Origin of the sequence: Bradyrhizobium sp. USDA 336, assembly GCF_044908355.1 — a bacterium.
Lineage (GTDB): Bacteria > Pseudomonadota > Alphaproteobacteria > Rhizobiales > Xanthobacteraceae > Bradyrhizobium > Bradyrhizobium yuanmingense.
Genome location: NZ_JBIYDC010000002.1, coordinates 3,720,065 through 3,833,110, shown reverse-complemented (window position 1 = coordinate 3,833,110; position 113,046 = coordinate 3,720,065). Strand labels below are relative to the sequence as shown.

Here is a 113,046-nt window from a genome sequence, read left to right as displayed (position 1 = left end):
TCGTCGGCATGGAGAAGGTCGATCCGACCGAAGCCTCGGTCCGGGTCAATACGCTGCAGACACAGATCCAGACCGCGCTGGCGCTCACCTCGCAGCTCCAGAAGATCAGCCTCATCAATTATCTCTGAGCCAAGGCTGCGCTGTCAGGCTCGTAACCTTTGTCCAGTTGTTCGGTTTTCTGCGAAGAGTGGTCCTGATGACGTTTGAAGCCTATGAAGCGGTCGTTGACGAAAGTGGCTATGAGGCGCGCAGCCGCGAGCGGCAGGCGCTCAGCCTCGGCATCGACCGGCTCGAGCGGATCCAGAAGGGGCGTTTCAGCCTCGAGGATCAGGTCGAGAGCCTGCTCTATGTGCGGCGGCTGTGGACGATCTTCATCGAGGATCTCGCGCACCCGGACAACGGCCTGCCGGACAAGCTGCGCGCCGACATCATCTCGATCGGCCTGTGGGTGGTCAAGGAGGCCGACCGTCTCCGCGAGCAGCGGTCCAGCGACGTGGTGCAGCTCATCGAAATCAACCGCCTGATCCGAGACGCGCTTTAATGAAGATCTCCTTGCGCGCGGGCGAACGGATCTACATCAACGGCGCGGTGCTCCGCGTCGACCGCAAGGTCTCCGTCGAGCTCGTCAACGACGTGATGTTCCTGCTCGAAGGGCAGGTCATGCAGGCGTCCGACGCCACCACGGCGCTGCGGCAGCTCTATTTCATCGTCCAGCTCATGCTGATGAACCCGACCGACGTTCGCGACGCTGCGACGCTCTACGCCCAGCATCACGCCGCCCTGTGTGCCGTTTGCGAGAACCGCGAGATGCTCGATGGGCTCGGCGCGATCGACGAACTGGTCGGGGCGACCCGCTATTTCGAGGCGCTCAAGCGGATTCGCGCGTTGTTTCCGGTGGAGCAGGCCATCCTGGCCGGCGCCGCCGCCGTTTCCCCAGTCGAAGCTGCCTGACAGCGGAGGGACAAGATGAACGTCACCAGCGCGACCGACAGCACCAGCAGATCCAGCTCGACCGACACCAACTCGACGACGTCGAGCAACAGCGTAGACTACAACACGTTTCTCCAGCTCCTCATCGCCCAGATGAAGAACCAGGATCCGACCAATCCCATGGACACCGCGCAGTATATGAGCCAGTTCGCCCAGCTCTCGACGGTCGAGCAGGCGATGCAGACGAATGCGAAGCTAGACGCGCTGTTGTCCTCGCAGTCCTTGTCGCAGGCCAACGGGCTGATCGGGAAGACGGTCAGCTTCACCGACTCGACCGGCGCGACCTTCAGCGGCAAGGTCGTCTCGGTCTCCATCAACAGCGACGGCTCCATCGCGACGCTTCAGGATGGCACCAAGGTCGCGGTCGGACCGGGCCTCACGATCAGCCAGTCATGAACGAGCGGGACGCCCTCGATATCGTCCAGGCGGCGATCTGGACCATCATCGTCGCCTCCGGGCCTGCGGTCGGCGCAGCCATGCTGGTCGGCACCGTCATCGCGCTGATCCAGGCCCTGACCCAGATCCAGGAGGTGACGCTGACCTTCGTGCCGAAGATCATCGTCATTCTCCTGGTCGTTGCCGTCTCCGGCTCCTTCATCGGCGCGCATCTGTCGACCTTCACCGAGATGGTCTATTCCAGGATCGAGCGCGGCTTCTGATCCGGCGGCCCCGGCACCATCCCCGCGTAAGCTTTGCGCGGCAGATTACGGGCGGACCCCCTGCCGGTGACCCATGGCCGATACGTTAGCTGCTAGCCCGCCCAATCCGCGCCGTCTCGGAACGGATGCCTTTTTCGCCGCCGGCATCGTGACCATGCTCACGATTCTGTTCCTGCCGATTCCTCCGATCCTGATCGACCTCGGCCTCGCGTTCTCGATCGCGCTGTCGGCCCTGATCCTGATGGTGGCGCTGTGGATTCAGCGTCCGCTCGACTTCTCGGCTTTCCCGACCGTGCTGCTGATCGCGACGATCCTGCGCCTCGCGCTGAACATCGCGACGACGCGCCTGATCCTGTCGCGCGGCGGGGAGGGTGAACATGCGGCAGGCCATGTCGTTGCCGGCTTCTCGCAGTTCGTCATGGGCGGCGACTTCGTCATCGGCCTCATCATCTTCGCGATCCTGGTAACGGTGAATTTCGTCGTGATCACCAAGGGCGCGACGCGTATCGCCGAAGTCGGCGCCCGTTTCACCCTGGACGCCATCCCGGGCAAGCAGATGGCGATCGACGCCGACCTGTCCGCCGGCTTGATCGACGACAAGGAAGCGCAGCGCCGGCGCCGCGAGCTCGAAGAGGAGAGCGCGTTCTTCGGCGCCATGGACGGCGCCTCGAAATTCGTCCGTGGCGACGCCATTGCCGGTCTCATCATCACCGCGATCAACATCTTCGGCGGCATCGTCATCGGCGTCACCCATCACGGATTGACTCTGTCCCGCGCGGCCGACGTCTACACCAAGCTCTCCGTCGGCGATGGTCTGGTGTCGCAGATGCCGGCTTTGATCGTGTCGCTGTCGGCGGGCCTCCTGGTCTCCAAGGGCGGCACCACGGGCTCGGCGGAGCAGGCGGTGCTGCGGCAGCTCGGCGGCTATCCGCGCGCGGTGTCGGCCGCCGCGCTGATGATGTTCGTGCTCGCTTTGATGCCGGGACTGCCGATGGCGCCGTTCGTGCTGCTTGGGGGTGTCATGGCCTTCGTCGGCTATTCGTTGCCGAAGCGGCAGGCCGCGCTGAAGCAGAAGGAGGAGGCCCGCAAGGCCGACGAGCGCGCCCAGGCTGAGGCCAAGGAGTCCGTCAAGGAGCAGCTCAAGACCGCCGAGATCGAGCTGGCGCTCGGCGGCCACCTTTCGGTCCATCTGTTGGGCTCGCGCACCGAGCTTGCCCACCGCGTGGCCAAGATCCGCAAGAAATTCGCCAAGCAGTACGGCTTCGTCATTCCCGAGATCAAGCTCACGGACAATCTGTCGATCGATCCCAAGAGCTACCAGATCCGGATTCACGACACGCGCGTTGCCCATGGCGAGCTCAGGCTCGGCGAGGTGCTGGTGCTGGTCGACAAGGACGGCAAGCCCGACGTGCCGGGCGACGAGGTGATCGAGCCCGCGTTCGGCATGAAGGCGCTGTGGGTGACGGAAGCCTTCACCGACGAAGTCAAGCGGCAGGGCTGCAAGCCGGTCGACAATTTGTCGGTGCTGCTCACGCATTTGAGCGAAGTGATCAGGGCGAACCTTGCCCAGCTGCTGTCCTACAAGGACATGCGCGCCCTGCTCGACCGGCTCGATCCCGAATACAAGCGCCTGGTCGAGGATCTCTGCCCGTCGCAGATCTCCTATTCGGGCCTGCTGGCGATCCTGAAGATCCTGCTTGCCGAGCGCGTCTCCATTCGCAATCTTCACCTGATCCTCGAGGCGATCGCCGAGATCGCGCCCCATGTGCGGCGCTCCGAGCAGGTGGCGGAGCACGTTCGGACCCGACTCGCCCAGCAGATTTGCGGTGATCTCTCCGACAATGGCGTGCTCAACGTGGTCCGTCTCGGCAACCGCTGGGATCTCGCTTTCCACCAGAGCCTGAAGCGCGATGCCAAGGGGGACGTCGTCGAGTTCGACGCAGACCCGCGCCTGATCGAGCAGTTCGCGACCGAAGCCAGCGCCGCGATCCGGAAATTCACCGAGAGCGGCACCAGCGCGGTGCTGGCAGTGACGCCGGAAGCGCGCCCCTATGTCCGGATGATCCTGGAGCGGGTGTTCCCGACTTTGCCGATCCTGTCGCATGTCGAAGTCGCGCGCAGCGCCGAGATCAGGGCGCTGGGAGCCATATCGTGATCTCAGGGCTCGCCGACAGCGTGCTGGTGACGTTCATCGTGTTTTGCCGCATCGGCGCCTGCCTGATGCTGGTGCCCGGCTATTCCAGCGTCAACGTTCCGCCCCAGGTGCGCCTGTTCGTCGCGCTGGTCACGACGTTTGCACTGACGCCGATCCTGATTGCCGTCCTGAAGCCGCTCACGGACAACGCGGCTCCCCTGACGCTCGCGCTCCTGATCTGTTCCGAGCTCGTGGTCGGCAGCGTCATCGGGCTCGGCGGGCGCGTGTTCTTCCTCGCCCTCCAGACTATGGCGACCATGATGGCGAGCGCGATCGGGCTGAGCAACATCCCGGGCACACCGATCGCCGACACCGATCCGGCGCCGGCCCTGGTGCCGCTGATCATGGCGGCGGTCACCACGCTGTTCTTCATGACCGACCAGCACTGGCAGGTGCTGCGGGGGCTGATGAACTCCTACGACGTCTGGAAGCCCGGCAGCAGGCTGGGCGGCAGCGTCGCGCTCGAGCTGCTCGTCGGCCGCCTTTCGGAAGCGTTCGTGCTGACGCTGCGGATCTCGAGCCCTTTCATCGTCTATTCGGTCATCGTCAACCTGGCGGTCGGCCTGATCAACAAGCTGACGCCGGCCATTCCGGTCTATTTCATCTCGGTGCCCTTCGTGCTGTTCGGCGGCTTCCTGCTGCTCTACCTCACCAGCGACGAGCTGCTGACGCAGTTCATGCTGGGCGCGTCGTCGTGGCTGGCGGAGTGACCGGGTCATGACATCGCGCGCGGACAAGCTCGGCCGGATGGTCTCGCTGGTGAAGCTGCAGCTCCGGCTCTCCGAATGGCAGCTCGCTCAATTGCGGCAGCAGGAGCGCAGCCTGCAGGACGAGCAAGAATGGCTGGTCGGAGCCTTGAACGATGGAAAGCCGCCGGCGGGATCGTCGAACGAATCGATCGCGCGGCGTCTCAACAGGGCGAGCGTCGGCGCCCGTGCGGTGCAGGCGCAGGCCGTGCAGCAGCTCGACCAGGTTCGCCGGGAGACCCGCCGCGTGAAACAGATCGAGGAGGTCGCCAAGGCCGCACTCGCAGACAAGCTCCGCGATGCCGAGAAGCGCTCGCTCGAGGACATGACGGGAACGAGCCTTACCGTGCACGCCTGGACGCCACAGCCAGCCAACCGGAACAAGACATGATCGTGACAGCGACGCCCGACCTCGTCCTCGACGTCCTCGAAGCCGCGGACCCCGCGACGCAGCGCGCCGCGACCGCGAAGCTCGACGCGCTGAAATCGTCGGACGCCGATTTCGCCGCCACGATGGAGGCGGAAGTCGGCAAGGCCAAAGCGGCGACCGCCGATCAATCCGCGGCGAAAGTCGCGGAAGCGCAGTCGGGTGCCGTGAACGGGGCGCCGGTGCAGGTGATCAAGGCGCCGGCATCCGGTGAGGTTTACCGCAAGTTCGAAGCCTTCATCCTCCAGACCTTCGTCGAGACGATGTTGCCGAAGGAGTCGGAGGAGGTCTTCGGCAAGGGCACGGCTGGCGGCGTCTGGAAGTCGATGCTTGCAGAGCAGCTCGGCAGCCAGCTGGCAAAGGGCAACGGTGTCGGCATCGCCCGGCAGCTCGCCGCCGCGCATCCGGCTGGACCGGACGCTGCGAAGGCCAAATCATGATCCGCGAACGGGTGACAGAAGTTGAGAGGTGAATTTCCAATGCAGGCACAAGAAGGCGCGGTGGCCGTGGCGATGGACCAGGCGGTCGCGGACACCGAGATGGTGACGACGGAAGCCGCAGCGAGCGATGCGCTGCTGCCCGTGCTGCTGCCGATCGGGGGTCGCGAGGCAAGGGTCGACGCCGCGGACACGGTGAGATCGGACGAAATGCGTGGCCTGCTGGCCGCAATCCGCCGGCTCGCGAGTATCGTCGAGGAGGAGACGACCGCGCTCGCGACCGGCCAGAAGATCGATTTCGACGACTTCAGCGCGCGGAAGAGCCGGAGCATGCTCGAGTTCGTCCGCCTGATGCGGGCGCGGATGCACCTTGGCGGCGAGGTCGAGATCACCGAGGAGATTCAGCGGCTGCGCGAGAAGCTCGAGCGGAATCGCTCCATTCTGGAAATGCACTACGACGCGGTCCGCGAAGTCGCGAGCATCATCGTCAAGGCGGTCAAGGACGCCGAGTCCGACGGCACCTATACCGGTCGCACAGCGCAGGACGGAAAATGATCAGGCTGGTGCTGGCCGGGCTCTGGGTATGCATCCTCACGGCGGGCACGAGCTATGCCGTCGCCTATTGGAAGGAGAAGGGCAGCCTGCTGCCGGCGAAGGACGAGTATCTCGAAGGGCTGCAATATCACAAGACGCGGGCGCTGAGCGTGCCGATGGTCGAAAACGGCAATGTCCAGGGCTACATCGTCGCGCGCTTCGTCTACACCATGGAGGCGCGGACCATGCACCAGCTGAACGTCCCGCCGGAGCCGTTCGTCGTCGACGAGGCCTTCCGCAGGATCTATGCCGACGATCGTCTCGACTTCAGGAAGCTCGCCCGTTACGACCTCGCCATCCTGACGACGGCCATCAAGCAGCGCGTCAACGAACGGATGCAGGGTGACATCGTCCAGGACGTCCTGGTCGAGGACTTCAATTACGTGTCCAAGGAAGAATTCCAGCAGAAGCCGTAGCGCGGGATGGCTGTATAAGCGCTGCTCATCCGATCGTCTCCGCCGCTGAACGTGCAACGGCCTCCGCGAAGTGCGGAGGCCGTTGTCGGTTCGTGCCAGGCTTGCGCCCTTGTCAGTTTCCGGCCGGGTATGCCGCGGGGGCGGCCTGCGCCCGCTTCAAGAGGATGCCGACGTCCTCGAGCTCCTGCACCGGCTCGTCGAGAGTTTCGCCCGCCGGGATGTTGAGGCGGTAGCCGACGTAACGCCTTGCCACGATCGCGTCGAAGCCGAGGCGGTCGCGGAGCTTCTTGCGCAGCTTGCTGACGTGGCTCTCGATCACGCTCTCGTCGAAGGTGGACTCGAAGATGCCGTAGACCGCGTTGAAGATCTGCGTCTTGGTGATCCACTTGCCGTGGTTGGCCACCATATATTCGAGAATGCGCAGTTCGCGGCGGGGCAGGGTGAGGGCGTGGCCCGCGATTTCGGGATCACGGCCGTTGAAGAAGACCTGGATCCTGCTCTCGCAGGGCCTCGGCAGCTCGCCCACCCGGCGGCGCGCGATCGCGGCCGTTCGTGCGAGGATCTCGCGCAGATGGATCGGCACGTGCACGACGTCGTCCACGCCCGATTCGAACAGCTCCAGCGTGTTCTTGAGCATCTTCTGGCCGCTCATGGCGATGATAGGAGCCGATGAGCGCTTGCGCATCGCCCGCGGCAGGCTTCCGCGGGCATCGCAATCCCCGAGGAGAAAAGCGTCCACCGCCGCCAGATCGGATTCGCTCGCAGATTGCAGCCAGTCCCAGAATTCTCCGGAGGAGAAGCCGATCGACGATACGCCTTCGCGAACGAGCCCTCCGACATAGCTGTTCGCGACGCTCTCACGATCATCAACGATAATATACATCAGTCTTTCGCCCCTGTTTCGCACTTGTTGCGGCCGGTTGGTTGTTGTGATGCCCCGGCTCGGCAACGATGCTGTTTGACGACATTCCATCCCGCGAACCGTTGTTGTGGTTTCGATATTCGCGGGCAGCCCTACGCGTTCAGCGCCTGCGTCTCGCAGGCCTGTTACTTCAACTCGATACTGAAACGCTTACTGCGTGAGGCTCGGCGGGTGTCTTACTGATCACCTCGCGGAGCAGATTGAGAAACGACCTAGAACAGTTGCGCCAAGTTGCTCATCGCGTCCGAACACTGCTGAACCGTGTCGATCTCCTCGCCAACTGGCGAGAATCACTTGAGTAGAACCGTAGCGATTGCCGATTCCCGATCAAGCGTGCGTAAGAAAGCGATTGCTACACGCGCTTGATGCTGTTGATTTGTTTCAGGCTGTTTCTTGATGTATCAGATCGCATCAGTTGATTTTGATGCCAAACTAGTTTTGCATCGTGATGGTTGTATAGTTCCGCATCCCCGTACAATTACAGCTATTTCGGGTGGTGCTCCGGGCACGCACATTGATGGGTTTTCAACCCCGGATTGACTCTGGAACTCGCTTTTCCGCATGCGGCAGTTCGACTCACGTTGCGCCAAGACTCCAACTTGGTGAAATCTTGGCGTGTGTGTGTCTTTCGAGTCGCACTATCGCCACGTGTATGACGCGATCGACTCATGCGATGTCGCATCGCGCGCGATGAACGGCTTTCGACCCGCACGTTTCAGGCAAGCTTCGGCAAATATCGTCGTTCGACAGACCGAAACCGAACGGAGCATTTTCATATGTTGTCCGATGGACAAGCTCGTCCCAACGCGACCGCGGATGCTTCCGCGGCGGCGAAGCCGGCGCCGGACGCGAGCGATGCAATGGACAACGCGGCGCGAACGACCAAGCCTGCCGCGAGCGAAAAGCGCGTATCGGCCGCGGCCAGCGACGAGGCTCTCGCAAAGGAGGCACTCGATGGCTTGAAGCGCATCCGTGCCAAGGCCCGCCTCGACAAGATGGCGATCCCGAAGCCCGCGCCGGCCGTGATCAAGCCGGCCGTGATCGTGGCGAAGCCGCCGCCACCCCGTCCGACATGGGTCGCGCCGCTCGCAACTCTGGCGGTCGCCGCCATGCTCGTGGTCTGCGCCTGCACCGGCGTGATCGCCTATCTCACCACGCAACCCGCGCCGAACAACGCTGCGGCCAATGCGGAAATCAGGATTCTGCGCGAGACCGTCGCGCAACTGCGCAAGCAGGTGTCGGGCGTGTCTGAAAACCTCGACGGCTTGCGGACCGCGGTCGATCAATCCAGCAAGGTCACGAACGATCGCTTCGGCAGGTTTGCCGAGAATCTCGACCGGATCGAGCGGGTGAGCTCGTCCTCCACGGTGAAGCTCGACAAGCTCGCTCAGGTGCAGGCCCAAGCCCAAGCCCAAGCTCCCGCGCCGGCGACGGTGCAGACGCAGCCGGTGTCAGCGCAAGGGCCGATGATGGCCGCGGTCGCCGCGCCCGAGTTCACGGGATCGGTGCCCGCGCCCGAGCGTGCGTCGGCGCCGCGCAAGGCGATCAAGGGCTGGGCGGTCCGCCAGGCCTATGAGGGGATCACGATCCTGCAAGGGCCGAACGGCGTCATCGAAGCCGTGCTGGGGCAACAGGTGCCCGGTCTTGGCCGCATCGAAGAGATCAGGAACGAGAACGGGCGACTGGTGGTGGAAGCCAGCGGCGGCGTCATCTATTCGTCGCGCAAGGCGACGCCCTGATCGAGCCGCCTTCTACTGGCGGTGATGCTCGAAGCTGGTGCACAGCAGATCGACCTCCGCCTCGGCGATCGGCGCGCGAAACAGGCGGCAGCTGAACTCGGCCGTCGTCTTGCTGTCGGTATTGGCGCGATCCTCCCGCAGGAAGATGCACCGCTTGCAGACGTCGGTGTGGTGCCGCTGCTCGGCGGCATCGGAGTGGTCCAGCACGTGCCGGAACGTGTCGCGGAAGCGGATCTTGACCTCGTCGTCCAGAACGGCAATCGCCTCGACGAGGACGCTGACGGGATCGCGCATCAGGAACTTCTTGCCCTGCTGCGTCACGCTCAACGTCACTGACCGCTTGTCCGTGGCCGAGCGCTTCCGCTCGAGATAACCGAGCCGCTCGAGCTCGCCGATGATGAACGAGGCGGTGCCGCGCGTGGTGCCGACGTAGCTCGCCAGCGCCGAGGGGGTTCGGGAAAATCGGTTGGCGCGGGAGAGAAAGCGCAGCGCCATCCATTCGCGGTCGCGCAAACCGTGCTTGGTGCCTTCGAACCAAAGGATGCGTGCGGCCTGCTCCAACAGTTCAATCGATTCACGAGCCAAATTCATTTCAGTTCCAGGTCGGATAACGTTTATTCAATTGGGCCTCAGGTAGCGCAATCGGGGGCGGACGAGAATGAGACCCGCTCGCGCTCCGTCGTCCGTTGCGGGCGAGCATCGCGCGTCGCGGGAAGAAGCCTCTGCGTTTCCGAAGATGGAACTTCCGGCCGTGGAACTAGGGTGTCACAAAGAAAGACCGGGTAAATCGCGCGGCCAAGATCCTCTGAAAATTTCAATCAAATGACCGCGGTTCGCACGTGATTTGGTGATGATGAGCGATGCGCAAGCAACATGATGTGTCACTGTCGTCACCCCGGCTGCCATTTGTTGCGGCAGGGCACGTCGGGTGCGCGCACAGGTGCATTCTCTGCAGCGCCAAGAGGCTTGGCGGGCAGGGAAAGAACCATTCGTTTCGGTTAATGGATGTTGCGATGCAGTGCAGCCAGACGGTTAAGTCCGGCACACGGCCCCACGCTCCGGCGGGCGGCGGACACCGGCGCTCGCTAAACGAAGGGATGAAGCGGTGAACCGCGTGCTCGCAGCCTGGTGACTTGCGTTTATCCGGCAATTACTGGCGAATGCGGCGCCCGAGAGGCATCAGCATGGGAATCAGGAATGGGAAGATCGATGAGCTTTGAAACTACCATGACATCCGACGTCGTTGGACTGACGAAAGTCGCCCCGCTCTCGCGCCGCGGATTCATGAGCGCGACCGCGGCCGTCGCCGCCGGCTACACGCTCGCGGCCGGTCCGGTCCGGGCCGACATCATCACGACGGATACCAGCGGCCTCCAGGCCGGCGATGCCAGGATCAAGGTCGGCTCCGAGGAAATGCCCGCCTATTTCGCCCGCCCGGCCGGCAACGCCAAGGCGCCGGTGATCATCGTGGCGATGGAGATCTTCGGACTGCACGAATACATCCGGGACGTGACGCGCCGCCTCGCCAAGCTCGGCGCGTTCGCAGTGGCGCCCGACTATTATTTCCGCAAGGGCATCGACCTGACCAAGGTCACGGATATCAAGGAGCTGCTGCCGGTGGTGAATGCGAAGCCGGACGCGGAGCTGTTGTCGGATCTGGACGCGACGGTCGCCTGGGCAGGATCGCAAGGCGGCGACACGACGAAGCTCGGCATCATCGGCTTCTGCCGGGGTGGCCGCACGGTCTGGGAATATGCCGCTCACAGCGGTGCGCTCAAGGCGGGCGTTGCCTTCTACGGGACCTTGGTCGATCCCGCCAACCCGCTGTGGCCGAAGAGCCCGCTGCAGCTCGCGCCCGAGATGAAGGCGCCGGTGCTCGGCCTCTATGGTGGCGCCGATACCGGCATTCCCGTCGCCCAGGTCGAGCAGATGAAGGCCACGCTCGAGCAGAGCAAGAAGACGGCCGACTTCAAGATCTACCCCGAAGCGCCGCACGGCTTCCATGCCGACTATCGCGGCAGCTACCGCAAGGACGCCGCGGAAGATGCCTGGAAGCAGGCAGAGGCCTGGTTCAAGAAATACGGCGTGTTGAGCTGACGCTGATTAATAAGGGCGGCCGGAGCGGCCGCCCTTTCTCTTTCAGGGCATGACGATCTCACTTCGTCATCGCGCCGTAGACGATGTCCTGGACCTGCTCGCGATAATACTTCCTGAGCTCACCCGGTGCCGCCGTCCCCACCACGACGACGAGACGCTCCTTGGGATCGCAGAAGAACTGCGTCCCGTAGGCTCCGTTCCAGGTGAACTCGCCCGGATTGCCGGGGACCGACGACAATCCTTCGGCCGTCCGGACCGCCACCGAAAGGCCGAAGCCGAAGCCGCCGCGATGCGGCTCGACATTGGCGACGTTATTCTTGATCTCGGGGCCGAGATGGTTCGCCGTCATGTGACGGACGGTCTTCGGACCGAGGATGCGCTGGCCGTCGAGCTCGCCGCCATTGAGCAGCATCTGTCCGAAGCGGAGGTAGTCGCCGACCGTCGCGAACGAGCAGGCGCCGCCGCAATCGAACTTGGTTGGGGTGTCCAGGAGCTTGATGGCCTGCGGCTTGCCCGCCAGCGGATCGTTCGGGAAGGGGCGGGCGAGGCGCGGGCGCTGCGCCTCGGTCGGATGGAAGGTCGCATCCTTCATGCCGAGCGGCTGCCAGACATTGGCAGCGAGATAGTCGCCAAGCTTCTGCTCGCTCACCTTCTCGACGACAGCGCCGAGCACATCGATCGAAAAGCCGTATTCGAACGCGGTCGAGGGCTGCTGCGCCAGCGGCAGCTTGGTGATGCGATCGATGAAAGCCTGGGTGTCGCCTTCGATCGCCGGCGCAATGCCATCGGGATATTGCCGCGCCACCGGGCTCGATGAGTCGGGGCGGCCGCCATACATCAACCCCGACGTATGCCGGTAGAGATCGTGGATGAAGATCGGCGAGGTCTGCGGTTCGAGCTTGAGTGATCCGTCCGCCTGAGGCACGCCGACCTTCATGTCGGCGAAGCCCGGGTAGTATTCGGACAGCTTGGCCTGGAGCGGCAGCCGTCCCTGCTCCATCAGCGTCAGGCCGGCGACCGCTGCCATCGGCTTGGTCATCGAGGCCAGCGCGAAGATCGCATCGAGCGGCATCGGCGTGCCCTTGGCCGGATCGAGCAGGCCATAGGCCTTGTAGTGGACGAGCTTGCCGTCGCGCGCGATGGCGACCACTGCGCCGGGAACGCGCTTGGCCGCGATCTCGCGCGCGAAGAAATTATCGAGGCGTGCAAGGCCTTGCTTCGAAAATCCGACATCGTCGGGACTGGCTTCGGGCAGCGGCGCAGCGCGCGCGGCGCCGAGCGTGACGACAGCAATCGTTGCCGCGATCATGGCGATCGTCTTATTCATTGCATTCTCCCAAGAGGCGAGCTCGTTGTGCAGTGGCTCGCTCGATGCCTAGATCATGACCGCACAGGGACGAAGTCAAGCGCGGGGGCGGCATGTCTGGGACGCATCGGAGCGCAGGAACCCTAACGTCCTTCGCCTGCGCGCCAGAGAGCGTCGAGGCCGTGCCGATAGGTGGGGCAGGCCAGCGTGACGCCGAGCTCGCGCTTCAGTTTCTCGTTGGAGACGCGGGCGCTGCTGGCATAGAAGCTGCGCGCCATCGCCGACATCTCGGCGGTGGCGAACGCTTCTTCCGGCGGCGGCGCCACGCCCATCAGCTGCGCGGCATAGCCGATCACGTCCTGCGGCGGCGCTGGCTCGTCGTCGCAGACGTTCCAAACGCCGCCGCCCTGGTGATGAACAGCGGCCATGATCGCGCTCGCGATGTCATTGACGTGGATGCGGTTGAACACCTGTCCCGGCTTGATGATGCGCCTCGCCGTTCCCGCGCGCAGCGTCGCCAGCGCGTTGCGGCCGGGACCGTAAATGCCGGCAAGCCGCAGGATCGCGGCATCGCCGCCCGTCGCATCCGTCCAGGCCTGCTCCGCCGCGATCCGCATCCGCGTGCGGTCGAGGATGGCCTGCGGCGGCGTGCTCTCGTCGACCCACGCTCCACCGTGATCACCGTACACCCCGATGGTGGAGAGATAGATGGCCTTGCGTTGCCGCCCTGTCAGCACGTCCGCGAAGGCTGCGAGCGCGGGATCGCCGCCGCTGCCGGGCGGGATCGACACCAGGAGGACGTCGGCGTCGCGAACCCGTTCAACCGTCTCGGGCGACGGAAGGCTGCCGGAAAACGGATGCACCTCGATCCCGGCAAGGTCGTCCCGCTGCGCGGGATTGCGCACGGTGCCGGCGACATGCGAGAAGCTGTCGCCGTGCTTGCGGACGAAATGCCGCGCGCTGTAGCCGAGGCCGAGGATGAAGAGCCGCATGCGTCTCCCGTGCAGGTCGAAAGTTCCCGTTCGCGCGTCGCGCCCCGTTCGCTCATAAGAGATTTTTGGGTCCGGCAAAAGATATTGCGATTTGTCTCGCCCTCCGGCTCGGCCGATGCTCGCTTTACGCAGCGTCGGAAGGGAGGCATCGATCATGCAGGCCGAAGCGTTGGTTCAGCCGCCAGCGGACGCCGCCGATCTGATCCGGCGCGCGGCCGCGCTGATCTTCGACGTTGACGGCACCCTGGCCGAAACCGAGGAGCTGCATCGGCAGGCCTTCAACCTTGCCTTCGCCCGCCACGGGCTCGACTGGCAGTGGGACCGCGCCGTCTACAAGGACCTGCTGCGGGTGACGGGCGGCAAGGAACGCATGCGCGCCTACCACAACGGGCTACTGACCGCTCCGCCCTTGTCGGACGGGGACATCGCAGAGCTCCACCGCATCAAGACCGCGCATTATGCCGAATTGGTCGAGACCGGCCGCTGTCCCTTGCGGCCGGGCGTGACGGATTTGCTCAGGGCCGCGAAGGCGAGGGGCCAGCGGCTTGCGATTGCGACCACCACATCGCACGGCAATATCGATGCGCTGCTGTCGCAGGCGCTGGGCAAACGCTGGGCCGCGGATTTCGATGCGATCGTCGCCGGCGACGACGTCAGGCACAAGAAGCCGGCACCGGACGTCTATCTCGAGATCCTGGCGCGGCTGAAGCTCGAGGCACCCGATTGCGTTGCGATTGAGGATTCCGCCAACGGTCTGATCGCGGCCTCGCGCGCGGGCATCCCGGTTCTGATCACCCGCAGCACGTTCTTCGGAGGCGACGACTTCACCGGCGCGCATATCGTGCTCGACGATCTGTCGGAACTTTCGACCGCCAAACAAAAGCTGAAAAACAACCCCATGCACAGTAGATCACGGCGCCGTGATCGCCGTGCTCAGTGGACGCGGTGACTTGTTCTATCGTCCTCAGCCTGCTCGACAATCTGCGCGATCGGGCTGGACTGATGGTGCACCAGGCGCCAGTCGTCGCCGACGCGGCGAAAATGGTTCGCCGCAGCCAACGCGGTGCCGTCGACGATCTCGATGCAGAGCACGCGGGCGCTGTCGCCGTCGACGATGGCCTGCGGCTCGGCGCAGACGATCTGCGGCCGCTGCGGGTTTTGCAGGATGTCGCGCCAGCTTCCGATCACTGTGGCGCGGCCGATGATGGCCGGCCAGCCGGGATGGATGCAGGAGATGCCGTCGTCGTCCGCCCACATCCGTTCCATGCCGGCGAAGTCGCCGGTCGAGAACGCCGCGTAAAAGGCCGCGTTGGCGGCGATGACCTTGGTGTCGTTTCCCATCGCTCTCGGGTGGGGCAAGGACAGGCAAAAATCAAGCGCGACTTTCCGTCGACTTTGGCCGCAGTGCAGCATTCAGGATGCTGCCCGCGTCGTGGTCACGCTGAAACGTGCGTTGCCACGGCCCGCCGCGCGCCGTCGGCATAGAGGCGGCCGAGCGCCGCGGTAACAGCCTCGCGCAGGCGCGGCTCGGCGCCGAGCGGCCCGAACACCTTCGCCACCCCTAGCAGTGCCGGCGCGAGGCGCTCGGCAACGGGTCCTGCCTCGCGCGCCAGCGCGGCGAACTCGGCGGCGAATGGATCGCGCACGTCGATCGGCCGTCCCTGCTCGTCGACGCCGCTGACGTAGCGCATCCAGGCGGCGACCGCGAGCGCATGCGTTGCGATCGGCAGGCCTCTCGCAAGGCGATCCTGCATCGCGCCGAGCAGCCGCTGCGGCAGCTTTTGCGAGCCGTCCATGGCGATCTGCCAGGTGCGGTGGTGCAGCGCCGGATTGGCGAAGCGTTTGAGCAGCGAGGCGCGATAGGCGGCGAGATCCGTGCCTGATGGCATGGTCAGCGTCACCGCGGCCTCTTCCATCACCTGCGCGGCAAGGCGCGCAAAATGCGGATCCTGCATCGTGTCGGCGATGGTCTCGTAGCCGGAGAGATAGCCGAGATAGGCCAGCGCGGAATGGCTGGCGTTGAGGAGCCGCAGCTTCATCAGCTCGAACGGCTTGACGTTGCCGACGAGTTCGACGCCCGCTGCGGCAAGGTCCGGCCGGCCCGCGGTGAAGCGGTCCTCGACCACCCATTGCGTGAACGGCTCGGTCATGACAGGCCAGGCGTCGCGCATGCCGAGCGCAGATGCGACCGCATCGCGGTCGGCATCCGTCGTCTCCGGCACGATGCGGTCGACCATGGTCGAGGGGAAAGCAACCGTGTCGGCGATCCACTTGCCGAGTTCCCTAGAACGCAGCGCGGCGAACTGCGTGACGATCCGCTGCACGGTGTGGCCGTTGGCGGCGAGGTTGTCGCAGCACAGCACGGTGAAGGGCGAAAGACCCTGCGCCCGCCGCCGTGCCAGCGCGGCGACGATGAAGCCCGGCGCCGAGCGCGGCGCGTCGAAATTATTGAGGTCGTGCACGACATCAGGATGCCGCTCGTCGAGATCGCCGGTCTGCGGCGTGTGGCAATAGCCCTTCTCGGTCACCGTGAGCGAGACGATGCGGATGGCGGGACCGGCCATCCGCTCGATCAGGGCTGCCGGCTTCTCGCGCGCGACGACGCTGTCGAGCAGGGCGCCGATCACGCGGTGCTCGGTACCTTCGGCGGAACGCACGGCGACGGTGTAGAGATGGTCCTGCGGGGCGAGGGCGTCGCGCGTCTCCGGGCTGCGCAGGCTCGCGCCGATGATGCCCCAGGACATGCTGCCACTAGCAAGGCAATCGTCGATGACGACGGCCTGATGGGCACGATGAAACGCCCCGAGGCCGAGATGCACGATGCCGGGCGTGACGCGCGAACAGTCATAGGCCGGACGGCGGATGGCAGGTGCCAGCCGGTCGAGATTGGCGCGACCAAGGCAAGTGGAATCAAGGCGCATCGAGCTCTGGCGCATGGACGTCTTCCCTTTGCTTTGCCGCTGCTTGACATGGCGTCCGTATCAGGTCAATGCTCCGGTCAATTGGTAAGACCAATTTTCCAAAATTGGCGGGCCGCGGGCGCCGAAGGCGCCGCGCGAGACCTTTTCGGGAGGACCAGCGTGCCGCTGGAAGCTGTGGAGGCGAGACGGCTCTATCGCCAGGTCGCCGATCAATTGCGAAGCCTGATCGACAGCGGCGAGTACGCGGTCGGCAGCCGCTTGCCGACCGAACGCGAGCTCGCCGAGCAGCTCAAGGTGTCGAGGCCCACCGTGCGCGAAGCCTTGATTGCGCTCGAGGTCGAGGGCCGCCTGCGCATCCGCGTCGGATCCGGCATCTATGTGATCGAGCCCGCCGCAATCGCCGCGCCGGCGCCATCAGCGGTCATAGAAGGCCCGTTCGAGCTGCTGCGTGCCCGCGAATTCCTCGAAAGCGCCATCGCAGAGCAAGCCGCGCGCGTGGCGACCAAAGATGACATCGACCGAATCGACGCCGCGCTCGTCGCGATGGAGAATGTCGACCATCCTGGCGAAGCCTCGATGGTTCATGACCGCGCCTTCCATATCGCCGTGGCAGGATGTCTCGGCAATGCCGTGCTGGTGCGGGTGGTCGGCGAGTTGTTCGACCAGCGCCTCAATCCCTATTTCGCGCAGCTAGCGCATTATTTCGAGAACCCCACCACGTGGCGAACCGCGCTCGACGAGCACCGGGCCGTGCGTGACGCCATCGCTGCGCGCCGGCCGCTGACGGCCCATGACGCCATGCGCGATCACCTCGCGCATTCGCAGGAGCGCTTTGCACAGAATTTTGGTGCCGAGACATCAGCAGGGGCGCCGGCTGCACAGAAGCGGGCGGCGCCGTCCGGGGTTCAGCCGGCGAAATCAAAACGACCATCGAAGAAACAGGCCAAGAGCGGTGGCGCGCGGAGGCCATGAAATGGGCGGTCCGTTCCGGTTCGGGGCGGGCAAACAAGAAGCAGACTTGAACGATGGAGGAAAAGTCGATGTTGAAGAAGATGACGATTGCAGCAGTGATGTCCGCCGCCACGCTGTTGGCAGCGACCAGCGCCAGCATGGCGCAGACCAAGCTCAAATGGGCCCATGTCTACGAGCCCTCGGAGCCGTTCCACACCGCCTCGGTCTGGGCCGCGCAGGAGATCGGCAAGCGCACCAACGGCCGCTATGCGATTGAGGTCTATCCGGCCTCTCAGCTCGGCAAGGAGACCGACATCAACCAGGGCCTCTCGCTCGGCTCGGTCGACATCATCATCTCCGGATCGAGCTTCGCGGCCAAGAGCTTCGCGCCGATCGGCGTGACCTATTATCCCTACACCTTCCGCGATGCCGATCATCTGCTCGCCTACACCAAGAGCGACATCTTCAAGGAGCTCGCCAAGGGCTATGAGGACAAGAGCGGCCACCACATCGTCGCGGTGACCTATTACGGCGTGCGCCAGACCTCGTCCAACAAGCCGATCAAGACCTGCGCGGACATGAAGGGCCTGAAGATCCGCGTGCCCGACGTTCCGGCCTATCTCGCAATGCCGCGCGCCTGCGGCGCCAACACCGCGCCGATCGCCTTCGCCGAGGTCTATCTCGCGCTCCAGAACGGCACCGTCGAGGCGCAGGAAAATCCGCTGACGACGATCGAGGCTAAGAAGTTCTACGAGGTGCAGAAGCACATCGTGCTGACCGGCCACATCGTCGACCATCTCAACACGGTGATCGCCGGCGCGCTGTGGAAGAAGCTCAGCGACGAGGACAAGAAGATCTTCACCGATGTGGCGCAGGAGGCGGCTGCCAAGGCCACCGGAGAGATCAAGCAGAACGAGGCCAAGCTGGTCGCCTTCTTCAAGGACAAGGGGCTGACCGTGACCGAGGTCGACAAGAACGAGTTCCGCGACACCGTGCTGAAGAACGTCGCGTTCGAGACGTTCGGATACCGCAAGGCCGACTGGGAGAAGATCCAGGCGGTGAAGTGACCGCCGCTTGCCCCGCCATAAGACCCTCATGGTGAGGAGCGCGAAGCGCGTCTCGAACCATGAAAGCCCAGGCGTCGCCCGGGGGCATCCTTCGAGACGCTTGCTTCGCAAGCTCCTCAGGATGAGGAGCGGAGCAAGCGTGAGACAGTAGAACAAAGACGTCATTCCGGGTTCGACGCTGACGCGTCGCCCCGGAACGACGATTTGGAGAGAGGTAACATGTCCACCGCCGAAATCCACCGGCAGATCACCGCGGACGAGATCGCGCACACCTTCGAGGAGGAGGCGACGCCGAAGGTCGATCTCGGCGTCTACGCCTTCGAGGACTGGGTGGCGCTCGCGATCTTCTGGGTGATGGCGCTCGCCGTCTTCCTGCAGTTCTTCACCCGTTACGTGCTCAACGACAGCTACGCCTGGACCGAGGAGATCGCGACCTATTGCCTGATCGGCGTGGTCTTCATCGGCTCGTCGATGTGCGTACGGCTGTCGCGGCATATCCAGGTCGACCTCGTCTATCGCTACCTGCCGCATGCCGTAGGGCGCGTGCTGTCGACCGCGATCGACCTGATCCGGATCGCCTTCTTTGGCTACGCCATCAAGCTGGTCTGGGTCTACATCAGGATCATCGGCGACGAGCAGATGACCACCATCAATCTTCCCAAGGACTATGTCTATTACGCCGTGTTGCTCGGGTTCGTGCTGATGCTCGCACGCTCCGTGCAGGTGGCAATCCAGAACTGGCGGCAGGGTTACTCGGTCCTCGAACGTCCCGGTGCCTACGACGGATCGGAAGGATAAAACCATGCTGCTGTTGCTCGGAGGCTTTCTCGTTCTCATGCTGCTCGGCGTTCCCGTGGCGATCGCCATGGCGGTGTCGTCGCTGCTCTACATCCTGGTCAGCGGCGTGACGCCAGATGTCACGCTGGCGCAGCGCATGATCGCCGGCGTCGAGAGCTTCCCGCTGCTCGCCGTGCCGTTCTTCATCCTGGCCGGCAATCTCATGAACATCGCCGGCGTTACCGGCCGCATCTACAAATTCGCGGTTGCGCTGGTGGGGTGGATGCGCGGCGGCCTCGGCCACGTCAACATCATCGGCTCGGTGATCTTCTCCGGCATGTCCGGCACCGCGATTGCGGATGCCGCCGGTCTCGGCACCATCGAGATCAAGGCGATGAAGGACCACGGCTACTCCACCGAGTTCTCGGTCGGCGTCACCGCGGCTTCGGCAACGCTCGGGCCGATCATCCCGCCGTCGCTGCCCTTCGTGATCTACGGCATGATGGCGAACGTCTCGATCGGCGCGCTGTTCCTGGGCGGCGTCATTCCCGGCGTCGTGCTGACGCTGTTCATGATGGTGACCGTCACCTATTTCGCGCACAAGAACAAATGGGGCAGCGACACCCCGTTCTCCTGGCCGCAGCTCGGCTCGGCCGGCCTCGAGATCCTGATCGTGCTGTCATTCCCGATGGCGATCTGGCTGATGGTCCTCGCCGGTCTCTCGGTCAACACCGCCGTCGTCATCGGCCTCGGCACGCTGCTCCTGATCGACTGGTATTTCGATTTCTCGGCGGTGATGGCGCTGATGGCGCCGGTGATCCTGATCGGCGGCATGACGCTCGGCTGGTTCACGCCGACGGAAGCTGCGGTTGCCGCGGTGATCTGGTCGCTGTTCCTCGGCCTCGTGCGCTACCGCACCATGACGTTCCAGACCGTCGCCAAGGCGACTTTCGACACCATCGAGACCACGGCCTCAGTGCTGTTCATCGTCACGGCGGCCTCGATCTTCGCCTGGCTGCTCACGGTGTCGCAGGCGGCGCAGATGCTGTCGGACTGGATGCTCAGCATCACCCAGAACAAATGGGTGTTCCTGGCGCTCGCCAACGTGCTGATCCTGTTCGTGGGATGCTTCATCGACACCACGGCGGCGATCACCATTCTGGTGCCGATCCTGCTGCCGATCGTGCTCAAGCTCGGCATCGACCCCATTCATTTCGGCCTGATCATGACGCTGAACCTGATGATCGGCCTGTTGCATCCGCCGCTCGGCATGGTGCTGTTCGTGCTCGCCCGCGTGGCGAAGCTCTCTGTCGAGCGAACGACGGTGGCGATCCTGCCCTGGCTGGTTCCGCTGATGCTGGCGCTGATCGCGATCACCTTCATTCCCGAACTGACCCTCTGGCTGCCAAAATACATGGGACTCTCCAAATGACCTCGACCGCTCTCGCCGCGACCCTGTTCGGCCCCGAAGACCTGCGGATGATCGAGCATCCGCTCGACAAGCTCGCTGACGGCATGGTGCGCATCCGCTTCGGCGCCGGCGGCATCTGCGGCTCGGACATGCACTATTTCCGTCATGCCCGCACCGGCGACTTCGTGGTGAAGTCGTCGCTGGTGCTGGGACATGAGATCTCGGGCGAGGTCGTGGAGATCTCCGGTGCCGCTGCGAACCTGAAGGTCGGCGACCGCGTCGCCGTCAACCCGTCGCGCTGGTGCGGCCATTGCGTCGCCTGCCGCGAAGGCCGGCCGAACTTGTGCGAGAACATCTATTTCATGGGATCGGCCTCGAAGACGCCGCACATGCAAGGCGGCTTCGCCAACTACTTCGATGCGATCCCTGCGCAGTGCGTGAAGATTCCCGATCACGTCTCGTACCAGGCCGCGGCGCTGGCCGAGCCCCTCGCGGTCTGCCTGCACGCGGTGGCGCGCGCCGGCAAGATCGAGGGCAAGCGCGGCATCATCTTCGGCGCCGGCCCGATCGGGCTTCTGACCATGCTCGCGGCGCACCGCGCCGGCATGGCCGACGTCACCGTGGCCGACATCGCGCCGGCGCCGCTGGCTTTTGCGACCAAGCTCGGCGCCTCCCATGTCGAGAATGTCTCGGCCGGCGAGGAAGGGCTGAAGGCGCAGGCCGCGTTGCGCCCCTATGACGTCGCCTTCGAGGTCTCGGGCACGGCTGCGGGCCTTGCGAGCGCGATTCAGATCGTCAGGCGCGGCGGCGTCGTGGTGCAGATCGGCAATCTGCCGGGCGGCCAGATCCCGACGCCGTCGAATGCGGTGATGGCCAAGGAAATCGACCTGCGCGGCTCGTTCCGCTTCGGCTTCGAGTTCATGAATGCGGTGGAACTGATCGGCAACGGCAGCGTCGACGTGTTGTCGCTGGTCACCGCCGAGCGGCCGCTCTCGACCGCGCCTGATGCGCTGCGGCTGGCGCTGGACCGCTCGCAGAGCGTCAAGGTCGTGCTGACCGCGAACTGACTTTTGTTTTGACGCGTTTTCTTCACGCGAACCGGTACCCGCTTCGCTCGAAAACGTTTTGGGAGGCAGCACATGATGCTGGAGGGATGGCGCTGGTACGGGCCGGATGATCCGGTCTCGCTCGATGACGTCAGGCAGGCCGGGGCGAGCCAGATCGTCTCGGCGCTGCATCAGGTGCCGATCGGGGAGGCCTGGACGCGCAAGGCGGTCGAGGAGCGCAAGAATTTTATCGAGAATGGCCAGCCCGGCCGCTCGCAGCTGACCTGGTCGGTGGTGGAATCGATTCCGATCCCCGACGACGTCAAGCGCCTCGGCGGAAAAGCGACCAAGTCGATCGAGGCGTGGATTGCGAGCCTGGAGGCGGTGGCGGCCAGCGGCATCAAGATCATCTGCTACAACTTCATGCCCGTGGTGGACTGGTGCCGCACCGATCTGGAATGGGAGCTGCCGAACGGTGCCCGTGCCATGCGCTTCGACCAGGACCGCTTTGCGGCATTTGAACTGCACATCCTGAAGCGCCCGGCGGCCGCGCAGGAGTATAGCCCCGAGCAGCAGGCGCGCGCGAAAAAGCTGTTCGAGCAGATGAGCCAGGCGGATATCGACTATCTCGTCATGGTGATCGCCAGCGCGCTGCCGGGTTCGACCACCGAGCCGATGACCATCCCGCAATTCCGCGACCGGCTGGAGACCTATCGCGACATCACGCCTGAGATCCTGAGGCGGCATCTCGCGGAATTCCTCGCGCGCGTGACGCCGGTGGCCGAGCAGCTCGGTGTCTCCTTGACGCTGCACCCGGACGATCCGCCGCGGCCGCTGTTCGGCCTGCCGCGCATCGCCTCGTCGGCCGACGATTATCAGGCGCTGTTCGATGCCGTGCCGTCCAAGGCCAACGGCATCTGCTTCTGCACCGGCTCGCTCGGCGTGCGCGCGGAGAACAATCTGCCTGATATGGCCGAGCGTTTCGGCCCGCGCATCGCGTTCGCCCATCTGCGCGCGACCAAGCGCGAGGCGGACGGCCTGTCGTTCTACGAGTCCGACCATCTCGACGGTGACGTCGACATGATCGCGGTGCTCAAGGCGCTGCTAAAGGAGAACGCACGGCGCGCACCGGACAAGCGAATCGTGTTCCGTCCCGACCACGGCCACCGCATGCTCGACGATCTCGCCGCCACCAAGCGCACCAATCCCGGCTACACCGCGATCGGCCGCCTGCGCGGCCTCGCAGAGTTGCGCGGTGCCATCAGGGCGATCGAGCATCGGTAGAGCCACAACTCTATCCACGTCGTCATTGCGAGCGCAGCGAAGCAACCCAGAATCCCTCCGCGGAAAGACTCTGGATTGCTTCGCTACGCTCGCAATGACGTGGAGGGAGGGGGGCGACGCCTCCACAGCGTCATGGCCGGGCTTGTCCCGGCCATCCACGCCTTACCACGTGGCACGGCGAACGTGGATGCCCGGGACAAGCCCGGGCATGGCGGCTTCTTGTGAAGCTCGCTCCAGGCTCAATAGCACGCCGCCATGGCGCCGAGCTTCGGATAGAGCCGGTCGATCGCGGCGATCTCGCTTTTCATCTGCGCGATGATCCAGTCGCGGATCTCGGCGGCGATCGGGCGCATCGGGCGGTTGCGCGGCGGCAGGAATTCGCAGATGCGGCGCGTGGTGGTGAGCCGGTCGGAGGCCGGCACCAGCGCGCCGGTGAGCAGCCAGTGCGAGGCGACCGTCAGCCAGCCGAGCGCGATGCCCTGGCCGAGCAGCGCGGCCTGCACCACGACGGCATAGTCGGTAAAGCTCAGCGCCTTGGCCGCGCCGCGGCGGCCGGTGAGGAGGGAAGCGTAATCCGCAGCCCAGTCGCCCGGTGTCTCGGCGAGGCGGATGATGGTGTTGCCCTCGGCGGGATCGGTCTCGCCGAGATAGCCGGGGCTGCACATCGGCAGCATCACTTCCTTCATCACCAGCGTGCCGCCGGAGGGCGGCTCGTCGCGGTCACGGAAGCGCATGCCGAGATCGACATTCTCCACCGGTCCGCGCAGCGCGCCGGAAATCAACTGGAAACGCAGATCGACTTGCGGAAACTGCTTCTGCAGCTTGTCGATGCGCGGCATTAGCCAGTGCGTGGTGAAGGCGGAGGAGACCGACAGCGTCACCGTCTCGGTGCCCTTGCGGCGCCGCTCGATCTCGACGAGCCCGCTCTCGATGCTGCGGAAGCCTTCGAGCACGCGGCGATAGAGCAGCTCGCCTTCCTCGGTGAGCACCGCGCGGCCCGCCTTGCGATCGAACAGGCGGACGCCGAGATGCTCCTCGAACTGGCCAAGCATGCGGCTCACCGCCGGCTGCGTGACGTTCAGCTCGGCGGCCGCAGCCGTGAAGCTGCCATTGCGCGCCGCCGCGTCGAAGACGAACAGGGCGTTGCCGGACGGCAGCATGCGACGGAGCTCTGGCATAACGTCATGTTATGGGCGCGGTGAGAATTTGGCAATTGCCGGATTTTGCCAAGTCTGGTGTCATGAGCATGACAGCCTAACGACAGGCCCTTAGAGCGAGGATTTGGTGCAGCGCACGCTTCGGCCGTGAGTGCTCCAAATCCCTGTCTATAAAGCAGGCTTATGGCGCGCAGTGAGGCGCGCCGGCTGAGGGACATCGCGAGGTCGATCGTTGGACAAGCGAGCGGAAAGCGTCGAGATCAGGTCCGCCAGCAAGGCCTATGGCGCCGTTCGCGCCCTCGATGACGTTTCGCTCAATGTCAGCGCCGGTGAATTCGTCTCACTGCTTGGCCCGTCCGGCTCCGGCAAGACCACGCTGCTCGGCATTTTGGGCGGCTTCATCCTGCCGACCTCAGGCACGATTCTATTCGGAGGCCGTGACGTCACCTACATGCCGCCGCACAAGCGCGACATCGGCGTGGTGTTCCAGAACTACGCGCTGTTTCCGCACATGAGCGTCGGCGAGAACGTCGCCTTTCCCTTGCGCGCGCGACGCCTGCCGAAATCCATCTGGCCGGACAAGGTACGCGCAGCGCTCAGCATGGTCGGGCTTGCCGGCTATGAAGAGCGCGGCATCGCGCAGCTCTCCGGCGGTCAGCGCCAGCGCGTGGCGTTGGCGCGCGCCATGATCTTCGAGCCGCGCCTGATCCTGATGGACGAGCCGCTCTCGGCGCTCGACAAGCAGCTCCGCGAATCCATGCAGATCGAGCTGCGCGCGTTGCACAAGCGCATCGGCGCGACCATCATCTATGTCACCCATGACCAGCGCGAGGCGCTGACCATGAGCGACCGCGTCGCCGTCATGAAGGACGGTCGGTTGGTCCAGATCGACGAGCCGGCGCGGCTGCATGACCATCCCGTCGATTCCTTCGTCGCCAGCTTCATTGGCGAAGCCACGATGCTGCCGGTCCGCCGCGTCGATGGCTCCAGCGTTGCGCTCGGCAATGCCTTGCTGCGCAGCGCACGCGCCATTCCCGATGGCGATGCCCTGATGCTGGCCGTGCACAGCGAGAAGCTGCTGATCGATGATGGCGCGCAGGATGCCGCCTGTAACCGGCTGACCGGGACCGTCACCGACATCGTCTATCAGGGCGAGAGTCTGCGCATTTTCCTCGCGCTCGCCGATGGCATCGCACTCAGCCTGCGCCAGCCGAGCTATCACCAGGCCTATCACCGCATCCCGCCGCTCGGCGGCAGCCTTACCGTCACGCTCCACCCCGAGGACACCATTGTCGTGCCCAGGGTGCGGGACTGAAACTGAAGCCTCATCCAACCCGAGAGAAGAAACTGATATGTCGACACAAGCCGCGTTCAGCAATTTCAAGGTGCTCACCTTCGACGTCGTCGGCACCCTGATCGATTTCGAGACCGGCGTGCTTGAAGCGGTCCGCAAGATCGGAGGCAAGAAGGCGGCCGAGCTCAGTGATGACCAGATCTTCGAATCCTACAAGCGCGGGCGCGATAAGCATTACGAGCGTTCGAGCGAGGTGATGTTCTACGTCTACCGCTATCTCGCCAACGAGCTCGGGCTGCCGGCGGACGATGCCTCCTGTGACGTCTTCCAGCTTGCCGTGCTGCGCTGGGGGCCGTTCTCGGACTCGGTCGAGGCGCTGAAGCGCCTGCGCACGAAGTTCCGCCTGGTGGCGATGACCAATGCCGACCGCGTGGCGCTGTCGTGCTACGCGCATGCGCTCGGTAATCCCTTCGATGACACCGTCTGCGCCGACGACACCGGCGTTGCAAAACCGAACCCGGAATTCTTCGCCTACAACAAGGGCCGCCAGTCGGCCTTCGGCTACAAGCAGTCCGACATCCTGCACGTCGCGCAGAGCCAGTATCATGACATCGGGATCGCGCGGAAGCTCGGCTACAAGGTGTGCTGGATCGAGCGTCGCCAGGGCATCGCCGGCTTCGGCGGCACGCCGGCGGTGGAGACGCTGACCAAGCCGGACTTCCATTATCCGACGTTGAAGGCGCTTGCCGACGCGGCCATCGGGCCGGCGGCGTAACGGAGAGCTGTGGCATGACACGGGACTGGCGCGCGCTGCCATCGGTCAATTCACTGTGGGAAGCCACGGCGGAGCCGGCGCGCGCGTTTCCCGTGCTGTCGGGCGAGCAAAAGGCGGATGTGGTGATCATCGGCGCCGGCTACACCGGCCTCTCCGCCGCGCACCACATCGCCAAGAGCGGGCTCAGCCCCGTCGTGCTCGAAGCGAACCGCCCCGGCTGGGGCGCGAGTGGGCGCAATGGCGGGGTGATCACGGCAAAGTTCCGCCTGTCGTTTCGCGAGATCGATGCCGCGCACGGGCGCGCCATGGCACGGCGCATGTACGAGATCGCGCATGAATCGACCGACATGGTCGAGGAACTGGTGTCCGAATTCGGCATCACCAGTGCGAATTTGACGCGCACCGGCCAGGTCAAGGCCGCGCATAACGAGACGACGCTGAAGGCTGCGATCGACGAAGCCAACTGGATGACGCGCGAAATGGGCTCCGGCGCGGTCCGCATCCTCGACAGGAACGGCGTGCGCGAGGAGACCGGCTCCGACATCTTTGTCGGCGGCGTGCTCAATCCCGGTTCGGGCGGGATACATCCGTTGAACTATCTGCGCGGCCTCGCAAACGGCGTTGCAAGCCGCGGCGTTCCGATTTTTGCGCAGTCGCCGGTCGTCAAGCTCCGGCACGAGAACGGCGGCATCGTCGCCGAGACGCCGCAAGGCGCGGTGCGTGCAAAACAGGCGATCATCGCCACCAACAGCTATTCGGATCTGACCGGCGCCACAGTGCATCTGCAGCGCACGCTGATTCCGTTCCGCAGCGCCATGGTCGCAACCGAGCGGCTCCCCGGCAATCTCGCGGGTAAACTGATGCCGACCGGGCGCACCTACACCGAGACCAAGCGCATGATGCGCTGGTTCCGCATGGTCGACAACCGCGTCATCTTCGGCGGCCGCGGCGCCTTCGGCAAGCAGGATTCGCAAGCCGCGTTCGACGCCTTGCGCAAGGCGATGGTCGGCATCTTCCCCGATCTCGCCGATGTCCCGCTCGCATACAAATGGTCAGGGCTGGTTGCGATGACGCTGGACTCGGTCCCGCATATCGGACGGCTCGACGACCGCACGCTCTTCTCGGTCGGCTACAACGGCGCCGGAGTTGCGATGTCGAGCCTGATGGGCCGCTATCTCGCCGCCTTCGCGCGCGGCGAGACGCCCGACGTCGGCCTGCTCGACGCACGACGCATGAAGGCGATTCCATTCTATCCGCTGCGGGAGCCCGCCGTGCGCATGGTCGCCGGATGGTACCAGTTTCTCGATGCGATCGGTCGGTGAGATCTATTTGGAGGAGGCGAGGATGACGATGAAGCAGAAGTTTGGACTGGGCTGCGCGCTGCTGGGCGCAATCGGATTGACCAGCGCGGCTGATGCCGCCGAGCAGATCACCTTCGTCTCGCAGGGCGGCGCCTATCAGCAGGCGCAGACGGTGGCGATCCTCGATCCCTCCGCCAAGAAGCTCGGCATCACCATCAACCAGGACTCCATTCCGGACGCCTGGCCCGCGATCAAGACGCAGGTCGGCAGCGGCAAGCCGATCTGGGACGTCGTCGACACCCCGACCGGCAACTGCCTGCGCGGCGGCGAGCAGGGGCTGATGGAGAAGCTCGACTTCTCGAAGATTCCAAACGGCGCGGCGATGCCGGAGGCCTATCGCAGCCCCTATTCAGTGTCCTACGAGTTCTATTCGAGCGTACTTGCCTACAGCCAGAAGAAATTCCCGAAGGACGCGCCGAACAGCTGGGCCGATTTCTGGGACGTGAAGAAATTCCCCGGCCGCCGCGCGCTGCGCAACCATCCGTTTGCAACGTTAGAGGCGGCGCTGATGGCCGATGGCGTCGCGCCCGACAAGCTCTATCCGCTCGACGTCGACCGCGCCTTCAAGAAGCTGGAAGAGATCAAGCCGCACATCACGGTGTGGTGGACCTCGGGCGCGCAGTCGGCGCAGTTGCTCAATGACGGCGAGGTCGACATGGAGATGGCCTGGAACGGTCGCGTCAGCGCGGTCGCCAAGGAAGGCGCGAAGGTCACCTTCACTTACAACCAGGGCATCCTGCAGAGTACCTCGCTCTGCATCCTCAAGGGCGCGCCGAATCTCGCCACCGCGGTGAAATTCCTCAACGAGGCCGTTGATCCCGTGCACCAGGCCAATCTGCCGCTGCACATCGACTATGGCCCGGGTAACCCCAAGGCCTTCGAGACGGGCGTGATCAAACCCGAGCGCGCCGCGCAATTGCCGAGCGAGCCGGCCAACGCCGCCAAGCAGGCGCTGATGTCCTACGCCTGGTGGTCCTCGCCGGCCGGCGAAGCCGCCGAGAAGCGCTGGGCGTCCTTCATGCAGAAGTGAGCGAGGCAGCGTTGACGACTTCAGTGCCAGATCCCTCCCAAAAACATCAGCGCCGTGAGCATGGCCTGATGCTGGCACTGGTGTCGCCGGCGCTGCTGGTGATCCTGGCTCTGATCGTGCTGCCGGTCGGCTGGCTGGCTTGGCAGTCGATCTACCATGACGGCTTCACACTGGAGAATTATCGCCGCGTCTTCACCGAAGACGTCTACTGGCGCAGCTTTGCGCTGACCTTCGAGATCAGCCTCGCGGTCACGGTGATCGCGCTGCTGCTCGGCTATCCCGTGGCCTACCTCGCCAATTCGGTGCCGAAAGGGTGGAGCATCCTCATCCTGTCGCTGGTCGTGCTGCCGTTCTGGACCAGCGTGCTGGTCCGCGCCTATGCCTGGCTGGCGCTGCTGCAGCGCACCGGCGTGATCAACCAGTTCCTGCGCTATCTCGATGTGATCTCCGAGCCGCTCGCGCTGGTCCACAACACCTTCGGCACAGTGGTTGCGACCGTGCACATCCTGCTGCCCTTCATGGTGCTGCCGCTCTACGCCACCATGCAAAAAATTCCGAACGATCTCATGCAGGCCGGCGCCAGCCTGGGTGCGAGTCCCTCGCTGACCTTCTTCCGCGTGTTCCTGCCGTTGTCGCTGCCGGGTGTGCTCGCCGGCTGCACCATGGTGTTCGTGCTCTGCCTCGGCTTCTACATCACGCCGGAGCTGCTCGGCGGCGGCCGCACCGTGATGGTGTCGATGCTGGTGAGCCGCAATGTCGAGCTCTACAACCAGTTCGGCGCGGCTAGCGCGGTCGCCGTCGTGCTGCTCATCAGTGTGCTCGTGATCTTCTTCATTGTAAGCCGCTTCATCTCGCTCGACCGCGTGTTGGGGCAGAAATGATGCGCGCTTCGCCTGCACGGATTGCCCTCTACGTGATCAGCGCGCTGGTGCTGATCTATCTGATCCTCCCCGTTCTGATCATCGCGCCGATCTCGTTCTCCAGCGCGCGCTTTCTGACCTTTCCGCCGCCGTCCTTTTCGCTGCGCTGGTACCAGCAATATTTCTCAAATCCCGCCTGGATGCAGGCGACGCAGGTGACGTTGACGGTCGCCCTCCTCACCGTCGTGATCGCGACCCCGTTCGGGGTGGCCGCCGCCTATGCCATCAGCCAGTCGAAGCTACGCATCATGAGGCTGATCCACTTGGCGCTGCTGTTGCCGCTGGTGGTGCCTATCATCATCACCGCCGTCGGCATCTTCTTCGTCTATGCCAAGGTCGGTCTGGTCGCGACCATGCCCGGCCTCGTGCTGGCCAACGTGATGCTGGGCCTGCCCTATGTCGTCATCTCGGTGCTCGCGGGCCTGCAGAGTTTCGATCCCGCGCAGGAGATGGTGGCGCGCAGCCTCGGCATGAACCGCCTGCGCAGCTTCTTCGCGGTGACGCTGCCGCAGATCAAGTCCAGCGTGGTTGCGGGCGGAATCTTCGCCTTCATCTCGGCGATGGACGAGACCATCGTCGCGCTGTTCATTTCCGGTGGCCAGTATCAGCCGTTGACCAAGCGCATGTTCACCGCGCTGCGCGACGAGATCGATCCGACCATCGCCGCGATCTCGACCTTGATGACGGCGGCCTCATTCATGCTGGTGCTGCTGGCGAGCGCGCGGCAGAAGCGAAGCGGGTGAGGATAGCGGGGCTGAAATTGACGAGATCGATTCACCCGATGGCGAAATCGGCGGCCGTTTCCGCGTGAATGGCGGTGGTGTCGAACGTCTCGACCGAGGTGTCGTCCGGGCCGACCAGCATGGTGATCTCGGTGCAGCCGAGGATGATGCACTCGGCGCCGCCGGCGACGAGCGCCGCCATCACCTCCTGGTAGCGCTGGCGCGAGGGCGCGGCGACGTGCCCAAGGCACAGCTCGTCGTAGATGATGCGGTTCACCTCGGCGCGCTCGTCCGCGGGAGGAACCAAGACGTCGAGACCGTGCGCGCGCAACCGGTCGATGTAGAAGTCTTCCTCCATCGTGAACTTGGTGCCGAGCAACCCGACCCGCCGATATCCCTTAGCCCGGATCCGCTCGGCCGTCGCATCGCCGATGTGGATGAACGGAACGCTCACGCTGGATATGATCTCGGGCGCCAGTTTGTGCATTGTGTTCGTGCACAACACGATCGCCCGCGCGCCGGCACTTTCGAGCAGCCGCGCGACCTCCGCCAGGCTCGCCGCCGCCTCCTGCCAGCGGCCGGCATATTGCATCTGCTTGATCTCCTCGAAATCGTAGGAATACATCAGAAGCGGGGCCGAATGCAGCTTGCCGATGCGCTCGCGGACCCGCTCGTTGATGAGCTTGTAGTAAAGCGCGGTGCTCTCCCAGCTCATGCCGCCGATCAGGCCGATGGTTTGCATTCCGGTGCTCCCGAACAGTGATTCAGAGGGATCGTAGACGAAGATGCCGAACCTCGCCATCATGGCCGCGGCAGGGCCTGTAGTGCAAACGGCAGGGACGGGCATGACGCCTGCGCAGGCTGCGAGAAGCCTTTCGACCTTGCGCACGCTCTCGGCCTGTCTTAGGCCAGTTCCCGAACAATTGCGTATCGCCGAAGTCTTGAGGGAGCCGACATGACCATTCGCAACACCCGCACCGGGGGCCAGATCCTGATCGATCAGCTCGTCGCCCAAGGCGTCGAGCGCGTCACCTGCGTGCCGGGCGAGAGCTATCTGGCGGCGCTCGATGCGCTGCATGACAGCCCGATCGACGTCGTGATCTGCCGCGCCGAAGGCGGTGCGGCGATGATGGCGGAGGCCTATGGCAAGCTCACGGGGCGGCCGGGCGTCTGCTTCGTCACCCGCGGCCCCGGTGCCACCAATGCCAGCCACGGCGTTCACATCGCGATGCAGGATTCGACGCCGATGATCCTGTTCGTCGGCCAGGTCGACACCGGCATGCGCGAGCGCGAGGCGTTCCAGGAGCTCGACTACAAGGCGGTGTTCGGCTCGATGGCGAAATGGGCGGTCGAGATCGATCGCCCCGACCGCATTCCGGAGCTGGTCGCGCGCGCCTTCCGCGTCGCCATGCAGGGCCGCCCCGGTCCCGTGGTGATCGCGCTGCCGGAGAACATGCTGACCGAGACCGCGGCCGTTGCCGATGCCATGCGCATCGAGCCCGCCGTGAGCTGGCCGGCGCCTGCCGATATCGAAAAGCTCGGCGCCATGCTGGCCGGCGCCAGGGCGCCACTCGTCATTCTCGGCGGCTCGCGCTGGACCGATGAGGCGGCCAAGAGCATCGCGCGGTTCGCCGAACGGTTCGACCTGCCGGTCGCGACCTCGTTCCGACGGGCCTCGCTGATCGACGCCGACCATTCGCACTATGCCGGCGACCTCGGCATCGGACCGAGCCCCGGCCTGAAGGCGCGCATCGACAATGCCGACGTCGTCCTGCTGATCGGCGGCCGCATGTCGGAGATGCCATCGTCGTCCTATACGCTGCTCGACATTCCGAATCCGAAGCAGAAGCTGATCCATGTGCATCCGGGCTCCGAAGAGCTCGGCCGCATCTATCAGCCTGAACTGGCGATCCAGGCGACGCCGGCCGCCTTCGCCGCCGCCGTCGAGACGCTAAAACCTTCAGGCGCGGTGGCCTGGAAGGGCGAGGCCGCGAAGGCGCATGCCGATTATCTGGCCTGGACCGGGAAGGCGCGCGAGCTGCCGGGCAGGTTCCAGTACGGCGAGGTGATGACTTGGCTGCGCGACCGCCTGCCAAAGGACGCGATCGTCTGCAACGGCGCCGGCAATTACGCCGGCTGGATCCATCGCCATCACCGCTTCCACAGCTTCGCCGCGCAGCTCGCGCCGACCTCGGGCTCGATGGGCTATGGCGTGCCGGCGGGCGTGCTCGCCAAGCGGCAATATCCGGATCGGGTCGTCGTCGCGTTTGCGGGCGACGGCTGCTTCCTGATGAACGGCCAGGAATTCGCCACTGCCGTGCAGTACGACGCGCCGCTGATCGTCATCATCATCGACAATGCGCAATACGGCACCATCCGCATGCACCAGGAGCGCGATTATCCCGGCCGCGTCGTCGGCACCCAGCTCAAGAACCCGGACTTTGCGATGTATGCCAAGGCGTTCGGCGGCCATGGCGAGCGCGTCGAGCGGACCGAGGAGTTCGCACCCGCCTTCGAGCGCGCGCTCGCTTCGGGCAAGCCGTCGATTCTTCATTGCATCATCGATCCCAGGGCGATCTCGGTCGGCAAGGATTTTGTCCCGGCGGTGAAAGCTTAGGGCAATGCCGGACGGCCGCCACGTCGCCATCATCGGAGCCGGCGCGGTCGGCGTGATCAGCGCCATCGAGGCGCTGCGCGAGGGCCATCGCGTGACGCTGATCGATCCCGGCGAGCCCGGCGGCGAACAGGCGGCGAGCTACGGCAATGCCGGCTGGCTGTCGTCGCATTCGGTGATCCCGCCGGCGGAGCCGGGCGTCTGGAAGAAGGTGCCGGGCTATCTCCTGGACCCGCTCGGCCCGCTCGCGATCCGCTGGTCTTACTTGCCGAAGGCGTTGCCCTGGTTGATCAAGTATCTGCTGTCGGGCTGGACCGCGGCGCGGGTCGAGACCACGGCGTTCGCGCTGCGCGATCTCCTGAAGGACGCGCCGCTGCTGCACAGGAAGCTCGCGGAAGAAGCCGGCGTCCCCGAACTGATCGAGCGCAACGGCGTGATGCACGTGTTCACCTCGCGCGGCAATTTCGACAATGATCTCGGCTGGCGCCTGCGCAGGAAGGTCGGCGTCGAATGGCTGGAGCTCAATGCCGACGAGATGCGCCAGCGCGAGCCGGATCTGCATCCGCGCTACACCTTTGGCGTCGTGGTGGAGGAGGCCGGGCGCTGCCGCGATCCCGGCGCTTACGTTGCAGCCCTCGCCAATCATGCGATTGCGAGCGGCGCGAAGCACGTGCGCGCCAAGGCGACCGGGCTGAAGCTCAGCGGCGGCAGGCTCGTCGCTGTCGTTACCGAGACCGGCGAGATTGCTTGTGATGCCGCGGTGGTCGCGGCCGGCGCCCGCTCGAAGCAGCTCACCGCATCGGTCGGCGATCCCCTCCCGCTCGAGACCGAGCGCGGCTATCATGTCATGATCGAGAATCCGGAAGCAGGTCCGCGCAGCTCGATGATGGCCTCCGACGCCAAGCTGGTGGTGAACTGGACCAACAAGGGCCTGCGTGCAGCGGGGACGGTCGAGATCGCCGGCCTCGAGGCCGCGCCGAACTGGAAGCGCGCCGAGATTCTGCGCAACCACCTCGTCAGCATGTTCCCGAAACTGCCGAAGGACATTCCGGCCTCGCGCGTCAAGACCTGGTTCGGCCATCGGCCGAGCATGCCGGACGGACGTCCCTGTATCGGCTATGCGCGCGCCTCTCGCGACATCGTCTATGCTTTCGGCCACGGCCATGTCGGCCTGGTCGGCTCGGCCCGCACCGGCCGTCTGGTCGCCCAGCTCGTGAGCGGCAAGGCGCCGGAGATTCCACTCGCGCCGTTCGCGCCCGATCGTTTCCTCTGAGAGCGCACCATGACCACCTCAGCCAGCTCGTCCTCCCGCATCGCCCGTGGCGGCAAGGCCATCTACGGCGCGCCGCTCGGCATCCTGATGCTGGAGGCGCGCTTTCCCCGCATTCCCGGCGACATGGGCAACGGCACGACCTGGCCATTCCCGGTGCTCTATCGCGTGGTGAGCGGCGCCTCGCCGGAAAAGGTGGTGCTGAAGGGCGCGGCCGGCCTCTTGCCCGACTTCATCGATGCTGCCAAGGATCTGGTGCGGCTCGGGGCGGAGGCCATCACCACCAATTGCGGCTTCCTCTCGCTGTTCCAGAAGGAGATCGCGGCTTCCGTCGGCGTTCCCGTCGCGACCTCCTCGCTGATGCAGGTGCCGTGGGTGCAGGCGACCCTACCACCGGGCAAGCGTGTCGGCCTCGTCACGGTGTCGGGCTCGACCCTGACGCCGGCCCATCTCGAAGGTGCCGGCGTGCCGCTCGACACGCCGCTGGTCGGCACCGAGAACGGCAAGGAGTTCTTCCGTGTCCTGATCAAGGCCGAGAAGGACGACATGGACATCGCACAAGCCGAGCGCGACGTGGTCGAGGCCGGCAAGGAGCTCGTCGCCAAGCATCCGGATGTCGGCGCCATCGTGCTCGAATGCACCAACATGCCGCCTTATGCCGCCGCGCTTCAGGCTGAGGTCGGATTGCCCGTCTACGACATCTATTCCATGATCACCTGGTTTCATGCCGGGCTGCGCCCGCGCGTCTTTGCGTGAATGCGTCCGTGAGATCGTCACTAAGCATGATCCGGAAAAGTGCGCAGCGGTTTTCGGATAAGATCATGCTCAAACAATAACCCAAAGCGCGATGACGATTCGTCCTCATCTCATCGCGCTTTAGTCCAGGAGTGAACCCATGAAACTATCCGGCAAAGTCGCGGCCATCACCGGCGCGGCGCGCGGCATCGGCAAGGCCTGCGCGAAGAGGTTTTTGGACGACGGCGTCAAGGTCGTGATCTCCGACGTCGATGCCGAGGGCTTGGCTGCGACGGCCGCGGAGCTCGCCCGGCCGGATGCATTGCGCACTGTCGTCGGCAATGTCGCCAAGCGCGCGGACGTGGATCAGCTGGTCGCGACCGCGGTGAAGGAGTTCGGCCGGCTCGACATCATGGTCAACAATGCCGGCGTCGCCCGCAACCGCGACATCCTCGACATCACCGAAGAGGAATTCGACGAGATCATCGGCATCAATCTGAAAGGCGCGTTCTTCGGCGTGCAGGCGGCGGCGAAGCAGATGATCGCGCAAGGCGGCGGCGGGGTCGTCATCAACATGTCCTCGGTGAACGCGCTGCTGGCGATCCCTTCGCTTGCGACCTACGCGATGTCGAAGGGCGGCATGAAGCAGCTGACCTCGGTTGCCGCCGTCGCGCTCGCTCCGCACAACATCCGCGTCGTCGCGGTCGGGCCGGGCACGATCCTGACCGACATGGTGGCCTCCGCGATCTACACGTCCGAGGACGCGCGCAAGACCGTGCTGTCGCGCACGCCGGCGGGCCGCGGCGGCGAGCCGAGCGAAGTGGCCGCCGTAGTGGCGTTCCTTGCCAGCGACGATGCGTCCTACATCACCGGGCAAACGATCTATCCGGATGGCGGAAGGCTCGTCCTGAACTACACGGTGCCGGTGAAGGAGAAGTAGGGCTGGGAAAGTCGCCCCACACTGGCTGTCATCGCCCGCGAAGGCGGGCGATCCAGTATTCCAGAGGCCGGCGTTGAAGATCTCGCTCCCGCCGCATCCGCCGCGGCGTACTGGATTCCCCGCTTTCGCGGGGAATGACAGTCGTCGTGAGGCGAGGAGTATTCCTTATCACTCCGCCGCGACCGTCAACCCGTAACCCAGCCGCTTCGAAATGCCCCCCGCGCAGTCGCGCAGCGCGTGCGCGATGGGGCTGTCCCAGCGGGCATCAAAAGTGCCTTCTGGGCCCATCGCGGTGACGACCAGCGCGACGTGGCCGGAATGATCGAACACCGGCGCGGAGAACGCGTTGACGCCAGGCAGGGGATCGCCGAGCGCACGGGCGAGGCCGTGTTTGCGCACCTCGGTCAGCATCTCGGCGAGCTTCGCCCCCTTCACGGCGCGCTTCGGGTTGTAGCCGACGCCATGGCGGTCGAGGCCGCTGTCGAGCGCGGCGCTGATCGTCTTCTCCGGCAGGAACGCCGCAAACGCGCGGCCGGTCGCGGTCTCCAGCAGCGCCATCACCGAGCCGACGCGCATCACGATGTGCACCGGCTGGGCCGGCTCTTCGAGCTGCACCACGGTCGGGCCGTGCGTGCCCCAGACCGCGAGCGAGACGGCGTGGCCGATCTGGCTCGCGAGGCCCGCGATCTTGGGACGCGCGATGCGCACGCCGGAGAGGCGGCGCAGGCTGATCAGGCCGAGCTCCAGCGCCAGCGCGCCGATCTCGTAACGGCCGGTGCTCTCGTCCTGCTCGATCAGGCCGATGCGGGAGAAGCTGGCGAGATAGGGATGCGCCTTGGCCGGCGTCATGCCGGCCTCGCGCGCGAGATCGCGCAGCATCATCGGCTCGCCGCTCCGTGCGAGCGCGCGTAGCAATTCGCCGCCGACCTCGATCGACTGGATGCCGCGGCTCTCTCTCTTCATGCGCCTCCGATGCGCCTGGGTCGTTGCTTGAGCATGATCTCTTCGGAAAACCGCTGCACACTTTTCCGGATCATGCTCTACGCCGCGGTGCGCTTGGCGGCGCTGTCGGCAAGATGCCTGCCGGCAATGTAGCCGAAGGTCAGTGCCGGCCCAAGCGTGATGCCGGCGCCCGGATAATTGCCGCCCATGATGCTCGCCATGTCGTTGCCGGCGGCATAGAGACCGGGAATCACCCGGCCCTCGGCGTCGAGCGCCCGTGCGTTCGCGTCGGTGACGATGCCGGCATAGGTGCCGAGATCGCCGATCACCATCTTGATGGCGTAGAACGGCCCGTTCTCGATTGGCGCCACGCAGGGGTTGGGGCCGTGCAGCGCATCGCCCTGGTAGCGGTTATAGGCCTTCGAGCCCTTGCCGAAGGCGGCGTCGTGTCCGAGCGGCGCCGTCGCATTGAACTGCCTGACCGTCTCGGCGAACGCCTCGGAGTCGATGCCGGCTTTCGCCGCCAGCGCTTCCAGCGTGTCGCCGCGCATGAGATAGCCGGTCTTCAAATGATGACTGAGGGGCATCGGGAAGGGCGGCACGCAGCCGAGGCCGTATTTGCGCAGCGTCTTGTGATCGCAGACGAGAAATGCGGCGATCTCCTCGCCGGGCTTGGCCGCCTTGATCATGGCCTGGACGAAGTCGTGATAGGAATTGCCCTCATTGGCAAAGCGCCTGCCGTCGCGCATCACCGCGATCACGCCGGGCTTGGCGCGATCGATGAAGTGCGGCATCACGCCCTTGGAGCCGTCCTTGCGCGTGGTCAGCGAGACCGGCACCCAGGCCGCCGCGTTCGGCAGGCGGTCCTCGATGCGGCCGCCGGCGCCTTCGGCAAGGCGCAGGCCGTCGCCGGTGTTGCCCGTAGGCCCGGGCGAATAATGCTCAACGCCGGTCGGCGCGTGCGGGAACATCTTCTTGCGCCGCTCGACGTCATGCGGAAAACCGCCGCAGGCGAGCACGACGCCCTGTCGTGCACGAACGCGCACCTCGCGTCCCTCGCGCGAGACGATGGCGCCCGTCACGGTGCCGTTCTCGACCGTCAGCTCGCGCACCGGCGAGGACAGCCATATCGGAATCTTGAGGTCGAGCGCTGACTTTGCGAGGCGCCCGGCGAGCGCATTGCCGTTGGTGAGCGTCATGCCGCGGCCATGGCGCAGCACGTCCATGACATGCCGCGACAGGCGCTTGGCGACATAGGCCGCCGAGGTCAGCGACTTCGTCACCCGCATGAAGTGGATGATCTCCTTGCCGCTTCCGAGCATCATGCCGAACACGGTGAGCTCGGGCAGCGGCATGCCGAGCGATTTGATGAGATCGCCGAGCTCGCGGCCGTCGAACGGGCGCGTCACCATGGAGCGGCCGCCCTGGGCGCCGCCGGGCGCTTCCGCGTGATAATCGGGAAAGACCAGCGGCATGTCGAAGCGCAGCGCGGTCTTGGTTGTGAAGAAATCGACCGCTTCAGGGCCGGCGCTCAGAAAGGCGTCGACGCGTGCTGCGTCGTAATTGTTGCCGGCCTCATGCCGCAAATACGTGCGCGCCTGCTCCGGCGTCTCCTCGATGCCGTACGCCTTCGCCAGCGAGGTGCCGGGAATCCAGAGCCAGCCGCCGGAGCGGGCCGTGGTGCCGCCGAAGCGCGGCTCCTTCTCGACGATCAGCACGTCGAGTCCGCGATGACGCGCGGTGATCGCGGCCGACATGCCGGAGCAACCCGATCCGGCCACGAGCACGTCGCACTCGTAGGTCTCCATGGCGCCATGCTCGTTGCCAGCCATATCGGCCTCACTTCTTCAGGAGCGGACATTTGGATTCGGAGACCGGGCGGAAGGCGTCATCGCCCTTCACGGTCTTGACGATGTCCAGATAATCCCACGGCTCCTTGGACTGCGCGGGGGTCTTCACCTTGGCGAGATACATGTCGCGGATGACACGGCCGTCCTCGCGCAACTTGCCGCCATGGACGAAGATATCCTCGATCGGCAGCTCGCGCATCTTCGCCATCACCTTGGCGGAATCGTCGGTGCCGGCCGCCTTGATCGCCTTGAGATAGTGCAGCACCGCGCCGTAGACGCCGGTCTGAATCATGGTCGGCATCACCTTGGTCCGCTCGTAGAACTTTTTCGACCAGGCGCGGGTGGCCTCGTCCATAGCCCAGTAGGACGCCGTGGTCATATAGGTGCCCTGCGCGGCCTTCAGGCCGATGGCGTGCACGTCGGTGTCGAACATCAAAAGGCCGACCAGCTTCTGGCCGCCCTGGACCAGGCCGAATTCGCCGGATTGCTTGATGGCGTTGTCGGTGTCCTGGCCGGCATTGGCGAAGGCGACCACGTCGGATTTCGAGCTCTGCGCCTGCAGCGCGAAGGAGGAGAAATCGGCGGTGTTGGTCGGATGCCTGACGCCGCCGAGCACCTTGCCGCCCATCTCGTTGATGAAGCGCGTGGCGTCCTTCTCGAGTTGATGGCCGAAGGCATAATCCGCGGTGATGAAGTACCAGGATTTTCCGCCTTCCCGGATCACGGCGGAGGCCGTCACCTTCGAGAGCGCATAGGTGTCGTAGGTGAAATGCACGGTGTTCGGGCTGCACAGCTCGTCGGTCAGCGAGCTCGCGCCGGGGCCGGAGAGCAGGGCGACTTTGCCGCGCTCGCGCACCATGTTGTGCACGGCGATGGCGATGCCGGAATTGGGGATGTCGACGACCGCATCGACCTTGCCGTTGTCGAACCAGCCGCGGACGATCTGAACACCGACGTCGGTCTTCATCTGGTGGTCGGCGCTGATGATCTCGATCGGCTTGCCGAGCACGGTCGGCCCGAATTCCTCCACGGCCATCTTGGCGGCCTCGACCGAGCCCGGCCCAGAGTTGTCGCGGCCCCAGCTCGACAGGTCCGTCAGCACGCCGATCCGCACCGCGTCGTCGGATACTTGCGCGGTCGCCGCCGATGTCATGACCGCCGAAGTCATGGCCGCGAGCATGGTGCAGGCCAGGAGCCCTCTCATTGTCGTTTCCTCTCTTTTTGGCCGCTTGGTGCGACGGGGTCGTTGTGGAGGTAAATTAGATAATGGCGAATGAATTTGTCAATGGCGAACTATGGTGCCGGGTGGGTTCCACGATCGCCGGGTGATGCTGGTAAGGAGCGCTCCTGCCTCGACACGCGTCATTGCGAGCCACCGGGTCCGCGCGAAGCGCGGCCCGATGACAGGCTCCGCGAAGCAATCCAGAGTCTTTCCGCGGAGGCGGTCTGGATTGCTTCGTCGCTAGGGCTCCTCGCAATGACGGGTGTTGCGCCACCTGCGCACAAAATCCCGCGCCGTAATCCTGTGGGAGGCAACACCTCCACAGATTGCAGCCGTCACAACGTTTGGCCATGATGCCCACTGGAATCCTTTGGGGCAGGGCATGACGACAGCAACGGGGGTCTCCGCTTCCGCGGAGAGATCGACGACGGCGCACGTGGTGTGGGCGAGTGCGCTCGGCACCGCGATCGAGTGGTACGATTTCCTGATCTACGGCACGGCGGCGGCGCTCGTCTTCAACAAGCTGTTCTTCCCGAGCTTCGATCCCTTCGTCGGCACGCTGGCGGCGTTCTCGACCTATGCGGTCGGCTTCGTTGCGCGGCCGATCGGCGGCGCCATCATCGGGCATTACGGCGACCGGCTCGGCCGCAAGACCATGCTGGTTGCGACCATGATCGCGATGGGGCTCGGCACCTTCCTGATCGGCTGCCTGCCGACCTACGATCAGATCGGCGTCTGGGCGCCGATCCTGCTCGTGATCCTCCGTTTCGTTCAGGGCATCGGGCTCGGGGGCGAGTGGAGCGGCGCGGTCGTGATGGTGATCGAGCACGCCGGCAATCGCCGCGGCTTCTACGGTAGCCTGGTGCAGGTCGGCTTTCCCGTCGGCGTCGCCGCTTCCACCGGCATCTTCGCCCTGATGACGAAGCTGCCCGAGGCGGACTTCCTCAGCTGGGGCTGGCGCGTGCCGTTCCTGATCAGCATTCTGCTGGTCGGCGTCGGCTTCATCGTGCGGCTCAAGCTTGCGGAGACGCCTCACTTCAAGGAGATCGTCGAGCGCAAGGAGGTGCTGGCGCAGCCGGCCCTCGAAGTGCTGCGCCGCGACTGGCGCAGCTTTCTGCTCGCGATCGGCATCACGGTGTCGGAGGTCGGGCTCGCTTATCTCCTCACCGTGTTCACGGTGGTTTACGCGACGACCAGGCTCGGCCTGCCCCGGCAGGTGATCCTGGATGCGGTGGTCTATGCCGCGATCGTCGAGTTCGCGACGCTGCCGCTGGCCGGCTGGCTGTCCGACATCTTCGGACGCAAGGCGCTGTATCTGGCCGGCGGCGTCTTCTCGGTGGCGCTGGCATTCCCGCTGTTCTGGTTCGTCGACACCAGGGAGCCGGCGCTGATCACGCTTGCGCTCGTCGTCACGATGACGCTCACCCATGCGCTGCTGTTCGGGCCGAAGGCCGCGTTCATGCCGGAGCTGTTCCGCACCCAGGTGCGCTACAGCGGCGCTTCGCTCGGCGCCAACGTCGCGGCGGCGCTCAGCGGCGGCTTCTCGCCCCTGATCGCGGCTGCGCTGCTGGCCTGGGCCGGCTCGTACTGGGCGGTGTCGGTCTACATCGTCGCGCTGTCGATCGTCACGATCCTCGCGACGCTGCTGGCGCCGGAGACGGCGCGGGACTCGCTAAGATCCTGAGCGTCGGGACAAGCAAGCCGGATTTGCAGCGTTCGGAAACACCAGGAAGGTGATGGTCGTCGGCGCAAGCCTGACCGTTCCCGGCGGTGCTGCGCGTGCCTCGAGCCGGGGCAGCTGGCCCTCAGGGGTCAGCGTGAGCCTCTTGCCGTTCAACTGCACAATCGTACCCTGCAACTGCGCTGCGTGCAGCGTGTACCGCTCGGCGGAATCCGGCAGCGATAGCGTGCGCGATGTGCCGCGCGACGTGTTGATTGCGAGCAGCGACACCGCGCCTGTCGTGGCTGGGTGGCAGTGCGCGTAAAGATGGAGATTGCGCGCAGCAGGTTTGCCTGCGTCGAGCACGATCGTTCCCATCAGCCGGCGCCAGAGCAGCGCGGCCCAATAGCTCGGCCGCGGTCGGAACGTTGTTTCGTCGAGCAGGCCGTAATCGCTGGCAGCCAGCGTGTTGTGCATCACCACTTGGACACCGGCCTTCGCCAGGCGTCCGAGCTGGTCGAGATAGCGGAACGTGTCCAGAAAAGTCCGGTCCCATAAGCCGCCGCCGCAGGCGGCATCAGCCGTCTCGGTCAGCCAGATCGGCTTGCCCGGCTCGAATGCGTCGCGCAGCGCCTGGTAGGTCCCGAGCGTCGCATCCGTGCGCGCCAGCCATTGCTCCGAGAGGGCCTGCGCCGGATCGTCGTGCCCGCCACAGCGCGGTGAGATCGTGTTGTAATGGTGATAGGAGAACCGATCGACGCCGGGGCCGGATGCGGCAAGCAGGTCCCGCGTGGTGAGCCCCGTTCCGGACGGCGATGGTGCATCGCCGACCGAGCCGGGACCGAGGATCAGCGTCTCCGGTGCGGCGCGCCGCATCCACTCGCGAAAGATCTTGAAGTCGCGGCCATAGGCGGCCGCGTCATAGCCCGCCGGTGCACCGCCCGTCGCTGCGAGCGTCGGCTCGTTCATGAATTCGGCGGCGGCGATGCGCCCACCCAGAGCGCGCGTGGTGTCGACCAGCTGCTGCGCCTGATCCGGCTTCCACATGCCGTTGTCATCGCGGCTGCCGGGACTGATCGCAAAGGAGGTGACGATCTCCGCATCGACCGCATGCGCGAACTCCACGACGCCGCGCCACTGCGCTCGGCTGAGCACCGAATTGAATCCCGGCGGTGGCTCTCCCGGCGCCTCGGCAAAGAACGTCGCATTGGCCCAGGTGCCGCTCACGCGCAGATAGGCCGGCGACAGCGCCGCGGCGAGCAGGCGCAGTCGCGCATTGGCAAGATCGATCGGCGGCCGCGCGCTGTAACGATCCCGTTCGTCGAAGGCACGTGCGGTTCGCGGATAAGGCTTCCAGAACCGTCCGCCGGTCACCTCCACCATCTCGATGTTGTAGGATTGAAAGCGCGCATCGATCGTTCCGAGCGTCTCTAGCCCGGCAGGCGAGATGGCAATGTCGTCGGCATGCGCCGCAAAGGCGGTTGCGGCGGCCAGCAGGGCAATCGCACCCGCCGTGCGACCGGCCGGACGCGGTCGGGTCCCTGGTCTGCGGTGTGCTGCCGCCTGGTTCGTCATGCGCGTTGCCCGGGGCCAGATGCGCGGAGGCAACGTGGCCTTACCTCGACCCGCCCATTGTACCCCTATTTTACCTTGCCGTTGCCGCCGAGAGCGTCCGGGCTCGGCGGACCATCGATGGGGTCGAAAAAAAATCCGCTGGCCCCTCTTGAAACCGGTTTCCGGTTTTCTAAGTCGTTTTTCGCCGCGAGAGCGGTGTGTCGGATGCCAACCGGGTCCGGCACGGGCGCCGGGTTGGTCTTTCGGACCCGTCTGAAATCCCGCCTTGCGCTCCTTCGTATCCATCTTGCTCTTTGGAGGACTTGGTTATGAGGACCAGCTTTGACTTCGCGCCGCTGTGGCGCTCCACCATCGGCTTCGACCACCTGGCCGACCTCGTCGACAGCACGCTCCGCCAGGCGACCGAGGACAATTATCCCCCCTACAACATCGAGCGATCCGGCGAAGACCATTACCGGATCAGCCTTGCCGTGGCAGGCTTCGGCGCCAACGACATCACCGTGACGGCCGAACAGAACGCGCTTACCATCGAGGGCAGGAAGCCCGAGACGGCTGCGCGCGAATACCTGTACCAGGGCATCGCCGCGCGTCCGTTCCGGCGCGTGTTCAACCTCGCTGATTACGTCCAGGTGAAGCAGGCCTCGTTCCAGGACGGGCTGCTGATTATCGACCTCGTCCGCGAGGTTCCGGAAGCCATGAAGCCGCGTCGCATTCCGATCGCGGGCGGCGCTCCTGCGGCAACGCAGATCGAGCAGAAGAAAGCAGCCTGAGCGCTCGATCGAACAGGCGGAACGCGGCGCGCGCATGCGCGGGCCGCGCTTTCCGATGCAAGAAGGAGGGTACCATGGCTTTTCGTGATCTCATTCCCTGGTCGAAAAACCAGGAGCTTGCGCCGGCGCGCGACAATTTCGATCCGTTCCTGACGCTTCACCGCGAGATGAACCGTCTGTTCGACGATGTCTTCCGCGGCTTCGGGGCGACCAACCTGTCGCCGCTGATGGAAGGCCGTTTCGGCTGGCCGAAGGTCGAGCTCAGCGAGACCGACAAGACGCTGACTGTCTCGGCTGAGCTTCCCGGCCTGACGGAGAAGGACGTTCAGGTCGAGATCGCCAATGGCGTGCTGACCGTGCGAGGCGAGAAGAAGGCGGAGCGCAACGGCGAAGGCAGGTTCTTCACCGAGTGCTATTACGGCGCCTTCGAACGGCAGATTCCGCTGGAGGGTGTCGAGGAGGACAAGGCAGAGGCGTCGTTCAGGAATGGCGTCCTGACCGTGTCGCTGCCGAAGTCGGAGAAGGCACGCGAAGGCGTCAAGCGCATCGCGATCAACACGCATTAAGTCAAGTGAGACGGCGGCGATGTGGCGCCGCCGTCTCATCGTCAACAAGCCGTCCCCCTGGAAAGGAGCATGTGGGAGACTTAACCGATGACCAACGTGAATACCAATTCCGGCACTCTCAATCCGCTGTTTCATCCCGCCGCCCACTACGACTCGCCTGCCGACGTCCTGAATGCCGAGGAGCTCTCACCGCCCGAAAAGCGCGTCATCCTGTCGTCCTGGGCATCGGACATGTACGCGGTCGAATCCTATCCCGCCTTGCGCGAGATTCCCGGCATGAGCCACACGGTCCGGCTCGCCGACATTCTGGCCGCCTTGCGCAAGCTCGACGGCGACAACGACAATGACGACCCGCCACGCGGGGGCGGCGTCCCGATGCGGTTGCGGCGGCCATGGGCCGCCGCCGAAGGGCAGGCGGCATGATCCTCACCAACACCGTCCTCGCCCTCGTGCTGCTCGGCCAGGTCGCGGCAGCCTGGACCGTCCCGCTTCTGGCCCTGCAAGGCTGGATCGTCGCATCAGGCGACGAAGGCTGAAGCACCAAGGTTCCGACTATCCTCACAACACAACGCGGCAGGGTGACGATGATGAATGCTGTGCGTCTGCTGTTCCTGGCCTTGCTGATGCTGACGCTCACGGCGTCGCAGCCTGCCGCCGGCCAGATTCCGGATCTGAAGACCGGCGGTCCGGTACCGACCCTGGCGCCGCTGGTGCGCCAGGTGACGCCGGCCGTCGTCAACATCTCCGTGCATGGCCGCGTGCGCGAGGACAACCCGCTCTATCGCGACCCGCTGTTTCGCGAGTTCTTCGACGTCCCCCGGCAGATCGAGAAGGAGGTCAATGCGACCGGCTCCGGGGTGATCGTCGACGCCCAGCGCGGCTATGTGCTGACCAACAATCACGTGGTCGAGGGCACATCCGCCGTTCAGATCACGACCAAGGACGGCCGGCAGTTTTCCGCCAAGGTCATCGGCCGTGATCCGCCGACGGATGTCGCGGTGCTCCAGGTCCAGAACCCGGTCGGGCTCAAGGCGCTTGCCTTCGGCGACAGCGACGGGCTCGATGTCGGCGATTTCGTCCTCGCGATCGGCAATCCCTTCGGCCTCGGCCAGACCGTGACCTCAGGGCTCGTCAGCGCGCTGGGCCGCACCGGCCTAGGCAAGCAGGGCTATGAGGATTTCATCCAGACCGACGCGGCGATCAATCCCGGCAATTCCGGCGGCGCGCTGGTCAGCCTGCGCGGCGAGCTCGTCGGCATCAACTCGGCGATCATCTCGCCCGCGGGCGGCAATGTCGGTATCGGCTTTGCCATTCCGGTCAACATGGCGCGCAAGGTGATGGAGCAGATCATCGTGAGCGGCCGCGTCGAGCGCGGTCGCATCGGCATTTCGCTGAAGGACCTGCATCCGTCGGTCAACAAGGGATTGAATCAGGGCGCCGTCATCGCCGAGATCGCGGCGGATTCGCCCGCAGAGAAGGCCGGCCTGCGCAAGGGCGATGTCGTGACCGGCGCCGACGACCGCCCGATCCGCACTGCCGCCCAGCTCCGCAACACGATCGGCCTGGCGCGGATCGGCGAGGACGTGAAGCTCACGCTGCTGCGCAATGGTGCGCCATTCACCGCCACGGTGAGAGTGGCGCCCGCAGCCGGCACGAGCAGCGCGCTCGCAGGCCCCAATCGCCTCGTCCGCTGAAACGAATGCGCAGGGACGAACCGCGCAAGCGGTTCGTCGTGCGATGGCAGGGCTATGGCATATGACTTGTAGCGGCGGCCGGTGCGCACGCCTCGTCCTTCGAGACGGCGCTTACGCGCCTCCTCAGGATGAGGCTCATCGGCGTCAGTGTCTCTTGAAACTGTAGCCACACACTCCGTCCTCATCCTGAGGAGCCCGCCTCAAGCGGGCGTCTCGAAGGATGGCCGCAGGGGAGAGCTCTCAAATGCGATAGCCCTCCCTGCGACGGTGCCGGGGAGGCGTGATCTCCCAGCTCAGGCCGCGCGGTGATCCCATTCACCTTGCAGGTCCCGGATCAGCCGCCGCTCGCGTTCGATGCGCTGGCGATAGCGCTCGCGCTCATGCTCGCTCTTGGCGCTGGCGAGAAGCAGCTCGTAATGGCCGATGACCTTCTCGCTGCCGCGGATGAGCAGGTCGCGTTGGCTGTTCATTGCGCCATCCCCATTGCGCCCGCCGGCGCTTTGGCGGCGCGGAAGCCGACGGGAAAGGTGGTGGCGGTCAGGCCATCGAGCGCCGATCGCTCTTCCGCAAGTCGCCTCTCGATGAATTGGCGCTCAAGCTGCGACAGCCTGGTCTTCAGCAGGCGCCGGTAGCGGTGGATGTTGTTGCGGTGCGCACGAATGCGGGCCAAATTCTCATCGAGCATCGTCGTCTCTCCAGACGGTCGCGTTAGATCCTTTGGTTTGCGAGGATGAGAAGATCTCTTCTCGGCGAAAAAATATTCAGCGGCTAAGCGGTGTCAAGATGTTGGCGCGCCTGTCCTCGTTGCTGGCTCCTGGGATCGATGATCGGCCGGTCGAACCGTCCGGCCGGCTGGGTTCCGGGCGCGATTGCCTTTTGTTGGCCGGCAAGCGAACCTCGTGTGGCCATATTTGAGCAGGAGTGATCTGTCGCGAGGGAGGCGCTCCGATGAACAAGGCACTGATCACTGCTGTCGCAATGCTGGCCTGCGTGCCCGCGAGCGCGCTCGCGCAGGAGCGCGCGGGCGATGCGGCGCTCGGCGCGGTCTCGGGCGCCGTCGTGCTGGGGCCGGTCGGTGCGGTCGCCGGAGCCTTGATCGGCTACACGGCCGGACCTTCGATCGCCCGGTCCTGGGGCCTGAGAGGCTCGCAGTCGGCCAGGCACCGGCAGCCGCCGCCACGTCGCGCCGCCGCGACCGGCAGCCCGTCGCGCACGCGCGAGGCGATGGCCGCCAATGGCCAGATGAGAGCTGCCGGCAGTCCGGCCCCGCCGCCGGTCCAGGCTCCGCCGGTTCAAGCCGCCCCTGCCGCGCCGGCGCATTCCCCGGCACCGCCCGTTCAGGGGTTCGACTGAGACCGCCAACTTCAGGCTGCAGCCTATAGCGCGATGGTTTAGCTTGAATACTGCCGCGGGCCGGTCACCTCTCCCGCTTGCGGGAGAGGTCGGCGCGAAGCGCCGGGTGAGGGCTTTCTCCTCTAGGGGATTGTCCCATTGCGGAAGCACCCTCTCCCCAACCCTCTCCCGCAAGCGGGAGAGGGAGCGTACATCCCTGCTTGCAACATCGAATCTCATTTCGCTTTAGCGGACGAAGCTTGCGTCCCGCTCTAGGACTGGCCGAGAATCTTCTTCGCGGCGCGAAGGTGCGGCTTGTCGATCATCTGACCGTCGAGCCGCAGCGTGCCGGAATTGGGATTGCTCGCGAACGCCGCGATCACCTTCTCCGCCCAGGCACGCTCGGCCTCCGTCGGCGCGAAGGCCGCGTTCACGATGTCGACATGCTTGGGGTGGATCAGCGCCTTGGCCGAAAAGCCGTCGCGCCGCGCGGCACGCGTCTCCTGCTCGAGGCCGGCAAGATTGTCGATGTCGGTGTAAACCGTGTCGATCGGCGCGACCTCGGCGGCTGCCGCCGCCATCAGGCAGAGATCCCGCGCCAGGCGATAGGGGCTGTGGAACACGCCGCCGCTCGCCTTCTCGGTAGCGCCGAGCGAGGCGGAGAGATCTTCCGCGCCCCACATCAGGCCGGCGAGGCGAGGGGAGCAGCCCTTGTAGCTGCCGAGCCCGAAGATCGAGCCGGCAGTCTCCGTCGCGACGCAGACGATGCGGGTCGCGCCGATCGCGATGCCGGAGGCGGCTTCCAAAGCTTCGAGCCAGGTTGCGACCTGACGCACGTCCTCGCCGCCTTGCGATTTCGGCAGCACGATGCCGTCAGGCCTGCCCGGCATGATCGCGGCGAGATCGGCCAGCGTCATGCCGGTGTCGAGTGCGTTGACGCGGACATAGAGCTGATGCGGGCCGGGGCGGCTCTTCAGCATCGAGAGCGTCAGCTCACGCGCCTCCGCCTTCTTCTCGGTGACGACGGAATCCTCGAGATCGATGATCAGCGCGTCGGCCTTGCCTTCGCTCGCCTTCTCGAATTTGCGCGGGGAATCGCCCGGCACGAACAGCATCGAGCGCATCAGACCGGCCTCTTGTGCATCATCGCCATGCGGCGGCATTTGCCGACAATCTCGTCGTTCTGGTTCAGGGCATGGTGCTCGAACTCGACGATACCGGCCTTGGGCCGCGATCTGGATTCCCGCACAGAGAGCACCTTTGTCGTGGCCCGCAACGTGTCGCCATGGAAGACCGGCTTCGGAAAGGTGACGTCGGTCATGCCGAGATTGGCGACGGTAGTCCCTAAGGTCGTATCATAGACCGTCATGCCGATCATGATGCCGAGCGTGTAAAGGCTGTTGAAAATGCGCTGGCCGAACTCGGTCTTCTCGGCGAAATGCGCGTCGATGTGCAGCGGCTGCGGGTTGAGCGTCAGCAGGCTGAACATGGTGTTGTCCATCTCCGTGACGGTCCGGGTCAGCGGATGCCTGAACTCCTGGCCCACGGAAAAGTCCTCGAAATATAGTCCGGCCATCGCGGTTTCCTCCCTGCGAAATAACGGCGCACGCGCAGCGTCGCGCCGCATGACCCCATGCATGGTAGACACACTTCGCGGGCAAATTCACGTATCTGCCTGCAGTTTTTCGAGCTAAAGAACGCTTGGCGAAGGGAGATCAAGACCATGGATTTCGCGCTCACCGATCAGCAGGAAGCCATTCGCGACGCCATCGCCAAGATCTGCGAAGGCTTTCCCGACGCCTATTGGCTGAAGAAGGACCACGACGGCGGCTTCCCGCACGACTTCCACAAGGCGCTGGCGGACGCCGGCTGGCTCGGCATCTGCGTGCCGGAAAAGTATGGCGGCTCCGGGCTTGGCATCACGGAAGCGGCGATCATGATGCGCACCATTGCCGAGTCGGGTGCCGGCATGTCCGGTGCCTCGGCAGTGCACATCAACGTGTTCGGGCTCAACCCCGTCGTCGTGTTCGGCACCGAGGAGCAGCGCAGGCGCATGCTGCCGCCGATGGTCCAAGGCCGCGAGAAGGCGTGCTTCGCCGTCACCGAACCCAACACCGGCCTCAACACCACCCAGCTCAAGACCCGCGCGGTCGCCAAGAACGACCGCTACATCGTCAATGGCCAGAAGGTGTGGATCTCGACGGCGCAGGTCGCGCACAAGATTTTGCTGCTGGCGCGCACCACGCCGCTGGAGGAGGTGCGCTCGCCTACCCACGGTCTCAGCCTGTTCTACACCGATTTCGACCGCAACAGGATCAAGGTCCACGAGATCGAAAAGATGGGCCGCAAGATCGTCGATTCCAACGAGCTGTTCTTCGAGGATTTCGAGATCCCGATGGAGGATCGCATCGGCGAGGAAGGCAAGGGTTTCGAGTACATCCTCGAAGGCATGAATCCGGAGCGCATCCTGATCGCGGCCGAGGCTGTCGGTTTGGGAAAACTCGCGCTATCGCGCGCGACCGAATACGCCAAGACGCGAATCGTGTTCAACCGGCCGATCGGCAAGAACCAGGGCATCCAGCATCCGCTTGCGGTGAACTGGGTCGAGCTCGAGGCGGCCTGGCTGATGGTGATGTCGGCGGCCTGGCAATACGACAAGGGCATGCCCTGCGGCGCCGCGGCCAATGCCGCAAAATATCTGGCGGGCGAAGCGGGCTTCTCGGCCTGCGAGCAGGCGGTGATGACCCATGGCGGCTTCGGCTACGCCAAGGAATTCCATGTCGAGCGCTATTTGCGCGAGGTGCTGATCCCGCGCATCGCGCCGGTCAGCCCGCAGCTCGCGCTCAGCTTCATCGCGGAAAAGGTGCTGGGGCTCGCGAAGTCGTACTGAACAAGTCGTACTGAACGGGTCTATTCGGCGGCGATCCGCTCCATCGCCATGGCGCGAAGCCGGGCGCGCTGGATCTTCACGCCGTTGGCGCTGTCGGTGACGGGGAAGGCGTCCACGACATAGATCCGCGCCGGCACCTTGTAGCCGGCGAGCCGCTCGCGCAGGCGCGCGATCAGCGTCTCCTGTGTGGGCGGCTCCGTTGTCGGGATCACGAAGGCGACGCAGCGCGCCTGGCCTTTGAGATCGATGGCGACGACCTGGGCGTCGGCGACACCGGTGCAGGATTTGAGCTCGTCCTCGATCTCACCGGGCGCGACCAGGAAGCCGCCGAGGCGCATCGCATCGCCGGCGCGAGTCTCGTAGACGAACGACCCGTCGCCGCGCAGCCGGCCGATGTCGCCGGTCCGGAAGAAGCCGTCGGCGGTGATCGCCTCGCGCGTCGCCTCCGGATTGTTGAAGTAGCTGAGGAAGCGCGAGGGCGCGCTGATCTCGATCTCGCCGGAGACGCCGCTGGCAGCGAGCTCGCCTGTCTCGACCTCGCGCACGCGGACTTTCGCCTCCGGCGACATCGGCCAGCCGCCGCCCTCGACCCGATCGGCAAAGGCATCGCCGGGGCGGCCGATCGAGAACAGCGCCTGCACCTCGCTCGATCCGTAGAGGCCATACAGCTTCATGCCGCGCGCTTCGGCTTCCACAGCCAGCTCGCGCCAGCCGGGCTGGAACGCGGCGAAGCCGCAGACTTCGAGATGCGGAAACGGGCGTGGTGCATCGGTGAGGGCGAGGATGCGCCGGAACATCTCGTCCGAACCGAAGGAATGCGTGATGCGCTCCGTGCTGAGGATCTTCAGCGCCGGCGCTGCCTCGAAGGCGTCGAGCACATGAATAGTCGCACCGGCGGCGAGGAAGCCGAGCAGGCTCGTCATGCCGAACGTGCCGCAGAACGGCAGCATCGCCAGCAGCGAATGACGCCGGGGATCGAGCTGGAGCGCGCGGGCGACGGAGACGGCGTGCGTCGCCAGCGTCGCTTGCGAATGCGCGACCAGCTTCGGCCCCTTGGTCGTGCCTGACGTGGTGTAGAGCAGCACGGGCAGATCGACATCATACTGGATCGGCGGAGGGGGCGGGTAAGGCGTCTCGAACGCATCGAACCGCACGCAGGGCCAGCGTGCGGGGATCGCATCCGCGCCGACCACGGCCAGCCGTTGCAGCGCGGGCACCTCGGCCTCGGCGACATCGGCGAGGATGGCGGCAAAGTCGATCGCGCGAAATGCGGCCTCGACGACCATGAGCTTCGCGCCTGATAGCTTGAGCAGGTGCGCGACTTCTGCGCTGCGATAGCGCGTATTGACGGCGGCGACGACCGCACCGAGCCGTGCGGCGGCGAACAGCAGTGCAAGCCATTCGACCCGGTTGACCAGCCAGACCGCGACGACGTCGCCCTTGCCGATGCCTTGCGCGGCTAGCCAGGCGGCGGTCTGCTCGATCTTCGCCGAGAATTCCGCGCGAGAGACGGCCTTGCCGTCGAATACCAGGGCAGGGTCGGCGGCGGTCTTGATCCGGAGCAGCGATTGCAGCGAAACATCGTTGGCGCTCATGGCCATCGGACTAACCCGGTCGCGCAAGCCTGTCTACTTGGTGCCGAACATCCGGTCGCCGGCGTCGCCCAGGCCCGGCACGATATAGCCGTGGTCGTTGAGCCGCTCGTCGATCGCGGCGGTCCAGATCGTCACGTCGGGATGCTCGCTCTGGAACTTGGCGATGCCTTCAGGGGCGGCCAGGAGGCAGACGAAGCGGATGTCGCGGGCGCCGCGCGCCTTGAGCAGGGAGGCGCCGGCGCAGGCGGAATTGCCGGTCGCCAGCATCGGATCCATCAGGATCACGGTGCGGTCGGACAGGTCCTGCGGCGCCTTGAAGTAATATTCCACGGCCTGCAGCGTCTCCGGGTCGCGGTAGAGCCCGATATGGGCGATGCGCGCCGAAGGCATCAGCGCCAGCATGCCGTCTAGGAAGCCGACGCCGGCGCGCAGGATCGGCGCCAGCGTGAGCTTCTTCCCGGCGATCTTTGGCGCCTGCATCGCCGCGATCGGCGTCTCGATCTCCACCAGCTCCAGCGGCAGGTCGCGCGTCACCTCGTAGCCGAGCAGCATCCCGATCTCGTTCAGGATCTCGCGAAAGCTCTTGGTCGAGCGGTCCTTCTCCCGCATCAGGGAGAGCTTGTGCTGGACCAGGGGGTGGGCGACGACGTTGACGTTGCTGGTGCTCATGAAACCGCTCTACACGGTTCCGTGAAACTGCGCCAGATCGGCCAGGTGGTTTTAGGCAACGCCTTTTCCGCGGGATAGCCGGCCTCAACCGGGCAGCGCGACTGCGCTGTGCGCGCGGTTGCTTGCCTCATAGGCAGCCATGGTCAGCTCGCGGTCGATCGCCGCGCGCATGGCGTCCATGGCTCCCCGGCGCAGGCGCCGCTTTGCGGTGGCATGCGACGGCTTGTGGATGGCGCGCAGGCCGGTGATGATCGTCTCGATCGTGGCGTCGACCATCTCAGGTGCAACCACGCGATCGAGAAAGCCGGCCGTCTGCGCCTCCTCGGGCTCGTACATCTCGCCCAGCGTGACGGTATGGCTGAGCCAGGCCGGATGCAGCCGGCTGCGCGCGAGCTCGATGGCAAAGCTGGGCGGCGCGATGCCGATCGCCACCTCGTTCAGCCCCATGCGGTGCGGTCCGCGCGCGCCCAGCCTGACGTCGCAGGCGAGCAGCAGGAACGTTCCCATCGGGTAAGCATGGCCCTCCATCACGCCGATGGTCGGATGCGGAAACGACGTCAGCCGCAGCGCAAGCTCGGCGCCGGCCCGGACCATCTCGAGGCTCTTGGCGGCATCGCCCGAGGCGAACACTTTCAGATCGAAGCCCGCGGAAAAGATGCCGGGCCGGCGCGAGCGCAGCACCACGATCTCCGCCTCCGTCTCGGCGCGGTCGAAGGCGGCGCCGATCTCGCCCAGCATCGCGGCCGACATCACGTTGACCTTGCCGTCGTCGAGCCCGATCCGCGCCACGCCGTCGTTCAGTTCATAGGTCACTCTCTCAGGCATCTGCCTCTCTCCGTCAGTTGTCATGCCTTGACTGTCGGAGGCTGATGTAGACCAATCAATATAATTTCCGAGCGGAGGAGAGTGCCATGCCAGCCGTGCCGAAGCACCGTCAGCCCATCATCAATGCCGCGGTGACGCTATTCCGCCGCCAGGGATTTGCCCGCACCGGCCTCAACGACATCGTCGACGTCAGCGGCGCGCCGAAGGGGTCGCTCTATCATTACTTTCCGGACGGAAAATCCTCGATCGCGGTGGCGGCGGTGGAGGAGGCGGGCCGCCGCGTCGCGACGACGGTCGCCGAGCTCGCGGCAGAGTGCGGTTCGACCGGCGAGCTCTTGCGCGCGCACGCCAGACTGCTGGCAGGCTGGATGCAGGGCTCCGGCTTCCGTAACGGCTGCCCGATCACGACCGTGCTGCTCGAGCTTGCGCCGCGCGAGCGCGCCGTGTCGGAGGCCGGTCGCAAGGCCTATGCGGCACGGCTATCGATCCTGCGTGACAAGCTGGTCGCCGACGGGTTTGCCAGGCCGCGGGCGGAGGCGCTGGCGGTGCTCTGCACGTCGGCGCTCCAGGGCGCGCTGATCCAGGCCCGCGTCGAGCGCAGCGGCCGGCCGATCGAGGTCACCGCGTCGGAGCTGGCGCGCCTGATCGAGGTGGAGGTGAGGCGCTAGCCGCCGAGGCCGCGAAAAGTCATGACATCTGCAATGCCGGTCAGGCGTGGAGATGCCAGATATGGATTGCGGTCCTCAGCGCGATCAGCGCGGTGAGCACGCTGCCCATCGACAGCATGGCCAACCCATCCAGGGCGATACGCTCGAGTCGAGCTTTGCGCAGCTTCGATATGCGCAACTGCTGTTCAGCCCCTCAGACGGGGGCGTTCAAAGCCGAGAATCGGCGTCGGCATTTCTCGTGTCCTTTCAAATGCGTCTAGCGGGAATTGTGGCAGGCGACCGGCTCGTAAAGCGGATCCAGCATAGGGCACACCGACGGAACGCTCGGCCGCGACACTTCGATGGCCAGCGTCCGGACTTCGACGAACGCCGACAACAGAGAGAGCGCGAGGTCGGCATGGCGCGCCTCGACCGCGGAATCCAGCCAGTCCGGCAGCTCGCGCTCGCGCGACAGCGCGCAATGCCACTCGCCGTCATCGTAGGCGATGCGGCGGACCTGCCACATCGGCAGCTCGAGCTCCATCAGCGCCAGCGCCGCATCGGCCCAGGCTTCCGCATCGATCAGGCGCATGACGCGGGCTGCGCGTTCGCCCCGGCCCAGCGACGGCAAGCGTCGGCAGGCGCGACCGATGATGTCGAGCATCAGCGGCCGCGTCATTGAATGGGCATTGCGCAGCTGTTCGGCGAGCGAGGGGAGATCGAGCGGGTGGAGAGCGGTCATGGCAGGCCTCCTGGAATTGGCGTCGGTCAGTCGGCCGGCCTCGCCAAGATGGCGGGAAGAGCATTTGAAAACGAGAGAGGGATCGGGCGAGAGATATAGGGATTCCATAAGCGGCCGGGTCTTCCCGGTCAGCGGACTCGTAGCGGCAGCCCGTGCGCACGCCTCGTTCTTCGAGACGGCGCTGACGCGCCTCCTCGGGATGAGGCTCATCGGCGTCAGTGCCCGCTGAAACTATGGCCGCACTCCGCCCTCATCCTGAGGAGCCCGCCCCAAGCGGGCGTCTCGAAGGATGGCTGCGGGGAAGGCTCTCAGCCGCGATAGCCCTGCGCCGAGACGGGCCGGCCTTTATGAGATTCCTATAACGTCGCCACAGGTCTCATCTCGAAAACCTATGGGCACGGTGGCACTTCAGCGCGGTGAAGTTCCGGTCCGTGCCGCGCTCGATCGCAGCAAGCGGCCCGCCGGGATCCAGAGGCGGGCTATCCCGGACATCGTCTCTCCTAAGGAGTATCGCCATGATGGACCTTTTGATGTTGGCGCTGGGCTTCTTCTTCTTTGCCCTCGCGATCGGCTACACCTATGCCTGCGAACGGCTGTGAGGGAGCGGACCATGATCTTCGATTATGCGCTCGCCGGCGCCGTCTCGTTCGGCCTCCTGATCTATCTCACCTATGCACTGCTGCGGCCCGAGCGGTTCTGACGCCGTGCTGCTGCTCGCAAAATTGCTGCTGGCCGAGGCTGCGCTCGTCGCGGGCCTGCTCGCGCTGCTCCTGCCGCTTTTGCGCCGGACCAAAAGCCTGAAGGGTTAATGCCATGACTGTGATCGGTTGGTTCCAGATCATTCTCTATTGCGCGATCGTGGTCGCGCTGACCAAGCCGCTCGGCTGGTACATGACGCGCGTGTTCAACGGCGAGCGCACCTTCCTGTCGCCCGTCCTGCGGCCGATCGAGGCCGGCATCTATTGGATATCCGGCGTCGACGAGAAGCGCGAGCAGCACTGGCTGACCTACACGGTCGCGATGCTGCTGTTTCATGTCGGTGGCTTCCTCATCATCTACGGCCTGATGCGGCTGCAGGCCGTGCTGCCGTTCAATCCGGCCGGTCAGTCCGCGGTCGCCGAGGATCTGTCCTTCAACACCGCGATCTCCTTCATCACCAATACCAATTGGCAGAATTACGGCGGCGAGAGCACGCTGTCCTATCTGACCCAGATGGTCGGCCTGACGCACCAGAATTTCCTGTCGGCGGCGACCGGCATCGTGCTCGCGGTTGCCCTGATCCGCGGCTTTGCCCGCGCGTCCATGCGCACAATCGGCAACTTCTGGGTCGATGTGACCCGCTGCACGCTCTACATCCTGCTGCCGATCTGTGTCGTGTTCACGCTGTTCCTGGTCTGGCAGGGCATCCCGCAAACGCTTGGAGACTACGTCGAAGCGACCACGCTCGAGGGCGCCAAGCAGACCATCGCGGTCGGCCCGGTGGCCTCGCAGGTCGCAATCAAGATGCTCGGGACCAATGGCGGCGGCTTTTTCAATGCCAATGCCGCGCATCCCTTCGAGAATCCGACCGCGCTGTCGAACTTCGTGCAGATGCTGTCGATCTTCGCGCTCGGCGCGGCGCTCACCAACGTGTTCGGCCGCATGGTCGGTAACCAGCGCCAGGGCTGGGCGATCCTCGCCGTGATGGGCGTGCTGTTCGTCGCAGGCGTCGCCGTTTGCTATTGGGCTGAAGCCAGCGGCACCACGACCCTGCATGCACTCGGTCTGACCGGCGGCAACATGGAGGGCAAGGAAGTCCGCTTCGGCATCGTTGCGTCCTCGCTGTTCGCGGTGATCACCACCGCCGCGTCGTGCGGCGCCGTGAACGCCATGCACGACAGCTTCACCGCGCTCGGCGGCATGATCCCGCTGATCAACATGGAGTTAGGGGAGATCATCGTCGGCGGCGTCGGCGCCGGCCTGTACGGCATGCTGCTGTTCGTCGTCCTGGCGATCTTCGTCGCAGGCCTGATGGTCGGCCGTACGCCGGAATATGTCGGAAAGAAGATCGAGGCGCGGGAAGTCAAGATGGCGATGCTCGCCATTCTCGTCCTGCCGCTGATGATTCTCGGCTGGGCCGCCGTCGCTGTGGTTTATCCCGCGGCGGTGGCGTCGATGGCGAATGCCGGACCGCACGGCTTCACCGAAGTGCTGTACGCCTTCACGTCGGGGGCGGCCAACAACGGCTCGGCCTTCGCGGGCCTCACCGGCAACACGTTGTTCTACAATCTCACGCTCGCCAGCGCGATGTTCGTCGGTCGCTTCTTCATGATCGTTCCGGCCATGGCGATCGCAGGCTCGCTCGCCGCGAAGAAGTCGATCCCCCCGTCGATGGGCACTTTCCCGACCACCGGAGGCCTGTTCGTCGGCCTCGTCGTCGGCGTCATCCTGATCATGGGTGGCCTGACCTTCTTCCCGGCGCTCGCACTCGGTCCCATCGTCGAGCATCTCGCGATGAACGCCGGCAACGTTTTCTGATCTCGCTTTTCGGAGTGACCTCCATGGAACATGTCCACAAATCCAACAAGCGCATGCCGGTCTCGGCGATGCTGGATCCCAAGATCGTGATGCCGGCGATCGGCGCTGCCTTCACCAAGCTCGATCCGCGCGCCATGATCAAGAACCCCGTGATGTTCGTGGTCGAGATCGTGGCCGCGCTCACCACGGTGATCTTCCTGCGCGATGTTGTCACGGGCGGCGCGGGCCTCGGCTTCACCTTCCAGATCATCCTCTGGCTGTGGTTCACCGTGCTGTTCGCCAATCTCGCCGAAGCCGTCGCCGAGGGCCGCGGCAAGGCGCAGGCCGAGACGCTGCGCAAGACCCGCACCGAGAGCCAGGCCAAGCTCCTGAGCGGCGCGGGCCGGGACTACAAGCTCGTGTCAGGCACGAGCCTGAAGGTCGGCGATCTCGTGCTGGTCGAGGCGGGCGACACCATCCCCTCGGACGGCGAGGTGGTCGAGGGCGTCGCCTCCGTCAACGAGGCCGCCATCACCGGCGAGTCCGCGCCCGTGATCCGCGAATCCGGCGGCGACCGTTCGGCGGTGACGGGCGGCACGCAGGTGCTGTCGGACTGGATCCAGGTGCGCATCACCGCCGCGCAGGGATCGACCTTCATCGACCGCATGATCAAGCTGGTCGAGGGCGCCGAGCGGCAGAAGACGCCGAACGAGATCGCGCTCAACATCCTGCTCGCCGGCCTCACCATCATCTTCGTGTTCGCCACCGTCACGATCCCGAGCTACGCCGCCTATGCCGGCGGCTCGATCTCGGTGGTCGTGCTGGTGGCTCTGTTCGTGACGCTGATCCCGACCACGATCGGCGCGCTGTTGTCCGCCATCGGCATCGCCGGCATGGACCGCCTGGTGCGCTTCAATGTGCTGGCGATGTCGGGCCGCGCGGTCGAGGCCGCCGGCGACGTCGACACGCTGCTGCTCGACAAGACCGGCACCATCACGCTCGGCAATCGGCAGGCGACGGCCTTCCGTCCCGTGCGCGGCGTCACGGAGCAGGAGCTGGCGGATGCCGCCCAGCTCGCCTCGCTGGCGGACGAGACGCCGGAAGGCCGCTCCATCGTCGTGCTGGCCAAGGAGAAGTACGGCATCCGCGGCCGCGACATGGCCGAATTGGGCGCGACCTTCGTTCCGTTCACGGCGCAGACCCGCATGAGCGGCGTCGACGCCGGCGGCTCGTCGGTGCGCAAGGGCGCGGTCGATGCGATGCTGAACTATGTCGGCCGCGGTGCACCGCTGGCGGTTGCCTCGGGCAGCACCGCGCGTGCCCTTCAGCCCGGCGGGCTTTCTGAGGTTGGCCGCGAGATCCAGACCATCGCCGATGAGATATCGAAGGCCGGCGGCACACCGCTGGCGGTCGCCAGGGACGGCAAGCTGCTCGGCATCGTCCAGCTCAAGGACATCGTCAAGGGCGGTATCCGCGAGCGCTTCGCCGAACTCCGCCGCATGGGCATCCGCACCATCATGATCACCGGCGACAACCCGATGACGGCGGCCGCCATCGCCGCGGAAGCCGGCGTCGATGATTTCCTGGCGCAGGCAACGCCCGAGGACAAGCTCAAGCTGATCCGTGACGAGCAGGCCAAGGGCAAGCTGGTGGCGATGTGCGGCGACGGCACCAACGACGCCCCGGCGCTCGCCCAGGCCGATGTCGGCGTCGCGATGAATACCGGCACTCAGGCCGCCCGCGAGGCCGGCAACATGGTCGATCTCGACTCCAACCCGACCAAGCTGATCGAGGTGGTGGAGATCGGCAAGCAGCTCCTGATGACGCGCGGTGCGCTGACGACGTTCTCGATCGCCAACGACGTCGCCAAGTATTTTGCGATCATCCCGGCGATGTTCCTGGCGTTCTACCCCCAGCTCAACGTCCTCAACGTCATGAACCTGTCGAGCCCGCAAAGTGCCATCCTGTCGGCCATCATCTTCAACGCGCTCGTCATCATCGCGCTGATTCCGCTGGCGCTGAAGGGCGTCGCCTATCGCGCCGTCGGTGCCGGCGCGCTGCTCCGCCGCAACCTCCTGATCTACGGCCTCGGCGGCATCGTCATTCCCTTCATCGGCATCAAGGCGATCGACCTCGCGGTGACCGCCTTGCACTTGGCATAACCGGTCATTGCGAGGAGCCCTTGCGACGAAGCAATCCAGACTGCCTCCGTGGAAAGACCCTGGATTGCTTCGCTTCGCTCGCAATGACGGAAGACATAGGAGACCCAACATGCTCAGAGAAATCCGCCCCGCCATCGTCCTCTTGCTGGCGCTCACTGCTATCACGGGCCTTATCTATCCGCTCGCAATGACCGGCATTGCCGGCGCGCTGTTTCCTGTGCAGGCGCAAGGCAGCCTGATCGAGAAAGACGGCAAGGTGATCGGCTCCGCCCTGATCGGGCAGGAGTTCAAGGACGACAAGTACTTCCACGGCCGCCCCTCGGCGACGCTGGCGCCGGACCCGAACGATTCGACCAAGACGGTGCCCGCGTCCTACAACGCCGCCAATTCGGGCGGCTCCAATCTCGGTCCGACCAGCAAGGCGCTGGCCGACCGGCTGAAGGAGGATGTGGCCAAGCTCAGGGCCGAGAATCCGAACGCCCCCGTGCCGGTCGACCTGGTGACGACTTCGGCCAGCGGCCTCGACCCGAACATCTCGCCGGAAGCGGCGCAATTCCAGGTGCCGCGCGTGGCGAAGGCGCGCAATCTGCCCGAGGATCAGGTCAAGCAGCTCGTGACCGCCAGCACCGAAGGCCGCCTGCTCGGCCTGCTCGGCGAGCCCCGGGTTAACGTTCTGGCCTTGAATCTCGCGCTCGATCGCATGGCCGCGAAGTAGCGGTCTAGGCTCGCAGTGGACGGGTGATTATACTGGCAAGATGGTCCGAGAGCGTCGCCATCCCGAACAACGTCCGTCACCGGAGGCCCTGCTGGAAGCGGCGCGCCGGGAGGAGGGTGCGAGCGGCAGGCTGAAGATCTTCGTCGGCGCCGCTCCCGGCGTCGGCAAGACCTACGAGATGCTGCAAAGCGCCCAGGCCAAGCGCAAGGCCGGCATCGATGTCGTGGTCGGCTTCGTCGAGACCCATGGCCGCGCCGAGACCGAGGCGCTGGTGCGCGGCCTCGAAGTGGTCCCGCGCAAGCGGCTGGACTACCGCGGCCAGATCGTCGAAGAGATGGACCTCGACGCGGTGATCGCGCGGCGGCCGCAGATCGCGCTGGTCGACGAGCTCGCCCACACCAATGCGTCCGGAAGCCGCCATCCCAAGCGCTATCTCGACGTGGAGGAGCTGCTCTCGCACGGCATCGACGTCTATACCGCCGTCAACATCCAGCACATCGAGAGCCTGAACGATGTCGTTGCCCAGATCACCCATGTCCGGGTGCGCGAGACCGTACCGGATTCGGTGTTCGACCGAGCCGACGCGATCGAGCTGATCGACCTCACGCCAGACGACCTGATCCAGCGCCTGAAGGAGGGCAAGGTCTATGTGCCCAAGCAGGCCGAGCGGGCGCTGGAGCATTATTTCTCGCCGGGCAATCTCACGGCGCTGCGCGAGCTCGCACTGCGGCGCACCGCCGAGCGCGTCGACGAGCAGCTGCTCAACCACATGCAGGCGAATGCGATTCCGGGGCCCTGGGCGGCGGGCGAGCGCATCCTGGTCTGCGTCAGCGAGGACCCGCGCGCGGCCGGCCTCGTGCGCTACACCAAACGATTGGCCGACCGGCTGCATGCGCCGTTCACCGCGATTTCGATCGAGACGCGGCGATCGCTGCAATTGTCCGACGAGGAGCGGGATCGGCTGGCCGACACGCTGCGGCTTGCGGAATCGCTCGGCGGCGAGGCGCTGACCATTCCCGCCGTCGGCCGCCGTATCGCTGATGATCTCATCGGTTTCGCGCACGGCAACAACGTCACCCAGATCGTGATCGGCAAGTCGACGCGCTCGCGCTGGTTCGAGATGACGCGCGGCTCGGTCGTGCACGATCTGGTGCGCCGCGCGGGCAATATCAGCGTTCACGTCATCCCCGGGAACGAGCTTTCCGAAGAGGCCGCGCCCAAGATGGCGGTGCAGACCGCCGCACGATCCGAGCCGTTCGATTCCTTGCCTTTTCTCAAGGCGCTTGGGATCGTGCTTGTGGGTCTCGGCGCTGCCAAGCTGATCCAGCCCTATTTCGGCATCGAGAACGTCGATCTCGTGCTGCTGACCTCGGTCGTCGCGGTTGCCGTGCGCTACGGCCTGTGGCCCTCGCTGCTGGCCACGGTGGCGGCCTCGCTCTGCTACAATTTCTTCTTCATCCCGCCGATCTACACCTTCACGATCACCGACCCGACCAATGTCGCCGCTTTCGTGCTGTTCATGGTGGTGGCGATGATCGTCTCCAATGTCGCGGCGCGCGTGCGCATCCAGGCCGACACCGCGATCGGCCGGATCAGGATGACCGAGCAACTCTATGCCTTCAGCCGCAAGCTGGCCGGCACGGCCACGCTCGACGACGTCTTGTGGGCGAGTGCCTACCAGACCGCATTGATGCTGAAGGTCCGCGTGGTGCTGCTGTTGCCGGATGAAGGCCTGCTGACGGTGAAATCAGGCTATCCACCCGAAGACGAGCTCGACCAGGCCGATCTTGCCGCCGCCAATTGGGCCTGGAGCAACGATCGCCCGGCCGGCCGCGGCTCGGACACGTTGCCGGGCGCAAAACGGCTGTTTTTGCCGATGCGCACCGGCCGAGGGCCGATCGGTGTGATCGGCATCGACAACGATCGCACCGGCCCGCTGCTGACGCCGGACCAGCGGCGGCTGCTCGATGCGCTGGTCGACCAGGGCGCGCTCGCGATCGAGCGTGTGCTGCTGGTCGAGGACATGGACCGCGTCAAGCGCACCGTCGAATCTGAGCGGCTGCGCTCGGCGCTGCTCACCTCGATCTCGCACGATTTGAAGACGCCGCTCGCCTCGGTGTTAGGGGCGGCCTCCACCATGCGCGATCTCGCCGGCGCGCTCTCGGACACCGAGAAGCGCGATTTGCTCGCCACCGTGATCGACGAATCCGAGCGGCTCAACCGCTTCATCGCCAATCTGCTGGACATGACCAAGCTCGAATCCGGCGCCATCGTGCCCAACACAGCGCTGCACGATCTCAGCGAGATCGTCGGCAGCGCGCTCCGGCGCGCCAGCAAGATCCTCAGCCGCCACAAGGTCGAGCTGGTGCTGGCCGCCGAGCTGCCGATGCTCCAGCTCGACGCCGTGCTGTTCGAGCAGGTGCTGTTCAACCTGCTTGACAACGCCGCGAAATACGCGCCCCCCGAAACCACGATCTCGATCCGCGGCCGGCGCGACAGCGCTCATGTCGTGCTCGAGGTCGCCGACGAGGGCGCCGGCATTCCACCGGACGAGCTCGAGAGCGTGTTCGACAAGTTCTATCGCGTGCAGAAGGGCGATCACGTCCGTCCCGGCACCGGGCTCGGGCTTGCCATCTCCCGCGGCTTCGTCGAGGCGATGCGCGGCACGATCTCCGCCGCCAATCGCAGCGAGCGGAGCGGCGCGGTCCTCACCATTCGCCTGCCGGTTCCGGCAGAGAGCCACGCATTGGATACCGCCGCATGAGCGCTGCTCCGATCAAGGTCCTGGTCATCGACGACGAGCCGCCGATCCGCAAATTGCTGCGGATGGGGCTGACGACCCAGGGCTACGAAATCCTGGAAGCGCCGAACGGCAAGACGGCGCTGCAGAAACTTGGCGAGGAGCCGGCGCTGATCATCCTCGATCTCGGCCTGCCCGACGTTCAAGGCCATGAGCTGCTCCGCACCATCCGCGCCCGCAACGACGGCGTGCCGATCGTGGTGCTGTCGAGCCGCGGCGACGAAGCCGGCAAGGTCCAGGCGCTCGATCTCGGCGCCGACGATTATCTCACCAAGCCGTTCGGCATGGAGGAGCTGCTGGCGCGCCTGCGCGCCGCGCTGCGCCACCAGCTTCAGGTCAAGGGCGAGCGCCCGGTGTTCCGCACCGGCGATCTCTCGGTCGATCTCGTTCGCCGCATCGTCAAGGCCGGGGATCGCGAGGTGAAGCTCTCGCCGAAGGAATACGACCTGTTGCGGGTGCTGGTGCAGCACGCCGGCAAGGTGCTCACCCACCGCTTCCTGCTGAAGGAGCTGTGGGACGAATTGACCGACGCGCAATATCTGCGCGTCTATGTCCGCCAGCTTCGCCAGAAGATCGAAGCCGATCCGGAACGGCCGCAATACGTGCTGACGGAGACCGGGATCGGGTATCGGCTCAAGGCGGGGGAATAGACCCCGGCTGTCATTCCGGGACGCGCCCGTTGGCGCGGGCCCGGAATCCATTTCTCTGCCCGTCGCGCTTGGCACGATGGATTCCGGGCTCGATGCTTCGCATCGCCCCGGAATGACGAACTAACCCGCCTTCCTGTGCCTTGCCGTCGACCGGTGCGCCTTCTTCGCGCTGCGGTGCCGTCCGGTCGCGCGGCGCGCATGGGACTTCGCCGCCGTCTTCTTCCCGCCGCGTCCCTTCAGGCTCTGCTTCAGTGCGTCCATCAGGCTGACGACGTTGCTCGGCCGCTCCTCGGGCTCGGGCAGCTCGATCTTCTTGCCGCTGGCCTTGCGCTTCACCAGGGCCTTCAGCGCGTCCTCGTATTCGTCCTTGAACTTGCTGGGATCGAAATGCGCCGCCTTGGTCTGCAGGATGTGACCGGCGAGCTCGACCATGTCCTTGGTGATCTTCGGGCTCTTGATGTCGTCGAAGAACTGGTCCTCCTCGCGCAGCTCGTAAGGGAAACGCAGCGTGGTGCCGAGCAGGCCCTTGCCGCGCGGCTCGATCGCCATGACGTGCTCGCGATTGGTCAGAACGATCTTGGCGAGCGCCACGCGCTCCTGGTCCTTCATCGCGTCGCGGATCACCGCGAACGCATCGACCGCCGCCTTGCCGTCGGGCGCGATGTAATAGGGATGGTTGAGATAGCGCTGGTCGATCTCCTCGCGTGGCACGAAGCTCTCGATATCGATGGTGTGATTGCTCTCGATCTGGACCGCCTCGAGCTCCTCCGGCTCGATCTCGACATACTTGCCCTTGCGCACTTCGTAGCCGCGGCCCTTCTGCTCGCTCTCGACGACGTCGCCGGTCTCGGAATCGATCATCTGCTGCTTGAGCCGGTTCCCGGTCTCGCGGTTGATCAGGTGAAATCGCGTCTTCTCGGCCGCGGTGGTCGCCGGATAAAGCACGACCGGGCAACTGACCAGCGACAGCTTCAACGTTCCCTTCCAATAGGCGCGCGGGGCCATTCCATTCTCCAGCGTTTTCAAGGCGTTTTGGAACCCCAACCGCCCCATGGGGTTTTGGTTCCGGGCGGGACTTTCGCCGTGATAGGCTTCAAGTGCCGAACGAGAAGCGGGACCGGACGTGCTGCAGAAACTCTCCACCTACCGACAGAAGCGGGACTTCGAGAAAACGCCGGAGCCATCGGGCAAGACCGCCGTGGCGCCATCGAAACAGCGGCGCTTCGTCATCCAGAAGCATGATGCGACCCGGCTGCACTACGACCTCCGGCTCGAATTCGACGGCGTGTTCAAGTCCTGGGCGGTGACGAAGGGGCCTTCGCTCGATCCCCACGACAAGCGGCTTGCAGTCGAAGTCGAGGACCATCCGCTCGATTACGGCGATTTCGAAGGCACGATCCCCGAAGGCCAGTACGGCGGCGGCACCGTGATGTTGTGGGACCGCGGCACCTGGGAATCGGACGATCCGGAAGCCGGCTTCAAGAAAGGCGATCTGAAGTTCACGCTCCACGGAGACAAGCTGCAGGGAAGCTGGGTGCTGGTGCGGATGCGAAACCGTGGCGGCGAGAAGCGGACCAACTGGCTCTTGATCAAGCATCGTGACGAGTATGTCCGCGAAGGCGCGGACAACGATATTCTCGAGCAGGACAAGTCCGTCGCCTCGGGCCGGGCGATGGAACAGATCGCGGAGGGAAAGGGCCGCGCGCCGAAGCCGTTCATGCTGGCGAAGGGGACCAAGGGCAAGGCCGACGCGGTCTGGCAGTCCAATCGTGCCGAGGAGACCAAAGGGCGGACGGTGAAGCCGGCGCCGCGCACCGCGTTGAAAGCCGGCAAAGCGGCGAAGAAAACTGCCACGACCGCGGCGAGGGCCAAGACGGTGTCAGAGATGCCGGATTTCGTTGCGCCGCAGCTCTGCACGCTGGTCGAGCGGCCGCCCGGAGACGAGGGCTGGTGCCACGAGATCAAGTTCGACGGCTATCGCGTCCAGCTCCGGGTCGAGGACGGCGAGGCGACGCTGAAGACGCGCAAGGGCCTCGACTGGACCAGCAAATTCGCCTCCATCGCCGAGGAAGCCGCCGCGCTGCCGGACGTGATGATCGACGGCGAGATCGTCGCGCTCGACCACAACGGTGCGCCGAACTTCTCCTCGCTGCAAGCTGCGCTGTCCGATGGCAAGACCGACGACCTGATCTTCTTCGCCTTCGATCTGCTCTTCGCGGAAGGGCAGGACTACCGTCGGCTGCCGCTTGGGGAGCGCAAGGCGCAGCTCAAGAAGCTGCTGGAATCGCGCAAGCGGAAATCGAGCCAGCTCCGCTATGTCGAGCATTTCGAGAGCGGCGGCGATGCCGTGCTGCAATCGGCCTGCAAGCTCGAGCTCGAAGGCGTGGTGTCGAAGAAGCTGAATGCGCCGTATCGTTCGGGGCGCACCGAGAGCTGGGTCAAGTCGAAATGCCGCGCCGGCCACGAGGTGGTGATCGGCGGCTACAAGACCACCAACGGCAAATTCCGCTCTCTGATGGCCGGCGTGCAGCGCGGCGATCATCTCGCCTTCGTCGGCATGGTCGGCACCGGCTTTGGCGCTGACAAGGTCAAGCGCATCATGCCGGCGCTGAAGGCGATTGAGAGCAAGGAAAGCCCGTTCGGCGGCAAGAATGCGCCGAAGAAGACGCGGGACGTGCACTGGCTGAAGCCGGAGCTCGTCGCCGAGATCGAATTCGCGGGCTTCACGGCCGACGGCAATATTCGCCAGGCGGCGTTCAAGGGCCTGCGGCAGGACAAGCCGGCCAAGGAGGTCGAGGCGGAGACGCCCGTCGACACCGAGCTCGCCGAGCCCAAAACCAGGAAGCCAGCGCGCGCGAAGGCGAGCGGGCGAGTGAAGCAGACCGCTCAAAATGCCGAGGTCATGGGCGTCGTCATCTCCAAGCCGGACAAGCCGCTCTGGCCGGATGACGGCGATGGTGGCGCCGTCACCAAGCTGGACCTTGCCCGCTACCTCGAAGCCGTCGGCGAATGGATGATCGTGCATCTCAAGGGCCGGCCGTGCTCGCTGATCCGCGCGCCTGATGGCATCAAGGGCGAATGCTTCTTCCAGCGCCATGCGATGCAGGGCACGTCGAACCTTCTTGAGCTTGCGCGGGTCTCCGGCGACCGCAAGCCGTATCTTCAGATCGACCGGATCGAAGGGCTCGCCGCGGTGGCGCAGATCGGCGGCGTCGAGCTGCATCCCTGGAACTGCGCGCCCTATGCCTATGACACCCCGGGCCGCCTGGTGTTCGATCTCGACCCCGCCCCCGACGTGGACTTTCCCGAGGTGGTCGAGGCGGCGAAGGAGATGCGGCAGCGGCTCGCCGATATCGGCATGGACAGCTTCTGCAAGACCACCGGCGGCAAGGGCCTTCACGTCGTGGTGCCGCTGCTCCATGGCGCGCGCGACAAGGTGAGCTGGAAGGAAGCCAAGGCCTTTGCGCAAGGCGTCTGCCAGTGGATGGCGGACGACGATCCCGAACGCTATCTGCTCAACATGTCGAAGAAGCTGCGCAAGGGAAAGATCTTCCTGGATTATCTGCGCAACGACCGCATGTCGACGGCGGTGGCTCCGCTGTCGCCGCGAGCGCGCGCCGGCGCAACCGTGTCGATGCCGGTCACCTGGGCGCAGGTGAAGAGCGACCTCGATCCCAAGCGCTATACGCTGCGCACCGTGCCGGCCCTGCTGGCGCGATCGAAAGCGTGGGAGGGTTACGACGATGCCGCCGTGTCGATCAAGGCCGCGATCAAGAAGCTGGCGGGGAAGGTGAAGTAGGTCTGCCGCTGTTGCGGCGAAGGCGGGTGTCGTAGGGTGGGCAAAGCGGAGCGTGCCCACCACCTTGTTTCGTTCGAGCGAAGTGGTGGGCTTGGCGTGTTGCGCCTTAGCCCACCCTACGGAGCCAGTACTAGATCCTTCCCATCAGGATCAGGATCAGCAGAATGACGATGACAAGCCCGAGGCCGCCGCCGCCGTAATAGCCGGTGCCATAGAACGGCCCGCCGCCGATGCCGCTGAAGCCGCCGAGCAGGGCGATGATCAAGATGATCAGAATGATCGTGCCGATTGACATACGAATCTCCTCCAGCCCTTCGTAAGAAGGGTCATTGCAAACCTGTCCCGTTGTGCGGGAGCAACTTGCCGTAGGTTGTAAAGTTCCGGCCTTGAAACACAGCCGGAGGATCAACTTGCATGGAACCTTTGTTGGTCGACCCGGCATGATTATGTGACGTCAGTCAGAAGAGGCAGGACCATGTCAGCACCGCTCGTCGTCTCGATTCCGCATCGTCTCGGCCGCGAGGAAGCGGTGCGCCGGCTCAAAACCGGGCTCGGCCGCGCCGCAGCGAGTATTCCGGTGATGCAGGTCGAGGAGGAACGCTGGAGCGGCGACACTCTGGCCTTCCGCATCCGCGCGCTCGGCCAAGTCGCGACGGGGCAGATCGATGTCGGCGACGATCAGGTCCGGGTCGAGGTGGTGCTGCCTTGGCTGCTGCAGCGCTTCGCCGAGATGGCGCAGGCCACGATCAGGAAGCGCGGCCAATTGCTGCTGACCAAAGACGGGGAGAAGTAACTTCAGGCGCGCACGCGTTGCCGCGGCGCCCTGACGGCATTCGCCGTTCGGGCCGCGATGACCAAGGCAGGACAGTCACGGAAGGCCTGCGCGAGCGGCAAGTCGTTGCCGGCAAGGCCGGGCACGGCATAGCCCGTGATGTCGATGGTGGCGTCCATAGCTTCGGGTGCGGGCCATTCCCGGCCCGCTTGGCTGAAAGGCGCGAAATGACGCCCGACAACGACGATCGCGGCGGCGCGGCCATGACGACGCGCGAAGGCGATGACATGGTCGGCATGGGCGCCCCGTACCTCAAGCGGCTGATAGTCGCCCTGCGCGAAGACGTCGGCCAGCTCGTTGCGCAGCTTGAGCAGATGCCGCGTCCAGGCTAGCTTGAGCTTGCCGTCCGGCCAGCTCTTGATCAGGCCGCTCCAGTCCGGGGCTTCCAGTGATGGCAGCGCCGCGTGGCGCGCGGCGAAGTCCACCGGGCGGCGGTTGTCGGGATCGACCAGAGACAGGTCCCAGAATTCGGTGCCTTGATAGAAGTCCGGCACGCCCGGCAGCGTCGCCTTGAGCGTGAGCTGGCTCAGCGAGTTCAGCGTGCCGAGCAGCGAGACGCGGCGCGCCAGCGTCTGCAAGGCCTGAAGGAATTCCGCGGACTGGTCGGAGTCGAGGATCTTCGCGATGAAGTCGCGGATGCCGTTCTCATAGGCTTCATGCGGGTTGAGCCAACTCGTCTCCTCCTTGCCCTCGCGCGCGGCCTTGAGAGCATAGGCCTGGATGCGCTCGACGAAGGCGGCATCGGCCGGCACTTGAAGCGGCCAAGCGCCGAGCAGGGTCTGGTAGAGCATGTATTCGAATGTTGCCGACGGCGCGCGGAAATTGCCGTGCAGCGTGAGGTGCGGCGCGTTCAGCACCTTCCAGCGCGCCACCGCGCTGGTCCATTCACCGGGAATCTCGCTGAGCGATGCGATGCGCGTGCGCGCATCCTCGCCACGCTTGGTGTCGTGGGTGGCGGTTGCGGTCATGCCTTGCGGCCATTCCCTGGCGCGGCCCTGCATGGCCTGGTGGAAGGCGGGAATGCTGAGGCCGGTGCTGGCGGGGTCGCCGCCGACCTCGTTCAGCGCCAGCAGCCGGTGGAATTGATAGAACGCGGTGTCCTCCAGCGACTTTGCCATCATCGGGCCGGTGAATTGCTGCACCTTCAGCGCGAAGCGGCGCACGCGCGGGGCGCTGTGCGGCGGACGGCCCGGCTTGAGCAGGTCCATGGTCAAGGCATCGCGCAGGAAGTCGAAAATGCCTTCGTCGGCGGCGAACCAGTCGCGGCGGGCGCGCGCAATGGTGTCGTCGATCAGCTTGCGGTCCGCTGCGGTCGGGCCACTATGCGTCAGGTAGGTGCGATAGACCGGGAAATGCAGCACATAGAGTTCGAGCGCCTGCCGCAGGCTGTCGGCCGAGAAGTCGCGCGTCGAATAATGGCCGTTGGCGATGCGCGCAAGCAGGCGCGTCAGCACGGTGAACTCGCTGGTGAGCAGCGTCTCCAGCACGCGCCGCTTGGCGTCCTTGACGTAAGGCACAAGCCGCGGCGGCCGGTTGCTGATCTGCCGCCAGGTCTCGTCCAGCGCCTCCAGCCCCCTGGGATCGACCAGCACGTGGGTGATGACATTCATCCACTCGTAGCCGGTGGTGCCCTGGACGCCGGCGAAATGCGGCAGGCGTTCGTGCTCGCACAGGATCTTCTCGATCACGGTGTAGAAGGGCTTTGCGTTGCCCTGCGCGTCGCGCACCAGCCGGCGCAGCCGCTGGCAATATTGGGCGGGGTCGCGCAGGCCGTCGATGTGATCGAGCCGGATTCCCTGCAATTTGCCGTCGGCGATGAGCTGCTTCACCAGCCGGTGCGTGGCGGCAAACGTGCTCGCGTCCTCGACGCGCAGGCCGGCGAGGCCGTTGACGTCGAAGAAGCGGCGATAGTTGATGTCGCTGGAAGCAAGCCGCCAGTGCCCGAGCTTGTAGTGCTGGCGCTCCAGGAGGTGATGCAGCGTCAGCGTTTGTGCCGGGCGGTCCTTGCCGGCGCGATAGGCGGCAAGGCCGCGCTTGATGACCTCAGCGGCACCTGCGATCTCCTTGAGCTCGGACTTGAAGCCGGGAGCTTCCTTGCGATTGGGGCGCCGCAACCCTGTGTAGCGGGTCGCGAGCGACAGCAGGCGCTTGCCGGGCTCCATTTCCGCCGCGTCCGCCTCCTTGACGACGATCCGCAGCATCTCGCCATAGCGCTCCGGCGCGATGGGTAAGCGGTGCTCGAAATACCACGCCGCGAAGCTTCCTTCTTCGGGGTCGTAGCGCAGCTCGATGTCGCCGCGCTCCAGCGCCTCGCCGTAGGACGCGCCGAGGATCGGCAGCAGCACGCCGCCCGCGGGCGCGGTAGGCCAGCTGGTCCCAGTCAATGTCGAAGGACGCCGCGTGCGGCGAGGCCTGGCCCCATTCCAGCACGTCGAGCCACCAGGGATTGTCGGCAAAATGCACGCCGACATGGTTGGGGACGAAATCGATGATGAGCCCGAGATCGTGCTGCTGAAGCGCCTGGCTCAGCCGCGTAAAGCCGGCCTCGCCGCCGAGCTCGGGATTGAACTGGCCGTGATCGACCGTGTCGTAGCCATGGGTCGAGCCTTTGCGGGCCTTCATCACCGGCGAGGCGTAGAGATGCGTGATGCCCAGCGCCTTGAGATAAGGAACGACCGCGGCGGCCTTGTCGAAATCGAAATCCGCGGTGAGCTGGAGCCGGTAGGTCGCGAGCGGAATGGCGGGAGGCATTCTAACCTCCGAGGCGCCAAACCACCGACCAGGGCGTGAGCCGCTCGCCGGTTCCGCCGCCCCAGATCGGCGTGCCCGCGCTGACGCTGGAGGTGATCTCGTGATCCGACAGGTTGGCGGCAAGACGCAACGTGGTGCCGTCGCCCATGCGCCAATGTGCGGTGACGAGGCCCTTGTCGGCCGCCTCGGCATCACCGAAGCTTGCGCCCTTCAGCCGCGGCACGATCTGCTTGCGACGAACGCCGAGCAACTCCCGCACCAGCGCGAGCCGCGCTTCCTGTTGCGGCGTGCGGCCGGTCCAGTCGAGCACGGCCGATTGCAGCGTTGCCGGATCGAGCGGATCGGGCACCTCCTCACCGTATTTCTCGTAAGCCCAGGCATATTCGCGCTTGCGTCCCTTGCGTACGGCATCGGCGAGTTCGCCCTGGAAATCGCAGAAGAACGGGAAGGGCACCGTCGAGCCCCATTCCTCGCCCTGAAACAGCATCGGCACCATCGGCGCGAGCAGGGTGACCGCGAGCGCGGCCTCGATCTGCTGTGGCGATGCCAGGCTTTCCAGCCGCTCGCCCAGCGGGCGATTGCCGATCTGGTCGTGGTTTTGCAGGAAATTGACGAAGGTCGCCGGCGGCAGCTGGCCGCTCGGCTCGCCGCGCGGCTTCTTGCCCCAGAATTCCGAGATCTCGCCCTGATAGACGAAGCCGGAGGCGAGCGCGCGTGCCAGATCCATGCGCGGCGTCTGGTAATCGCCATAGTAACCGGCATGCTCACCGGTCAGCATCACGTGCCAGACGTGATGATAATCGTCGTTCCACTGCCCGCGATATTTGCCGTTCGGCGGGTCCTGCGCAGCGTCGAGCAGGCTGGCGCGGTTGTCGCCGTTCTCCAGCACGAGATGGATGTGGCGTCCCGTGGCCTTGGCAAGCTCGCCGGCGGCAACGCTGAGGTCCTGCAGCATGGACTGCTCGCCCGGGACAGCCATGATGTGGTTGGCGGCGTCCAGCCTGAGGCCGTCGAAGCGGTAGTCACCGAGCCAGGACAGCGCGTTCTCAACGGCGAAGGCTCGCACCTGCGGCACGCGATAATCGATCGCGCTGCCCCACGGCGTGTGCGCATCGGTGAAGAAGGTCGGCGCGTAACGGCCGAGGTAGTTTCCTTCCGGACCGAAATGATTGTAGACGACGTCGAGGAACACCATCAGCCCGCGCAGATGCGCCTCGTCGATCAGCGTCTTCAGGTCTTCGGGCCGGCCATAGGCGCTGTCCGGCGCATACCACAGCACGCCGTCATAGCCCCAGCCGCGGCGTCCTGCGAAATCGGCGAGCGGCATCAATTCCAGCGCATTGATGCCGGTCGCGGCGAGGTGATCGAGCTTGTCGATCATGGCGCGATAGCTGCCTTCGGAAGTGAAGGTGCCTACATGGGTCTCGACCAGCACCGTCTCTTCCCAGGGACGGCCCCGCCAATCGCGCGCGCGCCAGACGAAGGCATCGTGATCGATGACCTCGCTCGGGCCGAACACGTCGTCGGGCTGGAAGGCCGAAGCGGGATCCGGCACGTCGATGTCGTCGTCGATCCTGAACTTGTACTTGCTGCTAGATGACAAGCCGGCGATCTCGGCGACGAACCAGCCATCCTGCCGGCGCTGCATCGCGTGCCTGCGATCGAGCAGGAGGTCGACGCGGCGCGCGGCCGGCGCCCACAGCCGGAACGACACGCCGTCCTTCGTCGGCCTCGCCCCGAAGGATGGCCTCATAGCGCGCCTGCGAAGGCGAGCACGGAGCGCGGCGGCGCCTTGCTGTCGCTCCCCGGCAGGAAGTCGATCGTATTCAGCTTGGCATCGGTCGTGTTCAGCAGCTGCTGCCAGCTCTTGTATTCGGTCATTTTGGGCAATTTGAATGCGATCTCTTCGGGAGCGGCGTTCAGTACGATAAAGATCGCAGCTCCACCCGGTTCCATCGGGCCCATCACATAGGAGAGAAACCGCCCATCCGGGAATGTCCAGTCGCTCTCCGTCATCTCGTTGCCGGCGGGAGTCAGCCACAATGCGCCGTAGGAGACGCCGTCCTTGGGCCGGCCGTCGAGCCAGCGATGGCTGCGCAGCTGTGAGAAACGGCGGCGGATGTCGGCGAGCTGGGCGACGAAGTCGATCATGTCGTCGCCGTCCTTGCCGAGATTGTCCCAGCCGACCCAGCCGACCTCGTTGTCCTGGCAATAGGCGTTGTTGTTGCCGGATTGCGAGTTGCCGACCTCGTCGCCGGCGAGGATCAGCGGAACGCCCTGGGCCAGCATCAGGCACGCCAGCACGTTCTTGCGCAACTGGCGGCGCAGGCTGATGATCTTTGGATCGTCCGTCGGGCCCTCGACGCCGCAATTGTTGCTGTGATTGTCGTTGGAGCCGTCGCGATTGTCCTCGCCGTTGGCCTCGTTGTGCTTCTCGTTGTAGCTGAAGAGGTCGGCGAGCGTGAAGCCGTCGTGGACGGTGATGTGGTTGATGCTGGCGCGCGGCCGCCGTCCGTCGTGGTTGAACAGGTCGGAGGACGCGGTCATGCGGCTGGAAATGTCGCCGATCAGGCTGCCTTCACCGCTCCAGTAGCGGCGCATGGCGCTGCGGTAGCGGTCGTTCCATTCCGACCATTGCGAGGGAAAGGCGCCGACCTGATAGCCGCCGAGGCCGAGATCCCACGGCTCGGCGACGAGCTTGACCGAAGCCAGCACCGGGTCCTGCCGTACCGCGGTCAGGAACGAGCTGCCGCGATCGAAGCCGTTCGGCCCGCGCGCCAGCGTGGTGGCGAGATCGAAACGGAAGCCGTCGACATGGCAGACCTCGACCCAGTAGCGCAGGGAATCCATCACCATCTGCAGCACGCGCGGATGGGTGAGGTTCACCGACGAGCCGCAGCCGGTGAAGTCGTCGTAATAGCGCGGGTTCTCGCGGTTCAGCCAATAATAGGAGGCGTTGTCGATGCCGCGATAGCACAGCGTCGGACCGAGATGATTTCCCTCGGCGGTGTGGTTGTAGACGACGTCGAGCATCACCTCGATCCCGGCGTCGTGCAGCCGCGCCACCGTGGTGCGGAAGGAATCGAGCGCGTTGTCCTGCGCGTAGCGCGGCTCGGGCGCAAAGAAGGACAGCGTGTTGTAACCCCAGTAATTGGCGAGCTTCTTTTCCACCAGGATGCGGTCGTCGACGAAGCTGTGGACCGGCAGCAGCTCGACCGTGGTGACGCCGAGCTTCTTCAGGTGCTCGATCATCGCGGGCGATGACAAGCCGCCATAGGTGCCGCGCAAATTCGGCGGCACGTCCTCGCGCTTCTGCGTCAGGCCCTTGACGTGGGCCTCGTAGATGATCGTGTCTTCCCAGGGAATATTCGGCCGGATCTCGCGGCGGCCCCAGTTGAAGGTCTCGTCGACCACGACGGCCTTGGGCATGCCGCGCGCATTGTCGCGCCGGTCGAACGACAGGTCCTCGCGCGGGCTTCCGGTGCGGTAGGCGAAATGCGCATCGCTCCAGACCAGGCGCCCGGCAAGCCGCTTGGCGTAGGGGTCGAGCAGCAGCTTGTTGGCGTTGAAGCGATGGCCGTGCTCGGGCTCGTAGGGGCCGTGCACGCGATAGCCGTAAAGCTGGCCCGGCGAGACGTCGTTGAGATAGCCGTGCCAGACATCCTCGGTCTTCTCCGGCAGCTCGATGCGCTCAAGCTCGCGGCGGCCTTGCGTGTCGAACAGGCAGAGCTCCACCTTCTGCGCGTTGGCGGAGAACAGCGCGAAATTGGTGCCGCGTCCGTCCCAGCTTGCGCCGAGCCGTGCGGGCGATCCGGCAGTCAGGCGCATCGATCAGCCTTCCGGAACGAGGAAGATCGCAGCCAGCGGCGGAATGGTGAGGCGCAGCTCGCCGCCCTCGGCATGGACTTCGCCGACATTACCGACATTGCTGCCGCCGTAATGGGCGGAATCGGAGTTGAGAACTTCCTTCCACTTGCCGCCGAAGGGCACGCGAACGCGATAGTTCTGGTAGACGTTGGGCGAGAAGTTGACGATGACGAGACACCGCGCGTGCTCGTCGAATCCCTTGCGCAGCCAGGCGAAGACATTGCGGTTGGCATCATCGGTGATCAGCCATTCGAAGCCGGCCTGCTCGCAATCCATCTGGTGCAGCGCCGGAACCGCGCGATAGAGCCGGTTGAGGTCGCGGATCAAGGCCTGGACGCCGGAATGGACCTTGTATTCGAGCAGGTGCCAGTCGAGCGAATGGTCGTGATTCCATTCGCGGCTCTGCGCGATCTCGGCGCCCATGAACAGGAGCTTCTTGCCGGGATGACCGAACATGAAGCTGTAATAAGCGCGCAAATTGGCAAAGCGCTGCCACTCGTCGCCGGGCATGCGGCCGAGGATCGAGCGCTTGCCGTGCACGACCTCGTCATGCGACAGCGGCAGGATGAAATTCTCCGAGAACGCATAGTGCAGGCCGAACAGGATCTCGCCGTGGTGATGCTTGCGGTGGATCGGATCCTTGCTGATGTAGTTCAGCGTGTCGTGCATCCAGCCCATGTTCCACTTGTAGCCGAAGCCGAGCCCGCCGAACTCGACCGGCCGCGAGACTTGGGGCCAGGCGGTGGACTCTTCCGCGGCAGTCGTCGCCTGCGGGAAGCGTGCAAACACTTCCGTGTTGAAGCGGCGCAGGAAGTTGATCGCCTCGATGTTCTCCCGCCCGCCATATTGGTTCGGGATCCAGGCGTCGGGCGGCCGGCTGTAGTCGAGATAGAGCATGGAGGCGACCGCATCGACGCGCAGGCCGTCGATGGCGTAACGCTCCATCCAGAACAGCGCGTTCGACACCAGGAAGTTCGTCACTTCGGTGCGGCCGTAATTGTAGATCAGCGTGCCCCAGTCGAGATGGCGGCCCTGGAGCGGGTTGGCGTGCTCGTAGAGCGCGGTGCCGTCGAAATGGCCGAGCCCGTGGGGATCGTCGGGGAAGTGGCCCGGCACCCAGTCGAGCAGCACGCCGATGCCTTCGCGGTGGCAGGCATCGATCAGCGCGGCAAAATCCTCGGGGCCGCCGAAACGGCTGGTCGGCGCATAGAGGCCGGTCGGCTGATAGCCCCAGGAGCCATCGAACGGATGCTCGTTCACGGGCAGGAATTCGAGATGGGTGAAGCCCATGTCGCGGGCATAGGCCGGCAGCTGCTCGGCCAGCTCGCGATAGGTCAGCCATTCATTGTTGTCCTTGCGCCGCCACGAGCCGAGATGGACCTCGTAGATCGACATCGGCGCCGACAATGCGTTGATGCCTTCGGGCGCCGGGCGCGGCCGCGGCAGGCGCGCCTCGTCAAATACGATCGAGGCCGTCTTCGGCCGCAGCTCGCTGGCAAATGCCATCGGATCGGATTTCAGCGGCAGCAGATGACCATGCGGTCCGACGATTTCGAACTTGTAGTGATCGCCGGCCTTCGCATGCGGGATGAACAATTCCCAATAACCGCTGCCGCGCACCCGCATCGGATGGCGCCGCCCGTCCCAGAAGTTGAAGTCGCCGACCACGGAGACGCGCCGCGCGTTCGGCGCCAGCACGACGAAGCCGATGCCGTCGACCCCCTCGAGCCGCATCGGATGCGCGCCGAGCTTGTCGTAGAGGCGCTGATGGGTGCCTTCGCCGAGCAAATAGAGGTCGAAATCGGTCAGGATCGGCGGAAAACGGTAGGCATCCTCGAACTCGACCACGTCGTTGCCGAACTTCGCGCGCAGCTGGTAGTGCTTCGAGCCGTTGGGCAGGGCGCCGATGAACAGGCCGGAATCGTGGACGCGATCGAGCGGCGCGACCTCGCCGTGGTCGCCGACCGCCTCGACATTGGTGGCCTCGGGCAGAAACGCGCGGACAACGCTCTTTCCGCCCTCGGGATGCAGCCCGAGATAGTGGAAGGGGTCGGAGTGGCGGCCTTCGATGATCGCGTAGGCTTCGGCAGGCAGTTTAGGCATGGGCTTCGCTCTCGGCACTTGACAGAATGCGAAGCAGTCCGGTCAGCGGCGCATGAAGTCCCTCAGGCCGGCGGGACAGCTCGTACTCTACGTCGTGGAACGCTCGATCCAGCAGGAAAAATCTCAACAGGCCTTCCGCGCAGGACCGATCGTCCGGCCACAGCCTCCGATCGGTCATGGCTTCGCGGTAGGCGGAAAGGAAGGTCGCGGTGGCGCGCTCGCGCCATTCGGCGAGGGCGGCCGCGAGCCGGTCCTGCTCGTCGGAAGCGCCCGTGAGCGCGCGGCTCAGCGCCACGTTCACAGAAAGGTCGATGGAATGGATCAGGCCGGCGACGTCGCGCGCGGCCGGCGCCTTGCGGCGCTTGTTGGCCAGCGGCACACGCGGATCGCCGTCGAAGTCGATGATGAAGATATCGTCCTTCACGATCAGAGTTTGCCCGAGCCGGAAGTCGCCATGATGACGGATGTTCAACCCGCCGATCTCGGATGGCAAGAGCGCATTGAGTTGGTCGAACAGGTCGGCGCGTGCGGCGATGAGCCGGTCGATCAGGGGCCGGTCCGTCTCCCGCAGCCCGTCGCGGCTGTCGGCAAGCAGCTCGAGAATCCGCTCGGCCCGTGCCTTGAGGTCGGAGAGCGCAGCCTTGATCTGGGCGGAGTCGATCGGCTCCGGGGCGAGATCGGCGGGCTCTGCCGCGGCGAGAGCGACATGCAGCTCGGCGAGCCGCCGGCCGATCTGCGCGATGAAATGCAGATAGGGCGCCTGCTCCTGGGTCTCGCGCGGCATCTCATCGGCCGGCGCCACGCGCTGCTCGTCGATATAGCGGTCGAGATATCCGGTCGTCACGGTCCAGCCGTCGCCCTGGTTCTCGACATAGGCATGCAGCACGCCGAGCGCGCTGCGCTGGTTGCCGTCGACCAGCTCGACGCTGCCGAGCAGCGCCGGCGTGTTGGCAAAGCGGGCGACCTCGGTGAGATAGTAGCCGATCTCGATCTCGGGGCTGATGCCGCTTTCCAGCCGCCGATAGATCTTGGCAACGTACTTGTTGTCGACCAGCGCGGTGCTGTTCGACTGTTCGATGGCGCGGATGCGTTCGGGCTCCTTGATGGTGTAGTCAGCGAAACGGCTGGTCGCCTTGAACTCGAGCCGCAGATTGTTCTCGTCCACGACCAGGTTTTGCGACAGCCCTCGCAAGAACAGACCGATGAAGATCTGCTCGGTCGCGACGTCGAGGAGCGTGCCTTCGCGTGCGCCCTGGCGGACGGCGGCGAGCGCCTTCGGGTTGAAGCGCTCGCGGTCGAAGCGTACCCATTCGATCTGCATCGGCATCACGTAGCGCGTCGTGACGTCGTTCCGCGTGGTCTCGAAGAACGCGATCCAGGGTCTGTTGTCGCCGATGTCGCTGAACGGTACCGCGGAGGTCAGCGTGGTCCGGATGTGCTTGGGATTGTTCTCGGGATACCAGCGCGTCCGCGACAGGAAGCCCGGCAGCACGTCGCGCTCGAACACGCCGCGCTCGCGGGCGAGCGAGACCCAGTTCGAGTTCACCGGCACGACCAGCGTCTCGAATTCAGGCACCGCGCGCGGCACCACCGGCTCGGATTTGTCGCGCTCCAGAAGCTGGAACCAGTAGAAGCCGTAGGGCCCCAGCGTGATCATGTAGGGCAATTCGCCGATCGCGGGAAAGCGCGTGCGCCCGAGCATCTCCTGCGGGATGCGGTCCTTCCACGGCGACAGGTCGAGCTCGGTCGCCTGCGCGGCGCGCGACAGATTGGCGACGCAGAGGATCACCTCGTCCCGGTATTGCCGGACATAGGCCAGCACGGCCCGGTTGGCCGGGCGGATGAAGGTCATGGTGCCGCGGCCGAAGGCGAGCGTCGACTTGCGTACCGAGATCAGCCGCTTGGTGGCGCTGAGCAGCGAGGACAGGCTGCGCGACTGCGCCTCCACGTTCACGGATTCATAGCCGTAAACGGGATCCATGATCAGCGGCGCGTAGAGGCGGGCGGGGTCGCAGCGCGAGAAGCCGCCGTTGCGGTCCGGGCTCCATTGCATCGGCGTGCGCACGCCGTTGCGGTCGCCGAGATAAATATTGTCGCCCATCCCGATCTCGTCGCCGTAATAGATGATCGGCGTGCCCGGGAAGGAGAGCAGCAGCGAGTTCATCAGCTCGATCTTGCGCCGGTCGTTGTCCATCAGCGGCGCAAGGCGCCGGCGGATGCCGACATTGATGCGCGCGCGGGGATCGTTGGCGTAGGTGGTCCAGAGATAGTCGCGCTCGACGTCCGTGACCATCTCCAACGTCAGCTCGTCGTGATTGCGCAGGAACAGCGCCCATTGGCAGCTTGCCGGAATGTCGGGCGTCTGGCGCAGGATGTCGGTGATCGGGAAGCGGTCCTCCTGCGCGATCGCCATGTAGATGCGCGGCATCAAGGGGAAATGGTAGGCCATGTGGCACTCGTCGCCACGGCCGAAATATTCCTGCACGTCCTCCGGCCATTGATTGGCCTCGGCCAGCAGCAGCTTGCCCTTGGAATACGCGTCCAGCTCCTGGCGCAGGCGCTTTATGATCGCATGGGTCTCGGGCAGGTTCTCGTTCGAGGTGCCCTCGCGCTCGCACAGATAGGGAATGGCATCTAACCGGAAGCCGTCGACGCCGGCATCGAGCCAGCGCTTCATCACCTGGATGATGGCGCTGACCACGCGCGGATTGTCGAAATTGAGGTCGGGCTGGTGCGAGAAGAAGCGGTGCCAGTAGAACGCGCCGGCCTCCGGATCCCAAGTCCAGTTCGACTTCTCCGTGTCGGTGAAGATGATGCGTGTGCCCTGATATTTCTGGTCGGTGTCGCTCCAGACATACCAGTTGCGCGCGCTCGAGCCCGGATGGCTGCGCCGCGCGCGCTTGAACCATTTGTGCTGGTCCGAGGTGTGGTTGACGACGAGCTCGGTGATGACGCGCAGGCCGCGCTTCTGCGCTTCCTGAATGAAGCGCTTGAAATCCTTCATCGTCCCGAAATCGGGATTGACCGCGCCGTAATCGGCGATGTCGTAGCCGTCGTCGCGGCCGGGCGAGGGATAGAACGGCAGCAGCCACAGCGCGGTGACGCCGAGCTCCTGCAGATAGGGCAGCCGCTCGGTCAGCCCGGCGAAGTCGCCGATGCCGTCATTGTTGCTGTCGGCGAAGGCTTTGACGTGGAGCTGGTAGATGATGGCGTCCTTGTACCAGAGCTCATCTACGACCTCGGCAGCCTCAGCCTTCTTGGTATCGACGGAAGACAGAACATTCATGGCGTGACCCCTTACGCCAGGCAGCGGAACAGAAGTGCCGGATCGCGGTCGGGATCGATACGCAACTTGATGCCGCCCCATTCGATGCGTGACTGTTCGCCGGTGAGGAGGTTTTCGAGTGTCGTCACATGGTGACGCCGCCCGCCGGCGTCAACGGTGAGACCGCCGAGCGGCAGCCAGCATTCTCGCTCACGGCGCGACAGCGCGATCACGACGACGACAATGTTGGCCGGATCGGCCGCCTCCTTGGCGAAGGCGATCGTCTCGCCGTCCTCGATGGCGAGGAAGCGCAAATTCGCGGTTTGCTGGAGCGCCGCGTTCTCGTTGCGGATGCGGTTGAGCGCGGCGATGTAAGGTTTGATGTTGCCCGACCTGTCCCAGTCGCGCTGCCTGATCTGGTACTTCTCGGAATCCAGATATTCTTCGCGTCCGGGAATGGCGTCGTGCTCCAGCAGCTCGAATCCGCTGTAGATGCCGTAATTGCCTGAGAGCATTGCCGCCAGTGCGATGCGCGACTTGAAGGCCCAGGCCTCTCCGCTCTGGAGGTGAAAGGGCAACAGGTCAGGCGTGTTGACGAACATGTTCGGACGGTAGAAATCGCGTTCGGGATAGCGCGTCATCTCGCCGAGATATTGCTCCAGCTCCCACTTTTCCGTGCGCCAGGGGAAATAGGTGAAGGACTGCGCGAAGCCGAGCTTGGCCAGGCCCTTCATCAGCTTCGGCCGTGCATAGGTCTTGGAGAACAGGATCACGTCGGGATGACGGCGGCTTATATCGCGGATCAGCCACTCCCAGAACGCGAGCGGCGCGGTGTCGTGATTGTCGATGGCAAAGATGGTCACGCCCTTGTCGATCCAGAACAGCATGGCATCGCGAAACGCATTCCACAGCCCGACGCGATCGACCGAATTGAAGTCGGGGATAACGATGTCGGAATAGGGGCCGTCCGCCGTCCGCACCGAACGGTCGGGCCGCCATTTGAACCATTCGGGATGCTGCGTCAGCCAGGGATGATCCGGCGAGCACTGCACCGCGAAGTCCAGCGCAAGCTCGAGCCCGTATTCGAGACAGGTGGCGACCAACGCGCGGAAGTCCTCGATCGTGCCGAGCTCCGGATGCAGCGCATCGTGGCCGCCCTCGGCTGAGCCGATCGCATAGGGCGAGCCCGGATCGCCTTCACGGGCCATCGGCGCATTGTTGCGGCCCTTGCGGCTGGTCTTGCCGATCGGGTGAATCGGCGTGAAGTAGAGCACGTCAAAGCCCATCGCGGCGATGTCGGGCACGCGCGCGATGCAATCGCGCAGCGTGCCATGCCGGCCCGGCAATGCGCTCTGGCTGCGCGGCATCATCTGATACCAGGTGCTGAAGCGCGCCTTGTCGCGGTCCGCGGTCAGCGGGAAGAATGGCGAACGCGTCAGGTCCGGCCGCGACTGGCTCTCGGCCATGGCTTCGCCGAGCTCGGTTGCGAGCAGCGAGGTGATGTCGCCGTTCTTCAAATAGTCCTCGCACTGCCTGATGATGATAGCTGCGGCGTCCTGCCGCGCGCCATGCGCCTTGGTCAAAAGCCCGGCGCCCTCGATCGCATCGAGGCTGACATCGGCCCCGGTGCGCCGCTTTCGCGCGGCGGCGTGCGACCATGTGGCGAACTCGTCGGTCCAGGCTTCGATCGCGTAGACATATTGGCCGGGCTCGGGGGGCGTGAACGCGCCGGACCAGCGGTCATTGCCGTGATGGGTCATCGGCTCGCTCCGCCATTCGCGCTCCTGCTCTCCTCGCCAGATCAGCGCGGCTGAGATCACGGCCTCACCATCGCGGTAGATGTCGGCCCAGATCTCAACCGGCTCGCCCGCGATCCGCTTCACGGCGAAACGGCCGCCGTCGATCGCGGGATAGACGTCCTCGATCAGGAAAGCGCTGCTGGCCGCGGCACTCTCGACAGTTTGAATTGTCTTGTTCACGGTGATGCCATTGACAAGAAAGCAGGAGCCCGTTTCCCTTGTCGGGAACCCACGCTTGGTACCATGATAGAAAGCCGCTTGTGTGTCATTGGTTCCCTTGGGAACGGCAAGCGCAGTTTGCGAGTTACCCCTGACTAACCTCTTCCGCGATCTCGTTATTCTCCATGCCCCTGGCCAATTAATGGCCTGCAAGCTGCGTGCCGAATGGATCTTTTAGCTCAAGCCCGGATCAAGGGCGTTCAATCCGAATTCATCGACGCCCTCGGCAAGCTGCGGGTCACCGCGCCCGAGGCCCTCAAATCCATCCTCGACGCCCTGCCGGAGAAGCGGGTCTATCGCTTCGTCAGCGGGCCGGTCGTGGTCCGTGCGCTCGGACGCCCGCGCACGGAATTGACGTCGGTTGGCGCGCCGCCGCTGCAATGGAAAATCGCCGGCAATGGCAATGTGATCGCGGCAGGCGAGACGCGGGAGCCCGTGATCGCCTGGCCCGCGGGCCTGGCGCTCGGGTATCACCGCCTGACGCTGACCGATGCCGAAGGTGTGAGCGAAGACGTGCCGATGATCGTGGCCCCCGAGCGCTGCTTCGGTGGCGATTTCGACCGCGGCTGGCTGCTCGCCGTGCAGCTCTACAGCGTCCGCTCCGACCGCAATTGGGGCATCGGCGATTTCACCGATCTCGCTGGTCTCGTCCGGCTCGCCAAGCAGCTCGGTGCCGACGGTGTCGGGCTCAATCCGCTGCATGTCCTGTTCGACGATCACCCAGCCGATTGCAGCCCCTATTCGCCGAACAGCCGGCTCTTCCTCAACCCGCTCTATATCGACGTCGAGGCTATCCCTGAATTCTCGGCCGACCTCGTGCCCGACGCGGCCGCGACGGCGGCCCGTCTGCGCGAGGGCGACCGCGTCCCTTATGCCGACATGGCGGCGCTGAAATGGCTGGGCCTGCGCGCCGCCTTTAACAGCTTCGTGACAAGCGCGAGCGCGGCGCGTCGCAAGGCGTTTGACGCCTTCCGTGCGGAGCGCGCGCCGCTGTTGTCCCGCTTTGCCTGTTTCGAGGTGCTGCGGCACCGTTTCACCGGCCCCTGGTGGGAATGGCCGGCGGAATGGCAGCAGCCGGACGAGGCGAAATGCGCCGAGCTGCGTAATGGCGCGGATAGGCGCGAGGTCGAGTTCGTCGAATTCGTGCAATGGACGGCCGATAGCCAGCTGCATGCAGCCAAGGCGCTCGCCGGCCAGCTCGGCATGCGGGTCGGGCTCTATCTCGACGTCGCCGTCGGCGTGCAGTCCAACGGCTTCGATGCCTGGAACGAGCAGACGGCGATCTCGCGTCATCTCGCGGTCGGCGCGCCGCCCGACGTGCTCAACACGATCGGCCAGGATTGGGGCCTTGCCGGCTTCAATGCCGGTGGGCTGGAAGCGCAATCCTTCGTCCCGTTCGCCGACATGCTCGCGGCCTCGATGCGCCATGCCGGCGCGATCAGGCTCGATCACGTGCTCGGTCTGAAACGGCTCTATCTCGTGCCGCGCGGCTTCAAGCCCGACAACGGCGCCTATGTGCAGATGCCGTTCGAGGCGCTATTGGCCGCCGTAGCGCGCGAGAGCGCAGCCCACAAATGCATCGTGATCGGCGAGGACCTCGGCACCGTGCCGGAAGGTTTCCGCGAGATGATGCAGGATTTCGGCATCTGGTCCTATCTCGTCATGATGTTCGAGCGCGACGATGCCGGCCATTTCCGCAATGTCGACCATTACCGGCCCAATGCGCTGGTGACGCTGAACACCCATGATCTGTCGACCTATGCCGGCTGGCGCTCCTTCAGCGATCTCAAGATGAAGCGCTCGCTCGGGCTCGATCCCGGCGAGAACGACCAGGCGCGATGGGATGCGCTCGGCGGGCTCGACGAGATCCTGCGCCAGAACGGCATCAGCGCCAACGATCTCTACTCTGTGCTGGCCTTCCTGTCGCGCACGCCCTCCCGGCTGCTCGCGGTGTCGATGGAGGATCTGCTCGGCGTGATCGACCAGCCCAACATTCCCGGCACGATCGACGAGCATCCGAACTGGCGCCAGCGCCTTCCGGTCGCGCTCGACAAGATCGCGTCCAAGATCGATCTCGCAGCTTTGAAGGCTGCGACGCGGGAACGTTCATTGCCCGGCGGGAATTGAACCGCCGGGACTTGCCAGGCGCGCACGACATTGGCTCAGAGGATCGAGGACTATGCGCTGATCGGCGATTGCGAGACCGCGGCGCTGGTCGGGCGCAACGGCTCGATCGACTGGCTGTGCTGGCCCGCCTTCGATTCCGACGCCTGCTTTGCCGCCATCCTCGGCACCCACAAGAATGGCCGCTGGCTGATCGCGCCGAGCGAGAACGCGACCCGCATTTCGCGGCGCTATGTCGGCCATACCCTCGTCCTCGAGACGCGCTTCGAGACGAAGAGCGGCACCGTCGCGCTGATCGATTTCATGCCGCTGCGCGGCAAGGCGTCGGACATCGTGCGGCTGGTCCGCGGCATCGGTGGCACCGTGAAGATGAGGATGGAGCTCGTCATCCGCTTCGGCTTCGGCGCGGATATTCCCTGGGTGCGGCGGATCGACCATTCCTTGATGGCCATCGCCGGCCAGGACATGACGGTGCTGCGCACGCCGGTCGAGACCCGCGGCGAGGATCTGACCACCGTCTCGGACTTCGAGGTGAAGGAAGGCGAGACCGTGCCATTCGTGCTGACTTACGGTCCCTCGCATCTCGACCCGCCTGCGCCGATCGATGCGGAGCTGGCGCTTCAGGAGACCGAAAAATTCTGGGAGGACTGGTGCGGCCATTGCACCCGTGACGGCGACTATCAGGAGCTGGTCCTGCGCTCGCTGATCACGCTGAAGGCGCTGACCTTCGCGCCGACCGGCGGCATCGTCGCGGCACCCACCACCTCCTTGCCGGAGAAGCTCGGAGGCAGCAGGAACTGGGACTATCGCTTCTGCTGGCTGCGCGATGCCACCTTCACGCTGCTGGCGCTGATGAACTCGGGCTACACCGAGGAAGCCCTGGCCTGGCACAATTGGCTGCTGCGCGCCGCGGCCGGCTCGCCCGCGAACATGCAGATCATGTACGGCATCTGGGGCCAGCGGCGCCTCCTGGAATGGGAGGCGGGCTGGCTCGACGGTTACGAGGGTGCGCAGCCGGTGCGCGTCGGCAATGCCGCCCACGCGCAGCTCCAGCTCGATGTCTACGGCGAGTTGATCGACGCCTTCCACCAGTCGCGCATGGCGAGGCTCAAGCTCGACGACGAGACGACCTGGGCGCTGGAATGCGCCGTGCTCAACCATCTTGCCGAAGTCTGGGATCGGCCCGACCACGGCATCTGGGAGCGGCGCGGCCAGCCCAAGCACTACGTGTTCTCCAAGGTGATGACCTGGGTCGCCTTCGACCGCGGCATCAAGAGCGCCGAGACCTTCGGCTTCAAGGCGCCGCTCCTGCACTGGCGCGCGCTACGCGATGCCATCCATCGCGATGTCTGCAACAGGGGATTCGATGCGGAGGAAAATGCGTTCGTCGAGTCCTACGGCTCGAAGATGCTCGACGCCAGCGTGCTGTTGCTGCCCGCCGTCGGCTTCCTGCCGGCGGACGACCCGCGCATCCGCGGCACCATCGCCGCGGCCGAAAAATGCCTGATGCGCGACGGTTTCGTGCTGCGGCACGACCCGCGCGAGCTGCCCCCGGACCAGCCGCCGCTCGAAGGCGCCTTCCTGGCCTGTACCCTATGGCTCGCCGATGCCTATGTGCTGTCGGGCGATCTCGACAAGGCGCAAGTTCTGCTTGACCGCGTAGTCGGCATCGCCAACGACGTCGGGCTACTGGCCGAAGAATACGATTCCGTGGCCCGCCGCCAGACCGGCAATTTCCCGCAGGCCCTGACCCACATCGCGCTGATCAACACGGCGCATAATCTGTCGGCGGCACGGCAAGGCAGCGAGAAGCCGGCGGTGCAGCGGTCGAAGTAGCAAGCGCCGTCAGGCGCTTTTGCCCCCACGAGCACGGTGCGCTCCCTCGCCCGCTTGCGGGAGAGGGTTGGGGAGAGGGTGTCTCCGCAATGGGATAGCCCCCTAGAGGAGAAAGCCCTCACCCGCGCCTTCGGCGCGACCTCTCCCGCAAGCGGGAGAGGTTGCACCGAGCCCGTGGCAATCGATTCAATCTAAGCCATTCCGCTCAGCCAACCCCATTCCGCGTCAAGATCATCTCCATCGCCTCGGCAAAGCCGTCCTGCTCATTGGTCGCAGTGACATGCGTCGCCTCGTCCTTGACGTTGTCGGCGGCGTTGCCCATGGCGATCGAGGTGCCGCTGACGCGGAACATGGCGAGGTCGTTCTGCATGTCGCCGATGGTGGCGACCGCGTCGGTCGAGATGCCCAAGCGCTTGGCCATCGCTTGCACGAATGTGCCCTTGTTGAAGCCCGGCGGGGTGATGTCGAGATAATAGGTCTGCGAGCGCACCGCGGTCGCCGCGCTGCCCAGGGCTTCCTGCATCACCTTCTCGCACGCCTCGAGCCGGGCGGCGTCGGCGCTGGCGCCAACGATCTTGCACGCGCTGGCAAGGTAGGGCGAGAAGTCAGTCACGATCGTCGGATCGGAACGGATCGTGTGCCGCTCGTGCGCGACGTAGCTGCCGCTGGGATTGTCGATCAGCCATTTGTCGGTGGTGAACAGCCAGACGTCGGCGCCGTAGTCGCGCAGGATCTGCAAGGAGCGCTCCGCCGCCCGCGCGGGAATTAGGTGCTGCTCGACCGGCCGCATCTCGGGATCGACGATCGAGGAGCCGTTAAACGGCCCAACCGGCAGCCACAGCGCCAGCGGCTCGATCAAGAAGCGCATGCCGATCGCCGGACGGCTGGAGGTGATGGTGAAACCAATGCCAGCCTGGTGCAGCCGCTGCACGGCGTTTTTCGCGCGCTCCGTCAGCGTCTTGTCCTTGGTCAGCAGCGTGCCGTCGACGTCGGAGACCACGAGTGAGATTTGGGTCATGGCAGAACCTTGGGTGTTGCGCCGCCCAGTTTGAGCTGCCGCACGATGCCGTCCACGATCGCTTCGACGGTCTCGTCGATCGAGACGATGATGGCGTGCTCGCCCGGCTCCGGCGGCTCCAGCGTCTCGAACTGGCTGGCGAGCAGTCCGGGCGGCATGAAGTGCCCCTTGCGCTGCGCGAGCCGCTCGGCGATCAGCTCCTTCGTGCCCTTCAGGAACACGAAGCGGACGTCGTCGCGTCCGCGCAGCAGCACGTCGCGATAGGCGTGCTTCAGCGCCGAGCAGGCGATGATGACGTGCTCGCCGCGGCCGCAGACCCGCGCGATTTCGTCGGCGATGGCATTCAGCCAGGGCCAGCGGTCTTCGTCGGTGAGAGGATGTCCGGCCCGCATCTTCTCGACATTGCTGGCGGGATGGAAGCTGTCGCCGTCCTCGAAACGCCAGCCGAGGCGCTCGCCGAGCGCCTTCGCGACCGTGCTCTTGCCGGAGCCCGACACGCCCATCACGATCAATGCACAAGGTGCTTCAGCGCGGCCCACGAATGTCCTCCGGAAGCGCGGCCCTGTCGACCAGCCAGACGGTTTCGCCGTTCGAGCGCGCGCGTAAGGCCGGCAGATTCTCGCCATTGCAGAGGCGCGTCAAGATCGGCCGCTTGTCGTGCCCGGCAATCTCGAACAGCATTTCGCGGCAGGAGGCCAAGACGGGCAGGGTGAGCGAGACCCGCGGCACGAACGGCGCGACGTTCGCCTTGGGCACGCCGACGACCCAGCGTCGGGTCTCCTCGATCTCGGGGTAACCGGGAAACAGCGAGGCGGTGTGGCCGTCCGGTCCTGCGCCCATCAGGACGAGATCGAACAGCGGACGTGCCGGATCGAGCTGGTCTCCAGCATAGAAGGCCTGCAGCTCGCGCGCATAGGCTTCCGCAGCGGCATCGGGATTTTCGGCTGTGGTCGGGATCGGGTGAATATGGCCGGCGGGCGCATGGCGGTCGAGAAAGGTCGCGCGCGCGACCGCCATGTTGTTGAGGGGATCGCTTTCGGGCACGAAGCGTTCGTCGCCGATGAACCAGTGCACGCGCTCCCACGGAATCCTGCCGCGCCAGGCCTCGCTGCCGAGCAACTGATACAGCTTCCTCGGGCTGGAGCCGCCGGTGAGGCAGATCGCGATCCGGCCGGGATTGGCTGCGATCCGCGCCATCACGCGTTCAGCCGCGGCGCGGGCGAGAGCTTCGGCATCGGCCTCGATGATCAGCTTCGGCTGCTCGGCCGGAGCCATCACGAGTACTTCCGCCAGCTTCGGCCGTCGCGCCGGAGCAGCTCGTCGGCGCAGGCAGGGCCGTCGCTGCCGGCTTCATAGGTTTCGATGCCGTTGCTGCCCGCGCTCTTCCAGGCGTCCAGGAACGGCTGCACCGCCTGCCAGCCGGCCTCGATGCCGTCGGCGCGCTGGAACAGGATGTTGTCGCCGATCATGCAGTCGTAGATCAGCGTCTCATAGCCGGTCGAGGGATCGGCGCGAAAATAGTCGCCATAGCGGAACTTCATCTCGACGCCGTCGATGGTGATGCTTGGCCCCGGGATCTTGGCGTTGAACTGCAGCTCGATGGTCTCAGTCGGGGCGATGCCGATGGTGAGGAAGTTCTGAGACAGGCGGTCGACGTCCGTACCCGAAAACATCGACAGCGGCGCCTGCTTGAACTTGATCGCGACTTCGGTGCGCTTGTGGCCGAGCGCCTTGCCGGTGCGCAAGTAGAACGGCACGCCGGCCCAGCGCCAATTGTCGATCATCAGCTTGAGCGCAACAAAGGTCTCGGTGGTGCTGTCTGGCTTGACGTCCGCGGTCTTGCGATAGTCCGTGATCTCGTCGTCGCCGCTGCGACCCGCGAGATATTGCGCGCGCACCGAATTCTTCAGTGCGTCCTCCCGGCTGGGCAGCTGGATCGATGTCAGCACGTCCGCCTTCTCGGAACGCACAGAGTGCGCATCGAAGCGGGCGGGAGGCTCCATCGCGACCAGCGACATCAGCTGGAACAGGTGGTTCGGCACCATGTCGCGCAGCGCGCCGGTGGCATCGTAGAAGCCGCCGCGGTGGCCGACCCCGAGCTTCTCTTCCACGGTGATCTGGATGTGATCGATGTGGTTGCGATTCCAGATCGGCTCGAACATGCCGTTGGCAAAGCGCAGCACCAGGATGTTCTGCACCGTTTCCTTGCCGAGATAATGATCGATCCGGTAGATCTGGTGCTCGTCCATGATCTTCAAGAGTTCGGCATTCAGCGCGCGGGCCGAGGCGAGGTCGGTGCCGAACGGCTTTTCGATCACGAGCCGCCGCCAGGCGCCGTTCTCCTTCATCATGCCGGTGCGGCCGAGCTCCCGCGCGGTCGGCGCGAACGCAGCGGGCGGCGTCGCCAGATAGAACAGCCGGTTGCCGCCGGTGTCCTGCGCGCATTCCAGCGAATCCAGATGCTCACGCAGGCGGTCGAAGGAGGGCGGGTCCTTTGCGTCGGCCTCGACGAAGGTCACGCATTCCAAAAGCCTCGTCGCGATGTCGTCGTCCACCGGGCGCGTCGCGAATTGCCGCAAGCCCTTCAGAAGGCTGTCGCGCAGCTCCTCATCCGACTGGCCCCTGCGGGCGACGCCGACGACGCAGAATTTCTCCGGCAACAGGTGCTCGGCCGCTAGATTGTAGAGCGAGGGCATCACCAGGCGATGGGTGAGATCGCCGGTGACGCCGAAGATGACGAAGGCGCAATTTTCCGGCTTGCGCTTTGGCTGCGGGTCTTTTGTCACGAATGGTCGGCCTTCGCTTGGTTTACGCGTTACTTCGGCTTCGCCGCGCCCGGCTGCGTCGGCTCCTTGTGCCCGCCGAACCCTGCACGCATCGCCGAGAGAATTTTTTCGGCGAAGGTGTGTTCCTTGCGGGAACGGAAACGTGTGTAGAGCGCCGCGGTCAAAACCTCGGCTGGCACGGCCTCGTCGACCGCGGCATTCACGGTCCAGCGGCCTTCGCCGGAATCCTCCACGAAGCCGGAATATTCCGACAGTTGCGGACTGTCGGCGAGGGCGGTCGAGGTGAGGTCGAGCAGCCAGGACGGAATCACGCTGCCGCGCCGCCACACTTCGGCGATGTCGGCGAGATCGAAATCGTAGCGATGATCCGCCGGCAAAGCCTCGATATTGGCATTCCTGAGGATGTCGAAACCTTCGGCATAGGCCTGCATCAGGCCGTATTCGATGCCGTTGTGGATCATCTTGACGAAATGGCCGGCGCCGACGGGCCCGGCGTGGATGTAGCCTTGCTCGACGCGGGGATCGCGGCCCTCGCGCCCCGGCGTGCGCGGAATGTCGCCGGCGCCCGGCGCGAGCGCCGCGAAGATCGGATCGAGCCGGTCGACCACCTGCTTCTCGCCGCCGATCATCATGCAGTAACCGCGGTCGAGCCCCCACACGCCCCCGGAGGTGCCGACGTCGACATAATGGATGCCGCGCGCCTTCAGCGCCTTGCCGCGGCGGACGTCGTCCTGCCAGAAGGTGTTGCCGCCGTCGATGATGACGTCGCCTTCCTGCATCACGCCGGCGATTGTCTCGATCGTGGTCTCGGTGATGCGGCCGGCCGGCAGCATCACCCAGGCCGTGCGCGGCCGCTCCAGCTTGGCGACGAACTCTTCCAGCGTCGCCGAGCCGACCGCGCCGTCGGCGGCAAGGCCGGCGACGGCCTTGGCGTCCTTGTCGTAGACCACCGTCGAATGCCCGTGGCGCATCAGGCGGCGAACGATGTTGCCGCCCATTCGGCCGAGGCCGATCATGCCGAGTTGCATCTGCATCATTCCCTTAGTTCAGCGCGTCGTTGAGCGCTGCATTGAGCGCGGCAAGGCCTTTCTTGAGCCCACCCTTCAGGTGCACCCGCAGCGCACGCCGGCCGCGTTCCGTCAGCACGTCGAAATCGCCACGCGCCTGCGCCGCCTTGATCACGCCGAAGCTCGCCTTCTGCCCCGGCACGGGCAGGTCCTTGGCGTCATCGGCGGTGATCTGGAGGAAGACGCCGCTGTCGGGCCCGCCCTTGTAGGCCTGTCCCGTCGAGTGCAGGAAGCGCGGGCCGAACTCGGCGCAGGTCGCGACATGCCGCTTCTCGCGCACCTCTAAGCGCATGGCCTGAAGCGCGTCGATCGTGGCCTTGTCGCGCGCGATGTAGCCGAGCAGGGCGACGTAGTCTCCGTCGCTGGATCGCGACAGATGCGCCTTCAGCCAGGAGCCGAGATCGCCATTGGCGCCGGCGGCGCGCAGCGCCGTGGCATTGGCCTCGTCGGTGTAGAGATCGGCGTCCTTGGTGCTGACCACCGGCTCTTCCGCCGGCAGCTTGCCGGTCTTCTCGAACGCGGCGGTGAGCTCGCGGGTCTTGATCTTGGCTGCTTCCACGTCCGGCTGGTCGAACGGGTTGATGCCGAGAATGCTGCCGGCCACGGCGGTTGCCATCTCGAAGCGGAAGAATTCCTGGCCGAGATGCTCGATCGACTTCATGACGATGCGCACCACGGGATGACCGGCCGCCTCTATCGCGGCAAGCTGGGAATCGTGTGCGGCGTCCGCTTCGCCTTCGACACGGATGTCGATGAAGAAGCGGTCGTTGCCGTAGACGGAGGGATCGCCCAGCGGCTCGCCCTCTATCGGGATCAGGCCCTTGCCCTCCTTGCCGGTCGATTCCGCGATCAGCTGCTCGGCCCAGGCGCCGAAATCGGCGATCTTCTTCGACGCCAGGATCGTCACCTTGTCGCGGCCTTCGAGTCCCGCGAGACCCATGGCAAGGCCGAGCTGCACGCCCGGGTTTTCGGACGGCGGCACATCGGGGCCACAGGAGCGGGCCATCGCCAGCGCATGCTTGACGAAGCTCTTGACGTCGATGCCCGCGGTCGCCGCCGGCACCAGCCCGAACGGCGAGAGCACCGAATAGCGTCCGCCGATCGAGGGCTCGCCATGGAAGATGCGGGCGTAATGAAGGCTCTTCGCCGCCTTCTCCAGCGACGAGCCGGGGTCGGTCACCGCGATGAAGCGATGCCCGGTCTTCACCTTTGCACCCACCGCCTTGGCAACCTGCTCGTGGAAATAGTCCTTCATCGCGTTCGGCTCGGTGGTGCCGCCGGACTTGCTGGAGACGATGAAGACGGTGTTGGCGATGTCGATCTTCGCCTCCATCGCCCGCACCTGTGCCGGATCGGTGGAGTCGAGCACGTGCAGCTTGGGGAAGCCGGGCTTCTTGCCGAAGGTCTCCGCCAGCACCTCGGGGCCGAGGCTGGAGCCGCCCATGCCGAGCACGACGGCGTCGGAGAATTTCTGGCCCTTCACGCGGCCCGCATAGTCCTCGTAATCGGCAATGTCGGCCTTGGCTGGACTGTCGAGCCAGCCGAGCCATTTGTCCTCGTCCGCACCGGTCCAGACCGACTTGTCGCGCTGCCACAGTCTGCGGATCTTGGCCGACGCCCGCCATTCCTCCGTGGTCTTGGCCAGCGCCTTGCCGAGCGCCTCGCCCAGCGAGAGCTGCTGGCGGTCGAGTGCGGGCCCGAGCACGACCGCCCGCTTGTGGGCGACGGCGCCGTAGAGCTTGTCGGCGGCATCCGCAAACAGCTTGACGCCGTCCTTGACCAGCTCCTCGGCGATCGCATCGAGCGAGATGCCGGAGCGCTCCAGCTCGTCCAGCACGCGCTTCGCGTCCTCGACGTTCTCCTCCAGGCTGTCGCGCGGCTTGCCGTGGTCGCGGAACGCATCCAGCGTTGCCGGCGGCACGGTGTTGATGGTGTCGGGGCCGATCAACTCCTCGACATAGAGGACGTCGCTATAGTCCTTGTTCTTGGTGCCGGTGGAGGCCCACAGCATGCGCTGCGGCTTGGCGCCCTTGGCGGCGAGCTTCTCCCAGCGGGGGCCTGCGAACAGGCGCTTGTAGTCCTGGTAGGCGAGCTTGGCATTGGCGATCGCCACCTTGCCCTTGAGCGCGGCGAGACGTTCCTTCTCGGACGGATCGTTGGCGCGGGCGATCTTCTCGTCCAGCTGCTTGTCGACCACCGAATCGATCCGGCTGACGAAGAAGCTGGCGACGCTGGCCACATGCGACGGATCGCCGCCGCCGGCGACGTAGGTCTCGAGACCGGCGATGTAGGCCTCGGCCACCTCGAGATAGACGGCCTTGGAGAACAGCAGCGTGATGTTGATGCTGATGCCCTCGCTGATCAGCTGCTCGATCGCCGGCAGGCCCTCCGGCGTCGCCGGCACCTTCACCATCAGGTTCTTGCGACTGACGTCCTTCCAGAGCCGCCGCGCCTCCGCGACCGTGCCTGACGTGTCCATGGCGAGATAGGGCGAGACCTCCAGGCTGACATAGCCGTCGCCGCCCTTGAGGCGGTCATAGACCGGGCGCAGCACGTCGGCGGCGTTCTGGATGTCCTCGATCGCGACGGCCTCGAACAGGTCGGCCACGGTGCGGTCGCCGCGCTTCAGCGCCTTGCCGATCGGGGCGTCGTATTCGTCCGAGCTGCCGATCGCCTTCTCGAAGATCGACGGGTTGGAGGTGACGCCCTTGACGCCGTCGGTGTCGATCAGCCGCTTCAGGTCGCCCTTGGCGATGAAGCCGCGGGCCAGGAAGTCGAGCCAGACCGCCTGTCCGTGCTTTTCCAGTTCTTTGACGGGATTCATGATGTTTATTATCTCCAAGCCTGCGGACGAGGGTTTTCGCGAAGGTCTGACGCGCTATCCTCTAGCCTACATGCACCCGGGAGGGAACCAATCAAGGGTGCGGGAGTCATACCCTCCAGTGTAACTCCGTCGCGATCATGGCGATCCAGACGGGCAGCTTACTGTTGCGTAAAGGTCGTTCACCATCCGGCTGATCTGAGCGCTTCGCTGCCCAGCGGGCATGTCGTCGTCATCCACTCCTACGCATCCGCGCTCTCCGTATCGACAATGAATTTCTGCCACGGGGATGGCGGAGATCTTGCTCGAAGATTGCCGCGGTCACGAAATGATCGTGCTGAGGCCGGCGCCGGACATGCGAAGAGCTCCGCAGCATCCCAAGCTGGCCGTTACGCAGAGAACGATCGCGTTGTCATCCGTCGGGGTGGGCCTGGCCTGGCAGCGATTGTGACACGGTGCTGCGCGTTGCCGCGGCGACGTACAGGCCGCCAGCACACCGCATTGCAGCAGGAAGATGAACGGGGACCGCAAGGCTTCGCCGTACGAGCGTCATAAGATCGCCGCTCCCCGATCGCTATGCTGCACCGCCGGATGGGGCCATCCCCGGGAACGCCCGGATGTGGCGACCGAGTGACATTTTCTGGAAATGAGCCAGAATAGACGGAGATTCGCACAAATTACAGGCAGGTGCCTGTTCGTAACTCATGGAGTGCCTACGTTGTGCGTTGCGTCGAGTCGCCACCCGGGTGTCCAATGATTGTCATGTGCTCACGCTGATTCGAAACGGCCTGAGGAACGGTCCGGTAACTGCTTTCGTTTCAGCTTGTAGCGGAACTCACGCGGAGAGGGATCATGTACAACGATTCTCTATTCAACGCTTTCGCTCGGTCGTTCGAGGCGAGAAGCCAGCACGACATGTCGATGGCGGAATATCTGGAATCGTGTCGAAGCGATCCCATGAAATACGCGAACGCGGCTGAACGACTGCTAGCGGCGATCGGTGAGCCTCAGACGATTGACACGGCCAAGGACCCACGCCTTGGCCGTATTTTTTTGAACCGCACCATCCGCACCTATCCAGCCTTCGCCGGCTTCTACGGCATGGAAGAAACCATCGAGCGCATCGTCGGTTTCTTCCGCCATGCGGCGCAAGGTCTCGAAGAGCGCAAGCAGATCCTCTACCTGCTCGGCCCGGTCGGCGGCGGCAAGTCCTCGCTCGCCGAGCGGCTCAAGTCGCTGATGGAAGTGCAGCCGATCTACGTGCTCAAGGCCGGCGACGAGCTCTCGCCCGTGTTCGAGAGCCCGCTCAGCCTGTTCGATCCCGATCAGCTCGGTCCGATGCTGGAGGAGAAGTACGGCATTCCGCGCCGTCGCCTCACCGGCCTGATGAGCCCGTGGTGCTACAAGCGGCTGGAAGCGTTCGGCGGCGACATTTCCCAGTTCCGTGTCGCCAAGATCCAGCCGTCGCGGCTGCGCCAGATCGCGATCGCCAAGACCGAGCCCGGTGACGAGAACAACCAGGACATCTCCTCGTTGGTCGGCAAGGTCGACATCCGCAAGCTCGAGACCTACGCCCAGAACGATCCCGACGCCTACAGCTATTCCGGCGGCCTCAACCGCGCCAACCAGGGCGTGCTCGAGTTCGTCGAGATGTTCAAGGCGCCGATCAAGATGCTGCATCCGTTGCTGACCGCAACCCAGGAAGGCAATTATATCGGCACCGAGAACATCGGCGCGATCCCGTTCACCGGCATCATCCTGGCGCACTCGAACGAAGCCGAGTGGGCGAGCTTCAAGGCCAACAAGAACAACGAAGCCTTCATCGACCGCATCTGCGTCATCAAGGTGCCCTACTGCCTCAGGGTCACCGAGGAGCAGAAGATCTACGAGAAGCTGATCCAGGGCTCCGAGCTCGCCTCGGCTCCTTGCGCGCCGTCGACGCTGGAGACGCTGGCGCGGTTCTCGGTGATGTCGCGCCTGCGCAAGCACGAGAACTCCACCCTGTTCGCCAAGATGCGGGTCTACGACGGCGAGAGCCTGAAGGAATCCGATCCGAAGGCGCGCAGCGTCCAGGAATATCGCGACGCCGCCGGCGTCGACGAGGGCATGGATGGCGCCTCGACCCGCTTCGCCTTCAAGATCCTGGCTGCGACGTTCAACCACGATCCGCAGGAGGTGGCCGCGGACGCCGTGCATCTGATGTACGCGCTGGAGCAGGCGATCCGCCGCGAGCAGCTGCCTGAGGAGACCGAGAAGCGCTATCTCGAATTCATCAAGGCCGAGCTCGCACCGCGCTACGCCGAGTTCATCGGCAACGAGATCCAGAAGGCCTATCTGGAATCCTACTCGGATTATGGGCAGAACCTGTTCGATCGCTACGTCGACTATGCCGACGCCTGGATCGAGGACCAGGACTTCAAGGATCCCGATACCGGCCAGCTGCTCGATCGCGAGCTTTTGAACCAGGAGCTGACGAAAATCGAGAAGCCCGCGGGCATCGCCAATCCCAAGGATTTCCGCAACGAGGTCGTCAAATTCTCGTTACGCTCCCGGGCCCAGAACGGCGGCAAAAACCCGACCTGGACCTCCTACGAGAAGATTCGCGATGTGATCGAAAAGCGGATATTCTCCCAGGTCGAGGACCTGCTTCCGGTCATCTCCTTCGGGTCGAAGAAGGACGGCGAGACGGAGAAGAAGCACGGCGAGTTCGTCGCACGCATGGTGGAGCGCGGCTATACCGAACGTCAGGTTCGCCGGCTCGTCGAATGGTACATGCGCGTGAAGCAGGCCGGTTGAGGCGGATGGGAGGCGAATGGTAAAGTGCCCATTCACATTATTGACAGGCGCCTGAATCCAGGCGGTAAGAGTCTTGAGAACCGCCAGCGGTTCTTGCGTCGGGCCAAATCCCTGGTGCAGGGCGCCGTCAAGAAGACCTCGCAGGAACGCGACATCAAGGACGTCCTGGAGGGTGGTGAGGTCACGATTCCACTCGACGGCATGCACGAGCCGCGTTTCCGCCGTGAAGGCGGGACGCGCGACATGGTCCTGCCCGGCAACAAGAAGTTCATCGAAGGCGACTATCTCCAGCGCTCCGGGCAGGGCAGCGCCAAGGATTCCGGTCCCGGCGAAGGCGACAGCGAGGACGCCTTCCGTTTCGTGCTGAGCCGTGACGAGTTCGTCGATCTGTTCCTCGACGACCTCGAGCTTCCGGATCTCGCCAAGCGCAAGATCGCACAGACCGAGAGCGAAGGCATCCAGCGCGCCGGCTACACCATGACCGGCTCGCCCGCCAACATCTCGGTGAGCCGGACGGTGAAGCTCGCGCTCGCCCGCCGCATCGCGCTCAAGCGTCCGCGCAAGGAGGAGATCGAGGAGCTGGAAGCCGCGATCGAAGCCTGCACGGACGAGGACGAGCGTGCGGCTCTCGTGGCCCGGCTCGAAATGTTGAAGGCGAAGTCCAAGCGCATCCCCTTCATCGATCCGCTCGATATCCGCTACCGGCGGTTCGAGACGGTGCCCAAGCCCGTCGCGCAGGCCGTGATGTTCTGCCTGATGGACGTTTCCGGCTCGATGTCCGAGCACATGAAGGACCTGGCGAAACGCTTCTACATGCTGCTCTACGTGTTCCTGAAGCGGCGCTACAAGCATGTCGAGATCGTCTTCATCCGCCACACCGACCGCGCCGAGGAGGTCGACGAGCAGACCTTCTTCTACGGTCCGGCCTCGGGCGGTACGCTGGTCTCCAGTGCGCTGCAAGCGATGCACGAGATCGTGCGCGAGCGCTTCAACCCGTCGGACTGGAACATCTACGCCGCGCAGGCTTCCGACGGCGACAATTCCTATTCCGACGGCGAACTCACGGGGCTCCTCTTGACTGAGAAGATCCTGCCGGTCTGCCAGTTCTTCGCTTATCTCGAGGTCGGCGAGGCCGGCGGCAGCGCCTTCGATCTCTCCGACTCCTCGCTCTGGAGCCTCTACGAACGCCTGCGCAACAGCGGCGCCCCGCTCTCGATGCGCAAGGTCTCGGAGCGCAGCGAGATCTTCCCGGTATTCCACGATCTGTTCCAGCGCCGCGACACTGCCCAGGAGAAGGCCGCTCCATGAAGGAACGTTTGTTCGAAGGCGCCGATTGGGATTTCCACACCTTGCAGCGCATCACCGATGCCTGCGAGGAGGTGGCGCTGAAGGATCTCGGTCTCGACGTCTATCCGAACCAGATCGAGGTCATCACCGCCGAGCAGATGCTGGACGCCTATTCGTCGGTCGGCATGCCCCTGTTCTACAAGCACTGGTCATTCGGCAAGCACTTCGCGTTCCATGAGGCGTCCTACCGCAAGGGCCTGATGGGGCTCGCCTATGAGATCGTGATCAACTCCTCGCCCTGCATCTCCTATCTGATGGAGGAGAACACGGCGACGATGCAGACGCTGGTGATCGCGCACGCCGCCTTCGGCCACAACCATTTCTTCAAGAACAATTATCTGTTCAAGCAGTGGACCGATGCCGACGGCATCCTGGACTATCTCGACTTCGCCAAGAACTACGTCATGCAGTGCGAGGAGCGCTACGGCCGCATCGAGGTCGAGCGCACGCTCGATGCCGCGCACGCGCTGATGTCGCACGGCATCGACCGTTATCCCGGCAAGAAGAAGCTCGATCTGCGCGCCGAGGAGAAGCGGGCAGGGCGCCGCCGCCAGCACGAGGAGGAGGTCTTCAACGATCTCTGGCGCACGGTGCCGAAGGGCGCCGCCAAGAGCCGCTCCACGCTCAGCATCGAGCGCCGCCGCAAGCTGCTCGGCCTGCCGCAGGAGAATTTGCTCTATTTCCTGGAGAAGAGCGCGCCGCGGCTGGCGCCCTGGCAGCGCGAGCTGCTCCGCATCGTCCGCCACATCGCGCAATATTTCTATCCGCAGAGCCAGACCAAGGTCATGAACGAGGGGACGGCGACCTACGTTCATTATCGCATCATGACCAAGCTGCACGAGCAAGGCCGCATCAGCGACGGCAACTTCCTCGAATTCTTGGGGTCGCACACCAACGTGGTGTTCCAGCCCGAATTCGACGACCCGCGCTTCTCCGGCTTCAACCCTTACGCGCTCGGCTTCGCCGTGATGCAGGACATCGAGCGCATCGTTAGCAATCCGGAGGACGAGGACCGCGAGTGGTTCCCCGACATCGCCGGCAAGGGCGACGTCATGGGCGTGCTGCGCGACGTCTGGGCCAATTATCGCGACGAGAGCTTCATCGGCCAATTCCTGAGCCCGAAGTTGATGCGGCACTTCCGCATGTTCCATCTGCACGACGATCCCGAGGAGCGCGCCGGCATCCGGGTCGACGCCATCCACGACGAGCGCGGCTTCCGCCGCGTCCGCCGCGAGCTGGCGCGGCAGCACGATGTCGGCTTCATCGACGCCAATATCGAGGTGGTCGACGTCGATCTCTCCGGCGACCGCCGCCTGATCCTGCATCACCACGTCATCAAGGGCTCGCAACTCAACGAGACCGACGCCAAGCGCGTGCTCCAGCACCTGGCCGATCTCTGGACCTACGACGTCGCACTGATCGAGGTCGACGCCAACGACAAGGTCCTGCGCGAATACGTCGTCAGCCCGCGCCCGATTCCCGCCGCGGTGGCGTGAGGCTGTCTCCTCTTTTGAAGTGAAGCTCGCGCGCCGAAGGCGGTGCGCTCCCTCCCCCGCTTGCGGGGGAGGGCTGGGAGAGGGTGTCTCCGCAGTGGGGTTCCCCAAGAGGATAGAGCCCTCTCCCGCGCCTTCGGCACGACCTCTCCCGCAAGCGGGAGAGGTTGCACCGAGCCCGTGGCAATCAAGTCAACCTAAAGCCATTCCGCTCTACGCCGATCGCTTCCCCGGCTTCTTCTTCGACACATTCAGCTCCACCGCCGCGCGGATCAACGCCTTCAGCGCCTTCTCGTTGACCTTTTCGCCCTCGCGAAGATCGATCGCCCGGCGCACATTGCCGTCGAGGCTGGAATTGAAGAGGCCTGCGGGATCCGCGAGTGCCGCGCCCTTGGCGAAGGTCAGCTTCACCACCTCCTTGTAGGTCTCGCCGGTGCAGATGATGCCGTCGTGCTCCCACACGGGAACGCCGCGCCATTTCCACTCTTCGACGACATCAGGGTCGGCCTCCTTGATCAGCGCGCGAACCCGCCCCAGCATCTCACCGCGCCAGTCGCCAAGCTCCTTGATCCTGCCGTCGATCAGCTTGGGTGGCGAGGCGGTACCTGCTTGCTTCGCGCTGCTCGCCTTCGCCGCCACGGGCTTCTTCATCATGGCCTCGTTCACGCGTTGCTGCGGCCGCGATAAGGCAGCGCGAACAGATAGAGCCCGGTCGCGAGCAGCGGAATCAGCGGCGCCAGCGCCAGGAAGCCGATCCACACGGCCTCGACCTGCATCGTCATCGCCACGATGTTGGCGATGACGGCAAGCGTGAAAGCCATCGACAGCCAGCGATGAATTTGCCGAATCCACATCTGCGTGCTCATTGGGACCTCCTTTGAGAATGATCGGAATGGGTGGTGGAGCTAGCTCGCCCGCGCCAGCAAATCGTCCAGCTTCGCCAAAAACTGCTTCCAGCCGGCATGCGCGCCGCCGAACGCCTGTTTCTGCGTCGGGCGGAAGCCCGCCTGCTCGACGCGCAAATGCGTGCCCGCGCTCGTCGGCGTCAGCGTGAAGGTGACGATGCTCTTGAGATCGAACGCGGCGTCCTCGTGCGAGAAATTCCAGGTGTAGGCCAGCGTCCTCTGCGGCTCGATGGTGAGCACCTCGCAGTCCAGCACGCCGCCCCATTCGCCGCGCAGATTGAAGCGATGGCCGACGACCGGCTTGAAATCGTTCTTCATCAGCCATTCCTCGATCAGATGCGGCTGCGTCAGCGCGCGCCAGAGCCGCTCGGCGGGATAGGCAAATTCGCGCTCGATGACGACGGAGCGCGTTTCGGCGGGTTCGTTCATTGGTCCATCCTCGTCAGGAGATCGTCGAGGGCATCTAACCTTTTCTGCCAGAACCCGGCCATCTGGCCGGTCCAGTCGATCAGCGGATTGAGCGCGCCGGGCTGCGCGCTGTAATGGGTCTGCCGTCCTTCGTGCCGGTCGCGCACCAGGCCCGCCTGCTTCAGGGCGCCAAGATGTTTCGACACCGCCGGCTGCGATACGCCGGATCGCGCCGTCAGCGCCCCGACCGTCTGCTCCCCCTCACGGCACAGCCGCTCGAAGATCGCCCGCCGGGTCGGGTCGGCGAGCGTCCTGAACAGGAGGTCGGGGGTGGGAGGCATGAAAAATCCATAACCGGGAGGTTATGAATAGACTCATAACTGTGGAGTTATGGGTAAGTCAAGTACGATGGGGCCTGCGGCGCCGCCATACGCCCCCGTCATTGCGAGCGCAGCGAAGCAATCCAGAATCTGTCCGCGGAGGCTGTCTGGATTGCTTCGTCGCAAGGGCTCCTCGCAATGACGCGGAAAGGGCTGCGCCAGACGTCGCCGTGCCCGCCTACGGCCGCAAATACAGATACCCCTGCGACTGCAGCTCGGCGAGCCGCACCACGCCGCCGTTCTCTGCGTTGACGAAGCCTGGCAGCAGCTCGCTCAGCGTCACGTTCTGCGCCTTCATCGTGTTGCCGCAGGCCGCGAGCTCGACGCCGCCCGTGGAGAAGTCACCGACGCGCTTGCTGACGTCGGGGTTGGCCTGCGCCGAGTGAAACGCCTTCAGCGCCGGGCCGTGGATCACCAGCGCGATCGTCACGTGCTCGGGGCCGCCGACGCCGTCGATGTGGTTCTGGATATTGCCGAGCACGAAATGGACCTTCTCGGCGTCGCTGAGGTGATAGGCCACCTTGAGCTTGTTCGACCGCGCGGTGGCGGTGGTGGCTTTCGCGCTGGAGCCGCCAAGCGCCGCACCGAGTGCCGAGACGGCGCTCCACAGGATGTTCCGGCGGTTCATGGCGATCTCCTCGACGAAGCCCGAATTTGCCGCAGGCATATCATTTGTGGCGCAGCGCCGCGAGTTCCTTGCGGTCGGTCACCAGCGAGGCGCACTCGCGATTGTCGGCCCGGTCGAGCCGGAAAATCTTGTCGTCGGCGCCGGCGGTCAGCGAATGCTCGGCGTCATCGTCCGGCTTGTTGTTCTGCCAGACCCTGACACGTTCGAGCCGGACGATCGCGGACTTGTCGTCCTTGGAGAGCGCAACACCGATGCCGCCGCCATCGCAGTCGACGCCGCAGCCGAGGCGCACCTCGTCGCCGCTCCTGGTGAATACGGCGTGGTTGCACGAGCCGCTGGAGTCGAAATCGCCGCTGCGGTGACGGTACCTGAAGCCAAGGCGGAAGGAATGGTGAAGCTCCTTGTCCTCCTTGTCGAATTCCGCGGAGATCAGCAGCTTCATCGCGGCGACCTTCTGCTTCGGATGCCGCGCCAGATGGTCGGCATCGTAGCGGCGGACGAAGCAGGCATAGGCCTTGTCGCCGGGAGGCTTCGCATACATCCGCGTATTGAAGGTCTCGGCCTCGGCCTTGCTGGGCTCGCGAATATCGTCGACTTCCTCGGCGCGGCCGACGCTGGTCAGCGCAGCAAAAGTGAGGGCAGCAAGGATGACGAGCTTCATGAGGGCCTCGCGCACACGACAATTTCGTCGCAGCAGGACAGAGCTGCTGTCTGTTAGACGCAGAATTGGTGACCCGCGTTCAACCGTCGCAAGCCGCTCGAGCGGTGGTCGCGGTGCGGATTCGCGCAACTCGCTTCACGCTCCGCCTTAGTCACTGATGGGCTTGAGAAGGTTCAAGCGGTGAAGCGGGCGGCCCTTCGGAACTTGAAGTCTGCAATCGCTGCGACATTGTCTCGGTTCGTCAATGTGATAGCCTTCACAAACGACCGCCTTCGGCGGTCGTAAGCTGGGGCTGCCTTGTCAGTATGTGGAGTCCCCCCGCAATGGGCGAAATTCGCAGCTTCAAATCCGGCAATCAAGACGAGCCGCCTGCGCACGGCGCCATGCCTCGTCGCCTCGCAGCGATCATTGTCGGTGACATCGCTTCGTACAGCCGCATGATGCAGGCCGATGAGGAGGGGACGCATGTCCGCGTCAAGCGGATCGAGCGCGACCTCATCTATCCAAGCATCGTCGAGCACCATGGAACTCTGGTGAAGACGACAGGCGATGGCTTCATCGCCATTTTCGACAGCCCCGTCGAGGCCGTTCGATGCAGCATCGTCATCCAGCAGAACCTCATCGGCCGCAACGCGTCGCTTCCCAAGCATTCGCGGCTCGAATATCGGATCGGCGTCAATCTCGGCGATGTGATCGTGGAGTCGGACGATGTCTACGGCGACGGCGTCAACATCGCCACACGCATCGAGGGCATTGCCGAGCCCGGTCAGGTCTATATCTCGGGCGCGATCTACGAGCAGATCAAGCACAAGGTAGTATGCGGCTATGAGTCGCTCGGCGACCGCAAGGTCAAGAACATCACCGATCCGGTGCGCGTGTATCGTGTGCTGCCGGACGCTGATGCGATCGGCAAGACAAGAAGCCGGCGTGAGAACGCGCTGATCTTTTTGCTGGCCATTACAGTGCTGATGATGGCCACCGGCGTGCTCTGGTATTTGCTGGCGCAACCCGGCAAGATGGGCGAGCAGGCTGCCGCGCCGCCCACCGCTCCGGTGGTCTCACCGGTTCCTCAGCCGTTGCCGAGCGAGGCGGCGAAGCAGACGCCGCAACCCTCTCCGTCATTGGCTTCGTCGCCTTCGGCCCCGACTCCGGCTCCGGCTCCCAGCCCATCGGCAACGCCGGTGCGCGAGCCCGAAATGATCGCCATTCGCGGCGGCAGCTTCGCCATGGGAAGCAACGACGATCCGACCGAGCGTCCCGTCCACCAGGTCACGATCAAGCCGTTCTCGATCGGAAAATACCCGGTGACGGTGCAGGAGTGGAACGAATGCGCTGCCGCCAAGGCGTGCGGATTCACGGCCACCGGCAAGGACGATGCCCCGGTCAGCAATGTGAGCTGGATCGATGCGCAGCAATATGTCGCCTGGCTCGCGCAGGCGACAAAGAAGCCCTACCGGCTTCCGAGCGAAGCCGAATGGGAATATGCGGCACGCGGCGGGACACAGACCAAATATTGGTGGGGCGACAAGCTGCAGCCGGGCATGGCCGGCTGCAAGGATTGCGGTGAACTTGCGGCCGAGCAGCCGGCCAAGGTTGGCAGTTTCAAGCCCAATCCGTTCGGGCTTTACGACATGGGCGGCGGCATCGATCAGTGGGTCGCGGACTGCTGGCACCGGACCTATCAGGGCGCGCCCAGCGACGGCTCGGCGCGGACCAGCGCTGACTGCAGCTCTCATGTCCTGCGCTCAGGCTCCTGGAAGAACGATTCGAGATATGTGCGGCCGTCAAACCGCGGTGGATACGACACCGGCGTCCGTTACCCCACGCATGGATTCCGGATCGCGCTCAGTCCGTAGGTACTGGAGTCAATTTGATGAAGATCGTTTCCTGTATCGCGCTGGCGGCCGCCATCGCATTGTTCCCCGGCGCGGCCTATCCGCAAGGCAAAGCTGCGCCAAAGGACGCCAAGCTTTATTTCATCTCGCCGTATGACGGCCAGAAGATCCGTGGTGGGTTTTGGGTCCGTTTCGGCCTGCGCAACATGGGCGTGACGCATGCCGGCGACGACTACCACAATGCCGGCCACCATCATCTGTTGATCGATGTGAAAGACCCCATCAATGCCAAGGAGCCGATTCCGCAGGACAAGTCCCATCTGCATTTCGGAGCGGGACAAACCGAAACGTTTCTCGAGCTTCCGCCGGGCACGCACACGCTGCAACTCGTGCTTGGCGACGCCAAGCACTATCCGTTCGAACCACCCGTCGTGTCGGAGAAGATCACGATACGCGTCAGGCCGGCGGCATCAGCGCGAAGATGATCACCGCAGGCTGGCGTTGATCTTGTCCAGCACCGCCGAGCCCGGGCAGAGCGTGTCCGCCTCCAGCGCGTTGAGCGGCGTCTCGACCGTGTTGAGATGCTCGTGCAGGTCCTCCGCGTCGGGGTCGACGTACAGAAGACCGGTGACGATCTGGCCCTTGGCGGCGTGCCTTGCGAGGAAGGTCTGGGCGCCCAGGCGGTCATGCGGATCGTAATCCGCATCGATCTTGCGCAGCGCGACCTTGCTGCCGTCGTGCTGCTCGACCACCTGCACCGTGCCGGGCGCGTAGTCCACCGCAATCGGGTCGCGGCCGACCAGCACGTCGAGCCGGTTCACCGCGTCGTTGTGCTCGCGGACATAGTCGAAACTCTTGGTCGAGCCGGCGTGGTTGTTGAAGGCGATGCAGGGGCTGATCACGTCGATGAAGGACGCGCCCTTGTGGCCGATCGCGGCGGCGATCAGCGGCACCAGCTGGCTCTTGTCGCCGGAGAACGAGCGCGCCACGAAGGTGGCCCCGAGCTGCAGCGCGATGGCGACGAGGTCGATGGCGTTGTCGGTGTTGGTGACGCCCTTCTTGCTCTTCGAGCCGCGGTCGGCGGTCGCCGAGAACTGACCCTTGGTCAGGCCGTAAACGCCGTTGTTCTCGACGATATAGGTCATGTTGACGCCGCGCCGGATCGAATGCGCGAACTGGCCGAAGCCGATCGAGGCGGAATCGCCGTCGCCGGAGACGCCGAGATAGATCAGATCGCGGTTGGCGAGGTTGGCGCCGGTGAGCACGCTCGGCATGCGGCCGTGCACGGAATTGAAGCCGTGCGAATTGCCGAGGAAATAGTCCGGCGTCTTCGACGAGCAGCCGATGCCGGAGATCTTCGCCACCCGGTGCGGCTCGATCGAGAGCTCGTAGCAGGCTTCGATGATCGAGGCCGTGATCGAATCATGGCCGCAGCCGGCGCATAGCGTCGAGATCTTGCCCTCGTAGTCCCGATGCGTGTAGCCGAGCGCGTTCTTCTTCAGGCCCGGATGATGGAATTTCGGTTTTGCAATGTAGGTCATGAAAGCACCTGCGATCCCAGGGCCGTCATGGCCGGGCTTGACCCGGCCATCCACGTCTTGGCCGAGAAAAAGAAAGGCGTGGATGCCCGGGTCAAGCCCGGGCATGACGAAAGAGAGAGTGATGCGCTAATCATGACACGGCCTTGCGGAGCGGGGTCACCTTGAGGTGGTCCTGGTGGTCGCCAATGGCCTTGGCGATGAAGCGGGCAGTGATCGGCGTACCGTCGTAATGCACGATCGGCACCAGACGGACGGGATCGATGCCGTTCTCGTTCACGATGAGCTGCCGCAGCTGGCTGTCGCGGTTCTGCTCGACGACGTAGACGAAGTCGTGCTCGGCGAGGAAGCTCGCCACGCTCGAGTGGAACGGGAACGCGCGGATGCGCAGGCGGTCGAGCTGATGCCCGCGCGCCTCCAGCAGACCGATCGCCTCGTCCATCGCCGGCGAGGTCGAGCCGAAATAGATCACTCCATATTTGGTCGGCCGTTCCGCATTGGCCTGCAGCGGCCGCGGCACCAGGTCCTGAGCGGTCTCGAACTTGCGCACCAGGCGCTGCATGTTGTCGGCGTAGACGGTGCCTTCCTCGGAATAGCGCGCATAGCGGTCGCGCGACGTGCCGCGGGTGAAATAGGAGCCCTTGGTCGGATGCGTGCCGGGATAGGTGCGGTAGGGAATGCCGTCGCCGTCGACGTCGAGATAGCGGCCGAAGTCGCGGCCCTCCTCCAGCATCTCCGCCGTCATCACCTTGCCGCGGTCATATTGCCTTGCATCGTCCCACTTCAGCGGGCGGCAGAGCCTGTGGTTCATGCCGATGTCGAGGTCGAGCATCAGGAAGATCGTGGTTTGCAGCCGCTCGGCGAGATCGAACGCGGCCGCCGCGAACTCGAAGGCCTCGGCGGGGTCTTCCGGGAACAGCAGCACATGCTTGGTGTCGCCGTGCGAGGCATAGGCGCAGGCGATGATGTCACATTGCTGGGTGCGGGTCGGCATGCCCGTGGAGGGGCCGGCGCGCTGGATGTTCATGATCACGGCCGGGATCTCGGCAAAGTAGGAGAGGCCGATGAACTCTGTCATCAGCGAGATGCCGGGGCCGGAGGTCGCCGTGAAGGCGCGGGCGCCGTTCCAGGACGCGCCGATCACGATGCCGATCGAAGCCAGCTCGTCCTCGCCTTGCACGATCGCGTATTTCGCCTTGCCGGTCTCAGGATCGTGCCGGTACTTCTTGCAATGGGCGGTGAAGGCTTCGGCGACTGACGAGGACGGCGTGATCGGATACCACGCGCACACGGTGGCCCCGCCATAGACGGCGCCGAGCGCGGCGGCGCTGTTGCCTTCGATGAAGATACGGTCGCCGACCTTGTCGGACTTCTTCACGCGCAGCCCGATCGGGCATTTCAGGTTCTGCAAGGCCCAATCGCGGCCGAGATGCAGCGCATGGACGTTGGAGGACAGCAGCTTCTCCTTGCCCTTGTACTGCTCGCCGATCAGCTGCTCGATCAGCTTCGGATCCATGTCGAGTAGCGCCGAGAGCGCACCGAGATAGATGATGTTCTTGAACAGCTGGCGCTGGCGCGGATCGGTGTAGGTCGAGTTGGTGATCGCGGTCAGCGGCACGCCGATCACGGTGATGTCGTCGCGGAATTTGGTCGACGGCATCGGCTTGGTGGAATCGTAGAACAGGTAGCCGCCGGGCTCGATGCCGGCGACGTCCTTGTCCCACGTCTGCGGATTCATCGCCACCATCATGTCGACGCCGCCGCGTGCGCCGAGATGGCCGGCTTCCGTCACGCGCACCTCGTACCAGGTCGGCAGGCCCTGGATGTTGGAGGGGAAGATGTTGCGTGGGCTGACAGGCACGCCGTGGCGCAGGATCGCGCGCGCGAACATCTCGTTGGCGCTGGCCGAGCCCGAGCCGTTGACGTTGGCGAAGCGGACGACGAAGTCGTTTACGCTGCTGATCGGCTTTTTGTCGGACATGTCGAACCTGCGTGGGTCATCTCGATGAAATATTTCTGCATGTCCCAGGCGCCGGTGGGACAGCGCTCGGCGCACAGCCCGCAATGCAGGCAGACATCCTCGTCCTTCACCATCACCCGCCCGGTCTTCAGGTCCGAGGAGACGTAGAGGTCCTGGTCCGGATGCGCGGAGGGCGCCTTCAGGCGCTGGCGCAGATCGCTTTCCTCGCCGTTAGCGGTGAAGGTGATGCAATCCATCGGACAGATGTCGGCGCAGGCGTCGCACTCGATGCAGAGCGAGGTCGAGAACACGGTCTGCACGTCGCAGTTCAGGCAGCGATGGGCTTCGCCGAGCGCCAGCTTGACGTCATAGCCGAGCTCGACCTCGGCGCGGATGTCCTTCAGCGCAACGACCTTGTCGCGATGCGGCACCTTGTAGCGCTTGTCGGGCGAGATGTCGTTGTCATAGCTCCATTCGTGGATGCCCATCTTCTGCGAGGAGATTTGCACCTCCGGCAGCGGGCGCTCGTCGACCGCTTCGCCCGAGAGCATCTTGTGGATCGACAGCGCGGCGTCATGGCCGTGCGCGACCGCCCAGATGATGTTCTTCGGGCCGAACGCGGCATCGCCGCCGAAGAACACTTTCGGATTGGTCGAGGCGAAGGTCTTCGGATCGACCTTCGGCATGTGCCATTTGTCGAACTCGATGCCGCAATCCTGCTCGATCCAGGGGAAGGCGTTCTCCTGACCGACCGCGACCAGCACGTCGTCGCAGGGAATGGTCTGATCGGGATCGCCCGAAGGCACGAGGTTGCGGCGGCCTTTGGCGTCGTATTCGGCTTTGACGTGCTGGAAGGTGACGCCGATCAGCTTGCCGGCGACATGCTTGAAGGCCACCGGGACCATGTAGTTGAGGATCGGGATATCCTCGTGGATCGCGTCCTCCTTCTCCCACGGCGAGGCCTTCATCTCGTCGAAGCCGGAACGCACGACCACGGTGACTTTCTCGCCGCCGAGCCGGCGTGCGGTGCGGCAGCAATCCATCGCGGTGTTGCCGCCGCCGAGCACGATGACGCGCTTGCCTATCTTGTCGACATGGCCGAATGACACGTTGGCCAGCCATTCGATGCCGATATGGATGTTGGCGGCGGCCTCTTTCCGGCCGGGAAGCTCGAGCTCGCGGCCGCGCGGCGCGCCGGAGCCGACGAAGATGGCGTCGTATTTCTCGGCAAGCAGCGCCTTCATGCTGTCGATGCGGTGGCCGCCTTTGAACTCGACGCCGAGACCCAGGATGTAGCCGGTCTCCTCGTCGATCACGGAATTGGGCAGGCGGAATTTCGGGATCTGGGTGCGCATCATGCCGCCGGCTTCCGGGTCGGCATCGAACACGGTGCAGTGATAGCCGAGCGGCGCGAGATCGCGTGCCACCGTCAGCGAAGCGGGACCGCCGCCGACCAGCGCGACGCGCTTGCCGTTCTTCGGCCCGGGCTTCGGCAGCCGCTGCCTGATGTCGTCCTTGAAATCCGCCGCAACACGCTTGAGGCGGCAGATCGCGACAGGATTTTCCTCCACGCGTCCGCGCCGGCACGCCGGCTCGCAGGGACGATCGCAGGTGCGTCCCAGAATGCCGGGAAACACGTTCGACTTCCAATTGATCATGTAGGCATCGCTGTAGCGGCCTTGGGCGATCAGTCGGATGTATTCGGGAACCGGGGTGTGCGCAGGACAGGCCCATTGGCAATCGACCACTTTGTGAAAGTAGTCGGGGGCCGCGATGTCGGTCGGTTTCATTCCTACCCTGTCCGCGCGAGCCCGAAGACCCCGCGGCCTTTTTTGTTAGAGCTTGGCGAGCGCTTAACGCGCTTCGATCTGGTTTCTGAATGACGTCATTGGGTTAGCTTATTAGAACCGTTCCGAAGTACAACGGCAAATTTGCGCGCGTCACCGCTTTCATGGGAGCTACGCGTGCACGGCATTAACGCGCGGCGCACGAGACGCGTGCGGTGCAATATGCTGCGATGCGGGTGCCGTTCAGCCGCGCGCGATATCGCTCTTGGCGAGGTCCCACATCAGGCAGTAGGTGCCGACGGAGATGGGGAGCGGGAAGGGCGCCGCAGCCGGGCCGGTGAAGCGCTCGGCGATGACGGCGGAGACCGCATTGACATGCGTGCCGTCGATCAGCACGAACCAGTCTCGCGCGCCCTCGTTGCGCACCGCCGGAATTCCCGCCGTTGCGCCCGACAATTCCGGCTCGCTTTCGAGCAGGTGCATCGAGATGATGCCGTCGCGGTCTTGCGGCGCCAGCTTTTCTTGCAGCGCATCACGCCACGCACCGGCGTTGTCGGGCGTCGGCCGCAGCCGCACCAGGCCGAGCGACGTGCCGCGGCCAGTACCCTTGCTGATCGTGATGCGCGCGACCACGCGCAGCATGTCCCGGAAGCGCGCCATGGATCGCCGCGACCATTCGGTCTGGTCGGCGAGCCGCGCCCGGTAGGCGGGGCTGTCGAGCACGCCGAGCGTTTCGGTCGAGTACAGCGAGAGATATTTGGGGTTGGCGGCATGCGCGACATAGCGCCGCGCTTCGAGAAATCCGTCGATTGCGACGCGCTCTTCCAGATGCTCGCGATCGTACCAGCGGTTGAAATCGGCCTCGTCCGAAGCGTCGATGTTCATCGACGTCAGCAGCATGCCCTTTCCGGCGAGCGGCATTCTTCTTGTCCTCTCATCGCCCGATCTTCGACGCAAGGTCCGCGATCGACTTCATGACCGCGTCCCTCACGCCGCCATCATAGAGCGAATGCCCGGCTTCTTCCACGATGCGAAGCTCGGAACCGGGCCATACTTTCGCAAGGGCCTGCGCTGTCGCGGGAGGACACAACAGATCATAGCGCCCCTGCACGATTATGCCGGGAATGCCTTCGAGCCGGCCCGCGTTCCGCAGCAGCTGGTCCTCGTTCATGAAGCTGTCGTTGATGAAATAATGCGCTTCCATGAACGGCGTCGCCGGCAATGTGCGCCAGACGTTCAGCGCGGCGAGATCGAGCCGCGTCCTGGCCGGCTTGTGCTCGGACAAGGTGCGCTCGGTGTCGTGCCAGGCCTTCGCCGCCGGGCCATGCACGGCAGGGTCGGCATCGAGGATGCGGCGCCAAAAGGCCTCCACCGGCTGCGCCCGCTCTTCGGGCGGCAGCACGCTGAGGAAATCCTCGTACAGCGCCGGATGGAATTGCGACAGGCGCGAGGTGAAGGCCGTCTCGACCTCGGCTCGCGTGCCGAGAAACGTCGCGCGCAGCGCAATGCCCGAGACGCGCTCGGGATGCACCTCGGCATAAGCCAGCGCCAGCGTCGCGCCCCAGGAGCCGCCGACCACCATCCAGCGTTCGAAGCCGAACTTTTCGCGGATCGTTTCCATGTCCGCGATCAGATGCTGTGTGGTGTTGTGCTCGCGCGATCCCTTGGGCCGGCTGCGGCCGCAGCCGCGCTGGTCGAACAGCACGGCGCAGAAGCGGTCGGGATCGAACAGCCGGCGATGGTCGGGCTGGCAGCCGCTGCCGGGCCCGCCATGCAGGTAGACCGCGGGGATGCCGTCGGCGCGGCCGACGCTCTCGACATAGAGCTCATGGCCGTCGCCGACATCGAGCATGTCGGAGGTCAGCGGCGCAAAGGGATCGGCACGTTTGGTGGAAGCGGCCGCGTCGGCGTCAGGTCCCATTCTCGGATTCCAGGGTGCCGCCGGCAAAGTTGCGATAGAGGAAGCGGCTGGTCTCGCCCTCGGCCTCGGCTTCCGCCTGCTTGAAGATGGTCTCGTGCAGCGGCGACAGCGCGCAGGCCGGATCGGTGTTGGCGGCATCGCCGGTCAGCGCGAAGGCCTGGCAGCGGCAGCCGCCGAAATCGATCTCGCGGAACTCGCAAGTCTTGCACGGCTCCTTCATCCAGCCGGTGCCGCGATAGCGGTTGAAGGCGTCCGAGTTCTGCCAGATCCAGGCGATCGAATGGTTGGAGCGCACGGATTCGAATTCGAGCCCCGTGATGCTCTCGGCGGCGTGGCAGGGCAGCACCTTGCCGGCGGGCGAGATGTTGAAGAACTGCCGGCCCCAGCCGCCCATGCACTTCTTCGGCCGCAGCGCGTAATAATCCGGCACGACATAGTCGATCGTCAGCCGGCCCTTCAGCCGCTCCCGTGCCTCCTCGACGATTTCAGTGCATTCCTCTAACTGCGCCACGGTCGGCATCAGCGCGGCCCGGTTCTTCAGCGCCCAGCCGTAATATTGCACATTGGCGACCTCGAGCCGGTCGGCATCGAGATCGAGCGCCATCTGGATGATGTCAGGGAGCTGGTGCAGGTTCTGCCGGTGCATCACCGCGTTCACGGTGAGCGGCAGGTCGAGCTCGCGCGTCCATTTCGCGACCTCGAGCTTCTTGCGATGACCGCCCTTGTAGCCGGCAACGCGATCGGCGAGGCCTTCCTCGATGCCCTGGAAAGAGATCTGCACATGGCAGAGCCCGGCGTCGGCGAGATCGCTGAGCTTCTCGCGCGTCAGCAGCACGGCCGAGGTGATCAGGTTGGTATAGAGCCCGGCGTCGCTGGCATGCTTGACCAGCTCGACCAGATCTTTCCGCGCCGTCGGCTCGCCGCCGGAGAAGTGCACCTGGAGCACGCCGATCTCGGCGAGCTCGCTCAGCACCTTCTTCCATTCCTCGGTCGTCAGCTCCTTGCCGGAGCGGTCGAGCTCGACCGGGTTGGAGCAATAGGGACATTGCAGCGGGCAGCGGTGAGTGATCTCGAGCAGCACGGCGAGCGGGATGCCGAACGTCTCCGCTGTCGAGCGCTGCTTTTCCAGCACCGCGAGGCTGTCGCTGGGCGGGATGGTCACGTCGCTCATGACGTCTTCTCCCTGATCTCGGTGAGAAAGCCCTTGTCGGCGAGATCCTGCAACATGGCGATGACGTCGGTCAGGATCGCCTCGCGCGGCGCTGCGTACTTTGTGGCGAGCTGATCGGCGACCTCGCCGACATTGCGCTCGCCGTTGCAGAGTTGCAAGACCTCGACCGCAATCTCGTCCGGCGCTAGCACCCGCTCCGGCGCCAGGATCACCCAGACCTTGCGCGTCTCGTCATATTTCAGCTTGGCATGCCGCGGCAGCACGGGGCGACTCGCCTCGCTGACGCTGATGTTCCGCGGCCCGGCCATTGCTTTAATCCTCAGCTCGCTTTGG

Annotated in this window: 100 protein-coding genes and 1 pseudogene (2 of these 101 only partly in view); 53 read left to right on the top strand and 48 right to left on the bottom strand. The window is 65.0% G+C overall.

Annotated features, from left to right (window positions below; all coding sequences use genetic code 11):
• The 11 genes from ABIA45_RS18920 to ABIA45_RS18870 form a co-directional block, all read left to right on the top strand.
• A protein-coding gene (locus ABIA45_RS18920; RefSeq protein ID WP_404653163.1) for a flagellar hook-associated family protein crosses the window boundary here: on the top strand, positions 1-128 show its final stretch. The gene continues 919 nt to the left of window position 1, outside the view; only the last 128 of its 1,047 coding nucleotides appear in the window; its start codon lies beyond the left edge, outside the window; it ends in the stop codon at positions 126-128.
• 68 nt (positions 129-196) lie between these two features.
• Positions 197-541 (top strand): flagellar biosynthesis regulator FlaF, encoded by a 345-nt coding sequence (flaF, locus tag ABIA45_RS18915; protein WP_157281887.1) that lies wholly within the window; start codon positions 197-199, stop codon positions 539-541.
• Positions 541-951 carry a flagellar biosynthesis repressor FlbT gene (gene flbT / locus ABIA45_RS18910; RefSeq protein WP_271542084.1) on the top strand — a complete coding sequence of 137 codons (411 nt, stop codon included), beginning with the start codon at positions 541-543 and terminating at the stop codon, positions 949-951. Before flaF ends, flbT begins: the two co-directional genes overlap by 1 nt.
• Before the next feature lie 15 nt (positions 952-966).
• A complete protein-coding gene (flgD, locus tag ABIA45_RS18905; protein ID WP_036007048.1) occupies positions 967-1,386 on the top strand; it encodes a flagellar hook assembly protein FlgD in 420 nt (139 codons plus the stop codon).
• A complete protein-coding gene (gene fliQ / locus ABIA45_RS18900) occupies positions 1,383-1,649 on the top strand; it encodes a flagellar biosynthesis protein FliQ (protein ID WP_025034323.1) in 267 nt (88 codons plus the stop codon). The genes flgD and fliQ overlap by 4 nt, the downstream gene beginning before the upstream one ends.
• Before the next feature lie 73 nt (positions 1,650-1,722).
• Positions 1,723-3,804 (top strand): flagellar biosynthesis protein FlhA, encoded by a 2,082-nt coding sequence (gene flhA / locus ABIA45_RS18895; RefSeq protein WP_271542083.1) that lies wholly within the window; start codon positions 1,723-1,725, stop codon positions 3,802-3,804.
• On the top strand, positions 3,801-4,553 hold the full coding sequence (fliR, locus tag ABIA45_RS18890; protein ID WP_271542082.1) for a flagellar biosynthesis protein FliR: 753 nt from the start codon (positions 3,801-3,803) through the stop codon (positions 4,551-4,553). Before flhA ends, fliR begins: the two co-directional genes overlap by 4 nt.
• Positions 4,554-4,560: 7 nt before the next feature.
• Complete coding sequence (locus ABIA45_RS18885) at positions 4,561-4,980, top strand: hypothetical protein (protein ID WP_157281879.1); 420 nt, start codon at positions 4,561-4,563, stop codon at positions 4,978-4,980.
• Positions 4,977-5,456, top strand: coding sequence for a rod-binding protein (locus ABIA45_RS18880; protein ID WP_198399646.1), 480 nt, complete (start codon positions 4,977-4,979; stop codon positions 5,454-5,456). The genes ABIA45_RS18885 and ABIA45_RS18880 overlap by 4 nt, the downstream gene beginning before the upstream one ends.
• Before the next feature lie 39 nt (positions 5,457-5,495).
• Positions 5,496-6,008: a flagellar biosynthesis protein FlgN gene (locus ABIA45_RS18875; RefSeq protein ID WP_275497105.1), complete on the top strand. Its 513-nt coding sequence runs from the start codon at positions 5,496-5,498 to the stop codon at positions 6,006-6,008.
• Positions 6,005-6,463 (top strand): hypothetical protein, encoded by a 459-nt coding sequence (locus tag ABIA45_RS18870; protein ID WP_036007081.1) that lies wholly within the window; start codon positions 6,005-6,007, stop codon positions 6,461-6,463. Before ABIA45_RS18875 ends, ABIA45_RS18870 begins: the two co-directional genes overlap by 4 nt.
• Positions 6,464-6,575: 112 nt before the next feature.
• Here ABIA45_RS18870 and ABIA45_RS18865 read toward each other — a convergent pair whose 3' ends face one another.
• Entirely contained in the window at positions 6,576-7,346 is a 771-nt protein-coding gene (locus ABIA45_RS18865; protein WP_157281875.1) for a response regulator transcription factor, read from the bottom strand.
• An 815-nt stretch (positions 7,347-8,161) separates the two neighbouring features.
• On the opposite strand from ABIA45_RS18865, the gene ABIA45_RS18860 reads away from it, so the two are divergent.
• Complete coding sequence (locus ABIA45_RS18860) at positions 8,162-9,124, top strand: hypothetical protein (protein ID WP_404653157.1); 963 nt, start codon at positions 8,162-8,164, stop codon at positions 9,122-9,124.
• A gap of 12 nt (positions 9,125-9,136) precedes the next feature.
• On the opposite strand, the gene ABIA45_RS18855 is transcribed toward ABIA45_RS18860, so the two are convergent.
• Complete coding sequence (locus ABIA45_RS18855; RefSeq protein WP_271542079.1) at positions 9,137-9,715, bottom strand: MarR family winged helix-turn-helix transcriptional regulator; 579 nt, start codon at positions 9,713-9,715, stop codon at positions 9,137-9,139.
• 618 nt (positions 9,716-10,333) lie between these two features.
• Between ABIA45_RS18855 and ABIA45_RS18850 the strand changes: the two genes are divergently transcribed.
• Positions 10,334-11,221: a dienelactone hydrolase family protein gene (locus ABIA45_RS18850; protein ID WP_404653156.1), complete on the top strand. Its 888-nt coding sequence runs from the start codon at positions 10,334-10,336 to the stop codon at positions 11,219-11,221.
• A 58-nt stretch (positions 11,222-11,279) separates the two neighbouring features.
• On the opposite strand, the gene ABIA45_RS18845 is transcribed toward ABIA45_RS18850, so the two are convergent.
• Entirely contained in the window at positions 11,280-12,548 is a 1,269-nt protein-coding gene (locus tag ABIA45_RS18845) for a serine hydrolase domain-containing protein (RefSeq protein ID WP_404653154.1), read from the bottom strand.
• A gap of 122 nt (positions 12,549-12,670) precedes the next feature.
• On the bottom strand, positions 12,671-13,519 hold the full coding sequence (locus tag ABIA45_RS18840) for an SDR family oxidoreductase (protein WP_404653153.1): 849 nt from the start codon (positions 13,517-13,519) through the stop codon (positions 12,671-12,673).
• Between the two features lie 154 nt (positions 13,520-13,673).
• Here ABIA45_RS18840 and ABIA45_RS18835 point away from each other — a divergent pair, with 154 nt between their 5' ends.
• Entirely contained in the window at positions 13,674-14,468 is a 795-nt protein-coding gene (locus ABIA45_RS18835) for an HAD family hydrolase (protein ID WP_404653152.1), read from the top strand.
• Here ABIA45_RS18835 and ABIA45_RS18830 read toward each other — a convergent pair.
• A complete protein-coding gene (locus ABIA45_RS18830; RefSeq protein ID WP_157281862.1) occupies positions 14,453-14,860 on the bottom strand; it encodes a nuclear transport factor 2 family protein in 408 nt (135 codons plus the stop codon). The two genes, ABIA45_RS18835 and ABIA45_RS18830, sit on opposite strands and share 16 nt — an antisense overlap.
• A 95-nt stretch (positions 14,861-14,955) precedes the next feature.
• Positions 14,956-16,440: a mannitol dehydrogenase family protein gene (locus tag ABIA45_RS18825; protein ID WP_404546307.1), complete on the bottom strand. Its 1,485-nt coding sequence runs from the start codon at positions 16,438-16,440 to the stop codon at positions 14,956-14,958.
• A 159-nt stretch (positions 16,441-16,599) separates the two neighbouring features.
• Here ABIA45_RS18825 and ABIA45_RS18820 point away from each other — a divergent pair, with 159 nt between their 5' ends.
• The 6 genes from ABIA45_RS18820 (at position 16,600) to uxuA (ending at position 22,976) form a co-directional block, all read left to right on the top strand.
• Positions 16,600-17,412 carry a FadR/GntR family transcriptional regulator gene (locus ABIA45_RS18820; protein WP_271542075.1) on the top strand — a complete coding sequence of 271 codons (813 nt, stop codon included), beginning with the start codon at positions 16,600-16,602 and terminating at the stop codon, positions 17,410-17,412.
• 80 nt (positions 17,413-17,492) lie between these two features.
• Positions 17,493-18,458: a sialic acid TRAP transporter substrate-binding protein SiaP gene (locus ABIA45_RS18815; RefSeq protein WP_404546305.1), complete on the top strand. Its 966-nt coding sequence runs from the start codon at positions 17,493-17,495 to the stop codon at positions 18,456-18,458.
• A 219-nt stretch (positions 18,459-18,677) separates the two neighbouring features.
• A complete protein-coding gene (locus tag ABIA45_RS18810; protein WP_271542074.1) occupies positions 18,678-19,256 on the top strand; it encodes a TRAP transporter small permease in 579 nt (192 codons plus the stop codon).
• Positions 19,257-19,260: 4 nt separating this feature from the next.
• The gene (locus ABIA45_RS18805) at positions 19,261-20,667 is read left to right on the top strand and encodes a TRAP transporter large permease (RefSeq protein WP_036042393.1); all 1,407 of its coding nucleotides are present in this window, start codon (positions 19,261-19,263) and stop codon (positions 20,665-20,667) included.
• Positions 20,664-21,713: an L-idonate 5-dehydrogenase gene (locus tag ABIA45_RS18800; protein ID WP_404653151.1), complete on the top strand. Its 1,050-nt coding sequence runs from the start codon at positions 20,664-20,666 to the stop codon at positions 21,711-21,713. The genes ABIA45_RS18805 and ABIA45_RS18800 overlap by 4 nt, the downstream gene beginning before the upstream one ends.
• Before the next feature lie 75 nt (positions 21,714-21,788).
• The gene (gene uxuA, locus ABIA45_RS18795; RefSeq protein WP_404655700.1) at positions 21,789-22,976 is read left to right on the top strand and encodes a mannonate dehydratase; all 1,188 of its coding nucleotides are present in this window, start codon (positions 21,789-21,791) and stop codon (positions 22,974-22,976) included.
• A gap of 239 nt (positions 22,977-23,215) precedes the next feature.
• On the opposite strand, the gene ABIA45_RS18790 is transcribed toward uxuA, so the two are convergent.
• Complete coding sequence (locus ABIA45_RS18790) at positions 23,216-24,154, bottom strand: LysR family transcriptional regulator (RefSeq protein ID WP_157281852.1); 939 nt, start codon at positions 24,152-24,154, stop codon at positions 23,216-23,218.
• Positions 24,155-24,365: 211 nt separating this feature from the next.
• Between ABIA45_RS18790 and ABIA45_RS18785 the strand changes: the two genes are divergently transcribed.
• The 6 genes from ABIA45_RS18785 to ABIA45_RS18760 all read left to right on the top strand — a co-directional run bounded on the left by ABIA45_RS18785 (position 24,366) and on the right by ABIA45_RS18760 (position 30,256).
• Positions 24,366-25,448: an ABC transporter ATP-binding protein gene (locus ABIA45_RS18785; RefSeq protein ID WP_157281850.1), complete on the top strand. Its 1,083-nt coding sequence runs from the start codon at positions 24,366-24,368 to the stop codon at positions 25,446-25,448.
• 37 nt (positions 25,449-25,485) lie between these two features.
• Positions 25,486-26,202 carry an HAD family hydrolase gene (locus ABIA45_RS18780; RefSeq protein WP_157281848.1) on the top strand — a complete coding sequence of 239 codons (717 nt, stop codon included), beginning with the start codon at positions 25,486-25,488 and terminating at the stop codon, positions 26,200-26,202.
• 14 nt (positions 26,203-26,216) lie between these two features.
• Positions 26,217-27,524 (top strand): FAD-binding oxidoreductase, encoded by a 1,308-nt coding sequence (locus ABIA45_RS18775; RefSeq protein WP_275497093.1) that lies wholly within the window; start codon positions 26,217-26,219, stop codon positions 27,522-27,524.
• A gap of 22 nt (positions 27,525-27,546) precedes the next feature.
• Positions 27,547-28,593 (top strand): ABC transporter substrate-binding protein, encoded by a 1,047-nt coding sequence (locus ABIA45_RS18770; protein ID WP_275497092.1) that lies wholly within the window; start codon positions 27,547-27,549, stop codon positions 28,591-28,593.
• 68 nt (positions 28,594-28,661) lie between these two features.
• Positions 28,662-29,474, top strand: coding sequence for an ABC transporter permease (locus tag ABIA45_RS18765; RefSeq protein WP_198399642.1), 813 nt, complete (start codon positions 28,662-28,664; stop codon positions 29,472-29,474).
• Complete coding sequence (locus ABIA45_RS18760) at positions 29,471-30,256, top strand: ABC transporter permease (protein WP_036042384.1); 786 nt, start codon at positions 29,471-29,473, stop codon at positions 30,254-30,256. The genes ABIA45_RS18765 and ABIA45_RS18760 overlap by 4 nt, the downstream gene beginning before the upstream one ends.
• A 31-nt stretch (positions 30,257-30,287) precedes the next feature.
• Here ABIA45_RS18760 and ABIA45_RS18755 read toward each other — a convergent pair whose 3' ends face one another.
• Positions 30,288-30,977 (bottom strand): aspartate/glutamate racemase family protein, encoded by a 690-nt coding sequence (locus tag ABIA45_RS18755; protein ID WP_404653147.1) that lies wholly within the window; start codon positions 30,975-30,977, stop codon positions 30,288-30,290.
• A 213-nt stretch (positions 30,978-31,190) separates the two neighbouring features.
• Between ABIA45_RS18755 and ABIA45_RS18750 the strand changes: the two genes are divergently transcribed.
• From ABIA45_RS18750 to ABIA45_RS18735, 4 genes are all read left to right on the top strand, one after another.
• On the top strand, positions 31,191-32,852 hold the full coding sequence (locus tag ABIA45_RS18750; protein ID WP_404653146.1) for a thiamine pyrophosphate-binding protein: 1,662 nt from the start codon (positions 31,191-31,193) through the stop codon (positions 32,850-32,852).
• 4 nt (positions 32,853-32,856) lie between these two features.
• Positions 32,857-34,122 carry an FAD-binding oxidoreductase gene (locus ABIA45_RS18745; RefSeq protein WP_275497089.1) on the top strand — a complete coding sequence of 422 codons (1,266 nt, stop codon included), beginning with the start codon at positions 32,857-32,859 and terminating at the stop codon, positions 34,120-34,122.
• 9 nt (positions 34,123-34,131) lie between these two features.
• On the top strand, positions 34,132-34,875 hold the full coding sequence (locus ABIA45_RS18740) for an aspartate/glutamate racemase family protein (protein WP_275508584.1): 744 nt from the start codon (positions 34,132-34,134) through the stop codon (positions 34,873-34,875).
• A gap of 139 nt (positions 34,876-35,014) precedes the next feature.
• Positions 35,015-35,794: an SDR family NAD(P)-dependent oxidoreductase gene (locus tag ABIA45_RS18735; RefSeq protein ID WP_404653144.1), complete on the top strand. Its 780-nt coding sequence runs from the start codon at positions 35,015-35,017 to the stop codon at positions 35,792-35,794.
• A 168-nt stretch (positions 35,795-35,962) separates the two neighbouring features.
• On the opposite strand, the gene ABIA45_RS18730 is transcribed toward ABIA45_RS18735, so the two are convergent.
• From ABIA45_RS18730 to ABIA45_RS18720, 3 genes are all read right to left on the bottom strand, one after another.
• Complete coding sequence (locus ABIA45_RS18730) at positions 35,963-36,757, bottom strand: IclR family transcriptional regulator (RefSeq protein WP_404653143.1); 795 nt, start codon at positions 36,755-36,757, stop codon at positions 35,963-35,965.
• Positions 36,758-36,834: 77 nt separating this feature from the next.
• On the bottom strand, positions 36,835-38,568 hold the full coding sequence (locus ABIA45_RS18725; protein ID WP_404653142.1) for an FAD-dependent oxidoreductase: 1,734 nt from the start codon (positions 38,566-38,568) through the stop codon (positions 36,835-36,837).
• Positions 38,569-38,575: 7 nt separating this feature from the next.
• Positions 38,576-39,790, bottom strand: coding sequence for an ABC transporter substrate-binding protein (locus ABIA45_RS18720; protein ID WP_404653140.1), 1,215 nt, complete (start codon positions 39,788-39,790; stop codon positions 38,576-38,578).
• 400 nt (positions 39,791-40,190) lie between these two features.
• Between ABIA45_RS18720 and ABIA45_RS18715 the strand changes: the two genes are divergently transcribed.
• Positions 40,191-41,492 (top strand): MFS transporter, encoded by a 1,302-nt coding sequence (locus ABIA45_RS18715; protein WP_404543207.1) that lies wholly within the window; start codon positions 40,191-40,193, stop codon positions 41,490-41,492.
• On the opposite strand, the gene ABIA45_RS18710 is transcribed toward ABIA45_RS18715, so the two are convergent.
• Positions 41,481-43,043, bottom strand: coding sequence for a hypothetical protein (locus ABIA45_RS18710; RefSeq protein WP_404653139.1), 1,563 nt, complete (start codon positions 43,041-43,043; stop codon positions 41,481-41,483). The two genes, ABIA45_RS18715 and ABIA45_RS18710, sit on opposite strands and share 12 nt — an antisense overlap.
• Before the next feature lie 308 nt (positions 43,044-43,351).
• On the opposite strand from ABIA45_RS18710, the gene ABIA45_RS18705 reads away from it, so the two are divergent.
• From ABIA45_RS18705 to ABIA45_RS18690, 4 genes are all read left to right on the top strand, one after another.
• The gene (locus tag ABIA45_RS18705) at positions 43,352-43,813 is read left to right on the top strand and encodes an Hsp20 family protein (protein ID WP_036042370.1); all 462 of its coding nucleotides are present in this window, start codon (positions 43,352-43,354) and stop codon (positions 43,811-43,813) included.
• Positions 43,814-43,887: 74 nt separating this feature from the next.
• On the top strand, positions 43,888-44,379 hold the full coding sequence (locus ABIA45_RS18700; protein WP_057026078.1) for an Hsp20/alpha crystallin family protein: 492 nt from the start codon (positions 43,888-43,890) through the stop codon (positions 44,377-44,379).
• 87 nt (positions 44,380-44,466) lie between these two features.
• A complete protein-coding gene (locus tag ABIA45_RS18695; protein ID WP_157281818.1) occupies positions 44,467-44,802 on the top strand; it encodes a hypothetical protein in 336 nt (111 codons plus the stop codon).
• Between the two features lie 161 nt (positions 44,803-44,963).
• Entirely contained in the window at positions 44,964-46,073 is a 1,110-nt protein-coding gene (locus tag ABIA45_RS18690; protein ID WP_404653138.1) for a trypsin-like peptidase domain-containing protein, read from the top strand.
• 293 nt (positions 46,074-46,366) lie between these two features.
• On the opposite strand, the gene ABIA45_RS18685 is transcribed toward ABIA45_RS18690, so the two are convergent.
• Positions 46,367-46,543, bottom strand: coding sequence for a hypothetical protein (locus ABIA45_RS18685; protein WP_404653137.1), 177 nt, complete (start codon positions 46,541-46,543; stop codon positions 46,367-46,369).
• A complete protein-coding gene (locus ABIA45_RS18680) occupies positions 46,540-46,758 on the bottom strand; it encodes a hypothetical protein (protein WP_404653135.1) in 219 nt (72 codons plus the stop codon). The genes ABIA45_RS18685 and ABIA45_RS18680 overlap by 4 nt, the downstream gene beginning before the upstream one ends.
• 263 nt (positions 46,759-47,021) lie before the next feature.
• Here ABIA45_RS18680 and ABIA45_RS18675 point away from each other — a divergent pair, with 263 nt between their 5' ends.
• Positions 47,022-47,426 carry a hypothetical protein gene (locus tag ABIA45_RS18675; protein ID WP_404653134.1) on the top strand — a complete coding sequence of 135 codons (405 nt, stop codon included), beginning with the start codon at positions 47,022-47,024 and terminating at the stop codon, positions 47,424-47,426.
• Positions 47,427-47,677: 251 nt separating this feature from the next.
• On the opposite strand, the gene ABIA45_RS18670 is transcribed toward ABIA45_RS18675, so the two are convergent.
• Both ABIA45_RS18670 and ABIA45_RS18665 read right to left on the bottom strand, forming a co-directional pair.
• Complete coding sequence (locus ABIA45_RS18670; RefSeq protein WP_404653133.1) at positions 47,678-48,529, bottom strand: HpcH/HpaI aldolase/citrate lyase family protein; 852 nt, start codon at positions 48,527-48,529, stop codon at positions 47,678-47,680.
• Positions 48,529-49,032 carry a MaoC family dehydratase gene (locus ABIA45_RS18665; protein ID WP_333919378.1) on the bottom strand — a complete coding sequence of 168 codons (504 nt, stop codon included), beginning with the start codon at positions 49,030-49,032 and terminating at the stop codon, positions 48,529-48,531. The genes ABIA45_RS18670 and ABIA45_RS18665 overlap by 1 nt, the downstream gene beginning before the upstream one ends.
• Positions 49,033-49,128: 96 nt before the next feature.
• Here ABIA45_RS18665 and ABIA45_RS18660 point away from each other — a divergent pair, with 96 nt between their 5' ends.
• Entirely contained in the window at positions 49,129-50,295 is a 1,167-nt protein-coding gene (locus ABIA45_RS18660) for an acyl-CoA dehydrogenase family protein (RefSeq protein WP_404653132.1), read from the top strand.
• 20 nt (positions 50,296-50,315) lie between these two features.
• Here the strand turns inward: ABIA45_RS18660 and ABIA45_RS18655 are convergent, their stop codons facing one another.
• The 3 genes from ABIA45_RS18655 to ABIA45_RS18645 all read right to left on the bottom strand — a co-directional run bounded on the left by ABIA45_RS18655 (position 50,316) and on the right by ABIA45_RS18645 (position 53,384).
• Positions 50,316-51,890: an AMP-binding protein gene (locus ABIA45_RS18655; RefSeq protein WP_404653131.1), complete on the bottom strand. Its 1,575-nt coding sequence runs from the start codon at positions 51,888-51,890 to the stop codon at positions 50,316-50,318.
• Between the two features lie 33 nt (positions 51,891-51,923).
• Positions 51,924-52,559, bottom strand: a complete 636-nt coding sequence (gene upp, locus ABIA45_RS18650) for a uracil phosphoribosyltransferase (RefSeq protein WP_404653129.1) — start codon at positions 52,557-52,559, stop codon at positions 51,924-51,926.
• Positions 52,560-52,643: 84 nt separating this feature from the next.
• On the bottom strand, positions 52,644-53,384 hold the full coding sequence (locus ABIA45_RS18645; RefSeq protein ID WP_404653127.1) for a crotonase/enoyl-CoA hydratase family protein: 741 nt from the start codon (positions 53,382-53,384) through the stop codon (positions 52,644-52,646).
• Between the two features lie 86 nt (positions 53,385-53,470).
• On the opposite strand from ABIA45_RS18645, the gene ABIA45_RS18640 reads away from it, so the two are divergent.
• On the top strand, positions 53,471-54,052 hold the full coding sequence (locus ABIA45_RS18640) for a TetR/AcrR family transcriptional regulator (protein ID WP_404653125.1): 582 nt from the start codon (positions 53,471-53,473) through the stop codon (positions 54,050-54,052).
• A 256-nt stretch (positions 54,053-54,308) separates the two neighbouring features.
• On the opposite strand, the gene ABIA45_RS18635 is transcribed toward ABIA45_RS18640, so the two are convergent.
• Positions 54,309-54,773, bottom strand: a complete 465-nt coding sequence (locus ABIA45_RS18635) for a hypothetical protein (RefSeq protein WP_404653124.1) — start codon at positions 54,771-54,773, stop codon at positions 54,309-54,311.
• A 610-nt stretch (positions 54,774-55,383) separates the two neighbouring features.
• On the opposite strand from ABIA45_RS18635, the gene ABIA45_RS18630 reads away from it, so the two are divergent.
• The 6 genes from ABIA45_RS18630 to ABIA45_RS18605 all read left to right on the top strand — a co-directional run bounded on the left by ABIA45_RS18630 (position 55,384) and on the right by ABIA45_RS18605 (position 63,596).
• A complete protein-coding gene (locus tag ABIA45_RS18630; RefSeq protein ID WP_035698142.1) occupies positions 55,384-55,473 on the top strand; it encodes a K(+)-transporting ATPase subunit F in 90 nt (29 codons plus the stop codon).
• 113 nt (positions 55,474-55,586) lie between these two features.
• Complete coding sequence (kdpA, locus tag ABIA45_RS18625; protein ID WP_275497075.1) at positions 55,587-57,290, top strand: potassium-transporting ATPase subunit KdpA; 1,704 nt, start codon at positions 55,587-55,589, stop codon at positions 57,288-57,290.
• A gap of 23 nt (positions 57,291-57,313) precedes the next feature.
• Positions 57,314-59,431 (top strand): potassium-transporting ATPase subunit KdpB, encoded by a 2,118-nt coding sequence (kdpB, locus tag ABIA45_RS18620; RefSeq protein WP_404653122.1) that lies wholly within the window; start codon positions 57,314-57,316, stop codon positions 59,429-59,431.
• A gap of 109 nt (positions 59,432-59,540) precedes the next feature.
• The gene (locus ABIA45_RS18615) at positions 59,541-60,146 is read left to right on the top strand and encodes a K(+)-transporting ATPase subunit C (protein WP_404543198.1); all 606 of its coding nucleotides are present in this window, start codon (positions 59,541-59,543) and stop codon (positions 60,144-60,146) included.
• A 40-nt stretch (positions 60,147-60,186) separates the two neighbouring features.
• Positions 60,187-62,910: a DUF4118 domain-containing protein gene (locus tag ABIA45_RS18610; protein ID WP_404653119.1), complete on the top strand. Its 2,724-nt coding sequence runs from the start codon at positions 60,187-60,189 to the stop codon at positions 62,908-62,910.
• A complete protein-coding gene (locus ABIA45_RS18605) occupies positions 62,907-63,596 on the top strand; it encodes a response regulator (RefSeq protein WP_271542004.1) in 690 nt (229 codons plus the stop codon). Before ABIA45_RS18610 ends, ABIA45_RS18605 begins: the two co-directional genes overlap by 4 nt.
• A gap of 120 nt (positions 63,597-63,716) precedes the next feature.
• Here the strand turns inward: ABIA45_RS18605 and ABIA45_RS18600 are convergent, their stop codons facing one another.
• Entirely contained in the window at positions 63,717-64,601 is an 885-nt protein-coding gene (locus ABIA45_RS18600) for a Ku protein (RefSeq protein ID WP_157281790.1), read from the bottom strand.
• 118 nt (positions 64,602-64,719) lie between these two features.
• On the opposite strand from ABIA45_RS18600, the gene ligD reads away from it, so the two are divergent.
• Positions 64,720-67,395 (top strand): DNA ligase D, encoded by a 2,676-nt coding sequence (gene ligD, locus ABIA45_RS18595; RefSeq protein WP_404543196.1) that lies wholly within the window; start codon positions 64,720-64,722, stop codon positions 67,393-67,395.
• Between the two features lie 130 nt (positions 67,396-67,525).
• Here the strand turns inward: ligD and ABIA45_RS18590 are convergent, their stop codons facing one another.
• On the bottom strand, positions 67,526-67,690 hold the full coding sequence (locus ABIA45_RS18590; protein ID WP_009798696.1) for a DUF3309 family protein: 165 nt from the start codon (positions 67,688-67,690) through the stop codon (positions 67,526-67,528).
• Between the two features lie 180 nt (positions 67,691-67,870).
• On the opposite strand from ABIA45_RS18590, the gene ABIA45_RS18585 reads away from it, so the two are divergent.
• Positions 67,871-68,188: a polyhydroxyalkanoic acid system family protein gene (locus ABIA45_RS18585; protein ID WP_157281788.1), complete on the top strand. Its 318-nt coding sequence runs from the start codon at positions 67,871-67,873 to the stop codon at positions 68,186-68,188.
• A gap of 2 nt (positions 68,189-68,190) precedes the next feature.
• On the opposite strand, the pseudogene treY reads toward ABIA45_RS18585, so the two are convergent.
• From treY to ABIA45_RS18555, 6 genes and pseudogenes are all read right to left on the bottom strand, one after another.
• Positions 68,191-70,978: pseudogene (gene treY, locus ABIA45_RS18580) on the bottom strand (malto-oligosyltrehalose synthase).
• A gap of 1 nt (position 70,979) precedes the next feature.
• Complete coding sequence (gene treZ / locus ABIA45_RS18575) at positions 70,980-72,731, bottom strand: malto-oligosyltrehalose trehalohydrolase (RefSeq protein ID WP_404653117.1); 1,752 nt, start codon at positions 72,729-72,731, stop codon at positions 70,980-70,982.
• Entirely contained in the window at positions 72,728-74,806 is a 2,079-nt protein-coding gene (gene glgX, locus ABIA45_RS18570) for a glycogen debranching protein GlgX (RefSeq protein WP_404543190.1), read from the bottom strand. Before glgX ends, treZ begins: the two co-directional genes overlap by 4 nt.
• A gap of 3 nt (positions 74,807-74,809) precedes the next feature.
• Positions 74,810-76,948 carry a 1,4-alpha-glucan branching protein GlgB gene (glgB, locus tag ABIA45_RS18565; RefSeq protein WP_404653115.1) on the bottom strand — a complete coding sequence of 713 codons (2,139 nt, stop codon included), beginning with the start codon at positions 76,946-76,948 and terminating at the stop codon, positions 74,810-74,812.
• Positions 76,941-80,234: a maltose alpha-D-glucosyltransferase gene (gene treS, locus ABIA45_RS18560; RefSeq protein ID WP_404653113.1), complete on the bottom strand. Its 3,294-nt coding sequence runs from the start codon at positions 80,232-80,234 to the stop codon at positions 76,941-76,943. Before treS ends, glgB begins: the two co-directional genes overlap by 8 nt.
• Positions 80,235-80,245: 11 nt before the next feature.
• The gene (locus ABIA45_RS18555) at positions 80,246-82,192 is read right to left on the bottom strand and encodes a maltotransferase domain-containing protein (RefSeq protein WP_404543187.1); all 1,947 of its coding nucleotides are present in this window, start codon (positions 82,190-82,192) and stop codon (positions 80,246-80,248) included.
• Positions 82,193-82,396: 204 nt separating this feature from the next.
• On the opposite strand from ABIA45_RS18555, the gene malQ reads away from it, so the two are divergent.
• Together malQ and ABIA45_RS18545 are read left to right on the top strand one after the other, a co-directional pair.
• Positions 82,397-84,358, top strand: coding sequence for a 4-alpha-glucanotransferase (gene malQ, locus ABIA45_RS18550; protein ID WP_404653111.1), 1,962 nt, complete (start codon positions 82,397-82,399; stop codon positions 84,356-84,358).
• A gap of 30 nt (positions 84,359-84,388) precedes the next feature.
• On the top strand, positions 84,389-86,191 hold the full coding sequence (locus ABIA45_RS18545) for a glycoside hydrolase family 15 protein (protein ID WP_404653109.1): 1,803 nt from the start codon (positions 84,389-84,391) through the stop codon (positions 86,189-86,191).
• Between the two features lie 205 nt (positions 86,192-86,396).
• On the opposite strand, the gene ABIA45_RS18540 is transcribed toward ABIA45_RS18545, so the two are convergent.
• The 6 genes from ABIA45_RS18540 to ABIA45_RS18515 are packed head-to-tail and all read right to left on the bottom strand — an operon-like array spanning position 86,397 to position 93,886.
• Complete coding sequence (locus ABIA45_RS18540; protein ID WP_275497061.1) at positions 86,397-87,209, bottom strand: HAD family hydrolase; 813 nt, start codon at positions 87,207-87,209, stop codon at positions 86,397-86,399.
• Entirely contained in the window at positions 87,206-87,712 is a 507-nt protein-coding gene (locus tag ABIA45_RS18535) for a gluconokinase (RefSeq protein ID WP_404546297.1), read from the bottom strand. The genes ABIA45_RS18540 and ABIA45_RS18535 overlap by 4 nt, the downstream gene beginning before the upstream one ends.
• A gap of 22 nt (positions 87,713-87,734) precedes the next feature.
• Positions 87,735-88,484, bottom strand: a complete 750-nt coding sequence (gene pgl, locus ABIA45_RS18530; RefSeq protein ID WP_404546295.1) for a 6-phosphogluconolactonase — start codon at positions 88,482-88,484, stop codon at positions 87,735-87,737.
• Positions 88,484-89,995 (bottom strand): glucose-6-phosphate dehydrogenase, encoded by a 1,512-nt coding sequence (gene zwf / locus ABIA45_RS18525; RefSeq protein ID WP_271541974.1) that lies wholly within the window; start codon positions 89,993-89,995, stop codon positions 88,484-88,486. The genes pgl and zwf overlap by 1 nt, the downstream gene beginning before the upstream one ends.
• A gap of 29 nt (positions 89,996-90,024) precedes the next feature.
• Positions 90,025-91,023: a phosphogluconate dehydrogenase (NAD(+)-dependent, decarboxylating) gene (gene gnd / locus ABIA45_RS18520; RefSeq protein WP_057026081.1), complete on the bottom strand. Its 999-nt coding sequence runs from the start codon at positions 91,021-91,023 to the stop codon at positions 90,025-90,027.
• Positions 91,024-91,036: 13 nt separating this feature from the next.
• A complete protein-coding gene (locus ABIA45_RS18515) occupies positions 91,037-93,886 on the bottom strand; it encodes a bifunctional transaldolase/phosoglucose isomerase (protein WP_404653107.1) in 2,850 nt (949 codons plus the stop codon).
• 849 nt (positions 93,887-94,735) lie between these two features.
• Here ABIA45_RS18515 and ABIA45_RS18510 point away from each other — a divergent pair.
• From ABIA45_RS18510 to ABIA45_RS18500, 3 genes are read left to right on the top strand one after another with little or no spacing between them, the layout of a single operon-like run.
• The gene (locus ABIA45_RS18510) at positions 94,736-96,679 is read left to right on the top strand and encodes a PrkA family serine protein kinase (RefSeq protein WP_036007284.1); all 1,944 of its coding nucleotides are present in this window, start codon (positions 94,736-94,738) and stop codon (positions 96,677-96,679) included.
• Between the two features lie 30 nt (positions 96,680-96,709).
• Entirely contained in the window at positions 96,710-97,987 is a 1,278-nt protein-coding gene (locus ABIA45_RS18505) for a YeaH/YhbH family protein (RefSeq protein WP_271542122.1), read from the top strand.
• Positions 97,984-99,522, top strand: a complete 1,539-nt coding sequence (locus ABIA45_RS18500; RefSeq protein ID WP_275497058.1) for a SpoVR family protein — start codon at positions 97,984-97,986, stop codon at positions 99,520-99,522. The genes ABIA45_RS18505 and ABIA45_RS18500 overlap by 4 nt, the downstream gene beginning before the upstream one ends.
• 210 nt (positions 99,523-99,732) lie before the next feature.
• Here the strand turns inward: ABIA45_RS18500 and ABIA45_RS18495 are convergent, their stop codons facing one another.
• From ABIA45_RS18495 to ABIA45_RS18470, 6 genes are all read right to left on the bottom strand, one after another.
• Positions 99,733-100,170, bottom strand: coding sequence for a DUF1801 domain-containing protein (locus ABIA45_RS18495; RefSeq protein WP_404655698.1), 438 nt, complete (start codon positions 100,168-100,170; stop codon positions 99,733-99,735).
• Positions 100,171-100,181: 11 nt separating this feature from the next.
• Positions 100,182-100,385, bottom strand: coding sequence for a hypothetical protein (locus ABIA45_RS18490; RefSeq protein WP_404653105.1), 204 nt, complete (start codon positions 100,383-100,385; stop codon positions 100,182-100,184).
• Between the two features lie 39 nt (positions 100,386-100,424).
• Positions 100,425-100,853, bottom strand: coding sequence for an SRPBCC domain-containing protein (locus ABIA45_RS18485; protein ID WP_225182720.1), 429 nt, complete (start codon positions 100,851-100,853; stop codon positions 100,425-100,427).
• Entirely contained in the window at positions 100,850-101,173 is a 324-nt protein-coding gene (locus ABIA45_RS18480) for a helix-turn-helix transcriptional regulator (RefSeq protein ID WP_271541960.1), read from the bottom strand. The genes ABIA45_RS18485 and ABIA45_RS18480 overlap by 4 nt, the downstream gene beginning before the upstream one ends.
• A gap of 217 nt (positions 101,174-101,390) precedes the next feature.
• The gene (locus tag ABIA45_RS18475) at positions 101,391-101,840 is read right to left on the bottom strand and encodes a DsrE family protein (protein WP_271541959.1); all 450 of its coding nucleotides are present in this window, start codon (positions 101,838-101,840) and stop codon (positions 101,391-101,393) included.
• Positions 101,841-101,880: 40 nt separating this feature from the next.
• Positions 101,881-102,501 (bottom strand): hypothetical protein, encoded by a 621-nt coding sequence (locus ABIA45_RS18470; RefSeq protein WP_404653102.1) that lies wholly within the window; start codon positions 102,499-102,501, stop codon positions 101,881-101,883.
• A gap of 323 nt (positions 102,502-102,824) precedes the next feature.
• Between ABIA45_RS18470 and ABIA45_RS18465 the strand changes: the two genes are divergently transcribed.
• Together ABIA45_RS18465 and ABIA45_RS18460 are read left to right on the top strand one after the other, a co-directional pair.
• Positions 102,825-104,357: an SUMF1/EgtB/PvdO family nonheme iron enzyme gene (locus ABIA45_RS18465; RefSeq protein WP_404543180.1), complete on the top strand. Its 1,533-nt coding sequence runs from the start codon at positions 102,825-102,827 to the stop codon at positions 104,355-104,357.
• Positions 104,358-104,374: 17 nt separating this feature from the next.
• Complete coding sequence (locus ABIA45_RS18460) at positions 104,375-104,821, top strand: DUF4399 domain-containing protein (RefSeq protein WP_271541953.1); 447 nt, start codon at positions 104,375-104,377, stop codon at positions 104,819-104,821.
• Here ABIA45_RS18460 and ABIA45_RS18455 read toward each other — a convergent pair whose 3' ends face one another.
• The 8 genes from ABIA45_RS18455 to pqqC form a co-directional block, all read right to left on the bottom strand.
• Positions 104,822-105,877, bottom strand: coding sequence for a 2-oxoacid:ferredoxin oxidoreductase subunit beta (locus ABIA45_RS18455; protein ID WP_404653101.1), 1,056 nt, complete (start codon positions 105,875-105,877; stop codon positions 104,822-104,824). It lies immediately after the preceding gene.
• 130 nt (positions 105,878-106,007) lie between these two features.
• Entirely contained in the window at positions 106,008-107,855 is a 1,848-nt protein-coding gene (locus tag ABIA45_RS18450; protein WP_225123993.1) for a 2-oxoacid:acceptor oxidoreductase subunit alpha, read from the bottom strand.
• A complete protein-coding gene (locus ABIA45_RS18445; RefSeq protein WP_036007315.1) occupies positions 107,825-109,624 on the bottom strand; it encodes an FAD-dependent oxidoreductase in 1,800 nt (599 codons plus the stop codon). Before ABIA45_RS18445 ends, ABIA45_RS18450 begins: the two co-directional genes overlap by 31 nt.
• Positions 109,625-109,864: 240 nt before the next feature.
• Positions 109,865-110,542: a DUF4286 family protein gene (locus ABIA45_RS18440; protein WP_275497052.1), complete on the bottom strand. Its 678-nt coding sequence runs from the start codon at positions 110,540-110,542 to the stop codon at positions 109,865-109,867.
• A gap of 13 nt (positions 110,543-110,555) precedes the next feature.
• Positions 110,556-111,542 carry a prolyl aminopeptidase gene (gene pip, locus ABIA45_RS18435; RefSeq protein WP_404653098.1) on the bottom strand — a complete coding sequence of 329 codons (987 nt, stop codon included), beginning with the start codon at positions 111,540-111,542 and terminating at the stop codon, positions 110,556-110,558.
• Complete coding sequence (gene pqqE, locus ABIA45_RS18430; RefSeq protein ID WP_404653097.1) at positions 111,532-112,713, bottom strand: pyrroloquinoline quinone biosynthesis protein PqqE; 1,182 nt, start codon at positions 112,711-112,713, stop codon at positions 111,532-111,534. Before pqqE ends, pip begins: the two co-directional genes overlap by 11 nt.
• Positions 112,710-113,021: a pyrroloquinoline quinone biosynthesis peptide chaperone PqqD gene (gene pqqD / locus ABIA45_RS18425; RefSeq protein WP_157281739.1), complete on the bottom strand. Its 312-nt coding sequence runs from the start codon at positions 113,019-113,021 to the stop codon at positions 112,710-112,712. Before pqqD ends, pqqE begins: the two co-directional genes overlap by 4 nt.
• 11 nt (positions 113,022-113,032) lie before the next feature.
• On the bottom strand, positions 113,033-113,046 hold the 3' end of the coding sequence (gene pqqC, locus ABIA45_RS18420; RefSeq protein ID WP_404655697.1) for a pyrroloquinoline-quinone synthase PqqC. It continues 742 nt past the right edge of the window; 14 of the gene's 756 nt are visible here — the last part of the coding sequence; the start codon falls outside the window, past its right edge; it ends in the stop codon at positions 113,033-113,035.

Bases quoted from the DNA above. Each gene is read 5' to 3' on its own strand.
- flaF (WP_157281887.1), top strand. From the start codon at position 197: ATGACGTTTGAAGCCTATGAAGCGGTCGTTGACGAAAGTGGCTATGAG.
- flbT (WP_271542084.1), top strand. From the start codon at position 541: ATGAAGATCTCCTTGCGCGCGGGCGAACGGATCTACATCAACGGCGCG.
- flgD (WP_036007048.1), top strand. From the start codon at position 967: ATGAACGTCACCAGCGCGACCGACAGCACCAGCAGATCCAGCTCGACC.
- fliQ (WP_025034323.1), top strand. From the start codon at position 1,383: ATGAACGAGCGGGACGCCCTCGATATCGTCCAGGCGGCGATCTGGACC.
- flhA (WP_271542083.1), top strand. From the start codon at position 1,723: ATGGCCGATACGTTAGCTGCTAGCCCGCCCAATCCGCGCCGTCTCGGA.
- ABIA45_RS18885 (WP_157281879.1), top strand. From the start codon at position 4,561: ATGACATCGCGCGCGGACAAGCTCGGCCGGATGGTCTCGCTGGTGAAG.
- ABIA45_RS18880 (WP_198399646.1), top strand. From the start codon at position 4,977: ATGATCGTGACAGCGACGCCCGACCTCGTCCTCGACGTCCTCGAAGCC.
- ABIA45_RS18875 (WP_275497105.1), top strand. From the start codon at position 5,496: ATGCAGGCACAAGAAGGCGCGGTGGCCGTGGCGATGGACCAGGCGGTC.
- ABIA45_RS18870 (WP_036007081.1), top strand. From the start codon at position 6,005: ATGATCAGGCTGGTGCTGGCCGGGCTCTGGGTATGCATCCTCACGGCG.
- ABIA45_RS18865 (WP_157281875.1), bottom strand. From the start codon at position 7,346: ATGTATATTATCGTTGATGATCGTGAGAGCGTCGCGAACAGCTATGTC.
- ABIA45_RS18860 (WP_404653157.1), top strand. From the start codon at position 8,162: ATGTTGTCCGATGGACAAGCTCGTCCCAACGCGACCGCGGATGCTTCC.
- ABIA45_RS18855 (WP_271542079.1), bottom strand. From the start codon at position 9,715: ATGAATTTGGCTCGTGAATCGATTGAACTGTTGGAGCAGGCCGCACGC.
- ABIA45_RS18850 (WP_404653156.1), top strand. From the start codon at position 10,334: ATGAGCTTTGAAACTACCATGACATCCGACGTCGTTGGACTGACGAAA.
- ABIA45_RS18845 (WP_404653154.1), bottom strand. From the start codon at position 12,548: ATGAATAAGACGATCGCCATGATCGCGGCAACGATTGCTGTCGTCACG.
- ABIA45_RS18840 (WP_404653153.1), bottom strand. From the start codon at position 13,519: ATGCGGCTCTTCATCCTCGGCCTCGGCTACAGCGCGCGGCATTTCGTC.
- ABIA45_RS18835 (WP_404653152.1), top strand. From the start codon at position 13,674: ATGCAGGCCGAAGCGTTGGTTCAGCCGCCAGCGGACGCCGCCGATCTG.
- ABIA45_RS18830 (WP_157281862.1), bottom strand. From the start codon at position 14,860: ATGGGAAACGACACCAAGGTCATCGCCGCCAACGCGGCCTTTTACGCG.
- ABIA45_RS18825 (WP_404546307.1), bottom strand. From the start codon at position 16,440: ATGCGCCTTGATTCCACTTGCCTTGGTCGCGCCAATCTCGACCGGCTG.
- ABIA45_RS18815 (WP_404546305.1), top strand. From the start codon at position 17,493: ATGACGATTGCAGCAGTGATGTCCGCCGCCACGCTGTTGGCAGCGACC.
- ABIA45_RS18810 (WP_271542074.1), top strand. From the start codon at position 18,678: ATGTCCACCGCCGAAATCCACCGGCAGATCACCGCGGACGAGATCGCG.
- ABIA45_RS18805 (WP_036042393.1), top strand. From the start codon at position 19,261: ATGCTGCTGTTGCTCGGAGGCTTTCTCGTTCTCATGCTGCTCGGCGTT.
- ABIA45_RS18800 (WP_404653151.1), top strand. From the start codon at position 20,664: ATGACCTCGACCGCTCTCGCCGCGACCCTGTTCGGCCCCGAAGACCTG.
- uxuA (WP_404655700.1), top strand. From the start codon at position 21,789: ATGCTGGAGGGATGGCGCTGGTACGGGCCGGATGATCCGGTCTCGCTC.
- ABIA45_RS18790 (WP_157281852.1), bottom strand. From the start codon at position 24,154: ATGCCAGAGCTCCGTCGCATGCTGCCGTCCGGCAACGCCCTGTTCGTC.
- ABIA45_RS18780 (WP_157281848.1), top strand. From the start codon at position 25,486: ATGTCGACACAAGCCGCGTTCAGCAATTTCAAGGTGCTCACCTTCGAC.
- ABIA45_RS18775 (WP_275497093.1), top strand. From the start codon at position 26,217: ATGACACGGGACTGGCGCGCGCTGCCATCGGTCAATTCACTGTGGGAA.
- ABIA45_RS18770 (WP_275497092.1), top strand. From the start codon at position 27,547: ATGACGATGAAGCAGAAGTTTGGACTGGGCTGCGCGCTGCTGGGCGCA.
- ABIA45_RS18765 (WP_198399642.1), top strand. From the start codon at position 28,662: ATGCTGGCACTGGTGTCGCCGGCGCTGCTGGTGATCCTGGCTCTGATC.
- ABIA45_RS18760 (WP_036042384.1), top strand. From the start codon at position 29,471: ATGATGCGCGCTTCGCCTGCACGGATTGCCCTCTACGTGATCAGCGCG.
- ABIA45_RS18755 (WP_404653147.1), bottom strand. From the start codon at position 30,977: ATGCAAACCATCGGCCTGATCGGCGGCATGAGCTGGGAGAGCACCGCG.
- ABIA45_RS18750 (WP_404653146.1), top strand. From the start codon at position 31,191: ATGACCATTCGCAACACCCGCACCGGGGGCCAGATCCTGATCGATCAG.
- ABIA45_RS18745 (WP_275497089.1), top strand. From the start codon at position 32,857: ATGCCGGACGGCCGCCACGTCGCCATCATCGGAGCCGGCGCGGTCGGC.
- ABIA45_RS18740 (WP_275508584.1), top strand. From the start codon at position 34,132: ATGACCACCTCAGCCAGCTCGTCCTCCCGCATCGCCCGTGGCGGCAAG.
- ABIA45_RS18735 (WP_404653144.1), top strand. From the start codon at position 35,015: ATGAAACTATCCGGCAAAGTCGCGGCCATCACCGGCGCGGCGCGCGGC.
- ABIA45_RS18730 (WP_404653143.1), bottom strand. From the start codon at position 36,757: ATGAAGAGAGAGAGCCGCGGCATCCAGTCGATCGAGGTCGGCGGCGAA.
- ABIA45_RS18725 (WP_404653142.1), bottom strand. From the start codon at position 38,568: ATGGCTGGCAACGAGCATGGCGCCATGGAGACCTACGAGTGCGACGTG.
- ABIA45_RS18720 (WP_404653140.1), bottom strand. From the start codon at position 39,790: ATGAGAGGGCTCCTGGCCTGCACCATGCTCGCGGCCATGACTTCGGCG.
- ABIA45_RS18715 (WP_404543207.1), top strand. From the start codon at position 40,191: ATGACGACAGCAACGGGGGTCTCCGCTTCCGCGGAGAGATCGACGACG.
- ABIA45_RS18710 (WP_404653139.1), bottom strand. From the start codon at position 43,043: ATGACGAACCAGGCGGCAGCACACCGCAGACCAGGGACCCGACCGCGT.
- ABIA45_RS18705 (WP_036042370.1), top strand. From the start codon at position 43,352: ATGAGGACCAGCTTTGACTTCGCGCCGCTGTGGCGCTCCACCATCGGC.
- ABIA45_RS18700 (WP_057026078.1), top strand. From the start codon at position 43,888: ATGGCTTTTCGTGATCTCATTCCCTGGTCGAAAAACCAGGAGCTTGCG.
- ABIA45_RS18695 (WP_157281818.1), top strand. From the start codon at position 44,467: ATGACCAACGTGAATACCAATTCCGGCACTCTCAATCCGCTGTTTCAT.
- ABIA45_RS18690 (WP_404653138.1), top strand. From the start codon at position 44,964: ATGATGAATGCTGTGCGTCTGCTGTTCCTGGCCTTGCTGATGCTGACG.
- ABIA45_RS18685 (WP_404653137.1), bottom strand. From the start codon at position 46,543: ATGAACAGCCAACGCGACCTGCTCATCCGCGGCAGCGAGAAGGTCATC.
- ABIA45_RS18680 (WP_404653135.1), bottom strand. From the start codon at position 46,758: ATGCTCGATGAGAATTTGGCCCGCATTCGTGCGCACCGCAACAACATC.
- ABIA45_RS18675 (WP_404653134.1), top strand. From the start codon at position 47,022: ATGAACAAGGCACTGATCACTGCTGTCGCAATGCTGGCCTGCGTGCCC.
- ABIA45_RS18670 (WP_404653133.1), bottom strand. From the start codon at position 48,529: ATGCGCTCGATGCTGTTCGTGCCGGGCGATTCCCCGCGCAAATTCGAG.
- ABIA45_RS18665 (WP_333919378.1), bottom strand. From the start codon at position 49,032: ATGCGGCGCGACGCTGCGCGTGCGCCGTTATTTCGCAGGGAGGAAACC.
- ABIA45_RS18660 (WP_404653132.1), top strand. From the start codon at position 49,129: ATGGATTTCGCGCTCACCGATCAGCAGGAAGCCATTCGCGACGCCATC.
- ABIA45_RS18655 (WP_404653131.1), bottom strand. From the start codon at position 51,890: ATGAGCGCCAACGATGTTTCGCTGCAATCGCTGCTCCGGATCAAGACC.
- upp (WP_404653129.1), bottom strand. From the start codon at position 52,559: ATGAGCACCAGCAACGTCAACGTCGTCGCCCACCCCCTGGTCCAGCAC.
- ABIA45_RS18645 (WP_404653127.1), bottom strand. From the start codon at position 53,384: ATGCCTGAGAGAGTGACCTATGAACTGAACGACGGCGTGGCGCGGATC.
- ABIA45_RS18640 (WP_404653125.1), top strand. From the start codon at position 53,471: ATGCCAGCCGTGCCGAAGCACCGTCAGCCCATCATCAATGCCGCGGTG.
- ABIA45_RS18635 (WP_404653124.1), bottom strand. From the start codon at position 54,773: ATGACCGCTCTCCACCCGCTCGATCTCCCCTCGCTCGCCGAACAGCTG.
- ABIA45_RS18630 (WP_035698142.1), top strand. From the start codon at position 55,384: ATGATCTTCGATTATGCGCTCGCCGGCGCCGTCTCGTTCGGCCTCCTG.
- kdpA (WP_275497075.1), top strand. From the start codon at position 55,587: ATGACTGTGATCGGTTGGTTCCAGATCATTCTCTATTGCGCGATCGTG.
- kdpB (WP_404653122.1), top strand. From the start codon at position 57,314: ATGGAACATGTCCACAAATCCAACAAGCGCATGCCGGTCTCGGCGATG.
- ABIA45_RS18615 (WP_404543198.1), top strand. From the start codon at position 59,541: ATGCTCAGAGAAATCCGCCCCGCCATCGTCCTCTTGCTGGCGCTCACT.
- ABIA45_RS18610 (WP_404653119.1), top strand. From the start codon at position 60,187: ATGGTCCGAGAGCGTCGCCATCCCGAACAACGTCCGTCACCGGAGGCC.
- ABIA45_RS18605 (WP_271542004.1), top strand. From the start codon at position 62,907: ATGAGCGCTGCTCCGATCAAGGTCCTGGTCATCGACGACGAGCCGCCG.
- ABIA45_RS18600 (WP_157281790.1), bottom strand. From the start codon at position 64,601: ATGGCCCCGCGCGCCTATTGGAAGGGAACGTTGAAGCTGTCGCTGGTC.
- ABIA45_RS18590 (WP_009798696.1), bottom strand. From the start codon at position 67,690: ATGTCAATCGGCACGATCATTCTGATCATCTTGATCATCGCCCTGCTC.
- ABIA45_RS18585 (WP_157281788.1), top strand. From the start codon at position 67,871: ATGTCAGCACCGCTCGTCGTCTCGATTCCGCATCGTCTCGGCCGCGAG.
- treZ (WP_404653117.1), bottom strand. From the start codon at position 72,731: ATGAGGCCATCCTTCGGGGCGAGGCCGACGAAGGACGGCGTGTCGTTC.
- glgX (WP_404543190.1), bottom strand. From the start codon at position 74,806: ATGCGCCTGACTGCCGGATCGCCCGCACGGCTCGGCGCAAGCTGGGAC.
- glgB (WP_404653115.1), bottom strand. From the start codon at position 76,948: ATGCCTAAACTGCCTGCCGAAGCCTACGCGATCATCGAAGGCCGCCAC.
- treS (WP_404653113.1), bottom strand. From the start codon at position 80,234: ATGAATGTTCTGTCTTCCGTCGATACCAAGAAGGCTGAGGCTGCCGAG.
- malQ (WP_404653111.1), top strand. From the start codon at position 82,397: ATGGATCTTTTAGCTCAAGCCCGGATCAAGGGCGTTCAATCCGAATTC.
- ABIA45_RS18540 (WP_275497061.1), bottom strand. From the start codon at position 87,209: ATGACCCAAATCTCACTCGTGGTCTCCGACGTCGACGGCACGCTGCTG.
- ABIA45_RS18535 (WP_404546297.1), bottom strand. From the start codon at position 87,712: ATGGGCGTGTCGGGCTCCGGCAAGAGCACGGTCGCGAAGGCGCTCGGC.
- pgl (WP_404546295.1), bottom strand. From the start codon at position 88,484: ATGGCTCCGGCCGAGCAGCCGAAGCTGATCATCGAGGCCGATGCCGAA.
- gnd (WP_057026081.1), bottom strand. From the start codon at position 91,023: ATGCAACTCGGCATGATCGGCCTCGGCCGAATGGGCGGCAACATCGTT.
- ABIA45_RS18515 (WP_404653107.1), bottom strand. From the start codon at position 93,886: ATGAATCCCGTCAAAGAACTGGAAAAGCACGGACAGGCGGTCTGGCTC.
- ABIA45_RS18510 (WP_036007284.1), top strand. From the start codon at position 94,736: ATGTACAACGATTCTCTATTCAACGCTTTCGCTCGGTCGTTCGAGGCG.
- ABIA45_RS18500 (WP_275497058.1), top strand. From the start codon at position 97,984: ATGAAGGAACGTTTGTTCGAAGGCGCCGATTGGGATTTCCACACCTTG.
- ABIA45_RS18495 (WP_404655698.1), bottom strand. From the start codon at position 100,170: ATGAAGAAGCCCGTGGCGGCGAAGGCGAGCAGCGCGAAGCAAGCAGGT.
- ABIA45_RS18490 (WP_404653105.1), bottom strand. From the start codon at position 100,385: ATGAGCACGCAGATGTGGATTCGGCAAATTCATCGCTGGCTGTCGATG.
- ABIA45_RS18485 (WP_225182720.1), bottom strand. From the start codon at position 100,853: ATGAACGAACCCGCCGAAACGCGCTCCGTCGTCATCGAGCGCGAATTT.
- ABIA45_RS18480 (WP_271541960.1), bottom strand. From the start codon at position 101,173: ATGCCTCCCACCCCCGACCTCCTGTTCAGGACGCTCGCCGACCCGACC.
- ABIA45_RS18475 (WP_271541959.1), bottom strand. From the start codon at position 101,840: ATGAACCGCCGGAACATCCTGTGGAGCGCCGTCTCGGCACTCGGTGCG.
- ABIA45_RS18470 (WP_404653102.1), bottom strand. From the start codon at position 102,501: ATGAAGCTCGTCATCCTTGCTGCCCTCACTTTTGCTGCGCTGACCAGC.
- ABIA45_RS18465 (WP_404543180.1), top strand. From the start codon at position 102,825: ATGGGCGAAATTCGCAGCTTCAAATCCGGCAATCAAGACGAGCCGCCT.
- ABIA45_RS18460 (WP_271541953.1), top strand. From the start codon at position 104,375: ATGAAGATCGTTTCCTGTATCGCGCTGGCGGCCGCCATCGCATTGTTC.
- ABIA45_RS18455 (WP_404653101.1), bottom strand. From the start codon at position 105,877: ATGACCTACATTGCAAAACCGAAATTCCATCATCCGGGCCTGAAGAAG.
- ABIA45_RS18450 (WP_225123993.1), bottom strand. From the start codon at position 107,855: ATGTCCGACAAAAAGCCGATCAGCAGCGTAAACGACTTCGTCGTCCGC.
- ABIA45_RS18445 (WP_036007315.1), bottom strand. From the start codon at position 109,624: ATGAAACCGACCGACATCGCGGCCCCCGACTACTTTCACAAAGTGGTC.
- ABIA45_RS18440 (WP_275497052.1), bottom strand. From the start codon at position 110,542: ATGCCGCTCGCCGGAAAGGGCATGCTGCTGACGTCGATGAACATCGAC.
- pip (WP_404653098.1), bottom strand. From the start codon at position 111,542: ATGGGACCTGACGCCGACGCGGCCGCTTCCACCAAACGTGCCGATCCC.
- pqqE (WP_404653097.1), bottom strand. From the start codon at position 112,713: ATGAGCGACGTGACCATCCCGCCCAGCGACAGCCTCGCGGTGCTGGAA.
- pqqD (WP_157281739.1), bottom strand. From the start codon at position 113,021: ATGGCCGGGCCGCGGAACATCAGCGTCAGCGAGGCGAGTCGCCCCGTG.